The organism is Alkalilimnicola sp. S0819 (assembly GCF_009295635.1).
Lineage (GTDB): Bacteria > Pseudomonadota > Gammaproteobacteria > Nitrococcales > WHIW01 > S0819.
The window spans coordinates 111,529-221,984 of record NZ_WHIW01000004.1; the positions used below are offsets into that span (position 1 = coordinate 111,529).

The 110,456-nt window shown below is 67.3% G+C and carries 106 protein-coding genes, 1 tRNA gene and 1 riboswitch (2 of these 108 only partly in view); of the genes, 63 read left to right on the forward strand and 44 right to left on the reverse strand.

Features of this window, described 5'->3' with window-relative positions; translation table 11 throughout:
- The 4 genes in view from GBG68_RS04865 to GBG68_RS04880 are tightly spaced (at most 53 nt apart) and all read left to right on the forward strand, a layout consistent with a single transcriptional unit that may run on beyond the window.
- Window positions 1-1,677, forward strand: partial view of a sensor histidine kinase gene (locus GBG68_RS04865; protein ID WP_152145739.1) — the 3' portion only. 516 nt of this gene lie to the left of the window's left edge; the window shows 1,677 of its 2,193 coding nt (coding positions 517-2,193); its start codon lies off the left edge, out of view; the stop codon is at window positions 1,675-1,677.
- 13 nt (window positions 1,678-1,690) lie between these two features.
- A complete protein-coding gene (locus GBG68_RS04870) occupies window positions 1,691-3,067 on the forward strand; it encodes a sigma-54-dependent transcriptional regulator (protein ID WP_152145741.1) in 1,377 nt (458 codons plus the stop codon).
- Window positions 3,068-3,120: 53 nt separating this feature from the next.
- Window positions 3,121-4,497: a Trk system potassium transporter TrkA gene (gene trkA, locus GBG68_RS04875; protein ID WP_152145743.1), complete on the forward strand. Its 1,377-nt coding sequence runs from the start codon at window positions 3,121-3,123 to the stop codon at window positions 4,495-4,497.
- Window positions 4,497-5,945 (forward strand): TrkH family potassium uptake protein, encoded by a 1,449-nt coding sequence (locus tag GBG68_RS04880; RefSeq protein ID WP_152145745.1) that lies wholly within the window; start codon window positions 4,497-4,499, stop codon window positions 5,943-5,945. Before trkA ends, GBG68_RS04880 begins: the two co-directional genes overlap by 1 nt.
- Window positions 5,946-5,978: 33 nt before the next feature.
- Here the strand turns inward: GBG68_RS04880 and GBG68_RS04885 are convergent, their stop codons facing one another.
- The gene (locus tag GBG68_RS04885; RefSeq protein ID WP_193222224.1) at window positions 5,979-6,857 is read right to left on the reverse strand and encodes a lysophospholipid acyltransferase family protein; all 879 of its coding nucleotides are present in this window, start codon (window positions 6,855-6,857) and stop codon (window positions 5,979-5,981) included.
- A gap of 379 nt (window positions 6,858-7,236) precedes the next feature.
- Between GBG68_RS04885 and GBG68_RS04890 the strand changes: the two genes are divergently transcribed.
- The 11 genes from GBG68_RS04890 (at window position 7,237) to tatC (ending at window position 13,496) form a co-directional block, all read left to right on the forward strand.
- On the forward strand, window positions 7,237-7,725 hold the full coding sequence (locus GBG68_RS04890) for a hypothetical protein (protein ID WP_152145749.1): 489 nt from the start codon (window positions 7,237-7,239) through the stop codon (window positions 7,723-7,725).
- 338 nt (window positions 7,726-8,063) lie between these two features.
- Window positions 8,064-8,510: a D-aminoacyl-tRNA deacylase gene (gene dtd / locus GBG68_RS04895; protein ID WP_152145751.1), complete on the forward strand. Its 447-nt coding sequence runs from the start codon at window positions 8,064-8,066 to the stop codon at window positions 8,508-8,510.
- Window positions 8,511-8,551: 41 nt separating this feature from the next.
- On the forward strand, window positions 8,552-9,145 hold the full coding sequence (gene hisB / locus GBG68_RS04900; protein ID WP_152145753.1) for an imidazoleglycerol-phosphate dehydratase HisB: 594 nt from the start codon (window positions 8,552-8,554) through the stop codon (window positions 9,143-9,145).
- 13 nt (window positions 9,146-9,158) lie between these two features.
- Entirely contained in the window at window positions 9,159-9,797 is a 639-nt protein-coding gene (gene hisH, locus GBG68_RS04905; RefSeq protein WP_152145755.1) for an imidazole glycerol phosphate synthase subunit HisH, read from the forward strand.
- Window positions 9,798-9,878: 81 nt separating this feature from the next.
- Window positions 9,879-10,613, forward strand: a complete 735-nt coding sequence (hisA, locus tag GBG68_RS04910; protein ID WP_152145757.1) for a 1-(5-phosphoribosyl)-5-[(5-phosphoribosylamino)methylideneamino]imidazole-4-carboxamide isomerase — start codon at window positions 9,879-9,881, stop codon at window positions 10,611-10,613.
- Between the two features lie 4 nt (window positions 10,614-10,617).
- Window positions 10,618-11,391, forward strand: a complete 774-nt coding sequence (hisF, locus tag GBG68_RS04915; RefSeq protein ID WP_152145759.1) for an imidazole glycerol phosphate synthase subunit HisF — start codon at window positions 10,618-10,620, stop codon at window positions 11,389-11,391.
- Complete coding sequence (hisI, locus tag GBG68_RS04920; protein ID WP_226801649.1) at window positions 11,391-11,783, forward strand: phosphoribosyl-AMP cyclohydrolase; 393 nt, start codon at window positions 11,391-11,393, stop codon at window positions 11,781-11,783. The genes hisF and hisI overlap by 1 nt, the downstream gene beginning before the upstream one ends.
- Entirely contained in the window at window positions 11,780-12,100 is a 321-nt protein-coding gene (locus GBG68_RS04925; protein ID WP_152145763.1) for a phosphoribosyl-ATP diphosphatase, read from the forward strand. The genes hisI and GBG68_RS04925 overlap by 4 nt, the downstream gene beginning before the upstream one ends.
- Before the next feature lie 40 nt (window positions 12,101-12,140).
- Entirely contained in the window at window positions 12,141-12,380 is a 240-nt protein-coding gene (gene tatA, locus GBG68_RS04930) for a Sec-independent protein translocase subunit TatA (RefSeq protein ID WP_152145765.1), read from the forward strand.
- Window positions 12,381-12,415: 35 nt separating this feature from the next.
- Complete coding sequence (gene tatB, locus GBG68_RS04935) at window positions 12,416-12,745, forward strand: Sec-independent protein translocase protein TatB (protein ID WP_152145767.1); 330 nt, start codon at window positions 12,416-12,418, stop codon at window positions 12,743-12,745.
- 7 nt (window positions 12,746-12,752) lie between these two features.
- The gene (gene tatC, locus GBG68_RS04940) at window positions 12,753-13,496 is read left to right on the forward strand and encodes a twin-arginine translocase subunit TatC (protein ID WP_226801657.1); all 744 of its coding nucleotides are present in this window, start codon (window positions 12,753-12,755) and stop codon (window positions 13,494-13,496) included.
- A gap of 124 nt (window positions 13,497-13,620) precedes the next feature.
- On the opposite strand, the gene GBG68_RS04945 is transcribed toward tatC, so the two are convergent.
- Complete coding sequence (locus GBG68_RS04945; RefSeq protein WP_152145771.1) at window positions 13,621-15,423, reverse strand: hypothetical protein; 1,803 nt, start codon at window positions 15,421-15,423, stop codon at window positions 13,621-13,623.
- 470 nt (window positions 15,424-15,893) lie between these two features.
- On the opposite strand from GBG68_RS04945, the gene GBG68_RS04950 reads away from it, so the two are divergent.
- From GBG68_RS04950 to GBG68_RS04975, 6 genes are all read left to right on the forward strand, one after another.
- The gene (locus tag GBG68_RS04950; protein WP_152145773.1) at window positions 15,894-18,707 is read left to right on the forward strand and encodes a 2-oxoglutarate dehydrogenase E1 component; all 2,814 of its coding nucleotides are present in this window, start codon (window positions 15,894-15,896) and stop codon (window positions 18,705-18,707) included.
- A gap of 70 nt (window positions 18,708-18,777) precedes the next feature.
- Window positions 18,778-20,067 carry a 2-oxoglutarate dehydrogenase complex dihydrolipoyllysine-residue succinyltransferase gene (gene odhB, locus GBG68_RS04955; RefSeq protein ID WP_152145775.1) on the forward strand — a complete coding sequence of 430 codons (1,290 nt, stop codon included), beginning with the start codon at window positions 18,778-18,780 and terminating at the stop codon, window positions 20,065-20,067.
- A 22-nt stretch (window positions 20,068-20,089) separates the two neighbouring features.
- On the forward strand, window positions 20,090-21,511 hold the full coding sequence (gene lpdA / locus GBG68_RS04960) for a dihydrolipoyl dehydrogenase (RefSeq protein ID WP_152145777.1): 1,422 nt from the start codon (window positions 20,090-20,092) through the stop codon (window positions 21,509-21,511).
- A gap of 258 nt (window positions 21,512-21,769) precedes the next feature.
- Complete coding sequence (locus GBG68_RS04965) at window positions 21,770-22,756, forward strand: YhdH/YhfP family quinone oxidoreductase (protein WP_152145779.1); 987 nt, start codon at window positions 21,770-21,772, stop codon at window positions 22,754-22,756.
- A gap of 56 nt (window positions 22,757-22,812) precedes the next feature.
- The gene (gene prpB, locus GBG68_RS04970; protein ID WP_152145781.1) at window positions 22,813-23,697 is read left to right on the forward strand and encodes a methylisocitrate lyase; all 885 of its coding nucleotides are present in this window, start codon (window positions 22,813-22,815) and stop codon (window positions 23,695-23,697) included.
- A 19-nt stretch (window positions 23,698-23,716) separates the two neighbouring features.
- Window positions 23,717-24,370 (forward strand): hypothetical protein, encoded by a 654-nt coding sequence (locus tag GBG68_RS04975; protein WP_226801659.1) that lies wholly within the window; start codon window positions 23,717-23,719, stop codon window positions 24,368-24,370.
- A 51-nt stretch (window positions 24,371-24,421) separates the two neighbouring features.
- On the opposite strand, the gene GBG68_RS04980 is transcribed toward GBG68_RS04975, so the two are convergent.
- From GBG68_RS04980 to GBG68_RS05000, 5 genes are all read right to left on the reverse strand, one after another.
- Window positions 24,422-24,661 carry a hypothetical protein gene (locus GBG68_RS04980; RefSeq protein ID WP_152145785.1) on the reverse strand — a complete coding sequence of 80 codons (240 nt, stop codon included), beginning with the start codon at window positions 24,659-24,661 and terminating at the stop codon, window positions 24,422-24,424.
- Window positions 24,662-24,670: 9 nt separating this feature from the next.
- On the reverse strand, window positions 24,671-25,969 hold the full coding sequence (locus GBG68_RS04985; protein WP_152145787.1) for a D-amino acid dehydrogenase: 1,299 nt from the start codon (window positions 25,967-25,969) through the stop codon (window positions 24,671-24,673).
- Between the two features lie 95 nt (window positions 25,970-26,064).
- The gene (locus GBG68_RS04990) at window positions 26,065-27,255 is read right to left on the reverse strand and encodes a trans-sulfuration enzyme family protein (RefSeq protein ID WP_152145789.1); all 1,191 of its coding nucleotides are present in this window, start codon (window positions 27,253-27,255) and stop codon (window positions 26,065-26,067) included.
- A 174-nt stretch (window positions 27,256-27,429) separates the two neighbouring features.
- Window positions 27,430-28,746: a short-chain fatty acid transporter gene (locus GBG68_RS04995; protein WP_152145791.1), complete on the reverse strand. Its 1,317-nt coding sequence runs from the start codon at window positions 28,744-28,746 to the stop codon at window positions 27,430-27,432.
- Between the two features lie 203 nt (window positions 28,747-28,949).
- Window positions 28,950-30,881, reverse strand: a complete 1,932-nt coding sequence (locus tag GBG68_RS05000) for an ATP-dependent DNA helicase RecQ (protein ID WP_152145794.1) — start codon at window positions 30,879-30,881, stop codon at window positions 28,950-28,952.
- A gap of 336 nt (window positions 30,882-31,217) precedes the next feature.
- Here GBG68_RS05000 and GBG68_RS05005 point away from each other — a divergent pair, with 336 nt between their 5' ends.
- The 6 genes from GBG68_RS05005 to GBG68_RS05030 all read left to right on the forward strand — a co-directional run bounded on the left by GBG68_RS05005 (window position 31,218) and on the right by GBG68_RS05030 (window position 35,000).
- Window positions 31,218-32,033: a hypothetical protein gene (locus tag GBG68_RS05005; RefSeq protein WP_152145795.1), complete on the forward strand. Its 816-nt coding sequence runs from the start codon at window positions 31,218-31,220 to the stop codon at window positions 32,031-32,033.
- Window positions 32,024-32,398 (forward strand): hypothetical protein, encoded by a 375-nt coding sequence (locus GBG68_RS05010; protein ID WP_152145797.1) that lies wholly within the window; start codon window positions 32,024-32,026, stop codon window positions 32,396-32,398. The genes GBG68_RS05005 and GBG68_RS05010 overlap by 10 nt, the downstream gene beginning before the upstream one ends.
- Window positions 32,399-32,531: 133 nt before the next feature.
- On the forward strand, window positions 32,532-32,885 hold the full coding sequence (locus GBG68_RS05015) for a hypothetical protein (protein WP_152145799.1): 354 nt from the start codon (window positions 32,532-32,534) through the stop codon (window positions 32,883-32,885).
- Window positions 32,886-32,919: 34 nt separating this feature from the next.
- The gene (locus GBG68_RS05020) at window positions 32,920-33,288 is read left to right on the forward strand and encodes a hypothetical protein (protein WP_152145801.1); all 369 of its coding nucleotides are present in this window, start codon (window positions 32,920-32,922) and stop codon (window positions 33,286-33,288) included.
- A 75-nt stretch (window positions 33,289-33,363) separates the two neighbouring features.
- Window positions 33,364-34,386: a YecA family protein gene (locus tag GBG68_RS05025; protein ID WP_152145804.1), complete on the forward strand. Its 1,023-nt coding sequence runs from the start codon at window positions 33,364-33,366 to the stop codon at window positions 34,384-34,386.
- 92 nt (window positions 34,387-34,478) lie between these two features.
- Window positions 34,479-35,000, forward strand: coding sequence for a hypothetical protein (locus GBG68_RS05030; protein ID WP_152145806.1), 522 nt, complete (start codon window positions 34,479-34,481; stop codon window positions 34,998-35,000).
- Window positions 35,001-35,070: 70 nt separating this feature from the next.
- Here the strand turns inward: GBG68_RS05030 and GBG68_RS05035 are convergent, their stop codons facing one another.
- The 5 genes from GBG68_RS05035 to GBG68_RS05055 all read right to left on the reverse strand — a co-directional run bounded on the left by GBG68_RS05035 (window position 35,071) and on the right by GBG68_RS05055 (window position 41,418).
- A complete protein-coding gene (locus GBG68_RS05035; RefSeq protein ID WP_152145808.1) occupies window positions 35,071-35,307 on the reverse strand; it encodes a hypothetical protein in 237 nt (78 codons plus the stop codon).
- Between the two features lie 127 nt (window positions 35,308-35,434).
- Entirely contained in the window at window positions 35,435-36,613 is a 1,179-nt protein-coding gene (gene prpF, locus GBG68_RS05040; protein WP_152145810.1) for a 2-methylaconitate cis-trans isomerase PrpF, read from the reverse strand.
- A gap of 159 nt (window positions 36,614-36,772) precedes the next feature.
- A complete protein-coding gene (gene acnD / locus GBG68_RS05045; RefSeq protein ID WP_152145812.1) occupies window positions 36,773-39,370 on the reverse strand; it encodes a Fe/S-dependent 2-methylisocitrate dehydratase AcnD in 2,598 nt (865 codons plus the stop codon).
- Between the two features lie 157 nt (window positions 39,371-39,527).
- A complete protein-coding gene (prpC, locus tag GBG68_RS05050; protein WP_152145814.1) occupies window positions 39,528-40,655 on the reverse strand; it encodes a 2-methylcitrate synthase in 1,128 nt (375 codons plus the stop codon).
- A gap of 73 nt (window positions 40,656-40,728) precedes the next feature.
- Window positions 40,729-41,418 (reverse strand): GntR family transcriptional regulator, encoded by a 690-nt coding sequence (locus GBG68_RS05055; protein ID WP_152145816.1) that lies wholly within the window; start codon window positions 41,416-41,418, stop codon window positions 40,729-40,731.
- A 135-nt stretch (window positions 41,419-41,553) separates the two neighbouring features.
- Here GBG68_RS05055 and GBG68_RS05060 point away from each other — a divergent pair, with 135 nt between their 5' ends.
- Window positions 41,554-42,987 carry a bifunctional 2-methylcitrate dehydratase/aconitate hydratase gene (locus tag GBG68_RS05060; protein WP_152145818.1) on the forward strand — a complete coding sequence of 478 codons (1,434 nt, stop codon included), beginning with the start codon at window positions 41,554-41,556 and terminating at the stop codon, window positions 42,985-42,987.
- A 24-nt stretch (window positions 42,988-43,011) separates the two neighbouring features.
- On the opposite strand, the gene GBG68_RS05065 is transcribed toward GBG68_RS05060, so the two are convergent.
- Entirely contained in the window at window positions 43,012-43,239 is a 228-nt protein-coding gene (locus tag GBG68_RS05065) for a hypothetical protein (RefSeq protein ID WP_152145820.1), read from the reverse strand.
- Window positions 43,240-43,525: 286 nt separating this feature from the next.
- Between GBG68_RS05065 and GBG68_RS05070 the strand changes: the two genes are divergently transcribed.
- Window positions 43,526-44,248: a PRC-barrel domain-containing protein gene (locus GBG68_RS05070; RefSeq protein WP_152145822.1), complete on the forward strand. Its 723-nt coding sequence runs from the start codon at window positions 43,526-43,528 to the stop codon at window positions 44,246-44,248.
- 147 nt (window positions 44,249-44,395) lie between these two features.
- Here GBG68_RS05070 and GBG68_RS05075 read toward each other — a convergent pair whose 3' ends face one another.
- Window positions 44,396-46,684: a Tex family protein gene (locus GBG68_RS05075; RefSeq protein WP_152145825.1), complete on the reverse strand. Its 2,289-nt coding sequence runs from the start codon at window positions 46,682-46,684 to the stop codon at window positions 44,396-44,398.
- A 180-nt stretch (window positions 46,685-46,864) separates the two neighbouring features.
- Between GBG68_RS05075 and GBG68_RS05080 the strand changes: the two genes are divergently transcribed.
- On the forward strand, window positions 46,865-48,610 hold the full coding sequence (locus GBG68_RS05080; RefSeq protein ID WP_193222225.1) for an EAL domain-containing protein: 1,746 nt from the start codon (window positions 46,865-46,867) through the stop codon (window positions 48,608-48,610).
- Window positions 48,611-48,618: 8 nt separating this feature from the next.
- Here GBG68_RS05080 and GBG68_RS05085 read toward each other — a convergent pair whose 3' ends face one another.
- The 3 genes from GBG68_RS05085 to GBG68_RS05095 all read right to left on the reverse strand — a co-directional run bounded on the left by GBG68_RS05085 (window position 48,619) and on the right by GBG68_RS05095 (window position 50,297).
- Window positions 48,619-48,780, reverse strand: coding sequence for an oxidoreductase-like domain-containing protein (locus GBG68_RS05085; RefSeq protein WP_152145828.1), 162 nt, complete (start codon window positions 48,778-48,780; stop codon window positions 48,619-48,621).
- A gap of 232 nt (window positions 48,781-49,012) precedes the next feature.
- Entirely contained in the window at window positions 49,013-50,086 is a 1,074-nt protein-coding gene (locus GBG68_RS05090) for an AI-2E family transporter (protein WP_152145830.1), read from the reverse strand.
- A 10-nt stretch (window positions 50,087-50,096) separates the two neighbouring features.
- Window positions 50,097-50,297 carry a hypothetical protein gene (locus tag GBG68_RS05095; RefSeq protein WP_152145832.1) on the reverse strand — a complete coding sequence of 67 codons (201 nt, stop codon included), beginning with the start codon at window positions 50,295-50,297 and terminating at the stop codon, window positions 50,097-50,099.
- Window positions 50,298-50,633: 336 nt separating this feature from the next.
- Here GBG68_RS05095 and GBG68_RS05100 point away from each other — a divergent pair, with 336 nt between their 5' ends.
- Together GBG68_RS05100 and GBG68_RS05105 are read left to right on the forward strand one after the other, a co-directional pair.
- Window positions 50,634-51,788 (forward strand): flagellar motor protein MotA, encoded by a 1,155-nt coding sequence (locus tag GBG68_RS05100; protein ID WP_226801662.1) that lies wholly within the window; start codon window positions 50,634-50,636, stop codon window positions 51,786-51,788.
- 3 nt (window positions 51,789-51,791) lie between these two features.
- On the forward strand, window positions 51,792-52,955 hold the full coding sequence (locus tag GBG68_RS05105; protein WP_152145834.1) for a peptidoglycan -binding protein: 1,164 nt from the start codon (window positions 51,792-51,794) through the stop codon (window positions 52,953-52,955).
- A 9-nt stretch (window positions 52,956-52,964) separates the two neighbouring features.
- Here the strand turns inward: GBG68_RS05105 and GBG68_RS05110 are convergent, their stop codons facing one another.
- Complete coding sequence (locus GBG68_RS05110) at window positions 52,965-53,483, reverse strand: alpha/beta fold hydrolase (RefSeq protein WP_152145836.1); 519 nt, start codon at window positions 53,481-53,483, stop codon at window positions 52,965-52,967.
- A complete protein-coding gene (locus tag GBG68_RS05115) occupies window positions 53,480-53,959 on the reverse strand; it encodes a DUF192 domain-containing protein (protein ID WP_152145838.1) in 480 nt (159 codons plus the stop codon). The genes GBG68_RS05110 and GBG68_RS05115 overlap by 4 nt, the downstream gene beginning before the upstream one ends.
- Window positions 53,960-54,061: 102 nt before the next feature.
- Here GBG68_RS05115 and GBG68_RS05120 point away from each other — a divergent pair, with 102 nt between their 5' ends.
- Together GBG68_RS05120 and GBG68_RS05125 are read left to right on the forward strand one after the other, a co-directional pair.
- Window positions 54,062-55,333 (forward strand): imelysin family protein, encoded by a 1,272-nt coding sequence (locus GBG68_RS05120; protein WP_152145840.1) that lies wholly within the window; start codon window positions 54,062-54,064, stop codon window positions 55,331-55,333.
- Between the two features lie 82 nt (window positions 55,334-55,415).
- Complete coding sequence (locus tag GBG68_RS05125; RefSeq protein ID WP_152145842.1) at window positions 55,416-56,819, forward strand: di-heme oxidoredictase family protein; 1,404 nt, start codon at window positions 55,416-55,418, stop codon at window positions 56,817-56,819.
- Between the two features lie 115 nt (window positions 56,820-56,934).
- Here GBG68_RS05125 and GBG68_RS05130 read toward each other — a convergent pair.
- The 5 genes from GBG68_RS05130 to rpsU all read right to left on the reverse strand — a co-directional run bounded on the left by GBG68_RS05130 (window position 56,935) and on the right by rpsU (window position 61,530).
- Window positions 56,935-57,011, reverse strand: a tRNA-Ile gene (locus GBG68_RS05130).
- 90 nt (window positions 57,012-57,101) lie between these two features.
- Window positions 57,102-58,913, reverse strand: a complete 1,812-nt coding sequence (gene rpoD / locus GBG68_RS05135) for an RNA polymerase sigma factor RpoD (protein ID WP_152145844.1) — start codon at window positions 58,911-58,913, stop codon at window positions 57,102-57,104.
- Window positions 58,914-58,992: 79 nt separating this feature from the next.
- Window positions 58,993-60,777 (reverse strand): DNA primase, encoded by a 1,785-nt coding sequence (gene dnaG / locus GBG68_RS05140; RefSeq protein WP_152145846.1) that lies wholly within the window; start codon window positions 60,775-60,777, stop codon window positions 58,993-58,995.
- 68 nt (window positions 60,778-60,845) lie between these two features.
- The gene (locus tag GBG68_RS05145; protein ID WP_152145848.1) at window positions 60,846-61,295 is read right to left on the reverse strand and encodes a GatB/YqeY domain-containing protein; all 450 of its coding nucleotides are present in this window, start codon (window positions 61,293-61,295) and stop codon (window positions 60,846-60,848) included.
- 19 nt (window positions 61,296-61,314) lie between these two features.
- Entirely contained in the window at window positions 61,315-61,530 is a 216-nt protein-coding gene (gene rpsU, locus GBG68_RS05150) for a 30S ribosomal protein S21 (RefSeq protein ID WP_152145850.1), read from the reverse strand.
- Between the two features lie 118 nt (window positions 61,531-61,648).
- Here rpsU and tsaD point away from each other — a divergent pair, with 118 nt between their 5' ends.
- Entirely contained in the window at window positions 61,649-62,668 is a 1,020-nt protein-coding gene (tsaD, locus tag GBG68_RS05155) for a tRNA (adenosine(37)-N6)-threonylcarbamoyltransferase complex transferase subunit TsaD (RefSeq protein WP_152145852.1), read from the forward strand.
- A 158-nt stretch (window positions 62,669-62,826) separates the two neighbouring features.
- Here tsaD and plsY read toward each other — a convergent pair whose 3' ends face one another.
- Entirely contained in the window at window positions 62,827-63,420 is a 594-nt protein-coding gene (plsY, locus tag GBG68_RS05160; protein WP_152145854.1) for a glycerol-3-phosphate 1-O-acyltransferase PlsY, read from the reverse strand.
- 250 nt (window positions 63,421-63,670) lie between these two features.
- On the opposite strand from plsY, the gene folB reads away from it, so the two are divergent.
- The 4 genes from folB to GBG68_RS05180 are packed head-to-tail and all read left to right on the forward strand — an operon-like array spanning window position 63,671 to window position 66,847.
- Window positions 63,671-64,033, forward strand: a complete 363-nt coding sequence (folB, locus tag GBG68_RS05165) for a dihydroneopterin aldolase (protein WP_193222226.1) — start codon at window positions 63,671-63,673, stop codon at window positions 64,031-64,033.
- Window positions 64,034-64,582 carry a 2-amino-4-hydroxy-6-hydroxymethyldihydropteridine diphosphokinase gene (locus GBG68_RS05170; protein ID WP_152145858.1) on the forward strand — a complete coding sequence of 183 codons (549 nt, stop codon included), beginning with the start codon at window positions 64,034-64,036 and terminating at the stop codon, window positions 64,580-64,582.
- Window positions 64,566-65,759, forward strand: coding sequence for a class I SAM-dependent methyltransferase (locus tag GBG68_RS05175; protein WP_152145860.1), 1,194 nt, complete (start codon window positions 64,566-64,568; stop codon window positions 65,757-65,759). Before GBG68_RS05170 ends, GBG68_RS05175 begins: the two co-directional genes overlap by 17 nt.
- Window positions 65,756-66,847 (forward strand): adenylate/guanylate cyclase domain-containing protein, encoded by a 1,092-nt coding sequence (locus GBG68_RS05180; protein ID WP_152145862.1) that lies wholly within the window; start codon window positions 65,756-65,758, stop codon window positions 66,845-66,847. The genes GBG68_RS05175 and GBG68_RS05180 overlap by 4 nt, the downstream gene beginning before the upstream one ends.
- On the opposite strand, the gene GBG68_RS05185 is transcribed toward GBG68_RS05180, so the two are convergent.
- Both GBG68_RS05185 and GBG68_RS05190 read right to left on the reverse strand, forming a co-directional pair.
- The gene (locus tag GBG68_RS05185; protein ID WP_152145948.1) at window positions 66,848-68,086 is read right to left on the reverse strand and encodes a multifunctional CCA addition/repair protein; all 1,239 of its coding nucleotides are present in this window, start codon (window positions 68,084-68,086) and stop codon (window positions 66,848-66,850) included.
- Between the two features lie 20 nt (window positions 68,087-68,106).
- Window positions 68,107-69,063 (reverse strand): complex I NDUFA9 subunit family protein, encoded by a 957-nt coding sequence (locus GBG68_RS05190; RefSeq protein WP_152145864.1) that lies wholly within the window; start codon window positions 69,061-69,063, stop codon window positions 68,107-68,109.
- A gap of 114 nt (window positions 69,064-69,177) precedes the next feature.
- Here GBG68_RS05190 and GBG68_RS05195 point away from each other — a divergent pair, with 114 nt between their 5' ends.
- Window positions 69,178-69,966, forward strand: coding sequence for a sulfite exporter TauE/SafE family protein (locus GBG68_RS05195; RefSeq protein WP_152145865.1), 789 nt, complete (start codon window positions 69,178-69,180; stop codon window positions 69,964-69,966).
- Window positions 69,967-70,110: 144 nt separating this feature from the next.
- Here GBG68_RS05195 and accC read toward each other — a convergent pair whose 3' ends face one another.
- The 6 genes from accC to cutA all read right to left on the reverse strand — a co-directional run bounded on the left by accC (window position 70,111) and on the right by cutA (window position 75,239).
- Window positions 70,111-71,454 (reverse strand): acetyl-CoA carboxylase biotin carboxylase subunit, encoded by a 1,344-nt coding sequence (gene accC, locus GBG68_RS05200; protein WP_152145866.1) that lies wholly within the window; start codon window positions 71,452-71,454, stop codon window positions 70,111-70,113.
- 22 nt (window positions 71,455-71,476) lie between these two features.
- Window positions 71,477-71,941 carry an acetyl-CoA carboxylase biotin carboxyl carrier protein gene (gene accB, locus GBG68_RS05205; RefSeq protein WP_152145867.1) on the reverse strand — a complete coding sequence of 155 codons (465 nt, stop codon included), beginning with the start codon at window positions 71,939-71,941 and terminating at the stop codon, window positions 71,477-71,479.
- A 6-nt stretch (window positions 71,942-71,947) separates the two neighbouring features.
- Entirely contained in the window at window positions 71,948-72,394 is a 447-nt protein-coding gene (gene aroQ, locus GBG68_RS05210; RefSeq protein WP_152145868.1) for a type II 3-dehydroquinate dehydratase, read from the reverse strand.
- A gap of 159 nt (window positions 72,395-72,553) precedes the next feature.
- On the reverse strand, window positions 72,554-73,069 hold the full coding sequence (locus GBG68_RS05215; RefSeq protein ID WP_152145869.1) for a TlpA family protein disulfide reductase: 516 nt from the start codon (window positions 73,067-73,069) through the stop codon (window positions 72,554-72,556).
- Window positions 73,066-74,907 carry a protein-disulfide reductase DsbD gene (dsbD, locus tag GBG68_RS05220; RefSeq protein ID WP_152145870.1) on the reverse strand — a complete coding sequence of 614 codons (1,842 nt, stop codon included), beginning with the start codon at window positions 74,905-74,907 and terminating at the stop codon, window positions 73,066-73,068. Before dsbD ends, GBG68_RS05215 begins: the two co-directional genes overlap by 4 nt.
- Entirely contained in the window at window positions 74,904-75,239 is a 336-nt protein-coding gene (gene cutA, locus GBG68_RS05225) for a divalent-cation tolerance protein CutA (protein ID WP_152145871.1), read from the reverse strand. Before cutA ends, dsbD begins: the two co-directional genes overlap by 4 nt.
- Before the next feature lie 292 nt (window positions 75,240-75,531).
- Here cutA and groES point away from each other — a divergent pair, with 292 nt between their 5' ends.
- The gene (gene groES / locus GBG68_RS05230) at window positions 75,532-75,822 is read left to right on the forward strand and encodes a co-chaperone GroES (RefSeq protein WP_152145872.1); all 291 of its coding nucleotides are present in this window, start codon (window positions 75,532-75,534) and stop codon (window positions 75,820-75,822) included.
- A 59-nt stretch (window positions 75,823-75,881) separates the two neighbouring features.
- The gene (gene groL / locus GBG68_RS05235; protein ID WP_152145873.1) at window positions 75,882-77,534 is read left to right on the forward strand and encodes a chaperonin GroEL; all 1,653 of its coding nucleotides are present in this window, start codon (window positions 75,882-75,884) and stop codon (window positions 77,532-77,534) included.
- A 395-nt stretch (window positions 77,535-77,929) separates the two neighbouring features.
- Here the strand turns inward: groL and GBG68_RS05240 are convergent, their stop codons facing one another.
- Entirely contained in the window at window positions 77,930-78,397 is a 468-nt protein-coding gene (locus tag GBG68_RS05240; RefSeq protein ID WP_152145874.1) for a universal stress protein, read from the reverse strand.
- Window positions 78,398-78,784: 387 nt separating this feature from the next.
- On the opposite strand from GBG68_RS05240, the gene GBG68_RS05245 reads away from it, so the two are divergent.
- The 12 genes from GBG68_RS05245 to waaC all read left to right on the forward strand — a co-directional run bounded on the left by GBG68_RS05245 (window position 78,785) and on the right by waaC (window position 91,928).
- Window positions 78,785-80,281 carry a SulP family inorganic anion transporter gene (locus GBG68_RS05245; RefSeq protein WP_152145875.1) on the forward strand — a complete coding sequence of 499 codons (1,497 nt, stop codon included), beginning with the start codon at window positions 78,785-78,787 and terminating at the stop codon, window positions 80,279-80,281.
- A gap of 91 nt (window positions 80,282-80,372) precedes the next feature.
- Window positions 80,373-83,270, forward strand: coding sequence for a bifunctional [glutamate--ammonia ligase]-adenylyl-L-tyrosine phosphorylase/[glutamate--ammonia-ligase] adenylyltransferase (gene glnE, locus GBG68_RS05250; protein ID WP_152145876.1), 2,898 nt, complete (start codon window positions 80,373-80,375; stop codon window positions 83,268-83,270).
- A gap of 14 nt (window positions 83,271-83,284) precedes the next feature.
- A complete protein-coding gene (locus GBG68_RS05255; protein WP_152145877.1) occupies window positions 83,285-84,211 on the forward strand; it encodes a branched-chain amino acid transaminase in 927 nt (308 codons plus the stop codon).
- Between the two features lie 20 nt (window positions 84,212-84,231).
- Complete coding sequence (locus GBG68_RS05260) at window positions 84,232-84,495, forward strand: zinc-finger domain-containing protein (protein WP_152145878.1); 264 nt, start codon at window positions 84,232-84,234, stop codon at window positions 84,493-84,495.
- 9 nt (window positions 84,496-84,504) lie between these two features.
- On the forward strand, window positions 84,505-85,515 hold the full coding sequence (gene waaF / locus GBG68_RS05265) for a lipopolysaccharide heptosyltransferase II (protein ID WP_226801664.1): 1,011 nt from the start codon (window positions 84,505-84,507) through the stop codon (window positions 85,513-85,515).
- A gap of 8 nt (window positions 85,516-85,523) precedes the next feature.
- Entirely contained in the window at window positions 85,524-86,681 is a 1,158-nt protein-coding gene (locus tag GBG68_RS05270; RefSeq protein WP_152145879.1) for a glycosyltransferase family 4 protein, read from the forward strand.
- Window positions 86,678-87,469 carry a lipopolysaccharide core heptose(I) kinase RfaP gene (rfaP, locus tag GBG68_RS05275; protein ID WP_152145880.1) on the forward strand — a complete coding sequence of 264 codons (792 nt, stop codon included), beginning with the start codon at window positions 86,678-86,680 and terminating at the stop codon, window positions 87,467-87,469. The genes GBG68_RS05270 and rfaP overlap by 4 nt, the downstream gene beginning before the upstream one ends.
- 53 nt (window positions 87,470-87,522) lie before the next feature.
- Window positions 87,523-88,404, forward strand: coding sequence for a glucose-1-phosphate thymidylyltransferase RfbA (gene rfbA, locus GBG68_RS05280; RefSeq protein WP_152145881.1), 882 nt, complete (start codon window positions 87,523-87,525; stop codon window positions 88,402-88,404).
- The gene (gene rfbC, locus GBG68_RS05285) at window positions 88,401-88,949 is read left to right on the forward strand and encodes a dTDP-4-dehydrorhamnose 3,5-epimerase (RefSeq protein WP_152145882.1); all 549 of its coding nucleotides are present in this window, start codon (window positions 88,401-88,403) and stop codon (window positions 88,947-88,949) included. The genes rfbA and rfbC overlap by 4 nt, the downstream gene beginning before the upstream one ends.
- A complete protein-coding gene (rfbD, locus tag GBG68_RS05290) occupies window positions 88,946-89,812 on the forward strand; it encodes a dTDP-4-dehydrorhamnose reductase (RefSeq protein ID WP_152145883.1) in 867 nt (288 codons plus the stop codon). Before rfbC ends, rfbD begins: the two co-directional genes overlap by 4 nt.
- The gene (rfbB, locus tag GBG68_RS05295; RefSeq protein ID WP_152145884.1) at window positions 89,805-90,872 is read left to right on the forward strand and encodes a dTDP-glucose 4,6-dehydratase; all 1,068 of its coding nucleotides are present in this window, start codon (window positions 89,805-89,807) and stop codon (window positions 90,870-90,872) included. Before rfbD ends, rfbB begins: the two co-directional genes overlap by 8 nt.
- Window positions 90,873-90,875: 3 nt before the next feature.
- Window positions 90,876-91,928: a lipopolysaccharide heptosyltransferase I gene (gene waaC, locus GBG68_RS05300; protein WP_152145885.1), complete on the forward strand. Its 1,053-nt coding sequence runs from the start codon at window positions 90,876-90,878 to the stop codon at window positions 91,926-91,928.
- Here waaC and lpxL read toward each other — a convergent pair.
- Window positions 91,891-92,820 (reverse strand): LpxL/LpxP family Kdo(2)-lipid IV(A) lauroyl/palmitoleoyl acyltransferase, encoded by a 930-nt coding sequence (gene lpxL / locus GBG68_RS05305; protein WP_152145886.1) that lies wholly within the window; start codon window positions 92,818-92,820, stop codon window positions 91,891-91,893. The genes waaC and lpxL overlap by 38 nt on opposite strands.
- A gap of 127 nt (window positions 92,821-92,947) precedes the next feature.
- Here lpxL and GBG68_RS05310 point away from each other — a divergent pair, with 127 nt between their 5' ends.
- Genes GBG68_RS05310 through GBG68_RS05325 form a run of 4 tightly spaced genes read left to right on the forward strand, consistent with a single transcriptional unit; the run spans window position 92,948 to window position 98,351 of the window.
- Complete coding sequence (locus GBG68_RS05310; RefSeq protein ID WP_152145887.1) at window positions 92,948-93,745, forward strand: glycosyltransferase; 798 nt, start codon at window positions 92,948-92,950, stop codon at window positions 93,743-93,745.
- A gap of 15 nt (window positions 93,746-93,760) precedes the next feature.
- Complete coding sequence (gene hldE, locus GBG68_RS05315) at window positions 93,761-95,185, forward strand: bifunctional D-glycero-beta-D-manno-heptose-7-phosphate kinase/D-glycero-beta-D-manno-heptose 1-phosphate adenylyltransferase HldE (RefSeq protein ID WP_152145888.1); 1,425 nt, start codon at window positions 93,761-93,763, stop codon at window positions 95,183-95,185.
- Between the two features lies 1 nt (window position 95,186).
- The gene (locus tag GBG68_RS05320; protein WP_152145889.1) at window positions 95,187-96,593 is read left to right on the forward strand and encodes a lipopolysaccharide kinase InaA family protein; all 1,407 of its coding nucleotides are present in this window, start codon (window positions 95,187-95,189) and stop codon (window positions 96,591-96,593) included.
- A 36-nt stretch (window positions 96,594-96,629) separates the two neighbouring features.
- Window positions 96,630-98,351, forward strand: coding sequence for a carbamoyltransferase (locus tag GBG68_RS05325; protein ID WP_152145890.1), 1,722 nt, complete (start codon window positions 96,630-96,632; stop codon window positions 98,349-98,351).
- A gap of 10 nt (window positions 98,352-98,361) precedes the next feature.
- On the opposite strand, the gene GBG68_RS05330 is transcribed toward GBG68_RS05325, so the two are convergent.
- Entirely contained in the window at window positions 98,362-99,222 is an 861-nt protein-coding gene (locus GBG68_RS05330) for a hypothetical protein (RefSeq protein WP_152145891.1), read from the reverse strand.
- 24 nt (window positions 99,223-99,246) lie between these two features.
- Window positions 99,247-100,140 carry a glycosyltransferase family 2 protein gene (locus tag GBG68_RS05335; RefSeq protein ID WP_193222227.1) on the reverse strand — a complete coding sequence of 298 codons (894 nt, stop codon included), beginning with the start codon at window positions 100,138-100,140 and terminating at the stop codon, window positions 99,247-99,249.
- A 137-nt stretch (window positions 100,141-100,277) separates the two neighbouring features.
- Here GBG68_RS05335 and GBG68_RS05340 point away from each other — a divergent pair, with 137 nt between their 5' ends.
- Genes GBG68_RS05340 through waaA form a run of 3 tightly spaced genes read left to right on the forward strand, consistent with a single transcriptional unit; the run spans window position 100,278 to window position 103,694 of the window.
- Window positions 100,278-101,507, forward strand: a complete 1,230-nt coding sequence (locus GBG68_RS05340; RefSeq protein ID WP_193323663.1) for an O-antigen ligase family protein — start codon at window positions 100,278-100,280, stop codon at window positions 101,505-101,507.
- Window positions 101,504-102,436 (forward strand): ADP-glyceromanno-heptose 6-epimerase, encoded by a 933-nt coding sequence (gene rfaD, locus GBG68_RS05345; RefSeq protein WP_152145894.1) that lies wholly within the window; start codon window positions 101,504-101,506, stop codon window positions 102,434-102,436. The genes GBG68_RS05340 and rfaD overlap by 4 nt, the downstream gene beginning before the upstream one ends.
- A gap of 1 nt (window position 102,437) precedes the next feature.
- Window positions 102,438-103,694, forward strand: a complete 1,257-nt coding sequence (gene waaA, locus GBG68_RS05350) for a lipid IV(A) 3-deoxy-D-manno-octulosonic acid transferase (RefSeq protein ID WP_152145895.1) — start codon at window positions 102,438-102,440, stop codon at window positions 103,692-103,694.
- A gap of 12 nt (window positions 103,695-103,706) precedes the next feature.
- Here waaA and GBG68_RS05355 read toward each other — a convergent pair whose 3' ends face one another.
- Window positions 103,707-104,033 carry a rhodanese-like domain-containing protein gene (locus GBG68_RS05355; RefSeq protein ID WP_413463309.1) on the reverse strand — a complete coding sequence of 109 codons (327 nt, stop codon included), beginning with the start codon at window positions 104,031-104,033 and terminating at the stop codon, window positions 103,707-103,709.
- Entirely contained in the window at window positions 104,030-104,692 is a 663-nt protein-coding gene (locus tag GBG68_RS05360) for a protein-L-isoaspartate O-methyltransferase family protein (protein ID WP_152145896.1), read from the reverse strand. Before GBG68_RS05360 ends, GBG68_RS05355 begins: the two co-directional genes overlap by 4 nt.
- A 183-nt stretch (window positions 104,693-104,875) precedes the next feature.
- Window positions 104,876-104,975, forward strand: a riboswitch (TPP riboswitch).
- A gap of 67 nt (window positions 104,976-105,042) precedes the next feature.
- On the opposite strand from GBG68_RS05360, the gene thiC reads away from it, so the two are divergent.
- Window positions 105,043-106,920: a phosphomethylpyrimidine synthase ThiC gene (thiC, locus tag GBG68_RS05365; protein WP_152145897.1), complete on the forward strand. Its 1,878-nt coding sequence runs from the start codon at window positions 105,043-105,045 to the stop codon at window positions 106,918-106,920.
- Window positions 106,921-106,930: 10 nt separating this feature from the next.
- Here the strand turns inward: thiC and GBG68_RS05370 are convergent, their stop codons facing one another.
- The 5 genes from GBG68_RS05370 to GBG68_RS05390 all read right to left on the reverse strand — a co-directional run bounded on the left by GBG68_RS05370 (window position 106,931) and on the right by GBG68_RS05390 (window position 110,012).
- On the reverse strand, window positions 106,931-107,308 hold the full coding sequence (locus GBG68_RS05370) for a hypothetical protein (protein ID WP_152145898.1): 378 nt from the start codon (window positions 107,306-107,308) through the stop codon (window positions 106,931-106,933).
- Window positions 107,277-107,708, reverse strand: coding sequence for a hypothetical protein (locus GBG68_RS05375; RefSeq protein WP_152145899.1), 432 nt, complete (start codon window positions 107,706-107,708; stop codon window positions 107,277-107,279). Before GBG68_RS05375 ends, GBG68_RS05370 begins: the two co-directional genes overlap by 32 nt.
- 4 nt (window positions 107,709-107,712) lie before the next feature.
- The gene (locus tag GBG68_RS05380) at window positions 107,713-107,982 is read right to left on the reverse strand and encodes a DUF883 family protein (protein WP_152145900.1); all 270 of its coding nucleotides are present in this window, start codon (window positions 107,980-107,982) and stop codon (window positions 107,713-107,715) included.
- A 74-nt stretch (window positions 107,983-108,056) separates the two neighbouring features.
- On the reverse strand, window positions 108,057-109,430 hold the full coding sequence (locus GBG68_RS05385; RefSeq protein ID WP_152145901.1) for a DegQ family serine endoprotease: 1,374 nt from the start codon (window positions 109,428-109,430) through the stop codon (window positions 108,057-108,059).
- Between the two features lie 144 nt (window positions 109,431-109,574).
- A complete protein-coding gene (locus tag GBG68_RS05390) occupies window positions 109,575-110,012 on the reverse strand; it encodes an Hsp20/alpha crystallin family protein (protein ID WP_152145902.1) in 438 nt (145 codons plus the stop codon).
- A gap of 226 nt (window positions 110,013-110,238) precedes the next feature.
- Between GBG68_RS05390 and rpmB the strand changes: the two genes are divergently transcribed.
- Window positions 110,239-110,456: the 5' portion of a 50S ribosomal protein L28 gene (rpmB, locus tag GBG68_RS05395; protein WP_152145903.1), read on the forward strand. Its footprint extends 19 nt past the window's final position; only the first 218 of its 237 coding nucleotides appear in the window; it begins with the start codon at window positions 110,239-110,241; its stop codon lies beyond the right edge, outside the window.

A 110,456-nucleotide genomic window follows, 5' to 3' on the forward strand; every position in this document is an offset into this window, starting at 1 on the left:
TTCGGTGCGTCCGAAATCACCCTGCTGGGCAACAGCGGCCATATCATCGCCTCCAACAGTCGCGAGGCCACCGGCATACTGCCCAATCGGCCGGATGAGGAAATCCTCCTCGGCCTGCGCCAGGGGCGTAATTACGTAGGGCTGGACCCGCTGGAGAGCGCCGGTCTGCATGTGCGGGTGCTGGTGAACGCCCCTCACCGGGACGCTTCCCGACCCAATCGTATCCTCCACGCCTTGTTCCCCATGTCGCCGCGCATCAATGAGCTGGCCGGGAGCGTGGAGCGCGCCTATGGCGAGTACGGCGAGATGGAGGTGCTGCGCACCCCCCTGAAGGAAAGCTTCATTCTCACCCTCTCGCTGGTGGTGTTGCTCACCCTGTTGTTCGCCGTCTGGACCGCTTTCTACCTGGTGCGTCGACTGGTCGCGCCCATTCGTGATCTGGCCGAGGGCACCCGGGCGGTGGCGGCGGGCAATTACGGCACCCAACTGCCCCCGGCCGGGCGCGACGAACTGGGCTTTCTGGTGGGCTCCTTCAACGACATGAGTCGGCGCATCGCCCAAGTGCGCGAGACCGCCAAGCGCAGCCAGGCCCAGGTGGAAAGCCAGCGGGCCTACCTGGAAGCGGTGCTCGCGCGGCTGTCCTCCGGCGTGCTCGCGCTGGATTTCGAAGGCCATCTACGTACCTTCAATCATGCCGCCAGCGAGATTCTCGGCCTGCCGCTGGGCGATTCCGTGGGCCTGCAGCTGGAGTTGATCGCTGGCCGCCATCCCCATTTCGACGGCTTCGCCGCCATGGTGCAGGCGCACCTGGCCAGGCAGGACCCGGAGTGGCGCGAGGAGCTGACGCTGGACGGCCCGGAGGCCCACCGTGTGCTCATCGCCAGCGGCGCCCGCCTGCCCGGCGGCCGGGGCACGGGTGGGTACGTGATCGTGTTCGACGATGTCACCGCCCTGATCCAGGCCCAGCGGGATGCGGCCTGGGGTGAAGTGGCCCGGCGCCTGGCCCATGAGATCAAGAACCCGCTCACCCCCATCCAGTTGTCCGCCGAGCGCATACGCCATAAATACCTGGAACGGATGGAGGGGCGCGACGCCGAGGTGCTCGAGCGTGCCACTCGCACCATCGTCCAGCAGGTGGACGCCATGAAGGCCATGGTCAACGCCTTCTCCGAGTACGCCCGTCCGCCGCGCATGGAGCTGCGCGCGCTGGATCTCAACCGCCTGATCCGAGAGGTGGTGGAGCTCTATGGCGCCGAGGGCGGGCAGCCGGTGTTCGAGCTGGACCTGGCCCCGGCGCTGCCGCCCATCGCCGCCGACGCGGGTCGGCTGCGCCAGCTGCTGCACAACCTGATCAAGAATGCCCTGGAGGCCTGCGCCTCCGAGTCGGCCGCCACCGTGGCGATCCAGACCCGGTCCGATGAGGGGCGTCACGCCCGCCAGGTGGAGCTGACGTTGCGCGACAACGGCCCCGGTTTCGCCGAGGATGTGATGGAGCGTCTGTTCGACCCCTATGTGACCACCAAGCCCCGGGGCACGGGGCTGGGGCTCGCGATCGTCAAGAAGATCGTCGAGGAGCACAACGGCAGCATAGTGGCTCGCAACCTGAACCCGGGCGCCCGGATCACTGCCCGCTTCCCCGCCGCCGAGGCCGGCGCCGTGGCGGCGCAACACGCTTGATGGAGACGAGCCGATGACCCCCCCCCGCATACTGGTGGTAGACGATGAGCGGGATATCCGCGAGCTGGTGCAGGAAATTCTGCAGGACGAGGGTTACGAAGTGGAGGTGGCCGAGGATGGCGCCGCCGCCCGCGCCGCGCGCCGCGAGCACCGGCACGACCTGATCCTGCTCGATATCTGGATGCCGGACGTGGATGGCGTCACCCTGCTCAAGGAATGGCGCGAGGATTCGGCGCTGCCCTGCCCGGTGGTGATGATGTCCGGCCATGGCACGGTGGAGACCGCGGTGGAAGCCACCCGGCTGGGTGCCTACGACTACATCGAAAAGCCCCTGTCCCTGGCCAAGCTGCTGCTCACGGTGGAGCGGGCGCTGGAAGCGGCGGGTCGGGGGCGGTCGGCGGAGGAGGCGGCCGGGGAAAGCCCGGCCTGGCTGGAGCCCATAGGGCGCAGCCGGGTGATGCTGGAGCTGCGCGAGCAGGCGCGGCGCCTGGCCGAGCACGATTCCTGGGTCCTGATCAGCGGCGAGGCGGGCACCGGCAAGAAGAGCCTCGCCCGCTACATGCACGCGCTGGGGCCGCGCCGTGGCGGGCCCTTCGTGGAAGTGGCGGCCGGCAGCCTGGCCGGGGAAGAGGCCAGCAGGGAATTGTTCGGCAGCGAGGCCGGCGGCCGGGTGGTCTACGGCCGGCTGGAGCAGGCCGACGGGGGGACGCTGTTCATCGACGAAGTGGCCGATATGGATCTACCGGCCCAGGCTCGTTTGCTCAGTGCTCTCCAGAGCCGGAGCTTCCATCGCCAGGGTGGTAGCGCCGAGGTGCGGGTGGATGTGCGAGTCGTCGCCGCCACCCGCCTCGATCTGGAAGAGGCGGTGCGCCAGGGGCGTTTCCGTGAAGACCTCTATTACCGATTGAACGTGATTCCCCTGCGCCTGCCGCCCCTGCGCGAGCACCGGGAGGACGTGCCGGATCTGCTTACCTTCTGGGTCAATCGACTGGCCGACCAGGAGAAACTCGCTTATCGGCGTTTTTCGGTGGCGGCTCAGAACCGGCTGCGCAATCACGGCTGGCCGGGCAATGAGCGGGAGCTGCGTAATCTGGTGCGGCGGCTGCTGATTCTGGGCGACGGCGAGAGCATCGAGGTGGACGAGGTGGAGGCCGCGCTGCAGCACGAGGAAGTCGCGGAGGTCGCCCGGGACACGGCGCTGGAATCCGCGCTGCCGCTGGACTTGCCCCTGCGCGACGCCCGTGAGCAGTTCGAGCGCATCTACCTGCAGCATCAGTTGAAGCGCGCCGGGGGCAATGTCTCGCAACTGGCCAAGCTCACCGGCATGGAGCGCACGCACCTGTACCGCAAGCTCAAATCCCTGGGCATAGACCCGAAGGAGACGGTGTAGGGCGCCTGCGCTGACTTGCCGCGGTCCACGCGCGGGCGTACCTTAGCGGCCCTATGAAAATCATCATCCTGGGCGCGGGTCAGGTGGGCAGTTCGGTGGCCCGTAACCTGGCAAGCGAAGCCAACGATATCACCGTCGTCGACCTGGATTCCGAACTGTTGCGGGATCTGCAGGATCGGCTGGATATCCGCACGGTGCACGGCAACGCCACCCACCCGGTGATCCTTACCCGGGCCGGCGCGGACGATGCCGACATGATCATCGCGGTGACCAATTCCGACGAAGCGAACATGGTCGCCTGCCAGGTGGTCTATACCCTGTTCCGCACCCCCACCAAGATCGCCCGGGTGCGGGCGGTGGAATACCTCAACCACCCCCAGCTGTTCGGCCCCGAGGCCCTGCCCATCGACGTGCTGATCAGCCCCGAGCAACTGGTCACCCAGTACATCAAGCGGTTGGTCGAGCACCCGGGCGCGCTGCAGGTGCTGGACTTCGCCGATGGCAAGGTGCGGCTGGTGGGCGTGCGCGCCTATTACGGCGGGCCGCTGGTGGGCCATGAGCTGCGCACCATCAAGGAGCACATGCCGGGCATCCACACCCGGGTGGCGGCCATCTTCCGCCGCGGCGTGCCCATCATCCCCGAGGGCGACACGGTCATCGAAGCCGGCGACGAGGTGTTCTTCATCGCCGCGCGCAAGAACATTCGCGCGGTGATGAGCGAGTTGCGCCGCCTGGAGAAGCCGGTCAAGCGCATCATCATTGCCGGCGGCGGCAATATCGGCAAACGCTTGGCGCAACAGCTGGAAACTCGCTACCAGGTCAAGCTGATCGAGCACAATGTGCGCCGTACCCGGGATATCGCCGAAGATTTGCACAAAACCATCGTCTTGCAGGGGGATGCGGCGGACCAGGACCTGCTCATCGAGGAGAACATCGAGAACACCGACGTGTTCTGTGCCCTCACCAACGACGATGAAGCGAACATCCTCTCCTCCATGCTCGCCAAGCGCATGGGCGCGCGCACCGTCATGTCGCTGATCAACCGCACGGCCTACGTGGACCTGGTGCAGGGCAGCGAGGACATCGACATCGCCATTTCCCCGCAACAGGCCACCATCGGCACGCTGCTGGCGCATATTCGCCGCGGAGACGTGGTGAACGTGCATTCCCTGCGCGGTGGCAAGGCGGAAGCCATCGAGGCGGTGGCCCACGGCGATCGCTCCAGTTCCCGGGTGGTGGGGCGCGCGGTGGAGGAGATCCGCCTGCCCGCCGGGGCGACCATCGGCGCGGTGGTCCGCGGTGACAAGGTGCTCATGGCCCACCACGACACGGTGATCGAGGCCGAGGATCATCTGATCCTGTTCCTCACCAAGAAAGACAAGCTGAGCGAGGTGGAGCGCCTGTTCCAGGTGGGCGTGACCTTCATCTGATGCATCTCGATATCGTCCAGCGCATCCTCGGCATGCTGCTCATGGTGTTCAGTTTCACCATGCTGCCGCCTGCCCTGGTGGCCCTGATCGCCGGGGACTCCGCCCTGCCCGCCTTCCTCTATGCCTTCGCCCTGCTGCTCGGGGTGGGCACCTTGATGTGGTACCCGGTGCGCCGGGTGCGTCGGGATCTGCGTACCCGGGACGGCTTCCTGGTGGTGGTGCTGATCTGGATGGTGCTGGGCCTGGCCGGCGCGGTGCCCTTCGCGATCTCGGAAGACCCGAGCATGTCCGTGGTGGACGCGGTGTTCGAGGGCTTGTCGGGGCTGACCACCACCGGGGCGACGGTGATCGTCGGCATCGACCAACTGCCCCGCTCTATCCTGTTCTACCGTCAACAGCTGCACTGGATGGGGGGCATGGGGATCATCGTGCTGGCGGTGGCCATCCTGCCCATGCTCGGCGTGGGTGGCATGCAGCTCTACCGAGCGGAAATGCCCGGGCCGGTGAAGGATGCCAAGCTCACCCCGCGCATCGCCGAGACCGCCAAGGCCTTGTGGTACATCTACCTGTGGCTGACCGTGGCCTGTGCCGTGGCCTACTGGCTGGCCGGCATGAGTGCCTTCGACGCGGTGGCCCATGCCTTCTCTACCGTGGCCACCGGCGGCTTCTCCACCCATGACGCGAGTATCGGTTACTTCGACAGCGTCTCCATCGAGCTCATCACCATCGTGTTCATGCTGATCTCGGCGGTGAATTACTCGCTGCACTTCGTTGCCTGGCGGGGCAATACGCTGCGCAACTACTGGCGCGACGCCGAGTTTCGCTTCTTCATACAGGTCACCGTTGCGGTGCTGCTGCTGGTGACCCTGGGGCTGTGGGTGCACGAGACCTTCAGCGGCGCGGAGGCGCTGCGTCAGGCGGTTTTTCAGGTGGTCTCGGTGGTCACCTCCACCGGCTACACCACCGCAAGCTTTTACCTGTGGCCGAGCTACCTGCCGGTGTTGCTGATCTTCCTGAGTTTCATGGGCGGCTGCGCCAGTTCCACCTCGGGCGGCATGAAGCAGGTGCGCTTTCTGCTGTTGGCCAAGCAGGGCCGGCGCGAGGTGCTGCGCCTGATCCACCCCCAGGCCCAGGTGCTGGTCAAGGTGGGCGACCGCGCGGTGAACGAGCGGGTGATCGATTCGGTGTGGGGCTTCTTCGCCACCTATGTGGCGGCCTTCGCCGCGATCATGCTGCTGCTGATGGCGCTGGGCGTGGACCAGGTGACCGCCTTCTCGGCGGTGGCCGCCTGCATCAACAACCTGGGGCCGGGTCTGGGCGAGGTGGGCGCGCACTTCGGCAACCTGCCCACGCTGGCGAAATGGGCGCTGGCCTTCGCCATGCTGCTGGGGCGGCTGGAGATCTTCACCTTGCTGGTGATCCTCACCCCCGCCTTCTGGCGTCGCTGAGCGCCGCGAACCCGCCGCGGCCATGAGCCGAGTCTACCGCTCGGGTGGCTGGCGGTAGGTCTCCCGCGGGAAGCGTTTGTAGGTCCATTGGTATTGCTCCGGCAAGCGGCGTACCGCCTGCTCCACCGCCAGGTTCATGGCGGCGGCGGCGCGGCTGAGATCGCTGTCCCGCACCTCTTCCGGCGCTTCCATGAAATGCAGCCGGTAACCGCGCCCCCGGGGCAGTCGCTCCACGTATCCCAGCAGCACGGCGGCCTCCGGGTGGCGCTGGGCGAGCCTCGGGAGCAGGGTCATGGTGTTGGCCGGCACGCCGAAAAACGCTGCCGCCTCGCCCCGTCCGTCGGGTTTTTGGTCCGGCAGGATTGCCACCACCTCGCCGGCCTTCAGCGCTCGGGACAGCGCCTTGATCCCGCTGGGGCTTGCGGGATGCACCCGCCCTCCGGCCCGCTCCCGGGCCAGCACCAGTAGCGGCTCCAGCGCCGGGTTCCTGGGCGGCTGATACAGGGTGTGCAGGGGCAGGCGTCGACCCCAGTAGGGGGCCATCAGCTCCCAGGCTCCCAGATGGGGCACCGCTACCAGCAGCCCCTTGCCTCGAGCGATGGCCGTCTCTACATATTCCAGGCCCCCGCCGGGCTCGATGTATTGTTCCAGGCGCGGCATGGGCCAGAACCAGATCGCTCCCAGCTCCAGCACCGTCTTGCCCAGTTCCCGGGCGCTGGCGCGGCGCAGCCGCTCGCGTTTCGCCGTCTCCAGCTCCGGGTAGCACAGGCGCAGATTGGCGCGGGCCGTGGCCCGCGCCCGGCCGGGAAGTGCGCCGGCCAGGGCGCCGAGCAGCGCGCCCAGGGCGTGTGCCCAGCGCAGCGGCAGCAGCGAGAACAGGCGAAGCAGGGTTCGAAGTGCGGCGACGGTCATGGCGGCATAGTCAAGCCGCTTTGCGCGCCGGGCGCAAGGGAATTGGCCAAGTGCTTCCTTGCCCCGGGCGTTTTTCCTGGCTGTGGCCAGCGCAGCCACGCATTGTGCGCGCATGGGGCGGCCGCCATGCGGCGAAGGCGAAATGTGGACACCGCCAAACCAATCATTAGAATTGGCGCCGGCCGTTGCAAATGGCCATTATTTATAGGGAGGCACTGATCAATTCCCTTGGGACTCTGCGGTCGCGGGGCGTTTCTCGGCGAGGCGCGGGTTGGCTGCGAACGTGCCAGATGGTCAGAGATCCAAGGGAATTGATCAGTGTTTCCCCAAGGGAATCACAATCAATACAAATGGACATATCGCGGGGATGGAGATGCCTGTGAACAAGCAAACGGATGAGATGCTCGCCACCTGGACCCGGATGCAGCGCCAGCTGTGGGACAACTGGCTTCAGGCCGTCAAGCAGTTCGGCACGGAAGGTGATCAGCGTACCGCCTGGCGTGAGAGCTATGCGCGTAATCTGCAGGCCTGGGAGCAATCGGTGCGCGAGGCGCTGGATGCTCAGATGCAGTGGAGCCACAGCTGGGCGGAGAAAATGAGCGGCAAGGAGCCCAACGAGGCCGCCTCAGGCTGGGTCGACCAGACCCAGCAGATGATGAAGGGTTGGACCGACGCTCAGCACCGGCTCTGGAGCGCCTGGTTCGAGAGCGTGAAGGACCTGGACCCTCAGGCCGCCGCCGAGCGCTGGGACACCGAGGGGCGCCAGGTGCTGCAGGCCTGGCAGGAGGCCGCGCAGCGCGCACAGGATGCGCTGGCGGATTGGGCGGCGGTCTACAGGGAGCAGAAACAGGCGGGCAAGGGACGCTGAACCTCACCGTCGTGTAATTTGCCGGGAAAGCCTCGCGAAAGATCGCGGGGCTTTTTTGATGGCGCAGGCAAAAAAAGACCGGCGCATCCCATGCACCGGTTTTACTGACTTACACTTGGCTGGAGGTGATCCACGCTTCCCGACTTCCGTGCCGGTTTTGGTCCCTGTTTTTAACGCGCTACGTTGTTCTTGTTATTATCTTCCGCCGCCCATCTCGGCGGAGTCGCCGCCTGACGACGGTGACGTATTGATCATGCCAGTTGCCGTGCGGAGGGGGTGTAAGTGACGAATTACAATACGTGTAAGAAAATACCTACAAGCGAGCAGGTGCTGCGTACGTGATTGCCCTGCTGCAGCGGGTGAGCGAGGCGCGGGTGGCGGTGGCCGGCGACACCGTTGCGGCCATAGGGCCGGGCCTGCTGGTTTTGATCGGGGTGCAGCGCCACGATACCCCCGAGCAGGCCTCACGGTTGCTTGAGCGCCTGTTGGGCTATAGGGTCTTCGCCGATGAGCGCGGCCGGATGAACCGCAGCTTGCGGGAGGTGGGCGGCGAGTTGCTGTTGGTGCCCCAGTTCACACTCGCCGCCGACACCACCCGCGGCCGGCGGCCCAGTTTTACGCCCGCCGCCCCGCCGGCGCAGGGCCAGGAGCTGTTCGAGCAGCTGCTGGCGCTCGCCCGCGAGCAGCTTGGCGAGGTGGGCGCCGGGGTCTTCGGCGCCGATATGCAGCTGAGCCTGTGCAACGACGGCCCCGTGACCTTCTGGCTGGAAGTCTCCCCGCCCTGAAAATGGTATCCTTCGCCGGCAACCCCCCACCGTACAGAGCGATGACAGAACGTAAGGCCACTATTCAACGCGACACCCTGGAGACGCAGGTCAGCGTCAGCCTGAACCTGGATGGCCAGGGCAAGGCAGAGCTGGACACCGGCGTGCCCTTCCTCGACCACATGCTTGACCAGATCGCCCGCCACGGGCTGATCGATCTGAGCATCAAGGCCCAGGGGGATCTGCATATCGACGCCCACCACACGGTGGAAGACGTGGGTATCACCTTCGGCCAGGCGCTGCTCGAGGCGCTGGGCGATCGCAAGGGTATACGCCGTTTCGGCCATGCCTACTGCCCGCTGGATGAGTCGCTCAGCCGCGTGGTCGTGGATTTCTCCGGCCGCCCCGGGCTGGAAGACCATGTGGAGTACACCCGGGCGCGCATCGGTGATTTCGACGTGGACCTGTTCGGGGAGTTCTTCCGCGGGCTGGTGAACCACGCCCGCATGACCCTGCACATCGATAATCTGCGCGGGCGCAACGCGCACCATCAAGCCGAGTCCGTGTTCAAGGCTCTGGGCCGGGCGCTGCGCATGGCCGCCGAGCGCGACCCGCGCGCCCCCCAGGCCATGCCCTCCACCAAGGGGACCCTGTGAGGGCGCGCCGCCCATGAGCTCCATCGCGGTGATCGACTACGGCATGGGCAATCTGCGCTCGGTGGCCAAGGCGCTGCAGCATGTGGGCGGCGGCGCGCGGGTGAGCGTGACCTCCGATGCCGAGGAGATACGCCGAGCGGACCGCGTAGTGTTCCCGGGCCAGGGCGCGGCGCGGGACTGCATGGCGGAGTTGCACCGGCTGGAGCTGGTGGAGGTGATCCGCGAGGTGGCTGCCGAGAAGCCCTTTCTGGGCGTGTGCATGGGCATGCAGGTGCTCCTGGATCGCAGCGAGGAAGGCGGCGGTGTGGACTGCCTGGGTTTGCTGCCCGGTCAGGTGCGTCACTTTCGACACATCCTCGGCGCGCACAGCGCGCTGAAGGTGCCCCACATGGGTTGGAACCGGGTGGCGCAGGCCGCGCGGCACCCGTTGTGGGCCGGCATCGAGGATCGCAGCTGGTTCTATTTCGTGCACAGCTACTTCGCCGACCCGGCCACGCCCGAACTGACCCTGGGGCGCAGCGACTACGGCGCGCCCTTCTCCGCGGTGATCGGCCGCGAGAACATCTTCGCCGCCCAGTTCCATCCCGAGAAGAGCCAGCATGCGGGCCTTACCCTGCTTGGCAACTTCCTGCGCTGGGACGGTACGGTTTGATCGCCCGAGCGGGCACATTGTATTGAAGCCTTGATTACCTACACTCTGGCGCTCAGCCAGTAGCCGACTCGCGAGGAACCCATGCTGCTGATCCCCGCCATCGACCTCAAGGAAGGCAAGTGCGTGCGCTTGCGCCAGGGCGATATGAACCAGGAAACCATTTTCTCCGACGATCCGGTGGCCATGGCCGGCCAGTGGGTGGAGGCCGGTGCCCGGCGTATCCATCTGGTGGACCTCAACGGTGCCTTCGCCGGCTTCCCGGTGAATGCCGATATCATCGGGCGCATCGCCGACGCCTATCCCGGAGTGGAGCTCCAGGTGGGCGGCGGCATCCGCGATTTCGACAAGATCCAGACCTATCTCGATGTGGGCGTGAGCTACGTGATCATCGGCACCCAGGCGGTGCGCGCGCCGAACTTCGTGGACGATGCCTGCCTGGAGTTTCCCGGCCGCATCATCGTCGGCCTGGATGCGAAGGACGGCAAGGTGGCCACCGACGGCTGGGCCAAGGTGTCGACCCATGAAGCGGAAGACATGGCCCGGCGCTTCGAGGAGGCCGGCGTGGAAGCGCTGGTGTTCACCGACATCGGCCGTGACGGCATGATGCGGGGCGTGAACGTGGAGGCCACCCGGGCACTGGCCCGCGCGGTGAGCATTCCGGTGATCGCCTCCGGTGGCGTGAGCAGCCTGGACGATGTGCGCGCCCTGTGCGCCGCGCAAGCCGACGGCGTGCAGGGCGCCATTGTCGGGCGGGCTATCTACGAAGGCAGCCTGGACCTCGCCGAGGCCCAGAGCCTCGCCGATTCCCTGGTCTGAACCCATGAGCCTCGCCAAGCGCATCATCCCTTGCCTGGACGTGGACGCCGGCCGAGTGGTCAAGGGCGTGAAGTTCGTCGATATCCGCGACGCCGGCGACCCGGTGGAGATCGCCCGGCGTTACGACCGGGCCGGTGCCGACGAGATCACCTTCCTGGACATTACCGCCAGCTCCGACGAGCGCGAGACCCTGGTTCACGTGGTGGAGCAGGTGGCCTCGGAAGTGTTCATCCCGCTGACCGTGGGCGGCGGCATCCGTTCACTGGCCGATATCCGCCGCATGCTCAATGCCGGCGCCGACAAGGTGGGTATCAACACCGCCGCCGTGCACAAGCCCGAACTGGTGGCTCAGGCGGCCGACCGTTTCGGCGCCCAGTGCATCGTGGTGGCGGTGGATGCCAAGCGCGTGAGCGCGGAGGGGGAAGCGCCCCGCTGGGAAGTGTTCACCCATGGCGGGCGCAAGACCACCGGGCTGGACGCGGTGGAGTGGGCCGCGCGTATGGCGGAGGCCGGCGCGGGTGAAATCCTGCTCACCAGCATGGACCGCGACGGCACCAAGGCCGGCTTTGACACCGCGCTCACCGCGGCCGTGGCCGATGCGGTGCCGGTGCCGGTGATCGCCTCCGGCGGAGTGGGCACTCTGCAGCATCTGGTCGAGGGCGTGACCCTGGGCCGTGCCGATGCGGTGCTGGCGGCCAGCATCTTCCATTTCGGCGAATACACGGTCGCCCAGGCCAAGGACTACATGGCCGAGCACGGGGTGGAGGTGCGCCGCTGATGGATTGGCTGGAGCAGCTGCGCTGGGACGAGCGGGGTCTGATCCCCGCCATCGCCCAGGACCATGAGAGCGGCGAGGTGCTGATGGTCGCCTGGATGAATCGGGAGTCCCTGGCCGAGACCGCGGAAACCGGTCGCGCCGTGTACTACTCCCGCTCCCGGCGCCGCCTGTGGCGCAAGGGCGAGGAGAGCGGCCATGTGCAACGGGTTCACGAGCTGCGGGTGGACTGCGATCAGGACGTGGTGCTGTTGAAGGTCGCGCAGCTTGGCGGTATCGCCTGCCATACCGGGCGCCGCAGCTGTTTCTACCTGCGTCTGGAGGATGGCGAGTGGCGGGCTGTGGAGCCCGTGCTCAAGGACCCGGATGCGATCTACGGCAAGGAGAGCCCATGAGCGAGGTGCTGAGCGAGCTTGCCCGGGTGCTGGAGGCGCGCAAGCAGGCGGAGCCGGACAGCTCCTACGTGGCGAAGCTCTATGCCAAGGGCCTGGATGCCATCCTCAAGAAGATCGGCGAGGAAGCCACCGAGACGGTGATGGCGGCCAAGGACGGAGATGCCGACAAGATCGTTTATGAGGTGGCGGATCTGTGGTTCCATAGCCTGGTGTTGCTGGCCCAGCAGGGGCTGGGGCCCGAGGATGTGCTGGCGGAGCTGCAGCGGCGTTTCGGCCTGTCGGGCCTGGATGAGAAGGCCGCGCGAGACCGGCGCTGATCGAAGGCAAGGTGCGCCCCGCGCGCCCGGAGGAGCGAAAATGGGTTTCGGTGGAATGAGTATCTGGTCGCTGCTGCTGATCCTGGTGATCGTGCTGCTGCTGTTCGGCACCAAGAAGCTGCGCAATCTGGGCGGTGATCTGGGCAGTGCGGTCAAGGGCTTCAAGCAGGCGGTGAACGAAGGCGAAGCCGAGGGCAAAGCCGACCCGGCGCGCCTGAACAAGGCCGAGGGCCAGGCGGGCGAGCAGAAGACCGCCGACAAAGAACACCACGGTTCCTGATGCGCCGCGCGCGGCGAGCGGGCTGAGCCGGCACCATGTTCGATATCGGCTTCTGGGAGCTGTGCATCCTGGCGGTGTTGGGTCTGGTGATTCTGGGCCCGGAGCGCCTGCCTCGGGTGCTGCGCATGATCGGTCTGTGGGTGGGCCGCGCGCGGGCCAGTTACCAGGCTCTGCGCACCGAGATGGAGCGTGAGCTGCGGGTGGACGACATGAACCGGGCGCGCCAGCGCATGGAAGACGAAGCCCGGGCCATGGGGCGCAGCGTCGAGGACGTGAGTCGTCAGTTCGAGGAAGCCACCCGCACCGATACCCCGCCCCCGCCCGATGACCCGCCGAGCAAGGAATCGCCTCGTGAGCAGGACTGAGGAGTCCATGCCCGATCAACCTCTGCTCGCGCACCTGCTGGAGCTGCGCGGGCGGCTGCTGCGCATCGTCGTGGTGGTGGTGCTGGTGTTCCTGGCGCTGTACCCGTTCAGCGACCAGCTCTACGCCTGGCTCTCCGGTCCGCTGCGGGCGGTGCTCCCCGAGGGCACCTCCATGGTCGCCATCCAGGTGGCCTCGCCGTTCCTGATTCCCATGAAACTCGCCCTGGTGGCGGCGCTGTTCATCGCCGTGCCGTATATTCTCTATCAGCTCTGGGCCTTCGTCGCGCCGGGGCTGTACCGGCACGAGCGGCGACTGATCTGGCCGCTGCTCGCCTCCAGCACCCTGCTGTTCTATCTGGGAGCGGCCTTCGCTTACTTCGTGGTCTTTCCGCTGGTGTTCGCTTTTTTCTCCGGCGTGGTGCCCGAGGGCGTGGCCATGATGACCGACATCGGCGAGTACCTGGATTTCGTGCTGGCGCTGTTCTTCGCCTTCGGCCTGGCCTTCGAGGTGCCGGTGGCCACCGTGCTGCTGGTCTACACCGGGGTGACCAGCCCGCGGGCGCTGCGCGAAAAGCGCGCGTATGTGATCGTCGGCGCCTTCGTGATCGGCATGCTGCTGACCCCGCCGGATGTGCTTTCGCAGGTGCTGCTGGCGCTGCCCATGTGGCTGCTCTACGAGGCGGGGATTCTGTTCAGCATCCTCGCCCGGCGCAGCTCGCTGCCTAAAGAGGAAGATTCAGCCGCCGACTGAAGTTCGGTGCGGGGTCCCGGATTCCCGCCACCGGCACCAGCCCGGCTGCGCGGATGGGGCTACCAAGCTCTCGGCAACCGCGATGAAACCGCCGGCGGAAACGAGGGCTCGCCGACCGCCTCGCTCAGCCCCGTTTCTCGCTCGTCGGCGGCTCCACCACCTTGAACCGAAAATGGGCGAACTGGCGAGTGGTCTCGATCAGTTCCGTGAGCTGCACATAGAGCAGCAGCTGCTGCATGTTCAGCTTCAGTACGGCTCCTACATCGTAGACCGCCGCCGGGGTGATCAGCGTGGCCGGGCGACTCAGCGGGTTGACGCGGGGAATGAGCAGCCCCCGCAGGTACTCCGCCCCCTTGCCCGCGCCCCGCACCGTCTGGGTGCCCACCGCGTAACCGCTGGTGGCCAGGTGCTTGACCCCCAGCTCAATGCCCCCCGCGCCACGGCTGCGCAGCCACCGGGCGGTGCCTATCATCCAGGCCTCGGGGCGGGCGCTGTCTTTCTCGGAGTAGGCGAGCAGTTCGCCGACCCGAATCTGCATGGGGCAGTCATCGCCGCAGAACAGCGCCATGCCCCCACTGCTTTGGTTCTTGCGGTTCCAGGTCACCGCCTTGTGGCGTACCCGGTGGCGAGTCTGCTCCTGCTCGTGCTTGACCATGCTGGCCTGGCGCCAGATATCGTCGGCTTCGGCGTCGATGGCGCGAAAACGTGAGCTGCGGTCGGTGCTCCCCTCTGTTCTTCCCTGATCCGCCGCGGCCTCGTCGCCCAGCAGACGCATGGCGGGCTTCTCGGGTGCCTTCTCCACGTCGCCCAGGCGCTCGCGCCACTGGCGTTCATCTTGCTCCGGGGTGAAGGGGCGGCGGCCGTTGAGGAAGAAATGGCAGCCGCTCAGGCTCTCCACCACCGACAGGCGCGCCAGTGTGCGCTTGCGCTCATCGGTGCGCTCCTGGCGCCCGCCCAGGGCTTCGTGGAAGCGAAGGTACATGTCTCGCTGCATCCGCTCGGAGAGGGTGGCCGAGGTCCGACTTTGGGCCAGCAGTTCCCGCGAGCGCTGGATCTGCTCATCGATGGCGGCCACCAGCCGGTCGAGCTCCAGCACCCGGGGCACGGCGGCCGGCAGCGAGGCCACGCTGTGAGGAATGTAGCGGGCCGGGAAATCCGAGCCCAGGTCGATCACGAAGTGCCCGGCCAGGCTCTGCGAGGGCTGTGCCTCCTGGATGCGCACGAAGTGCACCCAGCGACCGATGCGCCGGTACAGCTCCTCTGCCTCGCCCTGCATCAGGTGATAGGGGTTGGAGAGCGCCAGCACGGCGATACGCAGGTAGGCCTGCTTGATGGACAGTGCCGTCTCGTCGCTGTCCCGGGTGCCCTCCATGGGCAGCCCCTGCAGGTTGTAGATTTCCGCGTTGCGATACAGGGTGTGCAGATCCTGCCATAGCTTAGGCGGCTCGGGCGCGTAGACCCGATAGCTTTCCAGCAACATCCGCCCCAGCGCCAGCACGGCGCGTTGAATGGCGAACTGCAGTTGCTGGGTGAGCCCCGGCTGGCCGCCATGGAGGCTCGCATCCAGCAGTTCATTCACCGCCAGCTTGAAACCGTTGGCCAGCTCGTTCAGCAGACCGATCACCAGCTCGGCCTGCTCCCGGTCCTGGGTCTTCAGGGGCTGGCTGGCGTTGCGGTATTCCCCGGCAAGCATGATGCAGGCGTCGTAGACCGCCGGGCGCAACAGTTCCATGGCCTCCAGGCGCGCCGCCTTGGGCAGCGGGTCGCGGTTGAGCTCCTGCAGGGCCTGGCGCAATTCCTGCGCCAGCGGCTCGGCCAGGCCCCGGGGGAGCCCGTCCAGCCAGGCCTTGATGCGCTTGTTGTTGAAGCCCTGAAAGCGGCCGCCTTCGCCTTGCGGCGCCGGCACATCCAAACGTATGGGTTTCATAATGCTATGCTGTAACCCGATATCGGTCCCCAGCGGGGAAAAATGCCTCAGAGCAGGCTGATGATTGCACGTGCGCCGCCCTTTTCATGGCGCAACATTAGCACAAGCTGCCGGCCTTGCGCCGCGCGGATCTGTGGCTTATTTTATATATCCGAGTCGATTCTAGATTTCGCGAGTCCCCAGGGGGCGGGTCCGAAATCGGAAGCTACCGGCCCGGGGCGGCGGCAAACACGCCCACACACATCTCAATCAGAGTCTTCTACGGATGCAGGCCGTGCGGACCCAATTTGTGCTAGCCAATGGCCGGCCCTCTTCTCCACAAGGGAGGGTCTGGCGTTAGCCATGCCTGAAGCCCCGAGCGAGCCCCCCGACGTTCTCCACACACCGCGCGCGTCCCGCGCGGCATTCAGCGATCATTTTCATTCCCGTGCCGTGCCCACGGCGCGTACCCATACTCCAGGTGTGACCCGATGACTGGCGTCTTTGACAAGTGGCAGAAAAGTTCCTATCTCGGCGGCGCCAACGCCGCCTTTCTGGAGGACCTCTACGAGGATTACCTCCGCGACCCCGCCCTGGTGGAGCCCGAGTGGCGGGCGTATTTCCAGGGGCTGGAGGCGGCAGGCGTCGGCAAGGAAGTGCCCCACAGCGCGGTGCGCGACGAGTTTCGCCGCCTGGCTCGCAGCGGCGGGCGGCGCGCGCAGATGTCCGCCGAGGGGCTCTCGCCGGAGGCTGCCGAGAAGCAGGCAGCGGTGCTGCGCCTGATCAACGCCTACCGGGTGCGCGGTCATCAGCAGGCCCACCTGGACCCGCTGCGCCTGCGTGAAAAGCCGGCGGTGCCGGACCTGGACCCGGCCTACCACAACCTCACCGACGCGGACATGGACCGGGTGTTCAATACCGGCTCCCTGTTCGCCGACGAGAGCCTGCCGCTGCGCGAGATCATCGAGATCGTCAAGGAAGTGTACGCGGGCACCATCGGCTCCGAGTACATGCATATCACCGACACCGCGGAGAAGCGCTGGCTCCAGGAGCGCCTGGAGCGCCCCCGCGCCCGGCACGGTTTCTCGGCGGAAAAGCGCAGGGTGATCCTCGAGCGGCTCACCGCGGCGGAGGGCATCGAGAAGTATCTGCACAGCAAGTACGTGGGCCAGAAGCGCTTCTCGCTGGAAGGCGGCGAGTCGCTGATCCCGCTGCTCGATGAGCTGATCCAGCGCAGCGGCGAGCAGGGCGTGAAGGAGATGGTGCTGGGCATGGCCCACCGCGGCCGGCTCAACGTGCTGATCAACATCCTCGGCAAGAGCCCGAAGGATCTGTTCGCCGAGTTCGAGGGCAATTTTGCCTTCCAGGGCGGCTCCGGCGACGTGAAGTACCACCTGGGCTACTCCTCCGATATCAAGACCGCCGGCGGCCCCCAGCATCTGGCACTGGCCTTCAACCCCTCGCACCTGGAGATCGTCGACCCGGTGGTGGTGGGCTCGGCCCGGGCACGCATGCAGCGCCGGCTGGACTTCAAGGCCGACAAGGTCATGCCGGTGCTGATCCACGGTGACGCTGCCTTCGCCGGCCAGGGCGTGGTCATGGAGACCTTCCAGCTCTCCCAGGCCCGCGGTTTCTACACCGGCGGCACCCTGCACATCATCGTCAACAACCAGATCGGGTTCACCACCAGCAACCCGCTGGATTCCCGCTCCACCTTCTATTCCACGGAAGTGGCGAAGATGGTGCAGGCGCCCATCTTCCACGTGAACGCCGACGACCCGGATGCGGTGCTGTTCATTACCCGGCTCGCCTTCGACTACCGCCAGCGTTTTCGCAAGGACGTGGTCATCGACCTGGTCTGCTATCGCCGCCATGGGCACAACGAGGCCGACGAGCCCTCCGCCACCCAGCCGGTCATGTACCAGAAGATCAAGAAGCGCAAGACCACCCGCAAGCTCTACGCCGAGCGCCTGGTCCGCGAGGGGGTGCTGGAGGAAGGCGCGGGCGATGCCCTGGTCACCGAGTACCGGGACCGGCTGGACCGCCACGAGATCGTCGCCCGCAACGTGCTCGAGGGCGTGCACAACGAATACACCGTGGACTGGGCCTCTTACAGCAACGCCCAGTGGGACGTCGAGGTGGACACCCGGGTGCCGCTCAACGAGCTGCGCGAGCTGCAGGACACCCTGATGGACCTGCCCGAGGGTTTCACCCTCAACGCCCGGGTGGCGGCGATCATGGAGAACCGGCGCAAGATGGCCGCCGGCGCCCTGGCGCTGGACTGGGGCTTTGCCGAGAACCTGGCCTATGCCACCCTGCTCAAGTCCGGCCACAAGGTGCGCCTGACCGGCCAGGACAGCGGTCGCGGCACCTTCTTCCATCGCCACGCGGTGTTGCACCATGCCGAAGACGGCAGCAATTTCATCCCGCTCAAGCAGGTGAGCGACGAGCCCAGCGACTTCACCGTCATCGATTCGCTGCTCTCCGAGGAGGCGGTGCTCGGCTTCGAGTACGGTTTCGCCACCGCCGACCCCACCACCATGGTGATCTGGGAAGCGCAGTTCGGGGATTTCGTCAATGGCGCCCAGGTGGTGATCGACCAGTTCATCAGCTCCGGCGAAGCCAAGTGGGGCCGGCTGTGCGGGCTGACCATGTACCTGCCCCACGGCTACGAAGGCCAGGGCCCCGAGCATTCCTCCGCGCGTCTGGAGCGCTTCCTGCAGCTGTGCGCCGAGCACAACATCCAGGTCTGCGTGCCCTCCACCCCGGCGCAGTTCTTCCACATGATCCGCCGGCAGATGCTGCGGCCCTACCGCAAGCCGCTGATCGTGATGACGCCAAAGAGCCTGTTGCGCCACAAGCTGTCCACTTCCAGCCTGGACGACCTGACCCAGGGGTACTTTCACAACGTCATCGACGAGGTGGACGATCTCAAGCCCGCGGAGGTGCGCCGGGTGGTGATGTGCAGCGGCAAGGTCTACTTTGATCTATTGGAAGAGCGGCGCAAGCGCGAACTGACCGACCTGGCCATCATTCGCATCGAGCAGCTCTACCCCTTCCCCGAGAAGGAACTGGCTACCCTGCTGCGCCGTCGCTACAGCAAGGCCACCGAAGTGGTCTGGTGCCAGGAGGAGCCCAAGAACCAGGGCGCCTGGTATTCCAGCCAGCACCACTTCAAGCGCGCCATGCGCAAGGAGCAGGAACTGAAATACGCCGGCCGCGAGGCTTCCGCCTCGCCGGCCGTCGGTTACGCCAAGCTGCATCATGAACAGCAGCGCAAACTGGTCGACGATGCCCTGAGCTGATTGCGCGGGGCACGGGGACACCCCCACAAGGGATAGAGGAACGAGCCCAAAAGGCTGAAAGCGAGGAGCCATGAGCACAGAAGTCAAAGTACCGCCCCTGCCGGAATCCGTCAGCGAAGCGACGGTCGTCACCTGGCACAAGCAGCCCGGTGATGCCGTCGCCCGTGACGAGAACCTGGTGGACATCGAGACCGACAAGGTCGTCCTGGAGGTGCCCGCGCCCGAGGACGGCGTGCTCGGCGACATCCTCAAGAACGAGGGCGACACGGTCACCGCCGGCGAAGTGGTGGCGATCCTTGGCGCCGGCACGGGCAAGGCCGCCGGTGGCGCCACGGAAGAGAGCAAGGCGGAATCGGCCGATGCCGAGCCCGCCGCCGAGGGCAACAGCAACGGCAACGGCAACGAGCGCGACAGCGCGGCCCTGGACGAGCTCTCCCCGGCTGTGCGCCGCATGGTGGTGGAGTACGATCTGGACCCGGCCAAGATCGAGGGCAGCGGCCCCAACGCCCGGATCACCAAGGAAGACGTGCTCAACTTCATGGCAGCCGGCGAAGGGGGCTCCGACGAGGGCATCCGCCCGCGCAAGACCGAGCAGCCCGCGCCGAGCAAGGATGCCGACCACAAGGCCGTGGTGCCCCCCGCCGCCACCGCCCAGGGCGAGCGCCCCGATCGGCGCGTGCCCATGACCCGGCTGCGCCAGCGCATCGCCGAGCGTCTGGTGGAGGCCCAGCAGACCGCCGCCATGCTGACCACCTTCAACGAGGTCAACATGCAGCCGGTCATGGAGATGCGTGGCCGCTACAAGGAAACCTTCCAGAAGACCCACGATGTGAAGCTCGGCTTCATGTCCTTCTTCGTCAAGGCGGCGGTGGAGGCGCTCAAGCGTTTCCCCGCGGTGAACGCGTCCATCGACGGCAGCGACATCATCTACCACGGGTACTACGACATCGGCATCGCCGTGAGCAGCCCCCGTGGCCTGGTGGTGCCGGTGCTGCGTGACTGCGACCAGTTGTCCATGGCCGAGATCGAGGCGCAGATCACCGACTTCGGCCAGCGGGCGAAGGACGGCAAGCTCACCATGGATGATCTCACCGGCGGCACCTTTACCATCACCAACGGCGGCGTCTTCGGCTCCATGATGTCCACGCCCATCCTCAATCCGCCCCAGAGCGGCATCCTCGGGATGCACGCCACCAAGGAGCGCGCGGTGGTGGAGAACGGCGAGATCGTGATCCGGCCCATGATGTACCTGGCCCACAGCTACGACCATCGGATCATCGACGGCCGCGAGGCGGTGCAGTTTCTGGTGACCATCAAGGACATGATCGAAGATCCGGCGCGTCTGCTGCTGGAAGTCTGAGCGAAACGCAAGGAACACGAACATGGCGAAACAATACGACGTCGTCGTCATCGGCGCGGGCCCGGCCGGCTATCACGCCGCCATCCGCGCCGCGCAGAACGGCTTCAAGACCGCCGTCATCGACGGTTTCATCGGCGCCGAGGGCAAGCCCGCCCTGGGCGGTACTTGCCTGAACGTGGGCTGCATTCCCTCCAAGGCGCTGCTGGAATCCTCCGAGCAGTACCACAAGGCCCAGCACGATCTGGCCGCCCACGGCATCCTGATCGACCAGGTCGGTCTGGACGTGCCGGCCATGATCGAGCGCAAGGCCAAGGTGGTGAAGGGCCTGACCGGGGGCATCGCCCAACTGTTCAAGGCCAACAAGATCGAGTGGCTGCAGGGGCATGGCAAGCTACTCGGCAGCGGCGAGGTGGAATTCGCCCCGATCAAGGGCAAGGCCGAGGTGGTCAAGGCCAAGCACATCATTCTCGCCACCGGCTCCAAGCCCATCGAGATCGACGCCGCCCCCCTGGACGGTGAGCGTATCGTCGACTCCACCGGCGCGCTGGAGTTCCAGGACGTGCCCAAGCGGCTGGGCGTTATCGGCGCCGGTGTCATCGGCCTGGAGATGGGCAGTGTCTGGAGCCGGCTCGGCGCCAAGGTCGTGCTGCTGGAGGCCCAGGACAGCTTCCTCGCCCCGGTGGACGCCCAGTGCTCCCGCGATGCCTACCGCCAGTTCACCAAGCAGGGCCTGGACATTCGCCTGGGTGCGCGGGTGACCAGCGTGAACGCAGGCAAGAACCTGAGCGTTCATTACGAGGACAAGGACGGCAAGCAGAGCGTGCAGGTGGACAAGCTGATCGTCGCCGTGGGCCGCCGCCCGCAGACCGACGGCCTGGCCGCCGATGAGGCGAACCTGCTTATTGACGAGCGCGGCTTCGTGCACGTGGACGAGCAGTGCCGCACCAACATCCCCGGCGTCTACGCCGTGGGCGATGTGGTGCGCGGCCCCATGCTGGCGCACAAGGGCATGGAAGAGGGCATCATGGTCGCCGACCTGATCGCCGACAAGTACGGCCACGTGAACTACGACTCCGTGCCTTGGGTGATCTACACCCACCCCGAGATCGCGTGGGTGGGCAAGACCGAACAGGCCCTGAAGGCCGCCGGCGTGCCCTACAAGGCGGGCAGCTTCAGCTTTGCCGCCAATGGTCGCGCGCTCGCCATGGACCAGAGCGGCGGGCTGGTGAAGGTCATCGCCCACGCCGAGACCGATCGGCTGCTGGGGGTGCACATCGTCGGTCCCATGGCCTCGGAGCTGATCGCCGAGGCGGTGGTGACCATGGAATTCGGCGGCAGCGCCGAAGACCTGGGGCGCATCATCCATGCCCATCCGACCCTGTCGGAATCGGTGCACGAGGCGGCGCTGTCCGTGCACAAGCAGGCCATCCACAAGGCCAATTGATCGCTGCCTTCAGGCGCACAGCGCGAAAGCCGGGGCGAGGCGACTCCCCCGGCTTTTTTGTGCCCGCGTGTTCTTGTACGAGCGGCTCCTGGCCGCGATTGTCTTTCACGGATGGGGGAACCGTGATCCGAAACCGCTCCTGCAGGGGTAATAGTCACTATTGCCAGCAAAAATACAATCGTAACGTGTTGTTATTGAAGTGATTTGGGAAGCGCTTTTGCGCTACGTTAGACTTGTCCACCTACCGGAGGGCGGGATATGAGCAGCAGCAGGGCACTCAAGGTTTACCAATCCGACGCGGGCGTGGACGCTCGCCTGGAGTCCGTTCCCCTGGCGGAGATCGGCAGTGGCGAGGTGCTCATTCGCGCCCGTTATTCCAGCCTCAACTACAAGGATGCCCTGGCCGTCACCGGCAAGGGCAGGATCCTGCGCCACTACCCGCTGATCGCCGGCATCGACGTGGCCGGCGAGGTGGCCGAGTCCGGCGACCCGCGCTTCTCCAGCGGCGATGCCGTGCTGGTCACCGGCTGCGGGCTGGGTGAGGAACACGACGGTGGGTTCAGCGAGTACGTGCGGGTGCCCATCGAGTGGGTCATCCCGCTGCCCGCCGGCTATGACGCACGTCAAGCGATGATCCTGGGCACCGCGGGCTTCACCGCCGCGCTCGCCCTCACCCGCATGGAGCAGGCCGGCCAGACGCCGGCGCACGGCCCGGTACTGGTCACCGGGGCAAGCGGCGGCGTGGGCCGCATTGCCGTGGACATCCTCGCCGGCGCGGGTTACCGCGTGAGCGCGCTCAGCGGCAAGCCCGAGCAGCATGCGCTGCTGCGCGAGCTGGGGGCGGAGCAGGTCATCACCCCCGAGGAGCTGAAGCTCAGCGACAAGCCGCTGGCCGGCGCCGCCTGGGGCGGGGTGATCGACAACGTGGGCGGTGAGATGCTCAGCGGCCTGTTGCCCCAGATCGCCCCCTGGGGGAGTGTCGCCAGCATTGGCCTGGCGGGCGGGATCCAGCTCTCGGGCACCGTCATGCCCTTCATCCTGCGCGGCGTCAGCCTGCTCGGCATCAACTCCTCGGGCTGCCCGCAGCCGCTACGGCGGCGGGTCTGGGAGCGACTGGCCGGGGAACTCAAGCCCCGTCATCTGACTCGCATCGTCGAACGGGAGATCCCCCTGGACGAGGTGCTCGCCACCAGTGAGGATCTGCTGGCGCGGCGGATCAGCGGGCGCACCCTGGTCGCGCTGTAAGAACAATCGGGTCGGTCGCGGGCGCGGCCGGCCCTTCACCCTACCGTGAGGTAAGCATGTCCCAGCAACAATCCCCCGGCGCCAGGCTGCGCGCCGCCGTCGCCGAGAACAGCCCGCTGCAGGTGGTGGGCACCATCAATGCCTACACGGCCCGCATGGCGAAGAACGTGGGCCACAAGGCGATCTACATCTCCGGCGGCGGGGTGGCGGCCAATTCCCTGGGCATCCCGGACCTGGGCATCAGCACCCTGGATGACGTACTCACCGACATACGCCGCATCACCGATGCCTGCGACCTGCCCCTGCTGGTGGATGCCGACACCGGCTGGGGAGGGGCGTTCAATATCGCCCGCACCGTGCGCTCGTTCATCAAGTTCGGCGCCGCCGGCCTGCATATCGAGGACCAGGTGGCGCAGAAACGCTGCGGCCACCGCCCGAACAAGGAAATCGTCTCCCTGGCCGAGATGGTGGACCGGGTGAAGGCGGCGGTGGATGCCCGCAGCGATGAGCAGTTCGTGATCATGGCGCGCACCGACGCGCTGGCCGTGGAGGGTATGCAGTCGGCCATCGAGCGGGCGCAGGCCTGCGTGGAGGCGGGGGCGGATATGATCTTCCCGGAAGCCGTGCAGACCCTGGCGCAGTACCGGGAGTTCAAGGCCGCCGTGAAGGTGCCGATCCTCGCCAACATCACCGAATTTGGCCAGACGGAGCTGTTCAGCTCCGCACAGCTCGCCGAGGCGGGGGTAGACATTCACCTGATGTGTTGCGGTGCCTATCGGGCCATGAACCAAGGGGCGGAGACCTTCTACAAGACCGTGCTGGCCGAGGGGCACCAGCGCAGCGTGCTACCCATCATGCAAAGCCGCGAGGAGCTGTACGCGCACCTGGATTATCACAGCTACGAGCAGAAGCTCGACGAGCTGTTCTCCCGGGACACGTAAGCGCTTGGATTTCATCTTCATGTTGACGAGGCAGGATCGGACGGTGCCCGACTGCCTGGAGGTGCTGGAGCGCATCGCGTCGCTGCCCTTGCGCCACATCGGCTTCAAGGACGTGGGCATCGAGCCGGCGCGGATGCAGGAGTTGAATCGGCGCATCCACGCCGCCGGCGCCTTGAGTTACCTGGAAATCGTCAGCGAGGACGGGGCCGCCGAGGAGCGGGCCGCGCGACTGGCCCTGGAGCTGGGCGTGGACCGACTGCTTGGCGGCACCGAGGTGGCGGCGGTGCGCCGCGTCCTTGCCGGCAGCCACATCGAATACTACCCCTACCCGGGCCGGCCCGCCGGCCACCCCACCCGGCTCGCCGGCAGCCCTGAGCAGATCGCCGAGGATTGCCGGGGGCTGCTGAGTGCCGGTTGCACGGGCGCCAACCTGCTCGCCTACCGCGCCACCGATGCTGAGCCGCTGGCGCTGGTGCGTGCCGCCCGCGCCGCGCTGGGCGGCGCGCCGCTGATCGTGGCCGGCAACGTCGATTCGCCGCGGCGGGTTCGAGAGCTCGCCGAGGCCGGCGCGCAGGCCTTCACCGTGGGCTCGGCGATCTTCGAGAACCGCTTCGCGCCGCGGACGCCGGGCCTGGAGGCTCAACTGCGCGCTGTGTTGCGTGCCTGCCCCTGAGTGGGGCCGCCGGCTGTGTAGTGTTTGCCCGTGAGCTCCAGGCCGGGGCGTTCAGATACCGAAGGGGCCTGATTCCTCCAGGCCTACGGATTCGGCCAGCTTTTCCCGCAAGGCCTCCTCGGACAGGTCTGCGAGCCGCTGCGCGGCTTCGAGTTGGGTGTCGGCGCCCAGCGGTGCCTTGCGCACCGGCCCCGCCCCCTCGGCGGCAAAGATAATGTAGTAGATGCCATAGGATGCGAAGAGCACCTGCGCGTCCCAGCGGCAACCCCGCTCGTCGGTGATCTGTCTCATGGTCCGCCTCTACCTGGGCCGCCGGCGCCGCGGCCGGCCCGTGGCCCGCCCGAACCGGGCCAGCGTCAGCCCGGTGAGGTCGATCTCCGGATCATGCCCCATCACGCAATCGGCTACCACCCGACCGGCACCGGCGGCGTAGGTCCAGCCCAGGTGCCCGGCGCCGGTATTGAGGTACAGCCCGGGAATACCGCTGGCGCCCAGTATGGGGGGGCCGTCCATGGTCACCGGGCGCAGGCAGGCCCAGTGTTCGGCCCGTTCAAGAGCCGCCCGGGCGGCGAAGGCGGGGAAGTTCGCCAGTGACTGGCGGATGAGCGTCTTTACCCGGTGCGCGTGGATCGTTCGGTCCATGCCGGCGAACTCCGCCATGCCCGCGATGCGCAATTGTTGCCCAAGCGGTGTGATCACCACCTTCTGAGCCTCGTCGATGATGGGCATTCGCGGGACGTCCTCGCCCTCGTCCGCCGGCAGGGTCGCGGAGTAGCCCTTGACCGGTTGAATCGGCAGTCTCAGGCCCAGCGGCCGGAGCAAGGCCGGCGCATCCACGCCGGCGGCCATCACGTAGGCATCGGCGCTGAGCTCGCCGCGGTCGGTGATCACCCGGTCTATGCCGCCCGCGTCGCCCTCTATACGGCGAATGCGCTCGCCCAGCCGCAGCTCGGCCCCCCAGGCCCTCAGCCGTTCGCCCAGGGCGAGGGTGAACAGCCGCGCGTCGCCGGATTCATCATCCGGGTACAGGATGCCTCCGGCGATGCGCTGAGCCGTGCCTGCCAGGGCCGGCTCCAGGGCCACCACGGCGTCGGTGTCCAGGGGCGTGTAGCGCACCCCCAGAGCCTCGGTGAGCGTGGAGCCGCGGAGTGCCCGCGCCAGTTGTTGGCGGTCATGGAAGAGCTTGAGAATGCCGCGCCGGGCGGATCGATAATCCGCGCCGAATATCGGGCGCAGGGCCTGCATCTGGCGCAGGCTGTATACCGCCAGTCGGGTGTTCAGGCGCGTGCTGTGGGCATGGTGCGGCGCGCGGCTGTAGCGCAGAAATTGCAAACCCCAGGGGATAAGCCGCGGAATCTGCCCTGGCCGCAGCAACAGCGGTGAGTCCTTGCGGCCGCCCCAGCGCAACAGTTGCCGAATGGCGTCCGGGGTGTTCCAAGGCGCGGTGTGGCCGGCGTGCAGCATGCCACCGTTGGCGTGACTGCCTTCGCCGGCCAGCTCGGTTTGCCGATCGAGCAGGGTCACCGCGTGGCCCGCCTCGGCGAGGTAGTACGCCGTTGCGGTACCCATCAGACCGCCGCCCATCACCAGTATCCGCACATTGATCTCCTGTTTCGCTCGGTTCGGGCCGCCAGAGGGCAAGACAGCTCGGCAGGCCCCACGGTGGGGTGGCAGGGCCGCTCGGGCGGCGCGCTTCAGGGGCCAGGCTCGACCAGGCAGCTTGCCTTCGCCAGCGCCTGCTCCAGGTCCGCGATCAGGTCGGCCGGGTCCTCCAGGCCGATGGACAAGCGCATCATGCCCTCGTGGATGCCCCGCCGAGCCCGCTCGGCGGGGTTCATGCCGTGGTGGGTGGTGATCATCGGCAGGGTCGCCAGGCTCTCCACGCCGCCCAGGCTGGGGGCGTTGGCGATCAGGGTCAGGCGGTCCAGCGTCGTCACCGCCGCCTCGGCGCCGCCGTGCAGCTCCAGGGTGATCATGGCGCCGAAGCCGCGCATCTGCCGCCGCGCCAGGGCGTGCTGCGGAAAATCGCTCAGTCCCGGGTAAAGCACCTTCGCTACCGCCGGGTGGCCCTGCAGTGCCTCGGCCACCGCCTGGGCATTGGCATTCTGCTGGCGCACCCGCACCGGCAGGGTGCGCAGGCTGCGCGAAAGCAGGGCCGCGGTCTCGGGCGCCGGTACCTGGCCGAGGTTCTTGCGCCAGGGTACTACCGCCTCCAGCAGTGGGGCCGCGCCGCAGAGCACGCCGGCGGTCAGGTCGCTGTGCCCGCCGAGGAACTTGGTGGCGCTGTGCATCACCAGATCCGCCCCCAGTTCCAACGGGCGCTGGTTCACCGGGGTGGCGAAGGTGCCGTCCACCGCCAGCAGGGCGCCGTGGGCATGGGCGCGTTCGGCGATGGCGGCGATGTCGAACAGCTCCATGCGCGGGTTGGTGGGTGTTTCCAGGAACACCAGCCCCACCCCCGCCCCCAGGGCCGCGTCCAGTTGGTCCAGTTCGTGGCCCAGCAGCCCCTGGCTGCGCAAGCCCAGTTGCCCGAGCTGATCCTCCAGCAGCTCCAGGGTGCCGCCGTAGGCATCGCCCAGATAGAGGATGCCCCGCTGGCCGTGGGCGAAGAACAGCGCCGAGGCCGCCCCCATGCCGGCGCTGAACAGCAATGCCGCTTCCGCCCCTTCCACCGCGGCGAGCTTCGCCTCGGTGCTGCGGATGCTGGGGTTGTAGCCGTAGCGCGTGTAGAGCCCGCCTTCGCGCCGGCCCTCGATCACGTCCAGCAGACTCTGGGTGTCGGCAAAGCGGAAGGTGGTGCTGTTATGGATCGGGGTGAAGGGCGCGCCGCTGGTGCCGGGCTGCTCGCCGGCGTGGACGCAGCGGGTGGAAAGGCGACGTTTCATGGTGCTGGTTTCCTGTGGGCGGGACCATTACAGAGTGTCCGCCCAAAGGGGTGTGCCTGCCAAGGGTATCGGTCCGTGTCTCCGTCATGGGGGCGGCCCGGCTCTACAGGGGCGTCGGCCGTAGGACGGACCAGGACACCCGGCGGCGCCCACGGCGCCGCCGGGTGTTGGCCGCTACGGCAGGAGCCACAGCCCCAGGCTGATCAGCACCCCGGTGATGATCAGCAACACCAGGCAATAGCCCATGATGTCCCGGGCGCGCAGCCCGGCGATGGCCAATGCCGGCAGTGCCCAGAAGGGCTGGATCAGGTTGGTCCAGGCATCCCCCCAGGCCACCGCCATGGCGACCCGCGGCACCTGGGCGCCCAGCTCCAGGGCCGCCGGCACCATCACCGGTGCCTGCACCGCCCACTGGCCGCCCCCCGAGGGCACGAAGATGTTCACCAGTCCGGCGCTGAGGAAGGTGAACACCGGCAGGGTGGCGCTGCTGGAAATGGACACGAACAGCTCCGACAGGCTGGTCGCCAGCCCCGAGCCGATCATCATGCCCATGATGCCCGCGTAGAAGGGGAACTGGACGATGATGCCGCTGGCCCCCTTCACCGCCTCGTTCACCGCGGCGAGAAAGCGCGAGGGACGCCCGTGCAGGACGATGCCCAGGAACAGGAACATGAAGTTGACGATGTTCAGGTTCAGGGTGCCGGACTGGGCGAGGAAGTAGTAGGCGGCGAAGACCACGCCCATGATGCCCACGGCCTGGGCCAGCAGCAGGCTGTCGTCCATGCGCTGGGCCGGCGTGCGATCGGACGGGATCGGCGCGGGCTCCTCCTCGGCCAGCTTTTTGGGGTCCACCGTCACGGTCTGGTCCGCCGGCGGCATCATCAGCCGGTTGATCAGCGGCATGACGATCAGCAGCACCAGCACGATCACCAGGTTGAAGGCGGTGAAGATGGTCTCCCCGGTGCCGATGATGCCGATGCGCTCGGCCATGAAGTGCCCGTCGGTGGCCACCGTCAGCGGCACCGAGCCGGCCAGCCCGCCGTGCCAGACGATGAAGCCGCTATAGGCGCTGGCGATCAGCAGGCGGTAATCCACCCGGGCCACCCGGCGGGCCAGCTGGCGGGCGAACAGGGCGCCGATCACCAGGCCGAAGCCCCAGTTGATCCAGCTGGCGCACATGGACACCACGGTGACCAGCATGATCGCCTGCCCGGGGCTCTTCGCCAGCCCCGCCAGCGCCGCCAGGATGCGTTTGAAGAACGCCGAGCTGGCGAGCACGAAGCCGGTCACCAGGATCAGCACCATCTGCATGGCGAAGGTGAGCAGGTTCCAGAAGCCATCCCCCCAGTGCTCGATCATGCGCGCCGGGGTTTCCCGCTCCACCAGCAGGCCGGCGACGAACACCACCAGCGTCAGTATGAAACAGAACACCAGCGGGTCGGGCAGCCAGCGTTCCACCAGCCGCACACTGCCACCTGTGATGCGCTGCATCGAGGTGGTCCTCTCAGGCGAGACATCCGAATCGGCCATGCCTTCATCCTCCCGGTTATTACTGCTTGATTATTGGCGAATTATTGCAGCACGCCACAGCCAGTATAGGCCTTATGCTGCACTTTGTCCGAAGTGGCGCCGTCGGGTGGTGGCGGTGGTTATGGGTGGGAGTGTCATCAGCGCCAAGGCTGTCGCCAGATCGCTCAGGGCGCGGTCGGCGCCAGCGCCCGTTCAGCCCACTGCAATACCTGGGCGAAGGGCAGCTCGGCGGCGGCGCCGAACAGAGGGTGGGAGCCTAGCCTGGCCCGGCTCAAGCGGGGCGAGGAGACGCCGCAGAGAAAACGGCTGAGACCGCGGGGCGCGGCGAGCGCCGGGTGGCCTTCCGCCAGCAGCTCTTGCACCCGGCCGACGAGTGCCGGCGGGATGCTGGCCTGGTGGCGCTCCGGAATAGACGCCAGCTCACCGCGGCAGCCGCTGCACTGGCCGCAGGGCTGCTCCAGCTGCTCGCCGAAGTGCGCAGCCAGCGCAGCGCTGCGGCATTCACCGGCGCCGGCCAGCGCCAGCACCTGCTGCAGGCGACCGATTTCGGCGGTTTCGCGGGCGAGCAGGCGCTGGTAGAGCGCGGCGGCCAGCGCCGGAAGGCTCTCCGGCGACCGCAGCCGGCTATAGGCGTGGCGCACGCCGGCGGCCTGCACCTCGAGCATGCCCTGCTCACCCAGCCAGTCCAGCGCCTGGACGACCCTGCCCCGGGGGCAGCCCAGTGCCCGGGCAGCCTGCGCCGGGTCCAGGCTCAGCCAGATGCGTCCCTTGCGGGCCTGGCGGAACAGCCCTTCGAGAAAATGCCGGCGCTCGCCCTCGAAGCGCTGCAGGATTTCCGTCGAGCCTTGCAGGGGTTTGAACTTGTAGTCCGAGTAGACCGGGGTGCCGCCCCGCAGGTAGCCCTCCAGCTCCAGATAGGTGAGCAGGGTGCGCAGCACCAGCGGCCGGATGTCGTGGTCCCGGGAAAGCTCGTGCAGCGCCACATCGAAGCGCTCGCCGCGGCCGAAAAGATCTGCCAGCAGGCTTTCCAGGTCCGCCTGCTCCGGGGTGTCGCCGTAGACGAAGTTCTCCAGCAGGTTGAAGTCATCGGCGCAGAGCAGCAGATGGCAGATGGAGGGCTTGCCGTCGCGCCCGGCGCGGCCGATTTCCTGGGCGTAGTTTTCCAGGCTCTTGGGCGGGTTGTAGTGGTAGACGTAGCGGATGTCGGCCTTGTCGATGCCCATGCCGAAGGCAATGGTGGCCACCACCAGCGCCTGCTCGCCGCCCATGAACCACTCCTGCACCTCCGCCCGCTGCTCGGGCTTCAGGCCGGCGTGGTAGGCGCGGGCCGCGTAGCCTTGCTGCGCCAGCCGTTCGGCCAGTGTCTCGGCGGTCTTCTGCTGCGTGACGTAGACGATGCCCGGCCCCGGCGGGCGCTGGGCGAGCGCGTCCAGCAGCATTAGGTCCCGGTTCTCGTCGCTGACCACGGTGCTCAGCAGTTGCAGGTTCGGTCGGTAGAAGCCGGTGCGCACGGCGCACTCGGGGCGAATATCGAACAGCCGACAGATATCCTCCAGCACCTGCGGCGTGGCGGTGGCGGTCAGGGCCAGCACCCGCTCGGCCTGTAGCTCGCGGGCGTAGCCGGCGAGCTTGAGGTAGTCGGGGCGAAAGTTGTGGCCCCACTCGGAGATGCAGTGGGCCTCGTCCACGGCGAACAGCGCTATCCGGGTCCGGGCGATGGCGGCGCGGAAGCGTTCGTTGTTGAAGCGCTCCGGGGCGACGTAGAGGATGCGCAGGGTGCCCGCGCGCACCTCGTCCATCACCGCCCGGTACTCCTCGGCGGAGAGGCTGGAGTCCAGGCGCCGCGCCGCGATGCCCCGGGCCGCCAGGGCGTCGATCTGGTCCTTCATCAGCGCGATCAGGGGCGAGACCACCAGCGTCACCCCGGGCAGCAGCAGGGCCGGCAGCTGATAGCACAGCGACTTGCCGCCGCCGGTGGGGAACACCGCCGCGGCCGATTGCCCGGCCAGCAGATGATCGACCACCGGCGCCTGACCAGGGCGGAACTGGTCAAAGCCGAAGTATTGCTGGAGGGCATCGCGGGTCCGATCGCTCATGTCCAAGGGGCTCCTGCCTGGGGGGAGGTTCAGCTTACCGGTTCCTGGTGGCAATTCATTGACGCGATGGCTGCCACTGGTAAAGTTCCTGCTCGGCTCCGCGACCGGGCACGCAAGGAAAGGCGTTCCCCGAGGGCCGCATAACAACACCAACGACAAGGATGTTCTCATGCCCGATGTGCTGCTCAGCACCCACTCCCTGCCCGCTTCCGTATTGGATACCGCCTGCTCGGCCCGGCCGTCGCTGGCCGCCGGCCTGTCCGGCGTATCAGCGCCAACCGTCCTTACCTGTTGGGCAGTGCGCCTTCGGCGCGGGATGAGGCCATCCTCGCCACCTTGCGGCTGGCGCCACCGGCGGATCTGCGCAATCTGGGCGAACTTGCCCAGGCCCACGACCCGGACACCACCCTGGCACTGGCGGAGTTGATGGGCCGCTTGCAGGTATTTCAGTCAGCCGGCGCTGGTGCCGCGGCGGGTGTATACGCCAGCCGCATGGACGGCTTCAGCCGGGCGGTGGCGGATTACCAGGATGCGTTGCTGCGCTACCGCAAGGCGGTGGAGACGGACGCTTCGGAGGCTGTGCGGCGCATGGCGAAGGAGCATGTTCTGCAGCGGTTCGGCGAAATGCAGCGATCGTTCCGGGTGGAACTGGACGCGATCCGCCTGCGGGTGCGCAGCCGCCGGGGCCTGCCGCTGACCAACCCCCAGCGGGCGCTGAACATTGCTACCAGCAGCCGTGGGGTGAGCAAACTGCATGTGAGTAATCAGGCCGAGGCGCATGCGCTGGTGAAATACTCGCGGTATGCGAAGCACCTGGGTAGCGGCTTGGCGGTGGTGGACTTTGGTGCCGGGGTAGGGCGGATTCATAACAGCTATCAGGCCGGTGGGGAGTGGGAGCGGGAGATGTTTGTGGAGTCGGCCACTTTCGCGGTGGGCGCAAGTGCCGGCGGTATAACGGCGTATGCCGGCTCGATCGCCCTTTCCATATTGATTGCCAGTACGCCCATCGGATGGGTTGGCGTGTTGGTAGGCGGAGCTTTGGTTGCAGCCTCATCGGCAGCGGTGTCTTTAGGTTCAGCTGGCGCTACGCGCAAGGAAGCCGGACCGTTGTACGACGAGCTCATGAGCGCAGGGGGCAGGTTATGGAAATGACTACCAAACTAGTGGGGATAGGGCTTGCCGGCGTGCTGTTGGGTTGGCTGTTCTTTCTGGCCTTGGGCCGGACCACGGTAAGGCGCCTGGATCGAACCCCCGAGACGGCGAACTGCCTGGGCATGGAGTTCATGAGCGGCTGGCGCATCTTCAATGTCGCCTACGCGCTGGTGTTGCCGATGGCGTTCTTTCGGATGGCCAGCAAGGGGCCGCTTGCGGGGCTTTACGCAAATGCCTTGGTGGTACGCTGTCATACCGGTCGAGTGGATCAGGTATTGGCACACCTGTTTGTCTGGACCTCCGTATGTTCGAGTGGCCTGATTTTCGCGGTGGCCGTTCTGGACATGCTGGGCGTTTTTTATTGACCGCCCCGGGAGCAGTTGGGCGCCATGGGCACACACGGCGTGGCTGGTTGAAGGCCTTTCCAGCGGGGACAATATCCCCGCATGATGCGCTGTCGATGGAGGTATAGAAGCCGTGGAACCAAGGGCGGTGCTGTTGGGTATGTTCGCTTTGGGCGTACTCGTTGGCTGGATACTGTTCGTGATCTTCGGGCGGACCACCGTTCGCAGGTTTTCCAGAATGGAAACTACCCGGGCACGGCTGGGTACGGAGCTGATTAGCGGCTGGCGCATCTTCAACGTTGCCGAGGCTTTGGTCTTGCCCGTCACCTTGTTCGACAAGCTTCACGCCGGGCGCCTGTCCGCGTTCTGGGCGGACGCGAGAGTGCTCCGGAGGCATGCCACCCGTTACGACAAGGTCATGGCGCATTTGTTCTTCTGGACCTTCGTGCCCTCTACTGCGCTGGTGATTTTGGTAGTGGTTCTGGATCGCTTCGGAATCCTGCATTGAGCGCGGCCAAGCGGGGCGGGTGAGTGCTGTGGGATTGACGAGCAAGCTCTTGGGGATTGGTCTTGCGGTCGCTTTGCCGGGCTGGGTGTTCTTCATCGTCCTCGGTCGGACCACCGTAAGGCGTCTTGATCGCAATCCGGAAACGGCGAGACGCCTGGGCACGGAGTTCATGAGCGGCTGGCGGATCTTCAACGTCGCCTACGCGCTGGTTGTTCCCATGGCCTTCTTCCGGATAGCCGAAAATGGGCCGCTGGCCGGGCTTCACGCTGATGCACGAGCAGTGCGCCGCCACACCGGACGATTCGACTACGTGCTTGCCCACCTCTTCTTCTGGACATTCATGACTTTGGCGCTGCTGCTGGGTGTGACGACCTTGCTCAACAGGCTGGGCGTGATTGATTGACGACCGCCTTGTCGCGTTCGCCCATCCGCGCAACCATAAGGCCTCATCGAATGGCTCGTCGAGAAGGGTAGCTCCATGGTCCGCAAACTCGGTCGCAATGACCTCTGCCACTGCGGCAGCGACAAGAAGTACAAGCGTTGCTGCCTGGAGCAGGACCGCATTGACGCCGCGGCCCCGCCCGTGCCGGCTACCGAGCTGGGCCATGAGATCCAGCAGGCCCTGGGCGATCGGGAATTCGAGTCCATGGAGGACGCCCAGGCTTTCGTCACCGACTACATGCACCAACGCAACAGCGTGGCGCGGGCGGATTTTCGCGGCCTGTCGTCGGAGCAGATGGCACAGTTGCTTTATCATCCGTGGGAGTCGCCGGGACTGTTGAGCTTCGAGGCGCCCACCACCGATCGGCACCCCCCGGTTCTGCGCTTGTTCCAGTTGTTGGTGGACGCGCTCGGCGAGACCGGCCTCAAGGCCACTGCCAAGGGCAATCTGCCCCGCAATTTCTGCCGCGAGGCGGCGCGAGTCTACTGGGGGGAGGAGGAGTACGCCGAGCGCACGCAGGTCAGCGGCATCAGGACCGAGACGGATTTTGACGATCTGCACACGCTGCGTTTGGTCGCCCGCATGGCCGGCTTGCTGCGCAAGCACAAGGGGCGCTTCCTGCTGACCCGCCGCTGCCGGGACAGCCTGAGCGTGGCGGGGCTGAACGGGGTCTATCTCCCGCTGTTGCAGGCCTATACCCAGCGGTTCAATTGGGCCTATCGGGATGGTTTCCCCGAGTTCGCCATCATCCAGCTATCTTTCGCCTTTATCTTTTATCTGCTGAGCCTGGACGGTGACGAGCCGCGTCACGAAACGCATTATGCCGAGGCCTTTATCAGGGCCTTCCCCGCTGTGTTGCAAGAAGCCGAGCAGGGCCGCTGGGCATCATCGCCGGAGGATCAGGTCAGCCGTGCCTTTCGATTCAGAATGGTGCCGCGTTTTCTCGGCTTCTTCGGCCTGGCGCGGCTGGATGTCTTGGACCCCGCAGCCTTGTACTTTCGGGAGTATCAGCTGAGCAAGGGCGAGCTGCTGGATCAGGTGGTGCGGTTTCGGGTTTGAGCGCTGGGCTATCCGCACGGAGATAGAGCTGATGATCATCCATTACCCGATGAACCATGACCGTAGACTTCTGCAGTTCTGGAAGGGTGTCCATGATGGTTGCCGCTAGGATTTTCCTGCCCCTGGTCCTTTGGGCAGTGGCTCAGCCAGTTGCCGGCGCGTCGGCGGAAGAAGAGGTTGTCGAGCTGCTGAAGGCGGATGTGGTTGCCAAGGTGGATCAGCTCCAGAAAGTCAGCCGACGTTGCGAACAGGCCAAGCGGCAGGGCCAGGTGTCTCTGGAAAACCTCGCGGCGCTCGCCCTTTCGCGCGAGCAGCTTATAGCCGCCGTCGGTTATCTGAGCCTGCGCAACGACTACCTGTGCACGCAGCAGGCGCGGCGGGAGCTTTCCTTCGCCCTCGCCGCCTTTGAAAGTGTTCGCCAGGATTACGACTATCCACCCAGTGAGTCAGGGCTTGTGCAGCAGGAGCTGCTTTACCCCTCTGCACGGTATTACGAGCTGGGGGTCCACTACGCCAGACTCCCCAGCGAGGCCCGGGAGCAAGCGCAGGCAGTGGTCGGGAGCCGGCCGTTCGAGCTCATGCCGGTGCTGAATGCCATTCCACCCCCGGACTGAGCTCCCAACTCCCGGATAGATATCTGGAACGCATGTTCTGGCGGCTGCGATCAGTAGCTGCGAGGGGCGCTTACCGGGCGTTCTTTTGACTGGCTTGGGACAAGAGTTCGATCAACCGACCCCGCTCTTCTGCGGGTAGCGCGTTCTGCAGTTGTCGCGCCAGCGCAAGTGGTGTCCGGCCGCCGCGGAAATCGCTGGTCGCGGCGATGTTGGCGCCGTGTTCCAGCAGAAAACGCGCGCGCTGGAAATCGTTGTACACCACGCTCAGATGCAGCGGCGTCGAATCGAAGGTGACAGCGTAGATCATTCTCGATGCTACCGCCGGCCGTATGGTTGTAGGAGCGGCTCCTGGCCGCGAACCTCCGCTTTTTCCGGGCCATGATTCGCGGCCAGGGGACGCTCCTACAGGGCAGTGTGGCTTTTCCTTCAGCCGGTCAGAAACAATCCCCCGGCACCCGCACCCAACCTTCCATCAACACCCGCGCGGAGCGCGACATGATGGCCTTGTCCACGCGCCATTCACCGTCCACTTGGCTGGCCACGGCGCCCACCCGCAGGGTGCCGGAGGGGTGGCCGAAGCGCACCGCGTCCCGCTCGCCGCCGCCGGCGGCCAGATTCACCAGGGTGCCGGGCACGGCGGCGGCGGCCGCGATGGCCACGGCGGCGGTGCCCATCATGGCGTGGTGCAGCTTGCCCATGGAGAGCGCGCGTACCAGCAGGTCGATATCCGCTGCGGCAATGGCCTTGCCGCTGGAGGCGGTGTAGTCGGCCGCTTCGGCGACGAAGGCGATCTTCGGGGTGTGCTGGCGCTCGCCGGCCTGGGTCACATCCTCTGACAGGCCCATCTTCACCGCGCCGTGGACGCGGATGGTCTCGAACATTTCCAGCGCCTTCGGGTCGCTGTTGATGGCCTCCTGCAGCTCGGTGCCGGTGTAGCCGATATCGCCCGCGCGCAGGAAAATGGTGGGGATGCCGGCGTTGATGAGGGTCGCCTGCAGGGTGCCGATGCCGGGCACCGCCAGGTCGTCAACGACGTTACCGGTGGGGAACATGCTGCCCGCGCCATCCGCCGGGTCCATGAATTCCACCTGCACCTCGGCGGCGGGGAAGGTCACCCCGTCCAGCTCGAAGTCCCCGGTTTCCTGCACTTCCCCATCAGTGATGGGCACCCGGGCAATAATGGTCTTCTGAATGTTCACCTGCCAGATGCGCACGGTGGCGATGCCGTTGTCCGGGATGCGTGCCGGGTCCACCAGGCCGTTGCTGAGGGCGAACGAGCCCACGGCAGCGGTGAGATTGCCGCAGTTGCCGCTCCAGTCGATGTGGGGCCGGTCGATGGCGACCTGGCCGAAGAGATAATCCACATCGTGTTCGGGGCTGTCGCTTTTCGCCAGGATCACGGTCTTGGAGGTGCTGGAGGTGGCGCCCCCCATGCCGTCGGTGTGCTTGCCGTAGGGGTCGGGGCTGCCGATCACCCGCAGCAGCAGGGCGTCGCGAGCGGCGCCGGGGGATCGCGCGGCTTCCGGCAGGTCGTCCAGGCGGAAGAACACGCCCTTGCTGGTGCCGCCGCGCATGTAGGTGGCGGGGATCTTGATCTGGGGTGGGTGGCTCATGAACTCAGGTGCTCCGGTGGGAGGAATAGGCCAGGGAAGCCACAGAGGCACAGAGTACACAGAGGGAACACGGAGAAGAGACTTCAATCTTTCTCTGTGGAACTCCGTGCCCTCTGTGCCTCTGTGGTGAATTCACCCATTCAGGCGAATCCACCCTTCTCAGGCGGCTGATTCGGCTTCCAGAAAGTCGCGGGCAAAACGCTGCAGCACGCCGCCGGCGGAGTAGATGCTGACTTCCTCCTGGGTGTCCAGGCGGCAGCTCACGGGCACCTCCACGGTGTCGCCGTTCCGGCGATGGATCACCAGGGTGAGCTCGGCGCCGGCGGCGGGCTCGCCCCGCACGTCGTAGGTCTCGGTGCCGTCCAGGCCCAGGGTCTTGCGGGTGGTGCCCTCGTGGAACTGCAGCGGCAGCACGCCCATGCCCACCAGGTTGGTGCGGTGGATGCGCTCGAAGCCCTCGGCGACGATGACTTCCACCCCGGCGAGACGCACGCCCTTGGCCGCCCAGTCCCGGGACGAGCCCTGACCGTAGTCGGCGCCGGCGACGATGATCAGCGGCTGCTTGCGCGCCATGTAGGTCTCGATGGCTTCCCACATGCGCATCACCTCGCCCTCCGGCTCCACCCGGGCCAGCGAACCCTGGATCACCTCGCCGTTCTCGTCGCGCACCATCTCGTTGAACAACTTGGGGTTGGCGAGGGTGGCCCGCTGGGCGGTCAGATGATCGCCGCGGTGGGTGGCGTAGGAATTGAAGTCTTCCTCGGGCAGGCCCATTTTCGCCAGGTACTCCCCCGCCGCGCTGCTCGCCAGTATCGCGTTGGAGGGCGAGAGATGATCCGTGGTGATGTTGTCCGGCAGCAGCGCCAGGGGGCGCAGGCCCCGCAAGGCGGGCTTCGCCGCCAGCGCGCCTTCCCAGTAGGGCGGGCGGCGGATGTAGGTGCTCATGGGGCGCCAGTCGTACAGCGGGCTGACTTGCTGGCCGGCCTTGGGCTTGCTGTTGAACATGGGCGTGTAGACCTTGCGGAACATCTCCGGCTTCACGCTTTCGCCGACGATGCGGTCGATCTCCTCGTCGCTGGGCCACAGGTCCTTGAGGGTGATGGGCTGGCCGTCGGCATCGTGGCCCAGGGCATCCTTCTCGATATCGAAGCGGATGGTACCGGCGATGGCGTAGGCCACCACCAGCGCGGGCGAGGCGAGAAAGGCCTGCTTGGCGTAGGGGTGGATGCGACCATCGAAGTTGCGGTTGCCCGAGAGCACGGCGGTGGCGTACAGATCCCGCTCGATGATCTCCTGCTGGATGGCCGGGTCCAGGGCGCCGGACATGCCGTTGCAACTGGTGCAGGCGAAGCCGACGATGCCAAAGCCCAGTTGCTCAAGCTCGCTCAACAGGCCGGCCTCCTGCAGGTACAGCTGTACCGCCAGGGAGCCGGGGGCCAGCGAGGTCTTCACCCAGGGCTTGCGGGTCAGGTCCAGCTCATTGGCCTTTTTCGCCAGCAGCGCGGCGGAGACCACGTTGCGGGGGTTGGAGGTGTTGGTGCAGCTGGTGATGGCGGCGATGATCACCGCGCCATCGGGCATCTTGCCCTCTTCCTCGGCCCAGTCGCCGGCGATGCCCCGTTCGGCCAGGTCGGAGGTGGGCAGGCGGCGGTGGGGGTTGGAGGGGCCGGCCATGTTGCGGACCACGCTGGAGAGATCAAAACGCAGCACCCGCTCGTAGTCGGCGCTCTTCAGATCATCACCCCATAGGCCGGTCTCCCGGGCATAGGTCTCCACCAGCCGCACCTGTTCGTCCTCGCGCCCGGTGAGCTTGAGGTAATCGATGGTCTGCTGGTCGATGTGGAACATCGCGGCGGTGGCGCCGTATTCCGGGGTCATGTTGGAGATGGTGGCCCGATCGCCCACGGTGAGCGCCTCGGCGCCCTCGCCGAAGAATTCCAGCCAGGCGGCGACTACCCGCTCCCGGCGCAGGAATTCGGTCAGCGCCAGGACGATGTCGGTGGCGGTGATGCCCGGCTGGGGTCGGCCGGTAAGCTCCACGCCGACGATGTCCGGCAGACGCATCATGGAAGCCCGGCCCAGCATCACGCTCTCGGCTTCCAGCCCGCCGACGCCGATGGCGATCACCCCCAGGGCGTTGACGTGGGGGGTGTGGGAGTCGGTGCCGACACAGGTATCGGGGAAGGCCACGCCGTCACGGGCCTGCACCACCGGCGACATCTTCTCCAGATTGATCTGGTGCATGATGCCGTTGCCCGGCGGGATCACGTCCACGTTCTCGAAGGCGAAGCGGGTCCAGTCGATGAAGTGGAAGCGGTCCTCGTTGCGTCGGTCCTCGATCTCCCGGTTCTTTCGGAAGGCGTCCGGGTCGTAGCCGCCGCTCTCCACCGCCAGGGAATGGTCGACGATCAACTGGGTGGGCACCACCGGGTTGACCTTGGCGGGGTCGCCGCCCTGCTCGGCGATGGCGTCCCGCAGCCCTGCCAGGTCCACCAGCGCGGTCTGGCCGAGGATGTCATGGCAGACCACCCGGGCCGGATACCAGGGGAAGTCCAGATCCCGCCGGCGGTGGATCAGCTGCTTGAGCGAATCCGTGAGCAGGGCCGGCTCGCAGCGGCGCACCAGGTTCTCGGCCAGCACCCGGGCGGTGTAGGGCAGTTTGGCCCAGGCGCCGGGCTGGATCTCGTCCACCGCCGCGCGGGCGTCGAAGTAGTCCAGGTCGGTGCCGGGCAGGGGCTTGCGGTATTGGGTGTTCATGGCTCAAGACTCCATTGCGGTGCGGCCGGCGGGGGGTGTTTGTTCAACACAGAGGGCACAGAGTTCGCACAGAGGGTCACAGAGAAAGCATCCGAGATTCTCCTCTGTGACCCTCTGTTTGCTCTGTGCCTCTGTGGTTAATCCGTTACCTCTGCAATCAGCCCCGCTCGTCGATGCTCGGCACCGGGCGCAGTTCGGGGCCGGTGTAGTCGGCGCTGGGGCGGATGATGCGGTTGTTGGCGCGCTGCTCCATCACATGGGCGGCCCAGCCGGTCAGGCGGCTCATCACGAAGATGGGCGTGAACAGCTTGGTGGGGATGCCCATGAAGTGATAGGCGCTGGCATGGAAGAAGTCGGCGTTGCAGAACAGCTTCTTCTCCCGCCACATGACCTCTTCGACCCGCTCGGAGACCGGGTAGAGCACGGTGTCGCCCACGTCCTCGGCGAGCTTGCGGCTCCATTCCTTGATCACGGCGTTGCGCGGGTCGGACTCGCGGTAGATCGCGTGGCCGAAGCCCATGATCTTCTCCTTGCGCTCGAGCATGCCGAGGATCTCGCGCTCGGCCTCTTCCGGGCTCTGCCAGTTCTCGATCATCTCCATGGCCGCCTCGTTGGCGCCGCCGTGCAGCGGGCCGCGCAGGGAGCCGATGGCGCCGGTGATGCACGAATGCATGTCGGACAGGGTGGACGCGCAGACCCGGGCGGTGAAGGTGGAGGCGTTGAACTCGTGCTCGGCGTAGAGGATCAGCGAGACGTTCATCACCGTGCTGTGCAGGGCGTTGGGCGCCTTGCCGTGCAGGCAGCTGAGGAAATGCGCGCCGATGGAGTCATCGTCGGTCTCCACATCGATGCGCACGCCGTCGTGGCTGTAGCGGTACCAGTAGGTGATGATGGAGGGGAACACCGCCAGCAGGCGATCGGTCACGTCCTGCTGCGCGGAGAAATCCTGCTCGGTCTCCAGGTTGCCGAGGAAGGAGCAGCCGGTGCGCATCACATCCATGGGGTGAGCGTCGGCGGGGATGCGCTCCAGCACTTCTTTCAGCGCCTGGGGCAGGCCGCGGTTGGCTTTCAGCTTGGCCTTGTAGTCGGCCAGCTGCTGGCGGGTGGGCAGCTCGCCCTTGAGGAGCAGGTAAGCCACTTCCTCGAACTCGACCTTCTCGGCCAGTTCCTTCATGTCGTAGCCGCGGTAGGTCAGGCCGGTGCCGGACTTGCCCACGGTGCACAGCTGGGTTTCACCGGCACTCTGACCGCGCAGGCCCGCGCCACCGATCTTCTTCTCTGCCATCGTCGCTACTCCTCTTGCAGTATTTCCGGGGCCTGAGGCCCCTGTGCGGCCGGCAGGGGCCGGCCCAATGGGTTCAGGAACTTGAATCGCTCTGTTGCGCTTCCAGGAACTCCCGCGCCCGGCTGATGTGCCGGCGCATGAGCAGTTCCGCCATCTCCGCATCCCGCGCCTCGATCGCCTCGGCGATGCGCTGGTGCTCTCCCAGGGCCTTCCGCGGCCGGTTGGAACTCATGGAGAACTGGTAGCGGTAACGGCGCACCCGGTGATAGATCTCACCGATCAGCAGGTCGATCAGGCTCTTGTTGTGGCTGCCCTGGATGATGCGGTAGTGGAAGTCCAGATCGCCGGCGTGCTGGAAGTACGCCGTGTCTTCCTGCAGGTCGGGCTGTTGCTCGTGCTGGGCGAGCAGCTCCCACAGGCCGGCCACTTCCGCCTTGCTCATGTGCAGGGCGGCGAGTCGCGCGGCCATGCCCTCCAGCGCCTCGCGCACATGGTAGATCTCGATCAGGTCGGCGGCCTGCAGCGCCGCCACCCGGGTGCCCACATGGGGGATGCGCTCCAGCAGCTTGCGCGATTCCAGCCGGCTGATGGCCTCGCGCAGCGGCCCGCGGCTCACGCCGTAGCGCTTGGCCAGCTCCGCTTCGCCCAGCTTGGTGCCCGGCTTGAATACCCCAAGGACAATATCGTCCTGCAGCCGGGTGAAGACCCGGTCGGCCAAGGTGCGACTATCCTGATCATTGGGGGTGGCGATGCTTGCGGCCATAGGGCTTGAGTTGTCGACAATCTATTGTGGTTGCTGGGACTCTAGAAGCTTTCGAGCCGCGATTCAAGCCGATTGTAGACAATCCCTCTCCCCCGCCACACACAGCGCTTGCGGATCTTCTACCAGGGAGGCGCCATGCACACAGCCCAACCACCCGACTACGACCCCGAGCTCAGGGCGATCGCCCGCTACGTTGCCGCCACGGACATCGATTCCCCCGAGGCCCGGGAAACCGCCCGCTACTGCCTCATGGACAGCCTCGCCTGCGCGATGCTGGCGCTGGACTACCCGGCCTGTACCAAGCTGCTGGGGCCGGTGGTGGAAGGCGCGGACCTGCCCGGGGGCGTGAAGGTGCCCGGCACACATTACCGGCTGGACCCGGTGACGGCGGCCTGGAATATCGGTGCGATGGTGCGCTGGCTGGATTTCAACGACACCTGGCTGGCGGCGGAGTGGGGCCACCCCTCGGATAACCTGGGGGCCATACTGGCGCTGGCCGACTGGCTCTCCCGCCGGCGCACGGCGGGCGGGGAGGAGCCCCTCACCATGGGCGAGGTGCTCACCGCCATGATCAAGGCCCACGAGATCCAGGGCGTGCTGGCGCTGGAGAACAGCTTCAACCGGATGGGGCTGGACCACGTGATGCTGGTGCGCATCGCGTCGGCCTGTGTCGCCAGCGGCCTGCTCGGTGGCAGCGAAGAGGACGTGGCCAATGTCGCCTCCCATGCCTTCCTCGACGGCTCGGCCCTGCGCGCCTATCGCCACGCGCCCCAGGCCGGTTCGCGCAAGAGCTGGGCGGCCGGCGACGCCAGCGCCCGGGGCCTGCGCCTGGCGCTGATCGTCGAGCGGGGCGAAATGGGTTATCCGGCGGCGCTGTCCGCGCCCAGCTGGGGCTTTCAGGATGTATCGTTCGGCGGCCGTGAGCTGAGTCGGTCCCAGGCCTACGGCAGCTACGTCATGGAGAACGTGCTGTTCAAGTTGTCCTTCCCCGCCGAGTTCCACGCCCAGACCGCCTGCGAGGCGGCCATGCAGCTGCATCCCGAAGTGTCTGAGCGGCTGGACGAAATCGAGCGGGTGCTCATCGAGACCCAGCAGGCGGGGGTGCGGATCATCGACAAGCGCGGGCCGCTGAGCAACCCCGCCGATCGTGACCATTGCATCCGGTACATGGTGGCGGTGCCGCTGATCTTCGGCCGTCTGGAGGCCGCCGATTACGAGGATGAGGTGGCAGCCGATCCGCGTATCGATGCGCTGCGCGAGAAGATGGAGGTGGTGGAAAACACGACCTTCAGCCGCGAATACCTGGAACCGGACAAGCGCGCCATCGGCAACGCGGTGCAGGTGTTCTTCCGCGATGGTAGTCATACGCGCCGGGTGCAGGTGGACTACCCCATCGGCCACCGCCGCCGGCGCGAGGAAGGCCTGCCGGTGTTGCAGGAGAAGTTCGAACGGGCCCTGGCGCGACGCTTTGCCCCGCGCCAGCACACCGCGATCCTGCGTGCCTGTGAGGCGCAGGAGAGGCTGGAGGCCATGCCGGTGCAGCGGTTCATGGATCTGTGGTACCGCTGACCGTTTGGCCGGGCGGCGGCCTGTTCAGGCCCAGGCCTCCACGCCCGGGGGCGGTTCGCCGCGCAGGCGTCGTCCCAGGGATCGCTCGGCGCGGCGCTCGCGGCGGCGTCGCTCCCGGGCGCCGCGCAGATCCAGCAGCACCGGCAACTGTCGCCGGCGGCGGTCATCGGGGTGGTAACGGGAGAGCCGCAACGGGCTCTGCGGGCCCAGGTATTCGGCCTGGGGTCGCGGGGCGGGGCTGACCGGGTTCATGAGTTTCCTGCGTCTTCATCGGCCGACAGGGCAAGAGATGGGGGCGCCGTCGAAATGGGCAAGAACGGCCGGGCGGGCGGGTCTTGGGGGCTGTCGCGAAATTGCGACAGGGTGTTTGGCAAGTCCCTGTGATTGTTGCAGAAAAACCCGCTTTTTCCTCCTGTCGCCGTTGACCTTCTCCAGTCCCTCCCCCATCTAGGCCATCAGCAATTCAGCCGGAAGCGCTCCGCTGATTGCCTGACGGCAACTGGCCGTACACCGACTTTGGTTCAACGGAGGAAGCGATATGGCTATGGAAGCGACTGTTTTCCGCAAGTCCCTGCTCAGCTTGGGCATCGCGATGGCGTTCGCCTCGGGGTCCGTCATGGCCCAGCAGGCCCAGGAGCAGGCCGAGCAGCCCCAGGGCTGGTCCCAGGAGCAGGCCCAGGCTGGCCAGGATCTGGAGCAGATGACCGGCGACCAGGTCATCGGCCAGTCGGTGGTCAACGCCGAGGGCAGCGAGATCGGCGATGTGGATGATCTGGCGGTTCATCAGATGGACCAGAGCCTGCAGGCCATCGTCTCGGTGGGCGGCGTGATGGGTATCGGCGCCGACAAGATCGCCGTGCCGCTGGATGAGCTGCAGATGAGCGGCGACCAGCTGGTGATGAACACCACCCGGACCGAGGACGAGCTGAAGCAGATCTACCAATACAGCGAGCAGGACTTCCAGACCGTGGAGCAGCCGGAGCAGCAGATCAGCGAGCTGCGCCAGCAGGCCGAGTCCGGGCAGTCGGCCCAGTTCGGCGAGCAGTCACCCATGGCCGGCGAGGAGGATACCGCCGCCGCGCCCGCCCACCAGTCCTTCGAGGACGAACAGGCGGCGGAGGCTCCCACCGAGCAGTCCCCATCCATGGAGCAGGAGCAGACCGCGGAGGCTCCCACCGAGCAGCCGATGGACGAGGAGACCGCGGAGCTGGGCCAGCCCTCGGATGAGCTGGAGAGCGAGAGCGAGCAGCCCGCGGGCTGAGCACGCCGCCGCGAAACGCTCGGCTGCGAGCCGCCCCGCTCGGGGCGGCTTATTCCTGTCCCATTGCCCCTCGGACGAGCCCGCCAGAGCTGGTAAGCCACCGCCTGGGCGTGGCATTGGCCGTTGGCCGCGAATGCTCCCGCGTTTCTAGGATTTCAGTTTGGCAAAGGCTTCCGCCATGGCGCCCCGGGGGGCGCCATTCTGGCGTGGGGCGTTCTGGCGCTTGCCACGGCCATTGCCGGCTTCACGGCGGGCCGGGCGCTCGCCACCTTCCGCCGGCGCCTGCAGGCGCATGCTCAGGCTGATGCGGTTGCGCTTCAGGTCCACCTCCTGCACCCGCACCTTGACCACATCGCCGGGTTTTACCACTTCGCGCGGATCCTTGACGAAGCGGTCCGCCAGGGCGGAAACGTGCACCAGCCCGTCCTGGTGCACGCCCACGTCCACGAAGGCGCCGAAATTGGTGACGTTGGTGACCACCCCTTCCAGGATCATGCCCTCCTCCAGGTCCGAGGGCTTCTCCACCCCTTCGCGGAAGCTGGCGGTCTTGAAGTCGGGGCGGGGGTCGCGCCCCGGCTTTTCCAGCTCGCGCAGGATGTCGCGCACCGTGGGCAGGCCGAAGCGCTCATCGGTATAGCGCTCCGCGGGCACCTTCTGCAGCGCTGCGCGATCACCGATGAGCTGGGCGATATTGCGCTGGATATCGGCGAGGATGCGCTCCACCACCGGATAGGCCTCCGGGTGCACCGCCGAGGCATCCAGCGGCTGTTCGCCGTCGCGGATGCGCAGAAAGCCCGCCGCCTGCTCGAAGGTCTTCGCGCCGAAGCGCTCCACACGCTTGAGTTGCTCGCGGCTGCGAAACGGGCCGTGCTGATCCCGGTGGGCGACGATGCGTTCGGCCAGTGTGGCGTTGAGCCCGGAGACCCGACTCAGCAGCGGGGCGGAGGCCGTGTTCACATCCACCCCCACGGCGTTCACGCAGTCCTCCACCACGGCTTCCAGGCTGCGGGCGAGCTGGCTTTGCGAGACATCGTGCTGGTACTGGCCCACGCCTATCGCCTTGGCCTCGATCTTCACCAGCTCGGCGAGCGGGTCCTGCAGCCGCCGAGCGATGGAGACCGCGCCGCGCAACGACACATCCAGATCGGGAAATTCCCGGGCCGCCAGCTCCGAGGCGGAATACACCGAGGCGCCGGCCTCGGAGACCATGATGGTCTGCAGGCGCAGCGCCGGGTGCAGGCGGCACAGCTCGCCTACCAGTCGATCGGTCTCCCGGGAGCCGGTGCCGTTGCCGATGGCTACCAGCCCGACCCGGTGACGGGCGGCGAGCGCCGCCAGCGCGGCGATGCTCTGATCCCACTGCCGGTGGGGCTGCAGCGGGTAGATGGTGGCGGTGTCCAGCAGTTTGCCGGTGGCATCCACCACCGCCACCTTGCAGCCGGTGCGTATGCCCGGGTCTATGCCCATGACCGTGTGGGCGCCCGCCGGCGCGGCCAGCAGCAGATCGTGCAGATTGCGCGCGAACACGCTGATCGCCTCGGCCTCGGCGCCTTCGCGCAGCCGCGCGAACAATTCGGTTTCCAGCCGGGTGAGCAGCTTCACCCGCCAGGTGAAGCGCACCACCTCGGCAAGCCACGGGTCGGCGGCACGGCCCTCGTCCTTGACGCCGCAACGCACGGCGACCAGCGACTCACCCGCACCGGCCCGCTCCTCGGGCAGTTCCAGCGCGAGACGCAGCACTTTCTCCTTGCGGCCCCGAAACAGGGCCAGCGCCCGGTGGGAGGGTATGCGCTGGATCGCCTCCGCGGCGTCGAAGTAATCGGAGAACTTGGCGCCCTCGTCCTCCATGCCGGAAATCACCGCCGAGCGCAGCAGCCCGTGCTCCCAGAGGTACTCGCGCAGCTCGCCGCTCAGTTCCGGGTCCTCGGCGAAGCGCTCGGCGAGGATGTAGCGGGCGCCGGCCAGCGCGGCGTCGGCGTCGGGGATCTCCTGTTCGGGGTTCAGATAAGCGCCGGCCAGCGCCCGAGGGTCTTGGGTGGGATCGTCGAGCAGGGCGTCGGCCAGCGGTGCCAGGCCGGCTTCGATCGCCTGCTGGCCCTTGGTGCGGCGCTTTTTCTTGTAGGGCAGGTACAGATCCTCCAGCCGCTGCTTGGTCTCGGCCGCGCGCAGCTCGGCGGCAAGCGCCGGGGTGAGCTGCCCCTGCTCCTCGATCTGGCGCAAGATCGCCTCACGCCGCTCTTCCAGCTCCCGCAAATAGGCCAGGCGGGTTTCCAGGGCGCGCAGCTGGGTGTCGTCCAGCCCGCCGGTGGCCTCCTTGCGATAGCGGGCGATGAAAGGCACGGTCGCGCCCTCGTCCAACAAGCGCACGGCGGCCTCGACCTGTTCCGGGCGTACCTGCAGTTCCTCGGCGATGGTGCGTGTGGTCTGGCTGCTCATGGGCGGCTTGCTGTCCTGTTTGCGTGGGCTGTGTGCCGGATTCTACGGGCGCCGGGAGTGCAGGGAAACTGTCGCTGAAATTGGACGCTGACGTGCTTGTCGAAGAGGTGTTAGGCTAGATCGCAAGGAACAAGGATGTACGTTCCGGCACACCTCACCGGTTTGCGTTCAAGGATGAAGATGACCATGGATAAAGCCTCGCCCAACGGTCCGGACGCTCCGCGACGATCCGTCGCTGATCCGGAACGCTCCCCGACTGATTTTTCCCTTCCCCGTGTCCAGGATGCCTACACCCTGGCGCCGGTACCCCTGTGCCAGCTGGATGCGCTGGGTCGCATCGAGGAGCTCAATCTGGCCGCGGCGCGGTTGCTGGGTGACACCGCCGAGCGGTTGCGCGGCCGGCGCTTCGTGCGTTATGTGCACCCGGATAGTCGGGACGACTGGTTTCGGCGCCATGCCACGCGCCTGCGGCTGTGCACCGGCGATGGTGGGCAGCGGCCGGTACTGATGGAGCGTAGCCTGGACGAGGACGGCCGCTCGCGGCTGGTGTTGCTGGATGTGAGCGCCCTGCCGGCCTGGCGGGCGGAGCCCAGGCCGCCGGGCGCGGGCCTGAGTGGGCTGGCGGCTCGGGATTCGCTTACCGGTCTGGCCAATCGGCGCCAGTTTCTGGACACGGCCCGGCAGACGCTGCGTATTGCCCAGCGCCACGATCTCAAATGGGGTTTGCTGCGCCTGGACCTGGATGCTTTCGCCGATCTCAACCGCGCCATCGGGCGCGCGGCTGGCGATCGGGTGCTGCGTGTGCTGGCTGCCCGCCTGCGTGAGGCGACGCGTGGCAGCGACAGCCTGGGCCGACTGGAAGGCGATGAGTTCTGTGTGCTCTTCAGCCTGGGGCGTGAGGGCCGGCCTTGGTCGCGGGCGGTGAACAAGATCTCCCGGGCGGTCAGCCGGCCCCTGCGCATCGGTGGGCACCAGTTGATGCTCGGCGCCAGCATGGGGGTGAGCCTCTACCCCTGTCATGGCGCCGATGCCGAGGTGCTGCTGCGCCGGGCGGGCTTGGCCATGCGTCATCATCAGCAGCTTCGGCGGGCAGCCTACCACCTGTATGGCGAGGAGATGGAAGGCGCCGCCAGTCCGGAGCCGCCTCGGTTGCGTCGCCTGCGCGCCGCCTTGTTGAGTCCGATGCTGCGATTCATGCCCCAGGTGGATATAGGCAGTGGCGATGTGCCGGCGCTGGACGTCTGCCTGAAGCTGCCTGATCGCGAGCGGCCGGCGCCGGCGGCGGACTATGTGCCCCTGGCCGAGGAGTTGGGGGTTTCCGCGGCCTTCGGCCAGGCACTCGCCCGGGAGGCCGTGACGGCACTGGCCGGGCTGCGGGAAGCGGGTTGTCCAGGCGTGAATCTCAGCCTGGCGTTGCCGCCGGCGAGTCTGGCCGAGCGTGGGTTCATCGGCTGGTTGCGGGGGCTGTTGCAGAGCCGGGGTCTGGCCATGGATGAACTGGAGCTGGCCTTCTCCGAGCAGAGCCTGTTGCAGGAGGCCCTGTTGTCCGCCGGGGTGCTGGAGCGCCTCAGCGAGGTGGGGGCGAGGATAGCGGTGGACGATTACGGCACCGATTGCGGTTCCCTGGCGGGGCTGCGCCATACCGCGCTGCAGACGGTCAAGCTTAGTCCGGCGCTGGTATCGGGCGTTATCCGCACGGGCAGTGAGCGGCGCCTGCTCGGCGCCCTGCTGGCCTTCGTCCAGCGCTACGGGCTGCAGTTGGTGGCCAAGGGGGTGGACGGCCCGGAGCAGGCGGCCTTGTTGAGCTTGCTGGGATGCCGGCGCCTGCAGGGCGAGTGGTTGAGCCCCGCACTGGCGGCGCCAGCGGCGGTGCGCCTGATACGGGCCGGCATGCCGGCGCTGCCCGAGCGTCTGGAAGGGGTTTGAGCGGGGGCTCAGTCCGCGTCGCCGGCTTCGCTCCCCCAGCGCCGTTGCCATTCCGCCAGCTGCTCGTCATAGACATCGAGCACGCAGCGCGGGCAGCCGCTGCCGCAGCAATCGCCGGGCAGGGGCGGCTCCGGTGGCGGGGGCGGCGATTGGGGGGCTTTTTCAGACATGTGGACGCGCGACGTTGGCCAGTGATGTGCGCAGTGTAACCGCGCCAGCCCACCTCAGGCACCCCGCAGCAGGCCCAGCAAGGCCAGGCTGGCGGCAAGCAGGCCGATCTTGATCACGTGCTCCATGATCATGGCGAGCCCTCCTCCTGATGCCCGGCTCGGCACCGGGCCTGTGGGGATAAGGGAATCGATCAGTGTCTCCCTGGGGTTCTTGGGGGGAGGCGGGGGCGCTTCAATCCCGGGATTCTTCGCCGCCGCCGTAGAGGTCGCTGCGCAGGTACAGAGCGTGGGTGTGGCGCAGCAGCACCATCAGCACCGCGGCCACAGGCAGCGCCAGCAGGATGCCGACGAAGCCGAACAGTTCCCCGCCGGCGAGCACGGCGAAGATCACCGCCACCGGGTGCAGGCCGATCCGGTCGCCCACCAGCAAGGGTGTGAGCACGCTGCCTTCAAGCACCTGGCCGAGCAGGAACACGCCCCAGACCGCGAACAGCTGCCAGGCGGCGCCGAACTGGAACCAGGCGGCCACGGTGGCGGCGATGATGCCGACGATGAAGCCCAGGTACGGCACGATGTTCACCAGGCCGGCGATGACGCCGATCAATAGTGCCAATTCCAGCCCCAGCAGCCAAAGGCCCGAGGAGTACAGCAGGGCGAGAGCGGCCATCACCAGCAATTGCCCGCGCAGGAAGGCGCTGAGCACTTCATCGCACTCTCGGGCGAGTTTCAGGGTGGTGTCCTGCGCGCGGCTGGGCAACAGCGCGCGCAGACGCGCCATCAGCAGATCCCAGTCCCGCAGCAGGTAGAAGGTCACCACGGGAATCAGCGCCAGATTCGCCAGCCAGGCCGCCAGCGCCAGACCCGAGGAGGTCAGACGGCTGGTGATCAGACCGAGCACATCACTGGTCTGGCCCGGGTTCTCCAGCACGATGCCGCGCAGGCGCTCGAACTGAAAGAGCTCCGGGTCCAGGCTCAGGCGCGCCTGCAGCCAAGGCAGGGCGGTGCTCTGCAGCCAGTCGAGGATGAGCGGCAGGCGGCTTTGCAGGTACCGAAGCTGCTCTCCCAACAGGGGCAGGAGCAGGAGCAGGACCAGCAGCACGGTGAGGCTCAGAGCGGTGAACACCACCAGCACCGCCGTGGTGCGCCCCAGCCCCCAGGCTTCCAGTCGGTCGGTGACCGGGTCGCCCAGATAGGCGAACAGGGCGGCGACCAGAAAGGGGGTGAGGATGGGCTGCAGCAGGTAGATCAGCAGGCCGGCGAGCAGCAGGCCGCCGGCAAGCCAGAAGGGACGGGTACTGGTGGTCATGGGGTCCGCCCTATTCTTCGGTGGCCTTGTGGATCGCGCGCCGGGTCTCGTCCATGAATTCTTCCAGCGTACGCTCCAGGCGGCTGCCGGCGTCATAGGGCGCGAAGGGGTTGCTCAGTACGGGGGCGCCGCGGCCGTGGTTGTAGCCGGCGCCGAAGCCGAGAATCAGGCCCAGCAGCAGGCCGATGATCAGACCGGAAAGGGTTTTCATGGTGGCGTTGCTCGCGTTGCGATTATTGTTGGTTGTTGTGATTGGAGCCAGGCAAGACGAAGGCCGGGCGTCGGGGACTGTCCAGAGCACTGTCCCGATCGCAACAGGTACAGGTGGCGCCCGGTGCGAGACTGTAGCCCTTTCCTGCGGCCAGCGTCCCCAGGGCAGGCATCCTGCAGCGCGGCTTCCTGTTCTTGCCTTTCGGCCGGCGCGGTGCACGTGGGCGCAAGTCTAGCATTTTCGACGTTTGGCATTTACCTCGGTCGGGGTACATAGTCGTTCCAGGGTGTACATAATGAACGATATGCGAATGAACGCCATGTATGGAGGCTCTTTGTGACGAATCCCAGTCGCGTTCTGCTCTGGATGGGCGTATTTGCCCTGATCGTGTTGGCGGTGGCCGCCTTGCTGTATGCGCCCCTGCTGAGCGCCTTCCAGGCCAATCCGGTGTTCAACGGCATGATCGTGGGCGTGCTGCTGATCGGTATCCTGATCAATTTCCGGCAAGTGGCGGGGTTGAACCCGGAAGTGGCCTGGATCGAGGAGTTTCGGCGCGGCGACGCGAAAGAATTGGCGCCGCCCGAGCGCGGCTTGTTGGCGTCGGTAGCGCGCCTGCTGCCGGAGCAGCCACGCGCCCGCGCTGGCATTTCCACTCTCACCCTGCGCACCCTGCTCGACGGGGTGCGCAACCGGCTGGACGAGGGGCGGGATCTGTCCCGTTACCTCATCGGCCTGCTGATCTTCCTCGGACTGCTGGGCACCTTTTGGGGGCTGTTGGAGACTCTGGGTTCGGTGGGCCAGGTGATCGCTGGGCTGAACGTGGGCGGCGACAGCGTGGCGGGGCTGTTCGACCAGCTGAAAAACGGGCTGCAGGAGCCCTTGGGAGGCATGGCCACGGCCTTCAGTTCCTCCCTGTTCGGCCTGGCGGGTTCGCTGGTTCTGGGGTTTTTCGATCTGCAGGCGGGCCATGCCCAGAACCGCTTCTACAACGGTCTGGAAGAATGGTTGGCCGGTTACATGCAGCCGGGCGCCGGCCCGGTGGGGCTGGAGGCCGGTGAGCCGATGCCGGCCTATGTGCAGGCGCTGCTGGAGCAGACCGCCGATGCGCTGGACCGCTTGCAGCGCGCCCTGGCCCATGGGCAGGAGGAGCGCCGGGAGCTGGACCATCGCCTGCTGGGCCTGACCGAGGAAATGCGCGCTATGGGCGAACAGAGCCGTCGGGATCATCAGCTGCTGGTGGAGCTGGCCCGGGAGCGGGGCCAGCTGCAGCCGGTGCTGGAGCAGCTCGCCGCGCGGCTGGGTGATTCCGATGCGGATGACGAGCAGCGGCGGCACCTGCGCAATGTGGACCTGGCGTTGGCACGCCTGCTGGAGGCGCTGCCGGGCAACCGCGAACTGCTGGTGGATGATCTGCGCAACGAGTTGCGGCTGCTCGCGCGCACCGTGGCCGCCGCCAGCGGCCAGCGCCTGGACCCCGCCGAGAGGCCCTGAGCCATGCTGGGAACGGGCCGCCGGGTGCGCTACGGGCTCAACATCTGGCCGGGTTTCGTGGATGCCCTGGCGACGCTGCTGCTGGTGTTCGTGTTCATGCTCAGCCTGTTCATGGCCGCGCAGTACTACATGAGCGAGGCGCTGAGCGGGCGCAACGCGACCATTGCCCAGTTGCGGCTGGAGGTGGAGCAGCTGGCGCGTACCCTGTCGCTGGAGCGTGAGGCGCGGGACGGGCTGGAGCAGGAGCTCACCGCGCTGGGGGAGGAGTTGCGCGCCAGTCTGGCGCGGGGAGAGGAGCTGGAAGCCTCCCTGGAGCAGGCGCGGGGCCGCCTGGCCGCCCGCGATCAGCGGCTAGCCGAGCAGGCCCGGGCCGTGGCGAGTCTGGAGCAGGATGTGACGAGTCTGCGCGGCACGCGGGAGGAGCTGCGACAGGCGCTGGGGGAGAGCCGGGATGAGCTGGATGCGGCGCGGGTGCGGGGCACCGCGCTGGAGACGCAACTGGCGGACACCGAGCAGCGGCTGGCGCGGGTGCGCCGCGAGGCCGATGAGGAAGTGGCGCGGCTGAGCCGCCAGGTGGCCGCGTTGCGCCAGCAGTTGCAGGAAGTGGCGGCGGCGCTGGAGCTTTCCGAGCAGACCGTGGCCGAGCAGCGCACCGAGATCCGCGATCTGGGCCAGCGGCTGAATACGGCGCTGGCCCAGAAGGTGCAGGAACTGCAGGATTACCGTTCGGAGTTCTTCGGCCGGCTGCGCCGGGTGCTGGGCGACCATCCGGATATCCGCATCGTCGGTGACCGCTTTCTGTTCCAATCCGAGCTGCTGTTCGACAGTGCTTCGGCGCGTCTTGAGCCCGCCGGGCGGGAGCAATTGCGTCGAGTGGCCGGCACACTGATGGGGCTGTCCGAGGAAATCCCCGCCGAGATTCCCTGGGTATTGCAGGTGGAAGGCCATACCGACCGTCGGCCGATCAACACCCCGGAATTTCCGTCCAACTGGGAGCTTTCCACGGCGCGGGCCAATTCCATCGTGCATTTCCTCATCGCCGAGGGCATTCCGCCCAGCCGCCTGGCCGCGGCGGGCTTCGGCGAATATCACCCGGTGGCCGAGGGCGACAGCGCCGCGGACCTGCGGCGCAACCGCCGCATCGAACTTCGCCTGACCCGGCGCTAGCTCCCGCGCCTAGGGCTGGTCCGCTTGTGCCAGCACATCTTCCAGGAACAGCCGGAAAAGGCGCTCCAGATACGGAATGGCATCCTGCAGGGTGTGGCCGCTGTCCAGCAGGTGCAGGCGCGCCCGCTGCTCACGGGCAAAGCGCAGCGCCTTGTCCACCGGGACGACCTCGTCATGCCAGCCGTGGACCACCTCGATGAGTCCGGCTCGGGGCTCCGGCAGCGCCTCGTAGCCTTCCATGTAGACCGCCGGCGCGAGCAGGAACAGCCCGTCGGGCTGGACTGTGCGGCTGGCGGCGATGCTCACCGCGCCGCCCATGCTGGAGCCGACCAGCACCAGCTTGCCCGGGGCGCCGGGCGCCAGCGCCAGCAATTGCGCCACCCGCTCCCGGGGGTCGAAGGTGTGACTGTAATCGGGGCTTTCCACCGCGAACCCCAGCGCTTCGGCCACTGCGGCCAGGGCCTGGATCTTCCGCCCCCAGGGGCCGCTTTCCTTGCCATGGGCGAAGTAGATCTTGTGTGCGTTCATGGAGCGCGTTTCTCCTCGTCGATAAGGCGCAGCCGCGTGCCCACGCCTATGCCCAGTGCGCGCATGTCCCCGGCGGGCACCTCCAGCGCTGCGCTGATCAGGCCCGGCGAGCGGTAGCCCGCGCGCTCGGGGAGCATGCGCTGGATGTCGATTACCTGGCCATTGCCGTCCACGAAGGCGATGTCCAGCGCATAGCCCACATTGCGCATATGCCAACTGCTGCGTGTCGGGCGCGGAAACACGAACCACATGGGCTGTGCCCGTTCCCGGGGCAGATGCTGGTACCCGGTCGCCCGCTGCTCGGCGCTGCGGGCCGTGATCACCGAGAGCATAGCCTGGTTTCGGGCGGGCTCGATCAGCAGTCGGCCAGTGCTCATGCCGGCCCGGACCTGCTCGGCATCCAGGGGCGGAGCGCCGGCCGGTGCTCCGACCAACAACAGGCTCGTCAGGGCGATAAAAAGCGTGATGATGCGCATGGCCCGATTCTATCCCAGGGCTGTCACGCGAATGCGAATGAGTTGCATGAGCTATTGCATCGGGAGTAGGCTTCGGAGCCTTGAAGGACAGGGGGGCGTTCCATGAAAAAAGCGCTATTGCCGCTTCTGGCGGCCATGTTGTTGCCGCTCTCCGCCGGCGCGGCGGGCGATGTCGCCAAACAGGCGGTGCTGGAGAACTACGCCGCCATTGCCCGCGCCGCCTACGAAGATTCGACGATCCTCGCGCGGCGCTTGCAGCAGCACATCCAGGCTTTCCTCGAGGCGCCCTCCGCCACTGGACTTGCCGAGGCCCGCAAGGCCTGGCGCGCCGCGCGGGTACCCTATATGCAGACCGAGGCCTTCCGCTTCGGCAACCCGGTGGTGGATGCCTGGGAAGGCAAGGTCAACGCCTGGCCGCTGGATGAGGGGCTGATCGATTACGTGTCCCCGGCGTATCAGCGCAAGGCCGCCTCCAACCCCGGGTATGCCGCCAATGTGATCGCCCGCGAGGAGCTGGTGCTGGGCGGCGAGACACTGGATCTGCGCCGGATCACGCCCCGCCTGCTGGCCGAGGAACTACAGGAGCTGGGCGGCGTGGAGGCCAACGTGGCCACCGGCTACCACGCGGTGGAGTTCCTGCTCTGGGGGCAGGATCTCCACGGCAGCGGCCCGGGCGCCGGCGAGCGTCCCTGGACCGACTACGCCCGGGGTGAGCAATGCAGCAATGGGCATTGCGCCCGCCGCGCCGAGTACCTGCGCGCCGTCACCGAACTGCTGGTGGATGATCTGGCCTGGATGGCCGCCCAGTGGCGGCCCGGCGGCGAGGCCTACGAGGAAGTGATGGCCGGCGATGCCGACCGGGGCCTGGGGGTGATCCTCACCGGGCTGGGCAGCCTCTCCTACGGCGAGCTGGCCGGGGAGCGGATCAAGCTGGGGCTGATGCTCCACGACCCGGAGGAGGAGCAGGATTGCTTCGCCGACGACACCCACAACAGCCACTATTACGACGTGGCGGGCATCATCAATGTCTACACCGGCAACTACACCCGTATCGACGGCACCCGCGTCCTGGGGCCGGCGATGGCGCATCTGGTGGCGCAGAGTAACCCGGCGCTGAACCTGCGGATGCTGAGGGCCCTGGCCGAGACCGAGCAGGCCATGGCGGTGCTCAAGCGCCGTGCGGAAACGGTGGAGGCCTATGATCAGATGATCGGCGCCGGTAACGCCGAGGGCAATGCTGTGGTGCAAGCCACCGTGGACGCGCTTTCCCGCCAGACCCGCGTGCTGGGGGAGCTTGCCACCAGTTTGGGGCTGCAGCCCATTGCCTTTGAGGGGTCCGACAGCCTTGAAGATCCGCAAGCGGTGTTTCAGTAAGGTGCGGCCGGGGGCGCTGTTAGGTGCGCTGATTGCGCTCGGAGGCGTCCTGTCTCCGGCGCTGGCCGACGTGGCGACCCGGATGCGCGTCGAGGCCGTCACCCGACCCACCGGAGATTTCTCCGCGCCGGAGCGCTTCGAGTCGCGCCCGGCGGGCGCGGCGACCGTGTTCAAGTCGCTGGACGCCAATGCCTTCTCCCATTCCTCGGGTAATATGAGCTTCGAGCGGGAGTTGGATTTCAAGGTCGGCGACGCTTTCTTTCGCAAGATCTGGGTCTCCTCGCCCAGCTCCACCGTGTCCTCCGACGGCCTGGGCCCGCTGTTCAATGCCCGCGGCTGCCAGAGCTGCCACCTCAAGGACGGTCGGGGGCGGCCCCCGGCTCCCGGCGAGCGCGCGGTGAGCATGTTCCTGCGGCTGTCCATCCCGCCCCAGGACGAGACACAGCGCGAGGCCCTGGCCAGCGGCCGGCAACTGGTGATTCCCGAGCCGGTCTACGGAGGACAGTTGCAGAATCGGGCCATCCAGGGCCATCCCGCCGAGGGGCAGATGACGATCCGTTACCAGGATCAGCCCGTCAGCCTGGCCGATGGCACCGTCGTCACCCTGCGCAAGCCCCATTACTCGGTCACGGAGCTGGGCTACGGGCCCATGCATCCGGAGGTCATGCTCTCGCCGCGGGTGGCCCCGCCGGTGATCGGCATGGGCCTGATCGAGTCCATCGCCGCCGAGGACATCGAGGCCTGGGCGGACCCGGCGGACGCCGACGGTGATGGCATCTCCGGCCGGCCCAACCGGGTCTGGAGCGATGAGCACCGCGAGACGCGCCTCGGGCGCTTCGGCTGGAAGGCGGGCAAGGCCACCGTCGCTCAGCAGGCGGCCGCCGCCTTTCGCGGCGACATGGGCCTGTCCACGGTGCTCTTCCCCCAGCACAGCGGGGATTGCAGCGCTGCCCAGCGGGATTGCCTGAGCGCGCCCACTGGCGTGAACCCGGGGGATGGCGCCGAAGTCACCGATGAGATGTTTGAGCTGCTGCTGTTCTACACCCGGAACCTGGCGGTGCCCGCCCGGCGCGATCCCGGCGCTTCCCGGGTGCTGGAAGGCAAGCGGCTTTTCTACGCGAGCGGCTGTGCCCAGTGTCATCGGCCGAAATTCGTCACCCGTCGCGACGCCGTGGGTGAGGAGCAGTCCTTTCAGCTGATCTGGCCCTACAGCGATTTTCTGCTCCACGACATGGGCGAGGGGCTGGCTGACGGCCGCCCCGAGGGCCGGGCCAACGGTCGTGAATGGCGTACGCCGCCGCTGTGGGGGATCGGCCTTACCGAAACGGTCAACGGTCATACCCGTTTCCTGCACGACGGGCGGGCGCGCAATCTGTTGGAAGCCGTGCTTTGGCACGGCGGCGAGGCGGCGGCGGCGCGGGCGCGGGTGATCGCCATGGCGCGGGCCGAGCGCGAGGCGCTGATCGCCTTTCTCGAATCTCTGTGAAGGCGCGCGGGGTGGTGTCTGTCTGAAGGCGGCGTTCAGTGGCCGGGTCCAGCGGCTGAGCGCGCCGCTGCTTCGTGAGGCCTGGCGGGGCAATCACCCGATGGCGGTGTGAAGATGGTGGGCCCTGCAGGACTTGAACCTGCGACCAAGCGATTATGAGTCGCCTGCTCTAACCAACTGAGCTAAGGGCCCGAAGAGGCGGCAAAGTATAAACCTTCGCTTTCCAACGCAACAGGGCGGCGCCGTGGCGCCGCCCTGAGGGTTTGCCGACGCGGGTCCGGCTCAGGTCTCTTCCAGGAAGCTGCGCAGGGAGTCGGAACGAGTCGGGTGGCGCAGCTTGCGCAGAGCCTTGGCCTCGATCTGGCGGATGCGCTCGCGGGTGACGTCGAACTGCTTGCCCACCTCTTCCAGGGTGTGGTCGGTGTTCATGTCGATGCCGAAGCGCATGCGCAGCACCTTGGCTTCCCGCGGCGTGAGCCCGCCCAGCACCTCCCGCACGGCTTCCTTGAGCCCTTCGCGGGTGGCGGAGTCGATGGGGGACATGACCATCACGTCCTCGATGAAATCCCCCAGGTGCGAGTCTTCGTCGTCGCCGATGGGGGTCTCCATGGAGATCGGCTCCTTGGCGATCTTCAGCACCTTGCGCACCTTGTCCTCGGGCATCTCCATGCGCTCGGCCAGTTCCTCGGGCACCGGCTCGCGGCCCATTTCCTGGAGCATTTGCCGCGAGACACGATTGAGCTTGTTGATGGTCTCGATCATGTGCACCGGGATGCGGATGGTGCGAGCCTGGTCCGCGATGGAGCGGGTGATCGCCTGGCGGATCCACCAGGTGGCGTAGGTGGAGAACTTGTAGCCGCGGCGATATTCGAACTTGTCCACCGCCTTCATCAGGCCGATGTTGCCTTCCTGGATCAGATCCAGGAACTGCAGACCGCGGTTGGTGTACTTCTTGGCGATGGAGATCACCAGGCGCAGGTTCGCCTCCACCATTTCCTTCTTGGCGCGGCGGGCCTTGGCCTCGCCGATGGACATGCGGCGGTTGATGTCCTTGATGTCGGACACGCGCAAACCGGAAGCACCCTCCAGAGCGGCAAGTTGCAGCTGGGCGCGGCGAATGTCCTCCACCTGATCGGCCACTGCGTCCGCATAGGGGGCGCTACCGTGGATCAGCTCTTCCAGCCATTCGGCCTCGCTCTCGCGCCCGGGGAAGGACTGCAGGAAATCCTTGCGCGGCATCTTCGCGCCCTTCACGCAGGCGCGCATGATCTCGCGCTCGTGGCGGCGTACCCGCTCGATGGTGCGGCGCAGGTTCTCCACCATCGCATCCATCACCTTGGGGCTGAACTTGAAGGTGAGGAACAGCTCGATCATTTCCTCGCGCAGCTTGGCGACCTTGTCGGTCTTGCTGCCGCCCTTCTCCAGGGCCTTGAGGGTGGCGTCGTAGAGCTCCCGCATGCGGGCGAACAGCGAGGCGGTGAGCTCCGGGTCCGGACCGGTGTCGGCAGGGGTCTCTTCTTCCTCGTCGTCCGAAGACTTCTCCTGCTTGGCGCCGCTGGTGTTGGGCGAGTTGATCTCCTCGCTGTGATCGCGGAAGCCGGCGACGATGTCGGTCAGGCGCATCTCGCCTTCCTCGACCTTGGTGTAGACGTCGATCAGCGCCCGGGCCGAGTCGGGGTAGGTGGCCAACGCCTTGAGCACCTGGTCGAGGCCTTCCTCGATGCGCTTGGCCAGCTCGATCTCGCCCTCGCGGGTGAGCAGTTCCACGGTGCCCATCTCGCGCATGTACATGCGCACCGGATCGGTGGTGCGGCCGAACTCGGCGTCCACGGCGGCCAGCGCGGCGGCGGCCTCCTCGGCTTCGTCCTCGTCGCTGGTCACGGCGGTGTCGCTCAGCAGCAGGGTGTCGGCATCGGGCGCGACCTCGTGGACATTGATGCCCATGTCGTTGATCATGCCGATGATGTCTTCGATCTGCTCCGGGTCGACGATGTCATCGGGGAGATGATCGTTGACTTCCGCATAGGTCAGGAAGCCTTGTTCCTTGCCCTTGGCGATGAGCTGCTTGATCTGAGACTGCTGGTCCTGGTTCATAACCGTTAGTTACCTGAGCTATCGTGGAAACGCTGCCGAACCGGCCATTGTAGTTCGGATATGGCGTCTGGCAATATCGTTAAGAAGGGTTGTCGGCGTCGCTGGAGCGGCCCTTCAGGCGCTTGATGAGCGCCTGCCATTCCTGGAGCTCCTCGCCGGCGAGTTGGTTGCGGGCGAGCTTCTCGTCCAGTTCCTGCAGGCGCTGCCTGTCCACCGACGTCTCCAGCCACGTCAGTGTGTCGCGGAATTCCTTGTCCACGCCGGCCTCGGGTACCATCGGGTCCCAGACCGCGAGCTTCCAGAGCGCGGCTTCGTGCGCGCTGCCCCTGAATCGCTCCAGAAGCGCACCGCTGCTGAGTTGCGGCTCACCTTCCAGTAATTCAAGCATGTCCGCGAGCAATTGCATGCCCGGCAGACCCGAGTCGCGAAAGCGCCGCGGCGCCTGCACCTGCGCGGCCAGCTCCGGGCGCTGCAGCAACAGGGCGACGGCCAGGCGCACCGGAGTGCGCTGTATCCGCTGCCCCTGGCGCCGGCGCTCCTCCCGGCTGCCGGCCGCCGGTGTGGCGGCGGGCGCCGGCCGTGCGGCGGCGGCCAGCTGATCCTCCACTCGCTGGGCATCCAGGCCGGTGAGCTCGGCCAGACGCTGCAGCATCATGTCGCGGAACACGCTGGGCGGCAGCTTGCGCAGCAGTGGGCCGGCTTTTTCCGCCACCCGGGCGCGCCCGTCCATGCTCTTCAGGTCCGTGTCCTCGGCCAGATGGTCGAAGAAGAACTCCGACAGCGGCCGGGCCTTGGCCAGCACCCCGGCGAAGCCCTCCGCGCCCAGTCGGCGTACCAGACTGTCCGGATCCTCGCCCTCGGGGAGAAACTGGAAGAAGGCCTGGCGCCCGTCACGTATCGCCGGCAGCGCGTTCTCCAGCGCCCGCCAGGCCGCGTCGCGGCCGGCGCGGTCGCCGTCGAAGCAGAACACCACATCGCGGCTCACCTGGAACAGCCGCTCCACCTGACGGGTGGTGGTGGCGGTGCCCAGGGTGGCCACGGCATAGTCGATGCCGAACTGCGCCAGGGCGACCACGTCCATGTAGCCTTCCACCACCAGCAGTTTCTCTGGGTGGCGGCGTGCCTGTAGACATTCGTATAGGCCGTAGAGTTCCTGCCCCTTGTGGTAGACCGGGGTTTCCGGCGAATTCAGGTACTTGGGTTGCTCGTCCCCCAGTACCCGGCCGCCGAAACCCACCACCCGCCCGCGCCGGTCCCGAATCGGGAACATGATGCGGTCGCGGAAGCGGTCGTAAGCGCGGCCGCCGTCCTTTTCAATGAGCAGGCCCGCTTCCACCAGCGGGCGGGACTGGCCCAGCTGGCGCAGCAGATTGTCCCAGCCCGGCGGGGCATAGCCCATGGCATAGCGCTGGGCGATCTCGCCGCTCAGGCCGCGGCCCTTGAGGTAATCCACCGCCCGGGCGCGCTCCGGGTGCTCGCGCAGCCAGCGCTGGTAACTCTGGGCGGCCTGGCCGAGCAGACGGTAGAGCTGTTCGTGCTGCGGCCGGGGGCCGGCCCCCTGGACCTCCCTGGGCATCTCCAGCCCGGCCTGGCGAGCCAGCAGCTCCACCGCATCGCGGAACTCCATCCGCTCGTATTCCATGAGGAACTGGATGGCGTTGCCGTGGGCGCCGCAGCCGAAACAGTGATAAAACTGCTTGTCCGGCGCCACGGTGAAAGAAGGCGTGCGTTCGTTGTGGAACGGGCAGAGCCCCGAGTAGTTGCGGCCGGCCTTCTTGAGCTTGACTCGGGCGCCCACCAGCTCGACGACGTCGGTGCGATTGACGACTTCATCGATGAACTGTTCAGGGATTCTGCCCGCCATGATCCGCCCATAACGCAAGGCCGCCCCGGTGGGGCGGCTCGCTGAAAGCATAGCTCGGCCGGCCGATGTTACTCGGTCAGCTTCGCCTTGACGCGGGCGCTGGCGGCGCCCAGATCGGCGCGCCCCTGCAGCTTCGGGCGCATGACGCCCATCACCTTGCCCATGTCCTGGATGCCGCCGGCGCCGGTTTCGCGGATGGCCTCGTCGATGATGGCCTCCACTTCGGCGTCGCTGAGCGGCTGGGGCAGGAAGTCATTGAGTATCTCGACTTCCGCGAGCTCCTTGGCCGCCAGATCCTCGCGCTGGGCTTGCCGGTACTGGACGGCGGCCTCGCGGCGCTGCTTGACCATCTTGGTCAGCACCGCCAGCACGGCCGCGTCGTCCATGTCCTGGCGCTCGTCGACCTCCCGCTGCTTGATGGCGGCGGTGATCATGCGCAAGGTCACCAGGCGGGTCTTGTCGCCGGCCTTCATGGCCGTCTTGACCGCGTCGGTGATCCGGGCCTTGAGCTCGCTCATGGTGCGAGGGCGCCCAGGCTCAGTACAGGCGAGTGCGACGTGCCACTTCGCGGGCGCGGCGCTTCAGGTGCCGCTTCACCGCGGCGGCCCGCTTGCGCTTGCGCTCCTGCGTGGGCTTTTCGTAGTGTTCGCGGCGACGGACCTCGGAGAGGACACCGGCCTTTTCGCAGGACCGCTTGAAGCGGCGAAGAGCGACCTCGAACGGCTCGTTTTCACGCACCTTAACGCTGGGCATGTAGGCTCACACCTTCCTTAAAAACAATGGATAATCGCCCGTTGGCGAAACTAGGGCGCAGCAGTTTAACCGCGCGCCCCGACGAATGCAAAAACGCCGGTGACGGCGGGAGAGACGAATGCGGGTTTTGGGTATAGAAAGCTCCTGTGACGAGACGGGTGTCGCCCTGTACGACGGCGAACAGGGGCTGCTGGGGCATGCCATCTACAGCCAGATCGAGACCCACGCCCGCTACGGCGGCGTGGTGCCGGAGCTTGCCTCCCGGGACCATGTGCGCAAGCTGTTGCCGCTGGTCGATGAGGTGCTGGCGCAGGCGTCACTGGCCAAGGCGGATATAGAAGGGGTCGCCTACACCCGGGGGCCGGGCCTGGTGGGCGCCTTGATGGTCGGGGCCTCGGTGGCGCGCTCGCTGGCCTGGGGGCTGGATGTGCCGGCGGTGGGTGTGCACCACATGGAGGCCCATCTGCTCGCTCCCATGCTGGAAGACCCGGCGCCCGAATTCCCCTTTCTCGCGCTGCTGGTCTCCGGTGGTCACACCCTGCTGGTACAGGTGGCGGGGCTGGGCCGCTACCGAGTGTTGGGCGAATCGCTGGATGATGCGGTGGGCGAGGCTTTCGACAAGACCGCCAAGCTCATCGGCCTGCCCTACCCCGGCGGCCCGGCGCTGGAAGCCCTGGCCCGGGAGGGTGATCCGGGGCGCTTTCGCTTCCCCCGCCCCATGACCGACCGCCCGGGCCTGGCCTTCAGCTTCAGCGGCTTGAAGACTTTCGCGCTGAATACCTTTCATGAGCACGGCGCGGCGGCGCGGGCCGACATTGCTCGCGCCTTCCAGGATGCTGTGGTGGAGACGCTCGCCATCAAGTGCCGCCGGGCGCTGGAGCAGACCGGCATGAAGCGCCTGGTGATCGCCGGCGGAGTGGGCGCAAACCAGGCGCTGCGCGAGCGGCTGGCGGCCATGAGCGAGGAGTTGGGAGCCGAGCTGTACTACCCCCGCCCGGCGCTGTGCACGGACAATGGCGCCATGGTTGCCTATGCCGGGCATTGTCGGCTGGTGGGCGGGGCCAGCGAGCCGCTGCGCTTCGACGTCACCGCCCGCTGGCCCCTCGAAGACCTGCGTCCCCCGCAGCCCCTCCCGTAGGGGCGGCCCCTGGCTGCGAACCTGTTCCTGGTCGTTCCTTTGACGGTGGTTGTACACCACAGAGGCACAGAGACACAGAGTTTCACAGAGAAGGCATTAACAATTTACTGATTCCTCTGTGCAGCTCTGTGTCTCTGTGCCTCTGTGGTTAATCCCTCCTAACCCTTCCGATCCAGCTTCCCCTCGGAGCCTTCCAGCAATTTTGCGATATTGCTCCGATGCCGCCAGTAGGTCAGCACCGTGATCAGCAGCATGGCCGCGCCCAGATAGCGTGAGCCGGTGGCGGCGTAAAGATAGGCTGGCGCCAGCAGAAAGGCGGTCAGCGCGGACAGCGACGAGATGCGGAAGGCCGCGGCCATGAGCAGCCAGGTGCCGGCCGTGGCGGCGCAAGCCACCCAGCTCCAGGCAAGTATGACCCCCAGCCCGGTGGCCACCCCCTTGCCGCCGCGAAAGCGGAAGAAGACTGGATACAGATGGCCGAGGAACGCGGCCAGCCCCACCAGGGCCTGGCTAATGTCGTCGGCCCCCAGGGCGCGGGCCGCCAGCACCGGCAGGGTGCCTTTGAGGAAATCCCCCAGCAGGGTCAGGGCCGCGGCCTTCTTGCCGCCGATGCGCAGTACATTGGTCGCGCCCGGGTTGTGGGAGCCGCTGGCACGCGGATCCGGCAGCCCCAGTGCACGGCAGACCAGGATGGCGGCGGACACGGAGCCGAACAGATAGCCAAGCAGGACCAGGGCGAAGGTGAGCAGCATACCGCGACTCCATCAGCGGGAAGTGACGCGGCGATTCTGCAGCAAAGCCCGGGCGGCGGCAATTTCGCACCCTTGGAAAGACACTGCGCCGTGCCCTTGGGTTTTGGCGGCGGCCAGGCGATGCCGGGGCGCTGCGCTTTGCAAGGGCGGCCACGCGGCGGAGCGGTGGCAGGCGGTCAGTGGCCCAAGGGAATCAATCAGTCTCTCCCTTGTTATAGTAGGCCCAAGGCATGGCTGGGCAGAGGTGTACGTGGACAGGCTCTTGATCAACGGTTTGCGGGTGGATGCGGTGATCGGCGTGCTCGACTGGGAGCAGCGGATTACTCAGCCGCTGCGGTTTGACCTGGAAATGGAGCTTGCCGCGGAGGCGATGGCCCGGACGGACGAGGCCGCGGGCCTGAGCGTGGATTACGCCCGGGTGGCGCAGTGCATCGCCGAGCGGGTGCGCAGCCGTTCCTGGGGCTTGATCGAGACGCTGGCCGAGGCGGTGGCCGAAGAGCTGCTGGGCCGCTTCCCTCTGCATCGTCTGCGGCTAACGCTGACCAAGGCCGTGCACGTCGACGGGGCCGGCGGCTTCGAGGCGGCGGTTTCCATAGAGCGCGGAGCGGACTGAATGGGCGGCATCCCGCAAATGGGTTTCCTGCTTGGTTTCGGCAGCAATATCGCGCCCGTCGAGAACGCCGGCCGTGTGCTGGAAGCGATGAGCGCGCGTTTCGGGCCGCTGTGCGTGTCCTCGGCCTACCGCACTGAACCGGTGGGCATGCGCACTGACACCGAGTTCCTCAATATGGCCTTGTACCTGCCCTGCGAACTCTCCGCCGCCGAGCTGAAGCGCTGGTGCTGCGGACTGGAGACCAGCCTGGGCCGCGATCGCAGCTGCTCGGATCGGAAATGGCGTGATCGGCCGGCGGATCTGGACCTGCTGAGTGAGGCCGAGCCGCTGGACGCCCTGCTGCGCCACGGCCCCGAGCGTTATTGCGATGCGAGCTACATGCGGGCCCCCCTGCGCCAGCTGTTTGCCGCCCTGGGCGGGCAGGCGGCACCGGCCGCGAAGGGGTGGTTGACGGTGCCATTGCGGGCGGCGCCCCCGCTGGCCGAGCAGGCGCGTTGGCTCCCCGGTGGCTTGCCTGGCGAGGAGGGTGCGCATGCGTACGCGCCTTGAGTCTGATCCGCCTCCGCCGCCCGCCGAAGCGCAGGCGCTGAGCGAGCAGCTGCAGGCGCGGCTGCGCGAACGCATGCGGGAAGCGGGGGGCAGTCTGCCATTCGATGCCTATATGCAGGCGGCCCTCTACGAGCCGGGGTTGGGCTATTACTCCGCGGGGCTTGCCAAGCTGGGGCCGGCGGGGGATTTCAGTACTGCACCGGAGCTGGCCGGGCTTTTCTCCGCCACCCTCGCCCTGCAGTGCGCCGAGGTGCTGGCCCGCACCGGCGGCGTGATACTGGAGCTGGGGGCGGGCACCGGGCGCATGGCGGCGGATATTCTCGCCGAGCTGGAGCGCCGCGAAGCCCTGCCGGCGCAGTACCTGATTCTGGAAGTGAGCGCCCATCTGCGACAGGTGCAGCGCGAGACCTTGGCCGAGCGGGTACCCCATCTGGCCGGGCGGGTGGCTTGGCTGGAGCGCCTGCCCGAGCAGCCCATCGACGGCGTGCTGCTGGCCAACGAAGTGCTGGATGCCCTGCCGGTAAAGCGGTTCGCGCTGGAGCCCGACGGCGGTCTGCGGGAGTACCACGTAACGCCCGCCGAGGAGGGCTTCACCTGGTCATTGCAGGCCCCGGGCGCCGCGCTGGCCGCGGCGGTGGAGGGCATTCAGAAAGACCTGGCGGCACCCCTGGGCGAGTATCACTCAGAATGGTGCCCGGGCCTTGCCGACTGGCTCACCGCCCTGGCGGGGGTGATGAACCGCGGTGCGATGCTGTTCGTGGACTACGGCTACCCGCGCCGTGAGTACTACCATCCCCAGCGTCACATGGGCACCCTGGTCTGCCACTACCGTCACCGGGGCCATGACAACCCCTTGCTGTTGACCGGCCTGCAGGACATCACCGCTTTCGTGGACTTCACCGCCGCCGCGCGCGCGGGCCTGGACGCGGGCCTGTCATTGCTGGGCTACAACACTCAGGCGCAATTTCTGCTCGGCGCGGGCCTGCCGCGGCTGATGGAAGAGGCCCTGGAAGGCGGCGATGAGCATGTCTACCTGCAACTGGCCCAGCAGGCCAAACGTCTGCTCCTGCCCGGCGACATGGGCGAGCGTTTCAAGGTGTTGGCGCTGGGGCGGGATTATCCCGATGCTCTCGCCGGTTTCAGCCTGCACGATCAAAGCGAGCGACTCGGCGTATGACCGCGCCGCCGCTGCAGCCCCGGGTTCTGGTGGCGGACGCCGATGCCCGAGCCCGCCAGGTGATGCGCCGTGTGCTGGAAACGGCGGATTATCAGGTGGAAGAGGCCGAGAACGTGGCCCAGGTGCGGGCCCGGGTGGCGCGGTTGACCCCGGACGCCTTCGTGCTCGACGCCCGGCTTCCCGGCGGCGGCGGGGTGGAGCTTTGCCAGTGGTTGCGGGACCAGGCGGCGTTCCGGGTTACCCCGGTGCTGCTGGTGAGCGGCGAGGAGGACCGGGCGCTGATGCGCCGCGCCTTTGCCGCCGGCTGTGATGATTTCACCCGCAAGCCCCTGGAGCCGATGTTGCTTTATGCGCGGCTGCGCAGCCTGCTGACCAGGCAGAATTATTTTCGCCAGCTGGAACAGGTGCGGGAGAAGCTTGCCCGCTACGTCTCGCCCCGGGTTCGTCAGGTCATCGAGCGTCGCTGCGCAGACGGTGCGGCGCTGCAGCCCGAGGAACGGGAAGTGTGCATCCTGTTCTCGGACATCCGTGATTTTACCGCGCTGAGCCAGCGTATTCCGGCGGCGAGCCTGTTCGCCGCGGTGAGCGCGCACCTGGGGGCGCAGGTGGAGATCGTCTACCGCCATCGGGGCTATGTGGACAAGTTCAGCGGCGACGGCATCATGGCCGTGTTCGACGGCCCGAACATGGTGGAAGACGCCTGTCGCTGCGCCCTGGCCATTCAGGCCATGAGTGCCGCCATGCCGCCGGTGGCCGAGGGGCTGCGGGTGCCGCTGGGCATCGGTATTCACCTGGGGCCGGTGGTGGTGGGGAACATCGGCAGTGGCGAGCACCTGGACTACACGGTGATCGGCAACAGCGTGAACCTGGCCGCCCGTCTGTGCGGCTACGCCCAGCCCATGAACATCGTCGTGTCCGAGGCGGTGCGGGCGCAGGTGGCGGAATGCCCCGGTTTTCTGTTCACCGAACCCCGGGCTACGCGTATCCGCGGGCTGAGCGAGCCGATGGTGCTGTACAGCCTGCTGGGAGCGGAGCAGGCGGTGAAGGCCGGCGGCGTGGCGGGGGCCGAGGGCTCCGGGAGGCGCTGATCAGCGCCCCGCTTCGGTGCCGGCCTCTCGCAGCGCTGCCACGGCCAGCCCCCGCGCGCGGCTGACTGCCTTGGCAATCGCCGCCCCCTTCAGGCCCTGTGCCACGAAGTCCCATGCCTGCACCTCACGGGTCGCGGCATAGGCCGCGCGCAGGTAGTCCGCCTGCGGGTAGGGCTTGTCTTCCAGGCCGGTGCGGCCGCGGGCATCGGCCTCGCAGGCAAGCAGGAACTGCTCCAGCCGCTCGGGTTTGCGGTAGGCATCCAGCTGCTCGAAAAGCTTCACCACGGTGTCTGGGCGCAGCTCTCGGGCGCGGTGGGCGTTGAGGTGCAGTCGGCACACCAGGCGGGCCAGATCCCGGTAGGCGCGGGGCGCGCGCAGGCGCTCGCAGACCGCCTCCACCAGGGGCACGCCCCGGGCCTCGTGGCCTATGTGCCGGGGCAGTAGCTTGGCGGGCGTGGTGCCCTTGCCCAGATCATGCAGCAGCGCCGCGTAGCGCACGGCCCGGTCCTCGCTCAGGCGCGCGGCCTGGTCCAGCACCAGCAGGGTGTGCACGCCGGTGTCCACCTCGGGGTGATACTCCTTGCGCTGGGGGATACCGAACAGACGGTCCAGTTCCGGCAGCAGCCGCGCCAGGGCGCCGCACTCGCGCAGCACGCGGATGAAGGGCGAGGGCTCGCGCTCACCGAGCGCCTTGTCCATTTCCTGCCAGACCCGTTCCGGTACCAGCGCATCCACCTCGCCGGCTTCCACCATCGCGCGGCATAGCGCCAGGGTCTCCGGCGCCACGGTAAAGCCCAGCGGGGCGTAGCGGGCGGCGAAGCGGGCCAGGCGCAAGATGCGCACCGGGTCTTCCGCGAAAGCGGGGGAGACGTGGCGCAGTACCCGATCTCGCAGATCCCGCAGCCCGCCGTAGGGGTCGACTACCTCGCCGGCCTCGTTGCGGGCCAGGGCATTGACGGTGAGATCACGGCGCGCCAGGTCTTCCTCCAGGGTGACCTCGGGTGCGGCGTGGAAGCTGAAGCCATGGTAGCCGGGCGCGGTCTTGCGCTCGGTGCGCGCCAGGGCGTACTCCTCATTGGTGTCCGGGTGCAGGAAGACCGGAAAGTCCTTGCCCACGGGTTTGAAGCCCTGCGCCGTCATCTGTTCGGGCGTGGCGCCCACCACCACCCAGTCCCGCTCCTTCACCGGCAGGCCGAGCAGTTCATCGCGCACCGCGCCGCCTACCAGATAGCAGCGCAGCCCCTTGCTGACGTGGGCGCTCATTGGCGACGGGCCTGGCGGCGGAACGCGTCGTAGCGGCGCCGGGTGGCGAGACTGGCCAGATAGCCCGGTGCCACGGCCTCCAGCCCGCTGGGGTGTATGCCGAAATGGGCCAGGCCGTTCTCGCGGCAGACATTGTCCACGGTGGCGGAGAGGTAATTGTCATAGCTGTAGGGCGTACCCGGGAGCAGCTGCAGCAACCGCCCCTGCAGCGCCGACAGGCCGTCGCCCAGCCCCAGGATGGCGCGTCGATGGCCGCTCAGCTCACCGGCGTAGCGCACCAGTTCGCGCAGGCTGTAGCTGCGCGGGCCGCACAGCTCGAAAGCCCGACCGTGGCTGGCGCGGTCTTCCAGCGCGCGGGTGAAGACCTCGGCTACATCGCCCACGTACACCGGGCTGAAGCGAGCCTTGGGGGTAGGTAGCGGGAAGACGCCGGGGCTTCGTTTCAGGAGCCCGGCGAAGCGGTTGAGGAACTGGTCCTCGGGGCCGAAGATGACCGAGGGGCGAAAGCTGGTGACGGCCAGATCCTCGCTCTGGGCTTCCAGTACCAGGCGCTCGCCTTCGGCCTTGCTGCGCTGGTAGCGGCTGGGAGCCCGGGCATCCGCGCCCAGGGCGCACATGTGCAACAGGCGCGGCACGCCGGTGGCGCGGCAGGCGGACAGTATCTTGCGGGGCAGGTCCACGTGGGCGCGCTGGAAGGCCGATTCACTGCCGTTGAGGATGCCCACCAGATTGATGACTGCGTCGCAGCCGCGAAAGTGTGCCTGCAGGTCCTGTTCGTCGTGCGCGTTAGCCTGCAGCAGCTGCAGCGTGGGCTGCACGATCAGCGGTGCGCGGTGGCGTTCCCGGTGGCGGCTGAGCACGCGCATGTGGATGCCGCGCTGGGCAAGGCGGTTTGCCAGGTGACGGCCGACGAAACCGGTGCCGCCCAAAATGCATACCGTGTGGATCTTCATGGGGCTGCTCCTTGGGTTGCGCGTATGATGTGCCTGCTACGCGCCTCCATTGTACGGAAAAGCGCGGGGCTTGGGCTCGAGCCGCGGCGCACGCGGTGTGAATGGGGATTGTTCGTGGAAACCTGGTTGATTTATTTGCTCGCCGGCGGCTTTGCGGGGTTGACCTCGGGTCTGTTCGGGATCGGCGGCGGTGTGGTGGTGGTGTCGGTGCTGCTGTTCGTGTTCGGCATGCAGGAGGTGCCGCAGGCTGTGCGTATGCACTTGGCGGTGGGGACCTCGCTGGCGACGATCGTGATCACCGCGCTCTCCTCGGTGCGGGCGCATCACAAGCTCGGGGGCATTCTCTGGCCGGTGTTCCGGCGGCTCGCGGCGGGGCTGGTGATCGGTGTGGTGCTGGGGGCGGTGATCGCCGATGTGCTCAGCGGTTCGGCGCTCCAGCGGGTATTCGCGGTGTTCATGGTCGCGGTCTGTCTGCAGATGCTGTTCGGCGGTGCGCCCGCCCCCCATCGCCAGGTTCCGGGGCGGGCGGGGCTGATGCTGGGCGGCGGGGTGATCGGCACTTTCTCCTCCATGCTGGGCATAGGGGGGGGTAGTTTGACGGTGCCATATCTGGCCTGGCATGGGGTGCCCATGCGCCAGGCGGTGGGCACCGCCGCCGCGGGCGGCTTGCCGATCTCGCTGGCGGGCGCGGCGAGCTTCGTGGTCACGGGTTGGGGCGAGGCGGGTTTGCCGGCGGGCGCTACCGGGTATGTGTATTGGCCGGCGGTGCTGGGTATCGTGCTGATGAGCGCCTTGATCGCGCCGGTGGGGGCGAAGCTGGCGCATCGGCTGCCGCAGCTCTTGCTGAAGCGGGTGTTTGCCGGGTTCCTGTTGTTGATTGCGGTGCGTTTGCTGCTGGGTTGAGCTTCCCGGCCCGCGTGGGGTGGTCCCTGTGCACCGCCGCCTGTAGGGGCGGCTCATGGCCGCGATTCTTCACGCCGCGGAACCACGGCGGTCGGAGAATCGCGGCCATGAGCCGCTCCTGCATGGCGAGGAGCGGTGTGGGTTTCAGGACAGGTCCAGCTTCTTCTCCAGATAATGGATGTTGGTGCCGCCTTGCTGGAAGGCCGCATCCGCCATGATGTCCTGCTGCAGCGGGATGTTGGTCTTGATCCCGCTGATCACCACTTCGGACAGCGCCGTGCGCATGCGCGCGATGGCGGTTTCCCGGGTTTCGCCGTGGGTGATGATCTTGCCGATCATGGAATCGTAGTGGGGCGGCACGAAGTAGCCGTTGTAGATGTGCGAATCCACGCGCACGCCGGGGCCGCCGGGGGCGTGGAACTGCTCGATGCGTCCCGGCGAGGGGATGAAACGTTCCGGATCCTCGGCATTCAGGCGGCACTCGATGGCGTGGCCGCGCAACACCACGTCCTCCTGGCGATAGCCCAGCGGTTCACCGGCGGCGATCAGGATCTGCTCCTTGACGATGTCGATGCCGGTGACCATCTCGGTGACCGGGTGCTCCACCTGCACGCGGGTGTTCATCTCGATGAAGTAGAACTCGCCGTCCTGGTAGAGGAACTCGAAGGTGCCCGCGCCCCGGTAGCCAATGGCGCGGCAGGCCTCGGCGCAGCGCTCGCCGATCCGGCTGCGCTGCTCCTCGGTGATACCCGGCGCCGGGCTCTCTTCCACCACCTTCTGGTGGCGACGCTGCATGGAGCAGTCCCGCTCGCCCAGGTGGATGGCGTTGCCGTGCTGGTCGGCCAGGACCTGGATTTCCACGTGCCGCGGGTTGTCCAGGAACTTCTCCATGTACACGGTGGCGTCGCCGAAACCGTTGAGCGCCTCGGTCTTGGTCATGCTCACGGCGTTGGCCAGGTTGGCTTCGCTGTGCACCACCCGCATGCCGCGCCCGCCGCCGCCGGCGGCGGCCTTGATGATCACGGGGTAGCCGATCTCGCGGGCGATGCGCAGATTCTCGTCGACATCGTCCCCCAGGGGGCCACCGGAGCCGGGCACGCAGGGAATGCCGGCTTCCTTCATCGCCCGAATCGCCGAGACCTTGTCGCCCATGACGCGGATGGTCTCGGCACTGGGGCCGATGAATACGAAGCCGGACTCCTCCACTCGCTCGGCGAAGTCCGCGTTCTCGGCGAGAAAACCGTAGCCGGGGTGAATGGCCATGGCGTCGGTGACTTCGGCAGCGCTGATCAGCGCCGGCACATTGAGGTAGCTTTCCGAGGAGGGCGGCGGCCCTATGCAGACCGTTTCATCGGCCAGGCGCACGTGTTTCAGGTCACGGTCCGCGCTGGAGTGCACGGCCACGGTCTTGATGCCCAGCTCGCGGCAGGCGCGCTGAATGCGCAACGCGATTTCGCCGCGGTTGGCAATGACGATTTTTTCGAACATGAAGCGAGTGTCCCTGTCGGGCTTATTCGATGACGAACAGCGGCTGATCGAATTCCACCGGCTGGCCGTTGTCCACCAGGACCGCGGCGATCACGCCATCCTTGTCGGCCTCGATCTGGTTGAGCATCTTCATCGCTTCGATGATGCACAGGGTGTCGCCGGCCTTGACCCGCTGGCCTTCCTCCACGAAGGGCGCGCTGCCCGGGGCGGGGGCGCGGTAGAAGGTGCCGACCATGGGCGAGCACATGGTGTGGCCGGCCGGCAGGCCGGGCGCGCTGTCGGCAGCCTTGCCTTCGGCGGCGGCGGGCGCCGGGGCAGCCGGTGCCGGCGCGGCGGGCGCCGGTGCGGCATACTGCTGTACCGGGGCGGGGGCGGCACGGCTCGTGCGGCTGATGCGTACCGATTCCTCGCCTTCCTTGATTTCGATCTCGGCGACGCCGGACTCTTCCAGCAGTTCGATCAGGCGTTTTACCTTGCGAATATCCATGAGGCCTTATCCTTGTTGGGAAGCGATGTGTCGAAGCGCTGCCTGCAGCGCGAGTTCGTAGCCCTGCGGGCCCAGGCCGCAGATCACGCCCAGCGCCACGTCCGAGAAGTAGGAGCGTTGCCGGAACGCCTCCCGGGCATGGACGTTGGACAGATGCAGCTCGATGAACGGTATGCCGACGCCCAGCAGGGCATCGCGCAAGGCGATACTAGTGTGCGTGAAAGCCGCGGGGTTGAAGATGATGAAGTCCACATCCCGCGCCGCCGCATGGATGCGCTCCACCAGCGGCTGCTCCCCGTTGGCCTGGAAGCTTTCAAAACCCACGCCGGCCTGCTCGCACAAGGTGCGCAGGCGGGCGTTGATGTCATCGAGGGTGTCGCTGCCGTAGATCTGCGGCTCGCGCGTACCGAGCAGATTCAGATTCGGTCCGTTGAGCGCCAGGATCGTGGCCATTGGAATCCCCGCAGCCGATGCAGTGGGCGGTTAGAGAGTCATGCCGCGGGTTTCTTCGTCCCGCCGGGGCGGGATTTTGAACCAACTATGGATTGATGTCTAGTTGCCCGGAGTTGCCAGCCAGATCGCCGCAATTGTTCACCAGGTGGTTGGCCGAGGCTACTCGGCCAGCAGCCGGCGCACCGCCGGTTCGATGTCGGCGCGGGTCACTTCCTGAGCGAATATCTTCTGTACTCGACCCTGGGCGTCCAGCAGCACAGTGTAGGGCAGGGTGCCGCGCTCGTTGCCCCAGGCTGCCATCAGATCCATGGCGTCCTGCACGCCATGGAGGATGGGGTAGTTCATTTCAAGCTTCTCGGCGAAGGCGGCCGCCGCATCGGCCCGGTCCACGGCGATGCCCAGGACCTGCAGGCCCTGATCCTCATAGTCCTGCTGCAGCGCGACGAAGACCGGGATCTCCTTCACGCAGGGCGGGCACCAACTGGCCCAGAAATTCACCACCCGAGGCTGGCCCTGCCAGTGGGCAACACTCTGCACCTCGCCGGCGAGATTGGGCAGCGGGGTGGCGGCCGGGTCGGGGGCATTGAGCTGGCGCCACAGCGCATGGCCCCCGAAGGCGGCCGCCAGGGCCAGCAGCAGGAGCAGCGCCGGGATCAGCAGACGATTCACGGTCACAGGCTGGTTCCTCCCAGCGCCTCGCGGCTGTGGCGGGCGAACTCTTCCGGCCCCATGAAGCCGAGCACCCGGTAATCGCCCCGCTCTTGGCCGCTGGGGTCGATGAACAGCACCGCCGGCGGCAGGAAGACCTGCAGTTCGTCCAGCAGCGCCTTGTCGGTGGCGTCCATGGCGGTGACGTCCACCCGCAGCATCAGTGCTCCTTCCAGAGCCTGGCGCACCGCGGGGTCGGGGAAAGTGCGCCGTTCCAGTTGCACACAATAAACACACCAGTCGGCGTAGACGTCGATCAGTGCCGGTTGGCCGGCCGCCCTGGCGCGGCGCAGGGCATCGTGCAGTTCCGCGCGGCTGGCCACGTTGACGAAGCCCAGGGCATCCGTTCCGGTGCCTTGCGGCGCGGACACGGCCTGGCCGTCGCCGGGACTGCTCAGCGCGACGAGCGGTCGCCAGATGTCATCCCGCCCCGAGGCCGCCCCCACCAGCAGCAGCGCACCCCAGATCAGCAGTACCAGCCCGGCGCTCTTGCGCGCCCGGGGCCAGCCGCCGCTGGCCGGGCCGAGCCGATCCAGCGCCCCCAGATACACGGCCACGCCGATCAGCAAGGCGCCCCACAGCCCCAGCGCGATGGCCGGGTCCAGGAGGCGCTCCAGCATCCATAGTGCCACCACCAGGAACAACACACCGAAGACCTGCTTGACGCGCGTCATCCAGGCGCCGGCCCGGGGCAACCAGCGCCCGGCGGCGGTGCCGATGAGCAACAGCGGCGCGCCCATGCCGTTGGCCAGCACGAACAGCGCCAGGCCCCCCAGCCAGAGGTTCTCGGTGGTGGCGATGAAGGCCAGGGCGGCGATCAGGGCGGGGCCCGAGCAGGCGCCGACGATCAGTGCCGACAGTGCCCCCATGATGGCCACGCCCAGGACGCTGCCGCCGCGTTGGCGTCGCGAGAGTTCATTGATCCGGGTCTGCCAGCGGCTGGGTAGTTGCAGCTCGTAGAGCCCGAACATGGACAGCGCCAGCAACACGAACAGCGCGGCGAAACCGCCCAGCACCCAGGGGCCCTGCAGGTCCGCCTGCACCGCCCGGCCGCTCAGTCCCGCCAGCATGCCGGCGATGGCGTAGGTGATGGCGCTGGCCTCCACGTAGATGAGCGAGAGCCAGAAGGCCCGCGCGCCGCCGCGTCGGTGACGATCCCCGGCGATCAGCCCGGAGAGGATGGGGATCATGGGGTACAGGCAGGCGGTGAAGGCGAGCAGCAGGCCGGCGACGAAGAAGCCGCCCAGGATCGCGGGCAGGCTGCCCTCGCTGAGCAGACTGCCCAGCACGCCGGTGCCTGCCAGAGCGCCGGCGCTGGCCGAGGCCGGCGCGCTGTCGGGCGCGGTGCCGACGCCCTCGGGTGTGAGGCTCGCTTCGTGGGTGCTGGGCGGGTAGCAGATGCCACGCTTCCAGCAACCCTGGTAGTGCACCGTGAGGGTGCTCTGACGGGTCAGCGGTTCGGCCAGCTGCAGCGCCATGGTGACGGGGAGGTCGTAGATTTCGGTGCGACCGAAGAATTCGTCCTCGGTGACCGTGCCGTCGGGCAGTTGCACCGCGGCCAGGTCAGCCTGTTCGCCGTTCAGTTCGAAGCGTAGCTTGTCACGGTACAGGTAATAGTCCGGGGCAATGTCCCAGCGCAGCTCGATGCGATCGGCGGCGAGCAGACGCACATCCAGCGGAAAGGCTTCTTCCACCGGCAGCGGCAGGTCACCCTGGGATTTGCCGCCGAACAGGCTCTGCCCGGCCGCGGATTGCCCGAACAGGGCGAACAGCAGACAGCCGATGAAGACCAGCGTGCGATTCATGAGGGCTTGCGCTGGTCGGTCTGCAGGGTGATCCAATGCAGATAGTCGCTCAGCCCCTTGGCCACCGGAAGGGCAATGATCTCGGGCACCTCGTAAGGGTGCAGGCGCTGGATGGTCTGTTCCGCCTTGCGGTAGGCGCCGGCGACGGTCTTGATGATCAGCAGCACTTCCTGATCTCGCTCCACCTTGCCCTGCCAGGCGTAGATGGAGGTCAGGCCCGGGACGATGTTGGCGCAGGCCGCCTCGCCGTACTCCACCAGGGTGTTGGCGATCTCCTCGGCGGTCCCGGTGTCCGGGCAGGTGCACAACAGCACCAAATGCTCGCTGCTCATGGGTCAAGTCTCCTGCGTGGGTGCGGCTTGAATTGTAACACCGCGGTAGCCACGTCCCGGGCTAGGGAGGCACTGTTCAATTCCCTTGGGTCTGCGCGGCCTGTGAGTGATTGCACCCGCAGCCATTGACCCGAGCATGCTCCGAAGGTTCCCCGCGAATCCCGGGAGGGGTGCTTGACAGGGCTTTTTGCGTGTCTATCATTAGCACTCACCTGAGGCGAGTGCTAACAGTCGCCGAAGCGAAAACACTAGATGTAAGTCTTCAGACCCGAAGATAGGGAGATTGACCCCGATGAACATTCGTCCTTTGCATGATCGCGTGATCATCAAGCGCGTAGAAGAAGAGCGCACCTCGCCCGGCGGGATCGTGATCCCGGACAGCGCCACCGAGAAGCCCGTCCAGGGTGAGGTGGTCGCCGTGGGCAACGGCAAGATGCTGGACAACGGCGAGCAGCGCGCGCTGGACGTGAAGGTTGGCGACAAGGTGCTGTTCGGCAAGTACTCCGGCACCGAGGTAAAGGTGGGCGGCGAAGATCTCCTCGTGATGCGCGAGGAAGACATCATGGCCGTCGTCGAGGGCTGAAGACGCCCCGCGCGCCACACAAGCTCACTGAACAACATATTCTAGAGGTCTAACGAACAATGGCTGCGAAAGACGTACGCTTCTCCGATGACGCGCGCCACCGCATGGTCGCCGGCGTCAACACCCTGGCCAACGCCGTGAAGGTCACCCTGGGCCCCCGCGGTCGCAACGTGGTGCTGGACAAGAGCTTCGGCGCTCCCACCGTGACCAAGGACGGCGTGTCCGTCGCCAAGGAAATCGAACTCAAGGACAAGTTCGAGAACATGGGCGCCCAGATGGTCAAGGAAGTCGCCTCCCAGACTTCCGATGTGGCCGGTGACGGCACCACCACCGCCACCGTGCTGGCCCAGGCCATCCTGCGTGAAGGCATGAAGGCCGTGGCCGCGGGCATGAACCCGATGGATCTCAAGCGTGGCATCGACAAGGCCGTGCTTACCCTGACCGAGCAGCTGGCCACCCTGTCCAAGCCCTGCGAGGACGACCGGACCATCGCTCAGGTCGGCTCCATCTCCGCCAACTCCGACGAGGTCATCGGCCGCATCATCGCCGATGCCATGCAGAAGGTCGGCAAGGAAGGCGTGATCACCGTCGAGGAAGGCTCCGGCCTGGAGAACGAGCTGGACGTGGTCGAGGGCATGCAGTTCGATCGCGGCTACCTCAGCCCCTACTTCATCAACAACCAGCAGAGCATGTCCGCGGAGCTGGAGGACGCCTACGTCCTGCTCTTCGACAAGAAGATCTCCAACATCCGCGAGCTGCTGCCGATTCTGGAAGGTGTCGCCAAGTCCAACCGTCCGCTGCTGATCGTGGCCGAGGACGTGGAAGGCGAAGCCCTGGCCACCCTGGTGGTCAACAGCATCCGCGGCATCGTCAAGGTCGCCGCCGTCAAGGCGCCCGGCTTCGGTGATCGTCGCAAGGCCATGCTGCAGGACCTGGCCGTGCTCACCGGCGGCACCGTGATCTCCGAGGAAGTGGGCCTGTCCCTGGAGAAGGCCTCCCTGGACGACCTGGGCAGCGCCAAGAAGGTGCAGATCACCAAGGAGAACACCACCATCGTCGACGGCGCTGGTCGCAACGAAGACATCAAGGCCCGGGTCGATCAGATCCGTGCCCAGATCGAGGAAGCGACCTCCGACTACGACAAGGAGAAGCTGCAGGAGCGGGTGGCCAAGCTCGCCGGCGGCGTGGCCGTGATCAAGGTGGGTGCCGCCACCGAGATGGAAATGAAGGAGAAGAAGGCCCGCGTCGAGGATGCCCTGCACGCCACCCGCGCCGCGGTGGAAGAAGGCATCGTCCCCGGTGGCGGTGTGGCCCTGATCCGTGCCCAGCACGCGCTGGAGAGCCTCAAGGGCGACAACCACGACCAGGATGTGGGCATCGACATCATCCGCCGGGCCATCGAGGCGCCGCTGCGCACCATCGTGCAGAACGCCGGCGGTGAAGGTTCCGTGGTGGTGGATGCCGTTCGCAAGGGTGAAGGCAACTACGGTTACAACGCCCAGACCGGCGAGTACGGCGACATGGTCGAGCTGGGGATCCTGGACCCGACCAAGGTTACCCGCTCGGCGCTGCAGAACGCGGCTTCCGTGTCCGGCCTGATGATCACCACCGAGTGCATGGTTGCCGAGGCGCCGAAGGAAGAAGGCGAAGGCGGCGGCATGCCCGATATGGGTGGCATGGGCGGCATGGGTGGCATGGGCGGCATGATGTAAGCCCGGTCCCCAGGCCCCAGGCCTGAGCCCCGAAAACCCCGCGCCCCGGCGCGGGGTTTTTTATTGTGCTTCGCGGGTTGGCGGGAGAACCCACAGATCCCTCGATGGTGATGCCAGGCGGGCCGGCAGGCTTGGCGCGGACCCTCTCGGCGCGGAACCTGGGGCGGGTACGGCCGGCGGCGGACCACGATTTGGCACCGGGCTGCGCCCGGCGCTCCCCTGCGCTTCTCGCGAATCCCCTTCCGGCTGCGATGCTCGGCTGCATCGACAGCCGCCGCCAGGGCCTTCACGCGCCGGTGGGCGTTCCACCAGCAATCGGGGGCCGGGTCAGGGTGAGGTGCGCGGTGCCCGGCTTGCGTTGCCGTCCGCGGGGCGCCGCCCTGCGGCTTCGGTGTTCAATCCAGCGGCGGCAGGTGGCGGCGCTGATCCTCGTGCAGGTCCACCTCGTGCACCGCCAGTACCGGCTGACGGGCATGGCGCACCAGCCATTCGGTGGCGGAGCCGTGGAGAAAGTGCGCCAGGCCCGTGCGGCTGCCGGTGCCCATGGCGATCATGTCGGCCTCCCAGGCGTCCGCGTGCTCACTGATTTTCTCCGCAGCCTTGCCGATCTCCAGGGCGATCTCCTCACCATCCAGTGCCCAGGCCTCGAGCCGGTCCCGGGCCTGCTGTTCCGCTTCGCCGCGGATTTCCTTGGCGTGCATGGGGTTGATCTTCGGTTCGGCCGTCCTGGAGGCCAGTTCGCTGGGGTTCAGCACATGCAGCAGGCGCACGGTGGCGCCCTCCGGGCAGTAGTCCCGAGCCACGGCCAGTGCGCAGGCGGAAGCCCGGGAGAAGTCCACGGGGACGAGTATGCGTCGCAGCATTGTGTTGAAACTCCCTTGGTCTGGGGCATCTGTTACAGGGGCGGCGGCAGCTACAGGGCGCGCCGAAGCGCTGCCTGCGCGCCCGGGTGCTGCCTTGTTGCTTGGGCTCCAGTGTCGCGTCTGCGTGCGCCGCTTTCCAGCGCTTTTTGCCCGCCGCGCTTGCGGCGGCGCAGCACAAGTCCTAGAATTCGCCACCTCCTGTCACGGGTCAAGGCCGCGGTCATGCGGCGAGATCGTTTCCGTCGGCTGCAAGGCCCGATGGTTTAGATGCGCCACGCATCCGCGCCCCCGCCCCGCACACCGCTGTACCGAACGGAATCGGCTCCGGCCCGTCCAGTCAAACCCGACTCGGCGCCTTCAGGTGCGCCCCGAACGCAGAGACTGTGCATGTCGTCCCAGACTTTCAAACGCGGCTCCTGGACCCTGCGCCAGCAGTGGTTCTCCAATGTGCGCGGTGATCTGATCGCCGGGATCGTGGTGGCCCTGGCGCTGATCCCCGAGGCCATCGCCTTCTCCATCATCGCCGGGGTGGACCCCAAGGTGGGGCTGTACGCCTCCTTCACCATGGCGGTGACCATCGCCTTCGCCGGGGGGCGCTCGGGGATGATCTCGGCGGCCACGGGCGCCATGGCGCTGTTGATGATCGACCTGGTGGCCGATCATGGGCTGGAGTATCTGTTCGCCGCGACCATCCTCACCGGGGTGCTGCAGATCATCTTCGGGGCGCTGAAACTCGCCCGTTACATGATGTTCATACCGCGCACGGTGATGCTGGGCTTCGTCAACGCCCTGGCCATCCTGATCTTCATGGCGCAGCTGCCGCATTTCGTCGGCCTGGGCATGACCACCTATGTCATCGTCGCCGCGGGCCTGGCGATCCTCTACGGGCTGCCCTACATCACCCGCGCGGTGCCGCCGGGGCTGGTGGCCATCGTGCTGCTCACCGTGGTGGTGGTGTTCTTCGACATTCCGGTGCGCACCGTGGGGGATATGGGCGAGTTGCCTGACGGCATGCCCTTCTTCCATCTGCCGGCGGTGCCGCTCAACTGGGAGACGCTGCAGATCATCTTCCCGGTGGCCCTCGCCCTGGCGCTGGTGGGCCTGCTGGAATCCCTGCTCACCGCGTCCATCCTCGATGACCTGACCGATACGCCCAGCCGCAAGAACACCGAGTCCCGCGGCCAGGGCATCGCCAATATCGTCACCGGCTGCTTCGGCGGCATGGCGGGCTGCGCGATGATCGGCCAGTCCATCATCAACATCAAAAGCGATGGTCGGGGGCGGCTGTCCACGCTGGCCGCGGGCATCTACCTGCTGTTCTTCATCCTGGTGCTGGGCGAGTGGGTGTCGCTGATTCCCATGCCCGCGCTGGTGGCGGTGATGATCATGGTCTCCATCAGCACCTTCGACTGGACCTCCATTCCCATGCTGACGAAGCTGCCCCGCAGCGATGCCTTCGTGCTGATCGTCACGGTGGCGACCGTGGTGCTCACTCACGATCTGGCCAAGGGCGTGTTCGCCGGCGTGCTGCTGAGTGCGGTGTTCTTCGCCCGCAAGATGGTGCGGCAGATCCATGTGCGCGCCGAGGACAGCGCGGACGGGCGGCATCGCACCTATCATGTGTCCGGCGCGCTGTTTTTCGTTGCCGTGGACCATTTTCTCGCCGGCTTCGACTACCAGGCCGGGGTGCCCAAGGTGACCCTGGACTTCAGCCACGCTTCGCTCTGGGACAGCTCCGCCATCGGTGCCGTGGACAAGGTGGTGGGCAAGCTGCGGCGCAGCGGCGCGGACGTGGACGTAATCCCGCCGGAGTACGAGGGGCGGGAGCTGTTGGAGAAGCTCGCGGCCTATGACAAACCGGGTCGCGATGGGGCCGGCCACTAGGGAGGCGCTGATCGGCTCCCTGGCGCCTCCGACCCTCTAACGGGTAGGCCGCCCGCTCCCATGGGGCGAGACTTCGCTGTAAGCTCGCCCCATGAGCATGGACAAGGCCCTCCAAGCGCTCCCCGACGCCCTGCGTGAGCAAGTGGCCGGCTGGTGGGCGGATTTCCACGCCGAGCAGACACTGCCCGCAGCCCCCGCGGTGGGAGAAAGCCTTCCCCGGGTCTGGGCCTGCAGTGAATTTGTCGCCCGCGCCTGCCTGCGCCAGCCCGGCCTGCTCGCCGAGCTCTCCGATAGCGGCGATCTCGGCCTGGTCTACGGTGCGGACGCTTACCGGGACCGCTTGGCCCGGTTGCTGGAGGGCGTTACTGAGGAACAGGCCCTGGCTCGTGCGCTGCGCCTGTTTCGCCGCCGGGAGATGGTCCGTATCGCCTGGCGGGATCTGGCCGGCTGGGCGGCGCTGGACGAAGTGCTGCGGGATCTGTCGGCGCTCGCCGAGACTTGCATCGATCTCACCCTCGACCGCCTGCATGCCTGGCAGTGCGCCGAGTGGGGCGTGCCCCGCAACGAGGCCGGCACCGAGCAGCGCATGGTGGTGCTCGGCATGGGCAAGCTCGGCGGCGGCGAGCTGAACTTCTCCTCCGACATCGACCTGATCTTCGCCTTCCCCGAGCCCGGAGAAACCGACGGCAAGAAGCCGCGGGACAACGAAGAGTTCTTCACCCGCCTGGGTCGGCGGCTGATCACCGCCCTGGATGCCACCACCTCCGACGGGCAGGTGTTCCGCGTCGACATGCGTCTGCGTCCCTACGGCGCCAGCGGCCCCCTGGCGGCGAGTTTCGATGCGTTGGAACATTACTACCAGCACCAGGGCCGGGAGTGGGAACGCTACGCCTTCATCAAGGCCCGCCCGGTGGGTGGCGACTACCAGGCCGGCGCCGAGTTGCTGGAGATGCTGCGCCCCTTCGTCTATCGCCGGTACCTGGACTACGGCGCGCTGGAAGAGTTGCGTGCCATGAAGGCGATGATCATGCGCGAGGTGGCGCGCCGGGGGCTGGAGGGTAACGTCAAGCTCAGCCGCGGCGGTATCCGCGAGATCGAGTTCATCGGTCAGGCCTTCCAGTTGATCCGCGGCGGGCGCGAGCCGGCCCTGCGAGAGCGGCGCATACTGCCGGTGCTCGCGCACCTGGGCGAGACGGACACTCTCCCGCCCCGGGCGGTGGGCGAGCTGCAGGAAGCCTATGTGTTCCTGCGCCGGGTCGAGAACCGCCTGCAGGCGGTGAACGACCGCCAGACTCATGACCTGCCAGTGCTCGAGCGCGAGCGCGTCCGTCTGGCCTATGCCATGGGATTCGACAGCTGGGAGCGGTTTCGGGAAGCGTTGGATCATCATCGCCGCGCGGTGCAGGACGGTTTCGATCAGGTCTTCGTGGCTCCGCAGGCGGAAGGCGAGGAGCGCAATTTGCTCGCCGAGCTCTGGCGGGGCGAACTGGACGAGCAGGCCGCCACCGTGGTGCTGGAGCAGCAGGGCTTCGGCGACCCGGTGGAGGCCCTGCGCCGGGTCGCGGCTTTCCGGGGGAGCTCCGCCGCCCGTGCGTTGAGCACCCAGGGGCGCGCTCGGCTGGCCCGGCTGATGCCGTTGCTGCTCGGCGCCATTGGTGCCGCGTCCGGCCCCGATGAGACCCTGGCCCGCATCCTCGAGATGCTGGAAGCCATCGCCCGGCGCACCGCCTATCTCTCCCTGCTGGTGGAGCACCCCATGGCGCTCTCCCAGCTGGTGCGGCTGTGCGCCGGCAGCAGCTGGATCGCGCGGTATCTGGCCCGCCACCCCCTGCTGCTGGACGAGCTGCTGGATCCGCGCACGCTCTACGCGCCGCTCAAGCGCGACGCGCTCGCCGAAGAGCTCTCGCACCGGCTCGCCGGCGTGGATCCGCTGGATCAGGAGCAGACCATGGAGCTGCTGCGGCTGTTCCAGCAGACCAACACCCTGCGGGTGGCTGCCGCGGACATCAGTGGCGCGGTGCCGCTGATGGTGGTCAGCGACTACCTGACCTGGTTGGCGGAGGCCCTGGTCGAGCAGGTGCTGGCGCTGGCCTATGCGCAGATCAGCGCCCGCTACGGCCGCCCGCGGGTGGAGGTCGACGGCGAGCGGCGAGAGCCGGGCTTTGGCATCGTCGCCTATGGCAAGCTCGGTGGTATCGAGCTCGGCTATGGGTCCGATCTGGACCTGGTGTTTCTCTACGAGGCCGAGGGGGAGCCGCTGGGCACTGACGGCGAGCGTTGTCTGGACAACGCCGTGTTCTTCGCCCGGCTCACCCAGCGCATCATCCACATACTGGGCACCACCACGCCGGGGGGCACCCTTTACGACGTGGATACCCGGCTGCGCCCCAGCGGCGAGTCCGGCCTGCTCACCATCGGACTGGACGCGTTCGCCGAGTATCAGCGGGACAAGGCCTGGACCTGGGAGCACCAGGCCCTGGTGCGGGCCCGCTACGTGGCGGGCAATGCGCGGCTGGGCGAGGGTTTCGAGGCGGTCCGCCGCGAGACCCTGTGTCGGGAGCGCGCGCCGAACGTGCTGCGCCGGGAGGTGCGGGAGATGCGCGAGCGCATGCGTGGCCAGCTGGCCACGGGTGGCGCGAATGAGTTTGACCTGAAGCAGGACCGCGGCGCTATCGCTGATATCGAGTTTGTGGTGCAATATGGCGTTCTGTCGGGGGCGGCCCGACACCCGCAACTGCTGCGATACACGGACAATATCCGCCTGCTGGACGCGCTGGCCGAGGTCGGTTGGCTGAACAGCGAAGATGCCGTGCTGCTGGCCGACGCCTACCGGGCCTATCGCGCCAAGGTGCACCGGCTGACCCTGCAGGGCCAGTTGGCCCGTGTCGCCGCCGACGAGTTTACCGAGTACCGCCAGGCCGTAAGCGCGCTTTGGGGGCGCTTGATGGAAGAGGCAAGTGAGCCGGACGGCGCGTCCGGTGCTGACTGAGGAGATCCCTGCCCATGACGATGGATGATCGCGACGGCGTCATCTGGTTCGATGGCGAGTTCGTGCCCTGGCGTGATGCCAAGGTCCATGTGCTCACCCATACCCTGCATTACGGCGTCGGCGTATTCGAGGGCATCCGTGCCTACAAGACGCCCCGGGGCACGGCCATCTTCCGGCTCGAGGAGCACACCCGGCGGCTGCTCAATTCCGGCAAGATCCTCGGTATCGACATCCCCTGGAGCGCCGAGGAGATCAACCGCGCCTGCCTCGCGGCGGTGCGCGAGAACGGTCTGGAGAGCGCCTATATCCGGCCCATGTGCTTCTACGGCTCCGAGGGCATGGGCCTGCATGCCCACAACCTGGAAGTGCACATGATCGTCGCCGCCTGGGAATGGGGCGCGTACCTGGGTGCGGAGAACATGGAGCGGGGCATCCGCATCAAGACCTCCTCCTACACCCGCCACCATGTGAACTCCAACATGTGCCGGGCCAAGTCCAACGGCGCCTACATCAACTCCATCATGGCGCTGCAGGAAGCTGAATCCAGTGGCTATGACGAGGCGTTGCTGCTGGACGCCGACGGCTACGTGGCCGAGGGCTCCGGCGAGAACTTCTTCCTGGTGCGCGACGGCGTGCTCTACACCCCGGCGCTGGGTTCGGTGCTGGAGGGCATCACCCGCGACACCGTCATTCGCCTGGCCCGCGAGGAACTGGGCCTGCAGGTGGTGGAGAAGCGCATCACCCGCGACGAGGTGTACATCGCCGACGAGGCCTTCTTCACCGGCACCGCCGCCGAGGTCACCCCTATCCGCGAGCTGGACGGGCGCAGCATCGGCGCCGGCGGCCGCGGGCCGCTGACCACGCAGCTGCAGCGGCTGTATTTCGATCAGGTGGAAGGCCGCCGGGACACCTATCCCGAGTGGCTTGCCTACGTGGACTGAGAGAGTTTCAGGAGACTGCCGTGCCCAACCCGCACACCTACGAGCGCGACGATCTGATCCAGCCCAACGCGGCCAACCGCTACGAGGTGGCCGCCGCGGATCTGCCGCTGACCTGCCCCATGCCGGGCATGTACCTGTGGAACTCCCACCCCAAGGTCTACATCCCGCTGCACAAGACCGGCGAGGGGCGCTGCATGTATTGCGGCGCCGAATACGTGCTCAAGGACTTCCAGGAAAAGCCCCTGGAGGTACAGCGTCAGCATCGCCGGGAAGCGCCGCGCTAAGCGCCCGTTTTGACGGACGCTCCTCGTTATCTGGTCGTCGGCCCGTCCTGGGTCGGCGACATGGTCATGGCCCAGAGTCTGTTCATGCGCCTGCGCGAGACGCAGCCGCAGGCGGTGATCGACGTGCTCGCGCCGGGCTGGACCGAGCCGCTGCTCGCGCGCATGCCCCAGGTCAACCAGGCGCTGACCATGCCCTTGGGGCACGGCCAGCTGCAGCTGGGTCTGCGTCGCCGGCTGGGGCGTGAACTGCGGGCCCGTGCCTATACCGATGCCCTCGTCCTGCCCAATTCCCTGAAATCCGCTCTGGTGCCGTACTGGGCCGGCATCCGCCGGCGGGTGGGCTATCGCGGCGAAGCGCGCTACGGCCTGCTCACCGAGCCGCGCGCGCTGGACAAGCAACGGCTGCAGCGCACGGTGGAGCGTTTCGTGGCACTGGCCGAGCCCGCCGATGCACCGCAGCCGCCACGCATTGACGCACCCCGCCTGGTGGTGGAGGCCGACGGCGTGGCTGCGGCGCGCGCGCGCCTGGCGCTGGAGAGCGAAGCACCGGTGCTGGCGCTTTGCCCCGGAGCCGAGTACGGACCGGCCAAGCGCTGGCCGGTGGGGTATTTCGCCGAGCTGGCGCGCGCGCACCTTGCCCGGGGCTGGCAGGTGTGGATCTTCGGCTCCCACAAGGATCGCGAGGTGTCCGCGCAGATCGACCGCCTGAGCGGCGGACGCTGCGCCGATCTGGCCGGCGAGACCAGCCTGGCCGAGGCCATTGATCTGATGTCGGTGGCCAGCGCGGTGGTCAGTAACGATTCCGGCCTGATGCACGTGGCGGCGGCCCTGCAGCGACCCTTGGTGGCGCTGTACGGCTCCTCCGACCCGGGCTTTACCCCGCCGCTGAACGATGAGGCCCGCATCCTGCGCCGCGGCCTGTCCTGCAGCCCCTGCTTCAAGCGGGAGTGCCCGCTGGGGCATCTGCGCTGTCTGCGCGAGATCACGCCGGAGCAGGTGCTGGCGCAGTTGCCGCGGTGAAGCCGGCCATGGGCGTACCTGAACCGCTGAAGCTGGCATTCGCCGTCTCCCTGTTCTTCGAGTTCGGGGGCATGCAGCGCAGCATGCTGCGCATCCTCCGCGCCTGCCGCGATGCCGGCGCCGAGGTGCATGTCTACACCGGTGGCTGGCGTGCCCCGCGGGAGCCGGGTATCCACGTCCATGAGCTGGATACCCGCGCGCCCACCAACCACGCAAGCAATGCGCTGCTGGCGCGCAAGCTGGCCGAGGCCGTGGCGGCGGCCGGTGATTTCGACGCGGTGGTGGGTTTCACCAAGCTGCCGGGGCTGGATGTGTATTACGCGGGCGACCCCTGCTTCGCCGAGCGCCTGAGTGGGCGCATCCGTCTGCTGCGCTGGCTGCCCCGCTACCGGGCCTCGCTGGCTTTCGAGCGGGCCGTGTTCGCCGCCGGCGAGGATACCGACATACTGCTCATCGCCCACGATCAGGCCGAGATCTTCCGCCGCCACTACGGCACCGAGCCCGAGCGCCTGCACCTGCTGCCGCCGGGCATCAACCGCGGCCGGCTGGTGCCGCCGCCCCCGGACGAGGACATTCGCGCCGTGCGCGAGGAATTGGGCCTGGGCGCCGATGAGCGGTTGCTGCTCAATGTGGCGGCACGTTTTCGCACCAAGGGCGTGGATCGCATCCTGCGGGCCCAGGCCTCGCTGCCCGAGGCGCTGCGCGCCCGCACCCATCTGGCGGTGATCGGCGAGGACAAGGCCGGCCCTTACCAGCGGCTGGCGAAGCGGCTGGGGATCGCGCCCCGCGTGCACTTCCTGGGCGGCCGGAGCGATGTGGCCCGCTACTACTACGCGGCGGATCTGCTGGTGCACCCGGCCTATACCGAGAACACCGGCACCACCCTGATCGAGGCCATGGTCTGCGGCCTGCCGGTGCTCACCACCGCCAACTGCGGCTTCGCACCCTACGTGGAAGAGGCCCGCGCCGGCCTGGTATGCCCGCAGCCTTTCCAGCAGGCACGCTTCAATGCGCTTCTGGGCCAGGCGCTGGAGGATACGGATGCACTGACACGCTGGGGTGAGCAGGGTGCGGGCTACGCCGCGTCCCGGGACTTCTACAGCCTCATCGAGCGGGCGGCGGAGCGCATTCTCGCCCGTGCCCGGGCTAATCGGGAGCGCCCATGATCCGCATCGAGCCGCCCTACCGGAGCCTGTTCGCCCAGTGGCGTTTCGAGGACTTTCTCGCCCTGGAAGGCCAGGTCTACAAGCGCATTCAGAACCGCCGCACCTTGCGTTTCGAGCGCGAGGGGCGGGGGTTCTTCATCAAGGTGCACCGGGGTGTGGGCTGGCGGGAGGTGTTCAAGAACCTCAGCCAGGGCAAGCTGCCGGTGCTGGGGGCGGGTAACGAGTGGCGGGCGATCCGCCGCCTGCACGCGCTGGGGCTGGATACCATGCGCGAGGTGGCGCTGGGCGTACGGGGCTTGAACCCGGCCGCGCAGGAATCCTTCCTGGTAACCGAGGAGTTGGCTGAGACGCTGAGCCTGGAGCAATACGCCGCACTCTGGGCGACGCAGCCCCCAGCCCCGGCCTTTCGCCGGGCGCTGATCAAAGAGGTGGCGCGCATCGCCCGGGTACTGCACGGCAACGGTGTCAATCACCGGGATTTCTACATTTGCCACCTGTTGATGGACCGCGCCCAGCTGGCGCGGCCAGATCCGGCGAGCCTGCGCCTGTACGTGATCGATCTGCACCGCGCCCAGTGCCGACGCCGCACGCCCCGGCGCTGGGTGGTGAAGGATGTGGGGGCGCTGTACTACTCGGTGATGGACCTTGGGCTCGGTCGGCGGGACCTGCTGCGCTTCATGCGCGAGTACAGCGGCGGCAGCCTGCGCGAGACCCTGAGCCGGGACGCGGCCTTCTGGCGCGCGGTGCGGGGGCGCGCCCGGCGCCTCTACGGCAAGTCGCCGGGCTGACCCGTGCCCATCGCGCGGCTACAATGCCCCGATCATTATCGGGACGGTTCTCCATGACGTGCAAAGGCATCATTCTCGCGGGCGGCACTGGCACCCGGCTGCATCCGCTGACTCACACCGTGAGCAAGCAGCTGATGCCGGTCTACGACAAGCCCATGGTCTACTACCCCCTGGTCACCCTGATGCAGGCGGGCATACGCGAGATCCTGGTCATCACCACGCCCCATGACCAGGCCGCCTTCCAGGCGCTGCTCGGCGACGGACGCCAATGGGGCCTGTCGCTCAGCTACGCCGCCCAACCCAGCCCCGACGGGCTGGCCCAGGCCTTCCTGATCGGCGAGGAGTTCATCGGCGATGAGCCGGTCTGCCTGATCCTGGGCGATAACATCTTCTACGGCGAGGGTCTGCCGGAGCGCCTGCGCCAGGCAGCCCAGCGCCGCGAAGGCGCCACCGTGTTCGGTTATTACGTCAAGGAGCCCCAGCGTTACGGCGTGGTGAGTTTCGATGCCGAGGGCCGGGCCGTGGATATCGAGGAGAAGCCCGAGCGGCCCCGCTCCCATTACGCGGTGACCGGGCTGTATTTTTACGACCGCGATGTGGTGGAGATCGCCCGCGGCATTCGCCCCTCCGCCCGGGGGGAGCTGGAGATCACCGACGTCAACCGTGCCTATCTCGCCCGGGGGGACCTGCAGGTGGAGCGCCTGGGACGCGGTACCGCCTGGCTGGACACCGGCACTCACGATGCGTTGCTGGATGCGGCGAACTTCGTGCGGGTGGTGGAGCAGCGCCAGGGGCTGAAGATTTCCTGCCCCGAGGAGATCGCCTACCGCCAGGGCTGGATCAGCTCCGAGGAGCTGGCCGCGCTGGCCGCGCCACTCAGCAAGAACAGCTACGGCGCCTATCTGCGCCTGATCCTCGAGGACGGTATGCCATGAAGTTCACACCCTTGCATATCCCCGAGGTGGTGTTGATCGAGCCGAAGGTCTTCGGCGATGAGCGGGGGTTTTTCCTGGAGAGCTGGAACCGGCAAAGCTTCGCGAAGGCGGGCATCGACCAGGATTTCGTGCAGGACAACCACAGCTCGTCAGCCCAGGGAGTGCTGCGCGGCCTGCACTACCAGATCCGCCAGCCCCAGGGAAAACTGGTGCGGGTTATCAGCGGCGAAGTCTTCGACGTCGCGGTGGATCTGCGCCGCGGCTCGCCGCACTTCGGCCGCTGGGTGGGTGCGCGGCTGTCCGCGCAGAACAAGCACATGCTCTGGGTGCCGCCGGGTTTTGCCCACGGTTTCTACGTGCTCAGCGAGCGGGCCGAATTCTGCTACAAGTGCACCGACTACTACGCCCCGGAGCACGAGCGCAGCCTGCGCTGGGATGACTCGAGGCTTGCCATCGACTGGCCGCTGCCCCCTGGCACGGAACCGGTGCTGTCCGCCAAGGACGCCGACGCGGTGGGCCTGGCGGAGGCGGAGGTGTATCCGTGAAGGTGCTGGTCACCGGCGGCGCCGGGCAGTTGGGACGGGAGCTGGCTCGCAGCCGCCCCGAGGGCGTGGAACTGTTGAGCCCCGAGCGAAAGGCGCTGGACATCGTCGATGGGGCCGCGGTGGATGACTTCCTGCGCACCCACGCGCCGGCTGTCATCATCAACGCCGCCGCCTACACGGCGGTGGACCGGGCCGAACAGGAAGCGGCGCTGGCCGAAGCGGTGAATGCCGAAGGGGCGGCCAACCTGGCCCGAGCCGCCCGTGCGCAGGGCGCGCGCCTGGTGCAGGTCTCCACCGATTTTGTCTTCGATGGTGCCCAGGGCCGCCCCTACCGCCCGGAGGATGCCGTCGGCCCCCTGAGCGTCTACGGGCAGAGCAAGCTGCGTGGCGAGCAGGCGGTGCGCGAACAGCTGGGCGATGAGGCGCTGATCCTGCGCACCGCCTGGGTCTATGCCGCGCAAGGTAAAAACTTCGTGCACAGCATGCTGCGGCTGATGGCCGAGCGCGACGAGCTGGCGGTGGTCGTGGACCAGTTGGGCACGCCCACCTGGGCGCGCGGCCTCGCGGCGGCCATCTGGCGGGCTCTGGCGCTGGGCATCAGGGGCACACAGCACTGGACCGATGCCGGTGTGGCGAGCTGGTACGATTTCGCCGTGGCCATCCAGGAAGAGGCGCTGGCGCTGGGCCTGCTGGAGCGTCCCGTGACCATCCGCCCCATCCGCAGCGAACAGTTCCCCACCCCGGCCCGCCGCCCCGCCGGCGCCGTGCTGGACAAGTCCGCCTTCTGGGAGGCGCTGGGTGAAGTCCCGCCCCACTGGCGAGTGGCGCTGCGGGCCATGTTGAAGGAGCTCGCCCATGGCTAGCTTGCTGGTTACCGGCGGTGCCGGCTTCATCGGCGCGAACTTTGTCCACTACTGGCTGGCGCGCTACCCCGAGGACCGGCTGGTGGTGCTGGATGCGCTCACCTATGCGGGGCGGCGGGAAAATCTGGCGCCAGTGCTCGAACAGCCGGCGCTGCGCTTCGTCCACGGTGATATTCGGGATCAGGCGCTGGTGGAGCGCCTGCTGCGCGAAGAGTCCCTGGACACGGTGGTGCATTTCGCCGCCGAGAGCCACGTGGACCGCTCCATCAGCGGGCCCGCGGCCTTCGTGGAGACCAATGTCACGGGCACGCTGAGCCTGTTGCAGGCAGCGCAGAACGTGTGGCTGGCGGGCAGCGGCCGCCCGCACCGCTTTCACCACGTCTCCACGGACGAGGTCTACGGCTCCCTGGGCCCAGCCGATCCGGCTTTCACCGAGACCACCGCCTACGCGCCCAATTCTCCCTATTCGGCGAGCAAGGCCGCCTCCGATCATCTGGTGCGCGCCTGGCACCACACCTACGGCCTGCAGGTTACCACCAGCAACTGCTCCAACAACTACGGCCCCTATCAGTTCCCCGAAAAGCTCATCCCCCTGATGCTCACCCGCCTGCTGCACGGCGAGTCGCTGCCGGTTTATGGCGATGGACGCAACGTGCGCGATTGGCTGCACGTGGAAGACCATGCCCGGGGCATAGAGCAGGTGCTGCGGCGAGGGCGCGTGGGTGAGGTCTATAACATCGGCGGCGAGAACGAGTGGAACAACATCGCGCTGGTGCGCCTGATCTGCGCGCGTCTGGATGAGACCTTCGCCGCGCGCCCGGAGCTTTCCGCCCGTTACCCCGAGGCCGCGCCGGCGCGCGGCGAGCCCTGCGAGAGCCTGATCCGCTTCGTCCGCGACCGGCCCGGCCATGACGCGCGCTACGCCATCAACCCGGACAAGGTGCGCGCGGAGCTGGATTTTCGGCCCGCGCACACCCTGGAGAGCGGGCTGGCCGCGACCATGGAGTGGTACCTGGCCCATCCCCAGTGGTGGCGCCCCCTGTGCCGGGCGGCGGGCTGAGCGGTGCGTCTGCTGCTGATCAAGACCTCCTCCCTGGGTGATGTGGTGCACACCCTGCCGGCGCTGAGCGATGCCCTGGCCGCCCGTCCCGATCTGCGGGTGGACTGGGTGGTGGAGGAAGCCTTCGCGCCCATCGCCCGGCGTCACCCGGCGGTGGCGCGGGTTATCCCCTGCGCGCTGCGGCGCTGGCGCAAGCACCCTTGGCGGGCCTGGCGCAGTGGCGAATGGCGGGCCTTTCGCGAGCAGCTCAAGGGCTCGGGCGCCGATCGGGTGCTGGACGCCCAGGGGCTGATCAAGAGTGCCTTCATCGCTCGCCTGGCGCCCGGGCCGCGTCACGGCCTGGACGCGCGCTCCGCCCGGGAGCCTCTGTCCGCGCGGGTGCTGGACGTGGCCCATGCGGTGCCCCGCGGCGGGCATGCCATCGACCGGCTGCGGGATCTGTTCGCCCAGGCCCTGGACTATCCGCGCCCCCACACCGCCCCCGATTACGGCCTGCGGCCCGCCGCCCGGAAGGGGGCGCTGGCCAAAGGGGCGCGGCTGATGTTCATTCACGGCACCACCTGGGCCACCAAGCATTGGCCGGAGAGCTACTGGCGCGTACTGGCGGAACGGGCGGTGGCCGAGGGCCTGCGCGTGGAGCTGCCCTGGGGCAACGAGGCCGAGCGCCTTCGTGCCGAGCGGCTGGCCGAGGGGCTGATCGGCGTACGGGTGTTGCCGAAGCTGAGTCTGGACGAGCTGCTGGTGGAGCTGCTCGATTGCGATGGTTTCGTGGCGGTGGACACCGGCATCGCCCATCTGGCCGCCGCCGCGGGACAGCCCGGGGTCGCGCTCTACGGCCCCACCTCGGCGGATCTGACCGGGGTGCTGGGTGCGCGCGCGCGCAGCCTGGCCGCGGAATTCCCCTGCGCGCCCTGCCTTTCCCGGCGTTGCAGCTATACCGGCCCCCGGCAGCCCGGGGTGGAGCCGCCCTGTTTTGGCGAGCTGCCGCCGGCGCGGGTGTGGGAGGCGCTACGCGCGCTCAGTAGGGGCGAGGCTCCCCCTCCGGCCGAGTCTTGAAGCGCCGATGCGCCCAGAGGTACTGCTCCGGGCGCTGTCGCACCCATTCCTCGATGAAGGCGTTGATGCGCCAGGCATCGGCATGCTCGTCGCCGCTGGGGTAGCCCTCCAGCGGCGGGTGCAGGATGATCTGATAACGGCCGTCGGGGCGGTGGTAGAACTGGGCGGGGATGATCGTGGCCTTGCTCATGCCCGCCAGCCGCGCGGTGCCGGTGACCGTGGCCGCCGACACGCCGCAAAAGGGCACGAACACGCTGTGGCGGCGGCCGTAGTCCTGATCCGGCGCGTACCACACCGGCATGCCCTTGCGCAGGGCGCGGATCATGCCGCGGACATCGTGGCGCTCGATGGCGCTGTCGTAGTAACGGTTGCGGGCCCGGCGCAGGATGTATTCCATCACCGGGTTCTTGTGGGCCCGGTAGGTGACCGGGAAATTGGCATGGGGCACCAGCAGCCGACCGGCGATCTCCAGCGAGGTGAAGTGCCCGCCCACCAACAGCACGCCCTGTCCTCGGGCCAGCGCCGCCTGCAGATGCTCCAGCCCCTGGATCTCGCCCAGCGGCGCGAAGCGTTCATCCCCCACCCACCAGGCCCAGCCCATCTCGATTACCGTCATGCCGGTGTACTCGAAGTTGCGCCGCACCAGCGCCTCACGCTCCGCTTCACTGAGCTCCGGGAAGCACAGCCGCACATTCACCTGCGCGATGTGCCGCCGGCTCTTTGCCAGTCGGTAGCTCAGCCGCCCCAGGGCGCGACCGATCGCCATGCCCGCCCGGTGAGGCAGGCGGGTAATCAGCCAGAGCAGCCCCAGGCCCAGCCACAGGGGCCAGTGGCGGGGGTGCAGCAGACGGCGGCGGGTGATTACGGTGGCCTTGGCACGGGCTCGGGACATGGTACGTATCGCTTGCCTGGGAATGCGGCCATTCTACCCGCCGTGGCGGCACAAGGCAGCGCCGGGTTCGACAGGCCATCGGTGGTCCCCTAAAATCCGCCGGCAGACAAAGCCTTGAGGTGGCACGATGGCGGACGTTTCCATACTGGTTCCCAACTACAAGACCGAACAACTGACCAAGATTTGCCTGCGTCTGCTGCGCAAGCACACCGATCCGACCCGCATTCGGGTCATTGCCGTGGATAACCACTCCCGGGACGCCTCCACCGAGTACCTGCGCTCCCTAAGTTGGATCGAGCTGATCGAGCGCCAGCCGGAGCCGGACGACACGCCTTCCCTGTCCCACTCCCGGGCGCTCGACATGGCGCTGGCGCGGGTGGACACCCCCTACGTGCTGTCCATTCACACCGACACCTTCGTCTACCGCGACGACTGGCTGGATTACCTGCTCGCCCCCTTCCAGGCCAATCCCGATGTGGCCGGCGTGGGGTCCTGGAAGCTGGAGGTGAAGCCGCCGCTGCGTCGTGCCGCCAAGGCCATCGAGGACTACTGGCAGCGCAAGACCTACCCCCTGCGCGGCCGCCCCCTGCCCGAGGAACTGGTGGAAGGGCATTATCTGCGCAGCCACTGCGCGATCTACCGCACCGACCTGATTCGCGAGTACGGCCTGAGCTTCTCCGCCGACCGTGATACCGCCGGTCGCAAGTTGCACCAGGCCCTGGTGGCGAAGGGCCACGAGATGGTTTTCCTGCCCGCGCCCGCGCTGATGCGCTACATGCTGCATCTCAACCACGCCACCATGGTGTTGAACCCGGAGCTGGGCTCCCGCAGCCGCTCCATCCGCAAGGGGCTCAAGCGCATAGAACAGGGCCTGAAGACCATCCAGGCCGAGCGGGTGCTGGCCGATGTCAGCCTGGATGCCTGAGCGATGAGCGCCGCCATGAGAGTGCCCGATTTCACCCCCGCCCGCGTGCTGGTGGTGGGCGATGTGATGCTGGATCGCTACTGGCACGGCGATACCAGCCGGATCTCGCCGGAGGCCCCGGTGCCGGTGGTGCGGGTGGGCGAGATCGAGGAGCGCCCCGGAGGGGCCGCCAACGTCGCGCTGAACGTGGCGGCGCTGGGCGGCACGCCGATACTGCTGGGCCTGGTGGGCGAGGACGAGGCGGCCGCCAGCCTGAGCCGCCGGCTGGAAGGCGTGGGGGTGGATTGCCGCCTGCAGCCCGTGCCCGGCGCGCCCACCATCACCAAGCTGCGGGTGATCAGCCGCCATCAGCAGCTCATACGGCTGGATTTCGAAGACCCCTTCGATTCCTTCGACCGCGAGGCCTTCATCGGCCGCTTCCAGGCCGCGCTGCAGGACGCCGACGTGGTGGTGCTCTCGGATTACGCCAAGGGCACGCTACGCGATGCCGCGCGCTTGATCGAGCTCGCCCGCGCCGCCGGGCTGCCCGTGTTGGTGGATCCCAAGGGTGCCGATTTCCGCCCCTATCGCGGGGCGAGCCTCATCACCCCCAATCTCGGCGAGTTCGAGGCCGTGGCGGGTGTCTGCGCCAGCGAACAGGCCCTGGTGGAGCGTGGTCTTGCCCTGTGCGCCGAGCACGCGCTGGGTGCCTTGCTGATCACTCGCGGCGAGCACGGCATGACCCTGCTGCGCGAGGGCCAGCCGGAGCGGCACCTGCCCGCCCGTGCCAAGGAGGTCTTCGACGTCACCGGCGCCGGCGACACCGTGATCTCCACCCTGGCCACCGCGCTCGCTGCCGGCTGCGAACTGCCCGAGGCCACGGCGCTGGCCAATCTGGCCGCCGGCATCGTGGTGGGCAAGCTGGGCACGGCCACGGTGAACGTGGCGGAGCTGCGGCTGGGTCTGCTGGAATCGCGCAGCGGCGGGCGCGGCGTGATGGGCGAGGAGCAGCTACGGGTGGCGGTGGAGGATGCCCGCGCCCGGGGTGAGCGGGTGGTCATGACCAATGGCTGCTTCGACCTGCTGCACGCCGGCCATGTGGCCTACCTGGAAGAGGCCCGGCGACTGGGGGACCGCTTGATCGTCGCGGTCAACGACGATGCCTCGGTGTGCCGGCTCAAGGGCGAGGGCCGGCCGGTGAATACTGTTGAGCGCCGCATGGCGGTGTTGGCGGGCCTGGCCTCGGTGGACTGGGTGGTGCCCTTCGGCGAGGACACGCCGGAGAGGTTGATCTGCGCCATCGGCCCGGACGTGCTGGTCAAGGGCGGCGATTACCGCCCCGAGGACATCGCCGGCGCAGGTTGCGTGCGCGAGCGCGGTGGCGAGGTGCGGGTACTGGGCTTTCTCGACGGACATTCCACCAGCGAGATCATTCGCAGCATCCGCGACGAGGACGAATGACATGAGTGGCGAGACGCTGCGCGGCCAATTGCCGGCACTCTCCCGGGGCGAGGGCGGGCTGCCCCTGTCCGCGGAGCTGGCGGGGCACCCGCTGCGTCTGGAAGCAGTGTTGCGGGCCCTGCCGGATCGGCGCCTGGTGCTGCGAGTGTGCTGGGGCGAGCGCGTAGGCGTGCTCAAGGTCTTCCTCGACGCCACGCGTGCCGAGCGCCACCTTGCCCGGGAGCAGGAGGGGCTGGCCGCGCTGACGGCAGCCGGCCTGCCGACTCCGGAGCGGCTTTGGCAGGGGCATCTGGCCGGTTTCCCGGCCCTGCTCACGGCCTGGGTGGAGGGCGCGCGCGGTCTGGGGAAGGATTTTGGAGCAGCCTCGTCGGCGCAGCTTGCCCGGCTGGGTGAGCTCTGGGCGCGGCTGCACCGGGCCGGCCTGCTCCACGACGACCCCCATGGCGACAACGTGTTGTTCGCCGGCGAGGCCCTCTACCTGCTGGACGGTGATGCGGTGAAGGCGGCCGCGGACGACGCTGCCCGGCGCGACAATCTCGCACGGCTGCTGGCCCAGCTGCCCTTGCCGCGCCGGGAGGCTCAGCGTGCCCTGGCCGAGGCGTATGGCACATCGCTGGATGAGCCGGGGCTCGCCCAGGCGCTGCGGGCAGCGCGCCGCGACCGCGCGCGGCGTCACGCGGCCAAGGCCTTTCGCAATGCCAGCGATTTTGTCGCCGAACACGACGCCCGTCACCACCTGCATCTGGCGCGGGCCTTCGACACGCCCGAGCTGCGTGCCCTGCTCTCCGACCCCGATGCCGCCATGGCCGGGGGCCGCCTGCTCAAGGACGGACGGACCTGCACGGTGGCCCGGGTGGACTGTGGCGGCCAGGCGCTGGTCATCAAGCGCTACAACCGCAAGAGCGCGGCTCATGCCATCGTGCAGAGCCTGCGCCGCGGCCGCGCCGCCATCTCCTGGCGCAACGCCCATTATCTGCGCGCCCTGGGGTTGCCCACGCCGGCGCCGGTGGCGCTGCTGGAACGGCGTCTGGGGCCGCTGCGCGGCACGGCGTATTACATCACCGCGTACCAGCCCGCCTGGCGACCGGATGATCACTTCCGCGACCAGGGCCTGACCGCCGGCTGGCGCGAGCTGGAAGCCATGGCGGCGCTGGTGAACGCGCTGGGCGCGGTGGGGCTCAGTCACGGCGATCTGAAGGCCGGCAATTTCCTCGTCTGCGAGGGTGGCGATGTGCAGTTGATCGACCTGGACGCCATGCGCCTGCATGAGAGCATCCCCGCCTTTCGCCGCGCTTACGCCCGGGATCTGCGCCGGTTTCTGCACAACTGGCAGCAGGATCCCGAACTATTGCGGGCCTTTCGACAAAAACTCCAGCCGGCGCTGGGACTTGTCGGCCGCGAGCCTTAGAATGCGCCCATCGAACCGAGCCGAACGACACAGCACATGAATATTCTGGGTATTTCCGGCGCCGTCTCCCACGACGCCTCCGCCGCGATTCTGGTGGACGGTCAAGTGATCGCCGCCGCCGAGGAAGAGCGTTTCATCCGTGACAAGCACGCCAAGGGGCGCTTCCCGCTGGAGGCGGCCCGTTACTGCCTGCGCGAAGCCGGCCTGAGCGCCGCCGACATCGACGTGGTGGCTTTCCCCTACGCGGAGATCGGGCTATCCAGCCCCGCTCGCTGGCACTACGCCAGGCGCTACTGGTATGCCCCCGACCGGGCGCTGGATGCGCTGTTCAACGGCAACCGTCGTTTCCGGCGCAATATGCGCCAGCTCGACGAGTTGCTGGCGCAGTTGGGCATAGACCGGGACAAGGTCACCATCCTGCCGGTGGAGCATCATCTGGCCCATGCCAGCAGTGCCTATCACCTGAGCGGCTTTCAGGAAAAGACCGCCATCCTCGGCATCGACGGCAAGGGCGAGTACGCAACCACCTTCTTCGGCTACGGCGAGAACGGCCGCATTCACAAGATCAAGGAATTCTACGACCCGGACTCCCTGGGTGGTCTGTATGGCGCGATTACCCAGTATCTGGGCTTCGAGATGCTGGATGGCGAGTTCAAGGTCATGGGCATGGCCCCCTACGGCGACCCGGACCGCTTCGATTTCAGCCGCCTGATCGATTTCGACGGCAAGAATTTCAAGGTCAACACGCAGCTGGTGAACACCATCGGCCTGCGCCGCTACAAGCAGGACGGCCAGTCCTATTACTTCAGCCAGAAACTGGTGGACTGGCTGGGCCCGAAGCGCGAGGGCGATGAGATCGATGACCCCTATATCGATTACGCCGCTGCCGTGCAGAAGCTGCTGGAAGACACCGCCCTGGGCCTGATCGAGCACTATCTGGGTGACATCATTCGCGAGACCGGCAAGATCGCCTACGCCGGTGGCGTGGCGTTGAACGTCAAGCTCAACCAGAAGATCATCCAGCTGCCCCATGTGAAGGAGCTGTTCGTGCAGCCGGCCTCCGGCGATGCGGGCACCAGCCTGGGCGCGGCCACCTACGCAGCCATGGAGTTGGGCGACACCGTCGCGCCCATGGAACACGCCTACCTGGGACCGGCCTACAGCAACGAGGAATGCATCGCCGCCTGCCAGGCGCACCCGGAGCAGCCCGCCTGGGAGCGGCTGGAGAACGTGCCGGAAGCCGCCGCCGAAATACTCGCCGGCGGCAATCCGCTCGCCTGGTTCCAGGGGCGCATGGAATTCGGCCCCCGGGCGCTGGGCAACCGCTCCATCCTCGGCGACCCGACCCACAAGGGGGTGGCCGACCGGATCAACGAGCAGATCAAGTACCGCGAGCGCTGGCGCCCCTTCTGCCCCAGCATGCTCGATACCGTGGCGCCGAAGATGCTGGGCTCCGATCATCCCTCGCCCTACATGACCTTCACCTTCGAGGTGGCCGAGGACTGGAAGGACAAGGTGCCCGAGGTGGTGCACGAGGACGGCACCGCCCGCGCCCAGGTGGTCACCGAGCAAAGCAATCCGCGTTACTACGCGCTGCTCAAGGCCTTCGAGGCGAGGAAGGGGGTGGGCGTGCTGCTCAACACTTCCCTGAACCGCCGTGGCGAACCCATGGTGTGCTCGCCCACCGATGCGCTGAACATGTTCTACGGCTCGGATTTGCAGTATCTGATCATGGAAGATGTGCTGATCCGTAAATAGGCGGCGTTGCTCATACGCCGTGGCGAGTCAGTCCGTCATCCGCCAAGCGAAGCCCCTGCTTGCTTAGGTAGTCTTGAAGCCGGGGGTTGCCCGCGATGCTTTCCGCCGTAGCCGTTGGAAGTTCACGCTTCCAGCGTAGGTCGAAGTGGCCGGTTACTTGTTGTTTTTCGACCCAGTCGTATTGATATTTTCGGCTGCCATGGTGCGGCTGGCGCCAGTATTCAATTTGCGCCGGTTCGAAGTCGAAGCCCAGCCAAGCCATAACAGGGGTTAGCTCTCGTGCGGGGTCCCGCGCGAGGTCGCGATAGCTCATCACGCGGTAGTTCAGGTTTTTGCCTTGCAGAAAATGGCTTATCTCCCGATTCTGCTGCAGCCACTTCTCTAGGTAAATGCGGTGACGGCGCGCAAATAGCAGTGGCAGTGCTTGCTGCCGGCTTCTGCCGAGCACTTTCCAGCGTTGATCCAGATGTTTTTTCTGCTCGCCATACGTCTTTTCCCAGCGACGAACCAGCGCACGCGGGTCTCTAAGAAGATGTATGTAATGATGTCCAATTCTTTTGTCATCAGCGAACCGTGCCGCCCAAGACCATTTCTTGGATGCATCCACCAGCAAACTCGTTTCGCCTCCAAAGTTGGCGAATATCTGCTGGTAGATATTATCGAGCCGCTCAGGATCAATGCTCCTCTGTAGCGGGCATTTTCCCTGGTCATCGCAGATCTTGCAGTATTGGCGCATGCGCCAGGAGTGCGGTTTGCGTAAATGCTTTATTTCTCCGATATGCTCAGCTCGTGTGTGGCTGCCAATCAGCAAGGAGAGGAAGTGGGAGCCGGCATAATTACTGGAAAGGATGGTAACGACGCGGTGTTGCACTGCTGATCCGGGAAATTGAGCTTGTTATTGAGTGAAGCTGCGCAGGTACTTGCGCAGGTAGGAGCCTTGCAGCAGCGCCCGGGGCCAGCGTTTCACCGCCTGAGCATACAGTGTCCGGCCTTCCGCATGCCGGCCGCTGAGCAGGCAGGCGCGTGACAGGGACAGCAAGCGCCGGGCACCGAATTCCCGGCGCAGGCCGGCCGCTTCCCGCGGCATGTCCGCCCCCTCGAAGACCCAGGCTTCGCTGTGGGGTGTGGCGTTGCGTTGGGCGTCCAGATCGTGCCTCAGGCTGCCCCCGTGATGATGTATGGCGGCCAGCGCTTCGTCGAGGCGGCGCGCCGGAAAGCGCGCGAGGATGCGGGTGAAGAAGCACAGATCCTCATTGACCCGCAGATGCTCGGGGTAAAGGCAGTAATCCAGAACCCGACGCGCCAGCAGCACGGCGCCGTGAGGGGTGCCGAACTGCTTGCGGATATAGGCCCGCATATTGTCCACCGGGCGAGCGGCGAGTTGCGGCGCCGGCCTCCGGCGCTCCCTGCCGCCTTCGTGCACACTGATGTAGCCGCCGATCACGATGGGACAATCGCCTTGGTCGCGCAGTGAACGGTGCAGCGCCGGCAGCGCCTGATCGCAGAGTTGATCATCGGCGTCCAGAAACAGGATGTGGGTGCCGCTGGCGAGCCGAAAACCGTGATTACGCGCGGCGCCGGGGCCGGCATTCGCCTGGTGGGCCGCGACGATGCGATCGGGGTGAGCCGCGGCGTACTCCTGGATCAGGGCGAGGCTTTCGTCGGTGGAGCCATCATCCACCAGCACGATTTCGTCGCCCGGGGCGAGTTGCGGCAGTACGCTTTGCAGCGTCCGTGGCAGGCGCTCGGCGTAGTTATAGACGGGAATGATGACACTGATGCGGTACATGTGTGGCTGCCAAGGTGTATTTGCTGGCGGCAGTATATAGGGCCGGTATCGGTCTTGCATGAGGGCGCTGGTGCCTTGTGCTAGGCTTGCGCCCTTTGCGGCGCATCCGCGCCGAGGCACCTTTTCCGAGGAACATGATGGCGGGTGTGGATACTCTCTCGGTGCAGCGGCAGCCGAGCACGGATCTTGGCTGGGGGCGTGGCGGCAAGCTGCTCCGCCTGGGGTTCTGCGTGTTTCTCGCGGGCTTCTTTCTCATCCCCGACGGCCAGCCCCACAACAATGTCTTCTATCTGACGGGGCTGGCGGCCCTTTTCATGGCCCGCTCCCTGGGCCTGGGCTGGTTCCTGCGCGCCCCGGCCGTACTGGCCTTGCTGGCGTTCATGGCGCTGGGGGTGCTCAGCCACGCCTGGAACCCGCAGGCGGGGGGGGAGGAGGCGCTGGAGCATGCCAAGGACGCCTTCTATCTGCTGACCTTCCTGTATGTGGCGGCGCGCTTCGGCGTGAGCGAGATTGACAGGCTGTGGGCCGAACGGGTTCTGGTGGTCGCGGCGGCGCTGGGGGCGTTGCTGGCCATGGTGCTGTTCTTTGGCGAGTGGGGCGCGAGCCATCACGGGCGCATGGTCGGCTGGGGGCGCCTGGATCACCCCAACGTCATGGCCAGCGCCATGGCCATCGCGGCGGTGTTCGCGGGGCACCTGGCGGTGCGCGATGGCGGCTGGCGCCGCGGGGCCTGGCTGCTATGCCTGGTACTGGTCGTGTCCGCCGCCTGGTTCACCCAGAGCCGCACGGGCCTCCTGGCCGTGGTCGCCGCGGCTTTCGTGCTTGCCTGGTTCAGCGGTGGCTGGGTGCGCTGGCTGAGCCTGGCTGTCCTGCTGACGGGGGTGGCGCTGCTGGTTGCCGCGCAGTTCTTCCCGGAGCACTGGCCGCGCATCCTGAGCCTGTCCGACGAGGCCCGGGTGGCGATCTACACCGACACCCTGCGCAAGGGCATGGAGGCGCCCTGGTTCGGTCATGGTGTGGGTGGTGAGCATATGGTCGCCGAATACCGGGGGCACAATTACCATCCCCACAACTTCCTGCTCATGGCCTTCTACAATCTGGGTGTCGCGGGGGTGCTGCTGCTCACGGTATCCCTGGTGCTGGCAGGCCGGGCCCTGATTTCCGGCGCGACGACCGATCGCTGGCTGGCGGCGGCGCTGACGGTGGGCATCGTCTGCATGAGCACCGAGGCGTATCATCTGATTCATCGACCGGGCGCACCGTACTTGTATTTCTGGTTGCCCTTCGCCTGGGCATTGGCACGCGAACGGCGTTTGAGCGCCGAGACCGGCAAGGCCGCGTCGGCGAAGCTTTGGAGGACCCCATGATCATCGTAACCGGCGGCGCCGGCTTCATCGGCAGCAATCTGGTCCACGCCCTGAGCGCCCGCGGCCCTGTCGCCGCGGTGGACGATCTCAGCGACGGCACCAAGTTCCGCAATCTGGTGGGCAGCGGGGTGGCCGATTATCTGGATCACCAGGATTTCCTCGAGCGCATCGAGCGCGACGAGGATCTCGGCATCACCGCGCTGCTGCATCAGGGGGCCTGCTCGGATACCACCGAGTGGGACGGGCGCTACATGATGCGCAACAACTATGAATACACCAAGGCGCTCTTCCACTACTGCCAGCGCCGCCAGATTCCCTTCCTGTACGCTTCCTCGGCCTCCGTCTACGGCGCCGGGCCGGTGTACCGGGAAGACCCGGCGCACGAAGCACCGCTGAACGTCTACGGGTACTCCAAGTATCTGTTCGATGAGTACCTGCGCCGGCATCTGCACGCGCTGCGCGCGCCCGTGGTGGGGCTGCGTTATTTCAACGTCTACGGCCCGCGGGAACAGCACAAGGGCGGCATGGCCAGTGTGGCCTTCCACTTCAACAGCCAGATTCGGGAGACCGGCCGCCTGCGTCTGTTCGAAGGCAGCGACGGCTACGCCGATGGCGAACAGCGCCGGGACTTCATCCACGTGGACGACGTGGTGGCGGTGAACCTGTGGCTGCTGGATCACCCCGAGGTGAGCGGCATCTTCAACTGCGGCACCGGGCGCAGCAGCGCCTTCAATGATGTGGCCCGGGCGGTGATCGGCTGGCACGGCCGGGGCGAGATCGAGTACATCCCCTTCCCCGACAAGCTCAAGGGCCGATATCAGAGCTTCACCGAGGCGGATCTCGGCGCCTTGCGCGCCGCCGGCTACCCCCACGCGTTCCGTGGCGTGGAGCAGGGCGTGCGAGAGTACCTGGACTGGCTCAACGCCTGAGATGCGCCTGCTCTATAGCCTGCTGCTCTATGCGCTGACGCCGCTGGTGTTGGCGCGCCTGCTGTGGCGCTCGCGGCGCGCCCCCGACTATCGTCGGCGTTGGGCGGAGCGTTTCGGCTTCGGCCCGCGTCCCGCCACGCCGCCCATCTGGCTGCATGCCGTCTCGGTGGGCGAATTCCAGGCGGCCCTGCCCCTGCTCAAGGCTCTACGCCGGTGTCATCCCGACATTCCCCTGCTGGTTACCACCACCACGCCCACCGGCTCCCGCCGGGTGCGGGAAAGCTTTGGTGATCAGGTGCTGCACGGCTATCTGCCCTATGACCTGCCCGGTGCGGTGCGGCGTTTCCTGGGCCGGGCGCGGCCGCGGCTGGTGATCGTCATGGAAACCGAACTCTGGCCGAACCTGTTCCACCAGGTGCGCGGCAGGGATATTCCGCTGCTGCTGATCAATGCTCGGCTGTCGGCGCGCTCGGCGCGGGGCTATGCCCGGCTCGGGGCGCTGACCCGCCGCACTCTGGAGCAGGTGGATTGGATCGCGGCCCAGGGCGCGTCGGATGCCGAGCGTCTGCGAGCGCTGGGCGCGCCGGCGGAGCGTGTGAGCGTGGTCGGCAACATCAAGTTCGAGCAGGAGATTCCCCAGGCGCTGCGCGCGCGGGGCGAGGCGCTGCGCGCACAACTGGGCGCCGATCGACCGGTGTGGGTGGCGGCCAGTACACACGCGGGGGAGGACGAGCAGTTGCTCGCCGCCCACCGCCGCGTGCGGGCGCGGCATCCGGCGTGTGCGCTGATTCTGGTGCCACGCCACCCGGAGCGCTTCGATGCCGTGGCTGCCCTGTGCGAGCGTCAGGGCTGGCGGCTCGCCCTGCGCAGTGCCGGCGCCCCGGACGAGAGTACCGAGGTGCTGCTGGGCGACAGCATGGGGGAGATGCCGCTGTATTTCGCCGCCGCCGATCTCGCCTTCATGGGCGGCAGCCTGGTGTCGGTGGGCGGGCACAACCCGCTGGAGCCCGCCGCGCTTGGGCTGCCGGTGCTGAGCGGGCCGGCGGTATTCAACTTCCAGGAGATCATGGACGCCATGAGCGAGGCCGGCGCTTTGGAGCTGGTGGCGGATGAGGCGGCGCTCGCCGAGCGTGCCGCGTCTCTGCTGGGCGACAGGGATGTGGCGCGGGCCATGGGCCAGCGAGGCAGGGCCTTGTTGGCGCGCCATCGGGGGGTGCTGACGCAGCTGTTGCAGGCGGTGGAGGAGCGTCTGCGCTGAGCCCGGTCGAGCTCAGTAGCGGGGCACCCGTGGGTCGACTTCCCGTGACCAGGCGTCCATGCCGCCGGTAAGATTGTGTACGTCGGTGAAGCCGGCGTGGTCCACCAGAAACTCCGCCACGGTCAGGCTGCGCCCGCCGTGATGGCAGATCACCACCAGCGGCGCGCCGGTGCGCAGCTCATCCACCCGCCCCGGAATCTGTGCCATGGGGATGTGGGTGACGCCGGGCAGGCGGGCCTGCTCCAGCTCCCAGCCTTCGCGCACATCCAGCAACAGGGGCGCCTCGCCCTCGTCGATCATGCGCTTGAGCGCGGAAGGTTCCAGCTCACGGATGCTCACAGCGCGAACGCCAGCGTGCGGTGGGCGTTCGTGAGCGTCGGCACCCAGGTCTCGAACAGGCTCTCGGTGGCCCACTGATCCTCGCCCACGCGAGTGATCAGCAGCGCTTCCTGGATGGGCGTCTCGCCGACCAGCAGCAACAGCCGGCCGCCCGGGGTCAGTGCCCGGTGAAAGCCCTGGTGCAGTTCGGGCAGGGCGCCGGTGACGGCGATCACATCGTATTGCTGGCCGTTGTCCCAGCCCTGGGCGGCGTCGGCATTGAGCAGTTGCACGCCCTCGATGCCGCGGGCCTTGAGGGTGGCCTCGGCCTGCCGGGTGAAGGCGGGGCGGATGTCCACGCTGGTGACTTCGCCCGCCAGCTGCGCCAGGCAGGCGGCGAACCAGCCGCTGCCGGTGCCGATCTCCAGCGCCGTCTCGTGGGGCTGGGGATTCAGCGCCTGCAGGATGCGGGCCTCCTGCTTCGGCTCCATCATCACCTCGCCCTCGCCCAGCGGGATCTGCACATCGCTGTAAGCGAGGTTCTTGTAGGCGGCGGGCACGAACAGGTGGCGGGCCTGCTCGCTGAATACGTCCAGCACTCGCGGATCCAGTACCTCCCAGGTGCGGATCTGCTGCTCTACCATATAAAAACGCGCGCGATCGAAATCCAGCTCAGTCATGACTACCGTCCCGGGGAAAATATGGCCAGATGCTAAGCGTTTCGGCAGTTTTCGGCAAGTTGACGCCCCGTCCCGCGATGCCCGTGTTTGACAGCCTTCGCGCGGCCCGATAGCTTGCCTGAGCGCACGCTGGCGCGGGGGATTCAGAAGGTTCCTTCGCGCTCGTCGCGGACAATTCGCATGTATTCGAAGCAGGGGTGCCGGCGCGGAATGCGCGGGCTGAGAGAGTCCCTTTGAACCTGACCCGGTTAGCACCGGCGTAGGGAGCTTCGGCGCGCTCAAGGTGCGTCAGCCCTCCGCCCTGCGCGGCCTCTCGGCCGTGGCTAACCGCCCGACCCGGAGGATGAGCCATGAGCGCGAACGTCGATGCACTGCAGCAGAAAACCGGGGCACTGGATGAGTCCGTGCTCCGCCCCTTCCCCAGCTCCCGCAAGGTCTACGTCACCGGCAGTCGGCCTGATCTGCGCGTACCCATGCGCCAGATCGCCCAGGCCGACACCCGGGTAGGGGAGCGTCTGGAGCCCAATCCGCCGCTCTACGTCTACGACACCTCCGGGCCCTACACCGATCCGACTCACGACATCGATCTGCGCCGCGGCCTGCCGCCCCTGCGGGGGGGCTGGATCGAGGAGCGCAACGATACCGAGACACTGACCGGCCCCAGCTCCCGTTACGGCCGGCAGCGGCTGGCCGACCCGGCGACCGCGGCGCTGCGCATCGAGCACCGGCGCGCCCCCCGTCGAGCCCGCGCCGGCGCCAATGTCACCCAGATGCACTACGCCCGGCGGGGGATCATTACCCCGGAGATGGAGTTCATCGCCATCCGCGAGAACCAGCGCCTGGAGCTCTACCGGGACACGCCGCTGGGTCGCTGCCACCCCGGCCAGAACTTCGGCGCGCCCCTGCCCGAGCGCATCACGCCGGAATACGTGCGCGAGGAGGTGGCTCGGGGCCGGGCGATCATCCCGGCCAACATCAACCACCCCGAGTCCGAGCCCATGATCATCGGCCGTAACTTCCTGGTGAAGGTCAACGCCAATATGGGCAACTCGGCGCTGACCTCCTCCATCGAGGAAGAGGTGGAGAAGCTGGTCTGGGCCACCCGCTGGGGGGCAGACACGATCATGGATCTGTCCACCGGCAAGCATATCCACGAGACCCGGGAGTGGGTGATCCGCAACTCGCCGGTGCCGGTGGGCACGGTGCCGCTGTACCAGGCGTTGGAGAAGGTGGACGGGCGTGCCGAGGAGCTGAGCTGGGAGATCTACCGCGATACCCTCATCGAGCAGGCCGAGCAGGGCGTCGACTACTTCACCATCCACGCCGGGGTGCGCCTGCCCTTCATCCCCCTCGCCGCCGAGCGGGTCACCGGCATCGTCTCCCGAGGCGGCTCCATCATGGCCAAATGGTGCCTGGCGCATCATCGCGAATCCTTCCTCTACGAGCACTTCGAGGAAATCTGCGAGATCATGAAGGCCTACGATGTCGCCTTCTCCCTGGGCGATGGCCTGCGCCCGGGCTCCATTGCCGATGCCAACGACGCGGCCCAGTTCGCCGAGCTCAAGACCTTGGGGGAGCTCACCGAGATCGCCTGGCGCCACGACGTGCAGACCATGATCGAAGGCCCGGGCCATGTGCCCATGCAGCTGATTCGCGAGAACATGGACAAGCAGCTGGCGGGCTGTTTCGAGGCGCCCTTCTACACCCTGGGCCCGCTGACCACGGACATCGCCCCCGGTTACGATCACATCACCTCGGCCATAGGTGCGGCGCAGATCGGCTGGTACGGCACCGCCATGCTCTGTTACGTCACCCCCAAGGAGCACCTGGGCCTGCCGGACAAGCACGATGTGCGCGAGGGGATGGTGACCTACAAGATCGCGGCCCACGCCGCGGACCTGGCCAAGGGCCACCCGGCCGCCCAGATACGCGATAATGCGTTGTCCCGGGCGCGCTTCGAGTTCCGCTGGGAGGATCAGTTCAACCTGGGGCTGGACCCGGAGCGGGCCCGGGCCTTCCATGACCAGACCCTGCCGAAGGAGGGCCACAAGCTGGCGCATTTCTGCTCCATGTGCGGCCCGCGCTTCTGTTCCATGAAGATCAGTCAGGAAGTGCGGGAGTTCGCGCGGCTGCAGGCGAGCCCCGCCGTGGCCGATGCGGAGCAGGGGATGGCGGAGCAGGCCGAGGCCTTTCGCGCCCAGGGGGCGCAGGTGTACCGGCCGCTGTGAGCGGTGTGTATCAGGCGTTCGGGGGCTGGGCGGTGTCGGCGGTGGCCGCCGGCGCCTCCCCCGTTGCCTCCGGGCGCGGTTGCAGCCACAGGCTGATCAGCATCGGGCCCAGCTGCCGCAGGGCCAAGGTGGCCGCCAGGGCCAGGGGGCCGGTCTTCGGTTCCCTGGGCTCGGTGGTTTCGGTTTCCCGGCCTTTGGCCGGCGGGCCTTGCCCACGCATGCGCCCGAGCAGGAAGCCGGCGCCGGCCGCCAGCGCCAGTGCTTCCGGGCGAGCCGCCTGACGAAGCAGGGCATGTCCGGCCCCGGACAGATGGGCCCCCAGGGCGCGACGTCTCGCCAGCGCCTGGGCCTGGCGCTCAGCGATGGCTTGTTTCAGTGCGCGCTGCATTGCCCTCTCCGCGCAGGGCCTGTCGCAGGCCCTGAAAACCGAGCTGCCGAGCGCGACCGCGTATGCCCCGCAGGCACAGGGCGCCCAGCAGCAGATTGGCCAGGGTCACCCCCACGAGGCCAAGATCCAGCGGCCAGCCCAGGCGCGCCATGGCGAAGGCCGCGGCGATCTGCAAGCCAAGCCAGGCGGCCATCAGCACGAAGGCCAGGCAGATCGCCAGCACCAGGATGCCGACCAGGCTGTGGCCGGCAAGGCGCGCCTCCAGCGCCGCCAGCGCCAGGTAGTCGTCCACCAGCCCGCGAGCTGAAGCCAGGGCCTCGGCCAGGTTGTCCCCCAGGCCTTCGTCCTGCGCCGCCGCCTCCGGCTCGTCGGGCTCGTGGGCTGCGTGTTCCGCCGTCACGTGTTCAGCGGCGGCGGGTCAGGGTGGCGAGCAGGAAGCCCGCGGCGGCGGCGATCCCCAGGCTTTGCAGGGGCTTTTCCCGCACATAGCTGCAGGCCTGGGCCATCAGGTCCTGGCCCCGTGCCTCGGCATACCGGGAGCCGCTGCGCAGGCCTTCCTCGGCGCGCCCGCCCTGGACGCTGAGCCGGTCGATCGCCTCGTGGGCGGCGCGGGCGGCCCGGTCGGTGATGGGGGTTTCGCCCTGTTTGGTGTTGGTGTCGTTGGGTTCGGCCATGGTCGACTCCTTCGTTGGGATGTTCTCGGTCCTTCTCGCCAACTCAATGTAGCATCGCCGCGCGCGGCCCGCCCTCAGCGGACCAGCATGAACAGCGCGCCCTCGCCCCGGCGCAGGTGGAACAGCAGCTGCGCCGCCTCGCGCACGGCGGTGCGGAACTCCTGCAGATTGTTCACCGGTCGGCGGTTCACCGACAGGATGACATCGCCGGGGCGCAGCCCGGCGCGGGCCGCCGCACTGCCGGGCTCCACGTTCTCCACACCCACGCGCAGGGCCTGGCGGCCGTTGCTCAGCCGCACCTCCACTTCGGCGAAGCTTGCGCCCTGCAGCTGCGGCGGCAGGCCCGGTACCTCGCTGGAGGGTACCGAGGCCTCGCGCAGCTCGGTGCTCACTTCGCGGCGCTCGCCGTCGCGCAGATAACGTAGCCTCACCCGGTCGCCGATGCGCAGCAGCCCGATGCGGTTGCGCAGCGCAGCGGCATCGCTCACCGGGTCGCCATTGACTGCGATGATGATGTCGCCCGCTTCCAGCCCGGCCTCCGCGGCGGCGGATCCGGGGGCCACTTCCGTGACCACCACGCCATCGCGGGTGTCCAGTTCGAAGGCCTGGGCCAGCCCCGGGGTGAGGTCCTGGATCGCCACCCCCAGGCGGCCGCGACGCACCTCCCCGTGCTCCACCAGCTGTGCTACCACGGTGCGCATCATGTGCACGGGAATGGCGAAGCCGATGCCGACATTGCCACCGGCGGGGCTGATGATGGCGGTGTTGATGCCCACCAGTTGCCCGCGCAGGTCCACCAGTGCGCCGCCGGAGTTGCCCGGGTTGATGGAGGCGTCGGTCTGGATGAAGTCCTCATAGCCCTCTATGCCCAGCCCGGTGCGCCCCAGGGCGCTGACAATGCCGGAGGTGACGGTCTGCCCCAGGCCGAAGGGGTTGCCGATGGCGACCACGAAATCCCCCACCTGCAGATCCCGGGAGCGCCCCACGGATACTTGCGTGAGCCCCGTCGCGTCCACTCGGATCACCGCCAGGTCCGTTTCCGGGTCGCTGCCCACCAGCTCGGCCTGCAGTTCACGTCCATCCCGCAGGGTGACCACGATCTCCTCGGCTTCGCGAATTACGTGGTGGTTGGTGACGATATGGCCTTGCTCGGCGTCGATTACCACCCCCGAGCCCAGGCTCTGGGTGCGTCGCTCTCGGGGTTGCTCGGGAACATCGAAGAAGCGCCGGAAGAAGGGGTCCTGCAGCAGGGGGTTCTGTCGTATGCGCACCTTGCCGCTGGTGGCGATGTTCACCACCGCCGGGGTGACGCGTTCGAGCATGGGCGCGAGGGTGGGCAGCGTTTGACCGTCCACCTGCTGGGGCAGGGCGGCGGTGGCGGGCAGCGCGCCCAGCGTGAGCAGAATCAGCAGGGCGTAGGCCCCAAGAGACGTGGCGTATGCGCGCATGCAGATGAGCCTCCGGTGAAACAGGCTGTAGGAGCGGCTCACGGCCGCCGCGAGCCGCTCCTACAGGCGCGGTATCGGGTTTTTTTGGTGTTCCCGGACATAGACCGAAGGGCCGGAACGGAAGTTCCGCCCCGGCCTTGTCGTTCAGCTCTGCACCTCGATGCGCCGCGGCTGCAGCTTTTCCTGCTTGGGGATGCTGATCTCCAGGACGCCGTTCTTGCTGCTGGCGGCGATTCGATCGGCATCCGCCGTATCCGGCAGGGTGAAGCGGCGGTAGAAGCGGCCGCGGCTGCGTTCCACCCGCTTGAAACCGGGCGCGGGTTCGCTTTTCTCTTCGCTATAGCGGCTGCCCTGGATGCTCAGTACACCGTTCTCCATGCTGATATCGATGTCCTTGGGTTCCACGCCGGGCAGATCGGCGCAGAGCAGATAGCGTCCTTCCTCCTCGCGAATATCCACCGGCGGGACCCAATCGGCGGTGGCGAGGCTGCCGTCGCCGTCCGTCCGCTGGTCGTGCAAGCGGATCAGTTCGTTGCTCAACTGGTTCAACAGGCTCCACGGTTCGTGACGATACAAGGCCATGATGCGCCTCCTGTTAGTTGCTTCATACGAGTTGATCGGAGCTGTTTTTATAGCCAAGTTAGCACTCCAATGCAAGGAGTGCTAAGTCTGACAATGCCGGTTTGGGGCCCTTTTGTTCGCGTTTTCTTGATCGCCCCGGGGCTTGCTGGTATAAAGTCCGCCCTCTGCGCGTCTCAATTTCGAGGCGGCCGGCCCAGGCCCAGGAATATTTTAGGAGGCAGTTCCCATGTCCAAGGTCTGCCAGGTGACGGGTAAGCGCCCGACCACCGGGAATAACGTTTCTCACGCGAACAACAAGACGCGTCGTCGCTTCTTGCCGAATCTGCAGTACCACCGCTTCTGGGTGGAGAGCGAGAACCGCTGGGTGCGCCTGCGCGTCTCCGGCAAGGGTATGCGCACCATCGACAAGCTCGGCATCGACGCCGTGCTGGCCGATATGCGTGC

What these genes read in the sequence shown, in the direction of transcription:
- GBG68_RS04870 (WP_152145741.1), top strand. Translation starts at nt 1,691, where the DNA reads ATGACCCCCCCCCGCATACTGGTGGTAGACGATGAGCGGGATATCCGC.
- trkA (WP_152145743.1), top strand. Translation starts at nt 3,121, where the DNA reads ATGAAAATCATCATCCTGGGCGCGGGTCAGGTGGGCAGTTCGGTGGCC.
- GBG68_RS04880 (WP_152145745.1), top strand. Translation starts at nt 4,497, where the DNA reads ATGCATCTCGATATCGTCCAGCGCATCCTCGGCATGCTGCTCATGGTG.
- GBG68_RS04885 (WP_193222224.1), bottom strand. Translation starts at nt 6,857, where the DNA reads ATGACCGTCGCCGCACTTCGAACCCTGCTTCGCCTGTTCTCGCTGCTG.
- hisB (WP_152145753.1), top strand. Translation starts at nt 8,552, where the DNA reads ATGACAGAACGTAAGGCCACTATTCAACGCGACACCCTGGAGACGCAG.
- hisH (WP_152145755.1), top strand. Translation starts at nt 9,159, where the DNA reads ATGAGCTCCATCGCGGTGATCGACTACGGCATGGGCAATCTGCGCTCG.
- hisA (WP_152145757.1), top strand. Translation starts at nt 9,879, where the DNA reads ATGCTGCTGATCCCCGCCATCGACCTCAAGGAAGGCAAGTGCGTGCGC.
- hisF (WP_152145759.1), top strand. Translation starts at nt 10,618, where the DNA reads ATGAGCCTCGCCAAGCGCATCATCCCTTGCCTGGACGTGGACGCCGGC.
- hisI (WP_226801649.1), top strand. Translation starts at nt 11,391, where the DNA reads ATGGATTGGCTGGAGCAGCTGCGCTGGGACGAGCGGGGTCTGATCCCC.
- GBG68_RS04925 (WP_152145763.1), top strand. Translation starts at nt 11,780, where the DNA reads ATGAGCGAGGTGCTGAGCGAGCTTGCCCGGGTGCTGGAGGCGCGCAAG.
- tatA (WP_152145765.1), top strand. Translation starts at nt 12,141, where the DNA reads ATGGGTTTCGGTGGAATGAGTATCTGGTCGCTGCTGCTGATCCTGGTG.
- tatB (WP_152145767.1), top strand. Translation starts at nt 12,416, where the DNA reads ATGTTCGATATCGGCTTCTGGGAGCTGTGCATCCTGGCGGTGTTGGGT.
- tatC (WP_226801657.1), top strand. Translation starts at nt 12,753, where the DNA reads ATGCCCGATCAACCTCTGCTCGCGCACCTGCTGGAGCTGCGCGGGCGG.
- GBG68_RS04945 (WP_152145771.1), bottom strand. Translation starts at nt 15,423, where the DNA reads ATGAAACCCATACGTTTGGATGTGCCGGCGCCGCAAGGCGAAGGCGGC.
- GBG68_RS04950 (WP_152145773.1), top strand. Translation starts at nt 15,894, where the DNA reads ATGACTGGCGTCTTTGACAAGTGGCAGAAAAGTTCCTATCTCGGCGGC.
- odhB (WP_152145775.1), top strand. Translation starts at nt 18,778, where the DNA reads ATGAGCACAGAAGTCAAAGTACCGCCCCTGCCGGAATCCGTCAGCGAA.
- lpdA (WP_152145777.1), top strand. Translation starts at nt 20,090, where the DNA reads ATGGCGAAACAATACGACGTCGTCGTCATCGGCGCGGGCCCGGCCGGC.
- GBG68_RS04965 (WP_152145779.1), top strand. Translation starts at nt 21,770, where the DNA reads ATGAGCAGCAGCAGGGCACTCAAGGTTTACCAATCCGACGCGGGCGTG.
- prpB (WP_152145781.1), top strand. Translation starts at nt 22,813, where the DNA reads ATGTCCCAGCAACAATCCCCCGGCGCCAGGCTGCGCGCCGCCGTCGCC.
- GBG68_RS04975 (WP_226801659.1), top strand. Translation starts at nt 23,717, where the DNA reads ATGTTGACGAGGCAGGATCGGACGGTGCCCGACTGCCTGGAGGTGCTG.
- GBG68_RS04980 (WP_152145785.1), bottom strand. Translation starts at nt 24,661, where the DNA reads ATGAGACAGATCACCGACGAGCGGGGTTGCCGCTGGGACGCGCAGGTG.
- GBG68_RS04990 (WP_152145789.1), bottom strand. Translation starts at nt 27,255, where the DNA reads ATGAAACGTCGCCTTTCCACCCGCTGCGTCCACGCCGGCGAGCAGCCC.
- GBG68_RS04995 (WP_152145791.1), bottom strand. Translation starts at nt 28,746, where the DNA reads ATGCAGCGCATCACAGGTGGCAGTGTGCGGCTGGTGGAACGCTGGCTG.
- GBG68_RS05000 (WP_152145794.1), bottom strand. Translation starts at nt 30,881, where the DNA reads ATGAGCGATCGGACCCGCGATGCCCTCCAGCAATACTTCGGCTTTGAC.
- GBG68_RS05010 (WP_152145797.1), top strand. Translation starts at nt 32,024, where the DNA reads ATGGAAATGACTACCAAACTAGTGGGGATAGGGCTTGCCGGCGTGCTG.
- GBG68_RS05025 (WP_152145804.1), top strand. Translation starts at nt 33,364, where the DNA reads ATGGTCCGCAAACTCGGTCGCAATGACCTCTGCCACTGCGGCAGCGAC.
- GBG68_RS05030 (WP_152145806.1), top strand. Translation starts at nt 34,479, where the DNA reads ATGATGGTTGCCGCTAGGATTTTCCTGCCCCTGGTCCTTTGGGCAGTG.
- GBG68_RS05035 (WP_152145808.1), bottom strand. Translation starts at nt 35,307, where the DNA reads ATGATCTACGCTGTCACCTTCGATTCGACGCCGCTGCATCTGAGCGTG.
- prpF (WP_152145810.1), bottom strand. Translation starts at nt 36,613, where the DNA reads ATGAGCCACCCACCCCAGATCAAGATCCCCGCCACCTACATGCGCGGC.
- acnD (WP_152145812.1), bottom strand. Translation starts at nt 39,370, where the DNA reads ATGAACACCCAATACCGCAAGCCCCTGCCCGGCACCGACCTGGACTAC.
- prpC (WP_152145814.1), bottom strand. Translation starts at nt 40,655, where the DNA reads ATGGCAGAGAAGAAGATCGGTGGCGCGGGCCTGCGCGGTCAGAGTGCC.
- GBG68_RS05055 (WP_152145816.1), bottom strand. Translation starts at nt 41,418, where the DNA reads ATGGCCGCAAGCATCGCCACCCCCAATGATCAGGATAGTCGCACCTTG.
- GBG68_RS05060 (WP_152145818.1), top strand. Translation starts at nt 41,554, where the DNA reads ATGCACACAGCCCAACCACCCGACTACGACCCCGAGCTCAGGGCGATC.
- GBG68_RS05065 (WP_152145820.1), bottom strand. Translation starts at nt 43,239, where the DNA reads ATGAACCCGGTCAGCCCCGCCCCGCGACCCCAGGCCGAATACCTGGGC.
- GBG68_RS05070 (WP_152145822.1), top strand. Translation starts at nt 43,526, where the DNA reads ATGGCTATGGAAGCGACTGTTTTCCGCAAGTCCCTGCTCAGCTTGGGC.
- GBG68_RS05075 (WP_152145825.1), bottom strand. Translation starts at nt 46,684, where the DNA reads ATGAGCAGCCAGACCACACGCACCATCGCCGAGGAACTGCAGGTACGC.
- GBG68_RS05080 (WP_193222225.1), top strand. Translation starts at nt 46,865, where the DNA reads ATGACCATGGATAAAGCCTCGCCCAACGGTCCGGACGCTCCGCGACGA.
- GBG68_RS05085 (WP_152145828.1), bottom strand. Translation starts at nt 48,780, where the DNA reads ATGTCTGAAAAAGCCCCCCAATCGCCGCCCCCGCCACCGGAGCCGCCC.
- GBG68_RS05090 (WP_152145830.1), bottom strand. Translation starts at nt 50,086, where the DNA reads ATGACCACCAGTACCCGTCCCTTCTGGCTTGCCGGCGGCCTGCTGCTC.
- GBG68_RS05095 (WP_152145832.1), bottom strand. Translation starts at nt 50,297, where the DNA reads ATGAAAACCCTTTCCGGTCTGATCATCGGCCTGCTGCTGGGCCTGATT.
- GBG68_RS05105 (WP_152145834.1), top strand. Translation starts at nt 51,792, where the DNA reads ATGCTGGGAACGGGCCGCCGGGTGCGCTACGGGCTCAACATCTGGCCG.
- GBG68_RS05110 (WP_152145836.1), bottom strand. Translation starts at nt 53,483, where the DNA reads ATGAACGCACACAAGATCTACTTCGCCCATGGCAAGGAAAGCGGCCCC.
- GBG68_RS05115 (WP_152145838.1), bottom strand. Translation starts at nt 53,959, where the DNA reads ATGCGCATCATCACGCTTTTTATCGCCCTGACGAGCCTGTTGTTGGTC.
- GBG68_RS05120 (WP_152145840.1), top strand. Translation starts at nt 54,062, where the DNA reads ATGAAAAAAGCGCTATTGCCGCTTCTGGCGGCCATGTTGTTGCCGCTC.
- GBG68_RS05125 (WP_152145842.1), top strand. Translation starts at nt 55,416, where the DNA reads ATGCGCGTCGAGGCCGTCACCCGACCCACCGGAGATTTCTCCGCGCCG.
- rpoD (WP_152145844.1), bottom strand. Translation starts at nt 58,913, where the DNA reads ATGAACCAGGACCAGCAGTCTCAGATCAAGCAGCTCATCGCCAAGGGC.
- dnaG (WP_152145846.1), bottom strand. Translation starts at nt 60,777, where the DNA reads ATGGCGGGCAGAATCCCTGAACAGTTCATCGATGAAGTCGTCAATCGC.
- GBG68_RS05145 (WP_152145848.1), bottom strand. Translation starts at nt 61,295, where the DNA reads ATGAGCGAGCTCAAGGCCCGGATCACCGACGCGGTCAAGACGGCCATG.
- rpsU (WP_152145850.1), bottom strand. Translation starts at nt 61,530, where the DNA reads ATGCCCAGCGTTAAGGTGCGTGAAAACGAGCCGTTCGAGGTCGCTCTT.
- tsaD (WP_152145852.1), top strand. Translation starts at nt 61,649, where the DNA reads ATGCGGGTTTTGGGTATAGAAAGCTCCTGTGACGAGACGGGTGTCGCC.
- plsY (WP_152145854.1), bottom strand. Translation starts at nt 63,420, where the DNA reads ATGCTGCTCACCTTCGCCCTGGTCCTGCTTGGCTATCTGTTCGGCTCC.
- GBG68_RS05170 (WP_152145858.1), top strand. Translation starts at nt 64,034, where the DNA reads ATGGGCGGCATCCCGCAAATGGGTTTCCTGCTTGGTTTCGGCAGCAAT.
- GBG68_RS05175 (WP_152145860.1), top strand. Translation starts at nt 64,566, where the DNA reads ATGCGTACGCGCCTTGAGTCTGATCCGCCTCCGCCGCCCGCCGAAGCG.
- GBG68_RS05180 (WP_152145862.1), top strand. Translation starts at nt 65,756, where the DNA reads ATGACCGCGCCGCCGCTGCAGCCCCGGGTTCTGGTGGCGGACGCCGAT.
- GBG68_RS05190 (WP_152145864.1), bottom strand. Translation starts at nt 69,063, where the DNA reads ATGAAGATCCACACGGTATGCATTTTGGGCGGCACCGGTTTCGTCGGC.
- accC (WP_152145866.1), bottom strand. Translation starts at nt 71,454, where the DNA reads ATGTTCGAAAAAATCGTCATTGCCAACCGCGGCGAAATCGCGTTGCGC.
- accB (WP_152145867.1), bottom strand. Translation starts at nt 71,941, where the DNA reads ATGGATATTCGCAAGGTAAAACGCCTGATCGAACTGCTGGAAGAGTCC.
- aroQ (WP_152145868.1), bottom strand. Translation starts at nt 72,394, where the DNA reads ATGGCCACGATCCTGGCGCTCAACGGACCGAATCTGAATCTGCTCGGT.
- dsbD (WP_152145870.1), bottom strand. Translation starts at nt 74,907, where the DNA reads ATGAATCGCACGCTGGTCTTCATCGGCTGTCTGCTGTTCGCCCTGTTC.
- cutA (WP_152145871.1), bottom strand. Translation starts at nt 75,239, where the DNA reads ATGAGCAGCGAGCATTTGGTGCTGTTGTGCACCTGCCCGGACACCGGG.
- groES (WP_152145872.1), top strand. Translation starts at nt 75,532, where the DNA reads ATGAACATTCGTCCTTTGCATGATCGCGTGATCATCAAGCGCGTAGAA.
- groL (WP_152145873.1), top strand. Translation starts at nt 75,882, where the DNA reads ATGGCTGCGAAAGACGTACGCTTCTCCGATGACGCGCGCCACCGCATG.
- GBG68_RS05240 (WP_152145874.1), bottom strand. Translation starts at nt 78,397, where the DNA reads ATGCTGCGACGCATACTCGTCCCCGTGGACTTCTCCCGGGCTTCCGCC.
- GBG68_RS05245 (WP_152145875.1), top strand. Translation starts at nt 78,785, where the DNA reads ATGTCGTCCCAGACTTTCAAACGCGGCTCCTGGACCCTGCGCCAGCAG.
- glnE (WP_152145876.1), top strand. Translation starts at nt 80,373, where the DNA reads ATGAGCATGGACAAGGCCCTCCAAGCGCTCCCCGACGCCCTGCGTGAG.
- GBG68_RS05255 (WP_152145877.1), top strand. Translation starts at nt 83,285, where the DNA reads ATGACGATGGATGATCGCGACGGCGTCATCTGGTTCGATGGCGAGTTC.
- GBG68_RS05270 (WP_152145879.1), top strand. Translation starts at nt 85,524, where the DNA reads ATGGGCGTACCTGAACCGCTGAAGCTGGCATTCGCCGTCTCCCTGTTC.
- rfaP (WP_152145880.1), top strand. Translation starts at nt 86,678, where the DNA reads ATGATCCGCATCGAGCCGCCCTACCGGAGCCTGTTCGCCCAGTGGCGT.
- rfbA (WP_152145881.1), top strand. Translation starts at nt 87,523, where the DNA reads ATGACGTGCAAAGGCATCATTCTCGCGGGCGGCACTGGCACCCGGCTG.
- rfbC (WP_152145882.1), top strand. Translation starts at nt 88,401, where the DNA reads ATGAAGTTCACACCCTTGCATATCCCCGAGGTGGTGTTGATCGAGCCG.
- rfbB (WP_152145884.1), top strand. Translation starts at nt 89,805, where the DNA reads ATGGCTAGCTTGCTGGTTACCGGCGGTGCCGGCTTCATCGGCGCGAAC.
- lpxL (WP_152145886.1), bottom strand. Translation starts at nt 92,820, where the DNA reads ATGTCCCGAGCCCGTGCCAAGGCCACCGTAATCACCCGCCGCCGTCTG.
- GBG68_RS05310 (WP_152145887.1), top strand. Translation starts at nt 92,948, where the DNA reads ATGGCGGACGTTTCCATACTGGTTCCCAACTACAAGACCGAACAACTG.
- hldE (WP_152145888.1), top strand. Translation starts at nt 93,761, where the DNA reads ATGAGAGTGCCCGATTTCACCCCCGCCCGCGTGCTGGTGGTGGGCGAT.
- GBG68_RS05320 (WP_152145889.1), top strand. Translation starts at nt 95,187, where the DNA reads ATGAGTGGCGAGACGCTGCGCGGCCAATTGCCGGCACTCTCCCGGGGC.
- GBG68_RS05325 (WP_152145890.1), top strand. Translation starts at nt 96,630, where the DNA reads ATGAATATTCTGGGTATTTCCGGCGCCGTCTCCCACGACGCCTCCGCC.
- GBG68_RS05335 (WP_193222227.1), bottom strand. Translation starts at nt 100,140, where the DNA reads ATGTACCGCATCAGTGTCATCATTCCCGTCTATAACTACGCCGAGCGC.
- GBG68_RS05340 (WP_193323663.1), top strand. Translation starts at nt 100,278, where the DNA reads ATGGCGGGTGTGGATACTCTCTCGGTGCAGCGGCAGCCGAGCACGGAT.
- rfaD (WP_152145894.1), top strand. Translation starts at nt 101,504, where the DNA reads ATGATCATCGTAACCGGCGGCGCCGGCTTCATCGGCAGCAATCTGGTC.
- waaA (WP_152145895.1), top strand. Translation starts at nt 102,438, where the DNA reads ATGCGCCTGCTCTATAGCCTGCTGCTCTATGCGCTGACGCCGCTGGTG.
- GBG68_RS05360 (WP_152145896.1), bottom strand. Translation starts at nt 104,692, where the DNA reads ATGACTGAGCTGGATTTCGATCGCGCGCGTTTTTATATGGTAGAGCAG.
- thiC (WP_152145897.1), top strand. Translation starts at nt 105,043, where the DNA reads ATGAGCGCGAACGTCGATGCACTGCAGCAGAAAACCGGGGCACTGGAT.
- GBG68_RS05370 (WP_152145898.1), bottom strand. Translation starts at nt 107,308, where the DNA reads ATGCAGCGCGCACTGAAACAAGCCATCGCTGAGCGCCAGGCCCAGGCG.
- GBG68_RS05380 (WP_152145900.1), bottom strand. Translation starts at nt 107,982, where the DNA reads ATGGCCGAACCCAACGACACCAACACCAAACAGGGCGAAACCCCCATC.
- GBG68_RS05385 (WP_152145901.1), bottom strand. Translation starts at nt 109,430, where the DNA reads ATGCGCGCATACGCCACGTCTCTTGGGGCCTACGCCCTGCTGATTCTG.
- GBG68_RS05390 (WP_152145902.1), bottom strand. Translation starts at nt 110,012, where the DNA reads ATGGCCTTGTATCGTCACGAACCGTGGAGCCTGTTGAACCAGTTGAGC.